Genomic DNA, 112,034 nt, shown 5'->3' on the forward strand with positions numbered 1-112,034 from the left:
TCGCTCCAACCGCAAACCCGAGGGCTTTTCGTCGAAGCGAGCCGCCTATTATGGCAGCCTTTTCGTTGCCGTCAACACCTGCGTGAGGGTGACTTCAACTTCCTGCCTTCGCTGCCAACCACTGGCCGGCGGCGAAGGAGCGGAAGTATGCAACCTGTTTCAGGTTTTGGGAAGAGGCAAATACACATCACCTGCACATCCCGCACCCCGCGGACGGGTACGCCGCCACGGGGCCATGAACTGCGGGGTCAGGCAGCAACCAACAACACCCGCGCGAACGTGCGCTTGCCCACCTGCAGCAGGCCTTCGAAGCCCGGCTGCAGGACCGTCTGCGCATCCTCGACCACCTGGCCGTCCACCTTGACCGCGCGCTCCTTGAGCTTGCGCGAGGCTTCCGAGTTGCTGGGCGTCAGGCCGGCGGCGGTCAGCAGCGCGCCGATGCGCAGGCCGTCGGCCGGCACCTTCACTTCCTGCAACGGCAGCTGGGTGATGTCGCCCTGCCCGGTCACCGCCGCATTCCAGCCGGCAATCGCCTGCTCGGCGGCGGCCGCATCGTGGAAGCGCGTGGCCAGTTCGCGCGCCAGGCGCAGCTTGATCTCGCGCGGGTTGATCGCGCCGGCGTCAACATCGGCGCGCAGCTGACTGGCCTCGGCAATGGAGATGTCGAAGCTGAGCAGGTCGATCCAGCGCCACATGAGGGTGTCGTCGATCTTCATGGTCTTGGTGACGATGTCGATCGCCGGTTCGCTGATACCAATGTAGTTGCCCAGCGACTTGGACATCTTGTTGACCCCATCCAGGCCCTCCAGCAGCGGCATGGTCAACACGATCTGCGGCTTCTGGCCGTAGTGCTCCTGCAGGCCGCGGCCCATCAGCAGGTTGAACTTCTGGTCGGTGCCGCCGAGCTCGACGTCCGCTTCCAGCGCCACCGAGTCGTAGCCCTGCACCAGCGGGTAGAGGAATTCGTGGATGGCGATCGACTGCTGGGCGGCGTAGCGCTTGGCGAAGTCGTCGCGCTCGAGCATGCGCGCCACCGTGTGCTGGCCGGCCAGGCGGATCATGTCGGCCGCGCCCATCTTGCCGAACCATTCGGAATTGAAGCGGACCTCGGTACGCGCGCGGTCGAGCACCTTGAACACCTGCTCCTCGTAGGTGCGGGCATTGGCCAGTACGTCTTCGCGGGACAGCGGCTTGCGGGTGACGTTCTTGCCCGAGGGGTCGCCGATCATGCCGGTGAAGTCGCCGATCAGGAAGATCACCTGGTGCCCGAGATCCTGGAACTGGCGCAGCTTGTTGAGCAGCACGGTGTGGCCCAGATGCAGGTCCGGGGCGGTGGGGTCGAAGCCGGCCTTGACCCGCAGCGGACGGCCGCTTTCCAGACGCTGGCGCAGTTCATCCACCTTGAGGATTTCATCGGCACCGCGGCCGATCAGGGCAAGGGCTTCATCAATCGAGGACACGCTAGAACTCCCGGCTTCGCCGTCAGACATGAATGTGTTAAGTGCAGGTTAACCGCCCAATTCATCAAAAAGCCATGCGGCTCAATGGTTTGACGCGGTATTGAAGGGTGACTATGTTACCCGCGTTTGGGCCCGCGATCCGGGCCGTCCAGAGAACCCAGCGATGTCCCAACCCGATCACGGCCAGGCGCGCAAACAGCGCTTTCAGGAACGACTCCACGTCCTCCACGACACCGCCCTGCATCGGAAGTTGAAGCAACACCTCCCGGCCGCGTTCAACGAACGCTGGACCCGGCGCCACTGGATCCACGCCAGCCTGTTCGCGACCATCGGCGCGCTGGCGGCGACCATCGTGCCGGGCTTCTCCAATGCCATCGACGCGCCCCTGCCGTCGGCGCACGCGACCCTGGCCCTGCCACTGCCGCCGCTGTCGCTGGCCCGGCGCAGCGAAACCCCGGGCGACAGCTGGCAGATCCTGCGGGTGGAACGCGGCCAGACCCTGAGCGACCTGTTCGAGATCGCCGGGGTGCCGGCGACGGTGATGCACCGGCTGCTGAACCACCCGGGTACCCGCGAGGCGCTGACCCGGCTGCGGCCGGGGGCCGAGATCGCCTTCGACCTGCCGGTCAACGGCCAGCTGCGCACGATCCGCTTCGACCGCGACCCCAGCCACCGCGTGGAGTTGACCCTGCAGGGCGACCAGATCCGCGAGAAGGTGCTGGAGCGCGCGACCACCACCCGCACCGTGGTCGCCAGCGGCGAGATCCGCAGCTCGCTCTATGCCTCGGCCCTGAAGGCCGGGCTGTCGCCCTCGGCCATCAACACGATGACCGACGAGATCTTCAAGTACGACATCGACTTCTCCAAGGACGTGCAGCCGGGCGACCGCTTCAGCGTGGTCATGGACGAGACCTGGCGCGAGGGCGAGCGCATCGACACCAGCAAGATCCTGGCCGCCACCTTCAGCACCGGCGGCAAGACCTATACCGGGTTCCGATTCGAGCGCGGCGGCAAGTCCGAGTACTTCGACCTCAACGGCCGGCCGCTGAAGAAGAGCTTCATCCGCATGCCGATTCCGTTCGCGCGGCTGAGCTCCACCTTCGGCTCGCGCCGCCATCCGATCCTCGGCACCATGCGCATGCACAAGGGCGTGGACTATGCCGCCGGCACCGGCACCCCGATCATGGCCGCCGGCGACGCCCGCGTGCAGTTCGCCGGTACCCAACGCGGCTATGGCAACGTGGTGATCCTCGACCACGGCCGCGGCTACACCACGCTGTACGGGCACATGTCGCGCTTCGGCAAGATCCGCACCGGCCAGCGCGTGAACCAGGGCACGGTGATCGGTTATGTCGGCTCCACCGGCATGGCGACCGGCCCGCACCTGCACTACGAATTCCGGGTCAACGGCCAGCACCGCAACCCGCTGTCGGTGACCATGCCGCCGCCGGAGCCGCTGAAGGGCGCCGAGCTGGCCGCGTTCCGCGCCCAGACCGCGCCGGCGATGGCGCGCATCCAGGGCATGGAAGAGCTGATGTACGCCGATGCCGGCAAGGACAAGCCCACGGTCACGGCCAGTGCCGCGACCCCCGTGGCGGCCGGCAACAAACGCGGCTGAGCCGCGCCGCCGCGTTGACGACAGGGGCAGGGAGCCTTGAAGCTTCCCTGCCCTTTTCGTTTCCGGCCCCGGCATGACCTCCATCGATCCACAGCTGCCGTTGTTCCTCGGCCTGATGTCCGGCACCAGTGCCGACGGCATCGACGCCGCGCTGGTGCAGTTCCCGGCTGAAGGCGGCTGCCGGTTCGTGCACGGGCATACCTGCGACTGGCCGGCGCGGACCCGCGAGGCACTGGTGGCGTTGGGACAGGGCGCCGAGCCGGCATCGCTGGATGCGCTCGGGCAACTGGACGCCGAAGTCGGCATCGCCTTCGCCGCCGCCGCCAATGGCCTGCTGGAGCGGGCCGGGATCAGCCGCGCGCAGGTGCGGGCGATCGGGTCGCACGGGCAGACCATCCGCCATCGCCCCACGGCGCTGCCTGCCTTCACCTGGCAGATCGGCGACGCCCACCGCATCGCCGAGCTGACCGGGATCACCACGGTGGCCGATTTCCGCCGCCGCGACGTGGCCGCCGGCGGCCACGGCGCGCCGCTGATGCCGGCCTTCCACCTGGCAATGCTCGGCAACAGCGGCGAGGACCGGGCGGTCCTCAACCTGGGCGGCATCGCCAACCTGAGCCTGCTCGCGCGCGACGGCAGCCTGCGCGGGTTCGACACCGGCCCGGCCAATGCGCTGCTGGATGGCTGGTGCCAGCGCCACCTCGGCGCCGCGTTCGATGCCGATGGCGCCTTCGCCGCCACTGGTCGGGTGGACGAGGCGCTGCTGGCGCGGTTGCTGGACGATGCCTGGTTCGCGCTGCCACCGCCCAAGAGCACCGGCCGTGAACAGTTCCACCTGGACTGGGTGGACGCGCGGATCGGCGACGCGCCGCTGGCGCCGGCCGATGTGCAGGCCACCCTGGCCGAACTCACCGCCGCCACCGTCACCGATGCACTGCGGGCGCACCTGCCCGGCGCACGCCGGCTGCTGGTATGCGGCGGCGGCGTCCATAATCCCCACCTGCTGCGGCGCATCGCCGCGCGGCTGCCGGGAGTGGAGGTGGTCTCCAGCGCCGCGCATGGGCTCGACCCGGACTACATGGAAGCGATGGGCTTCGCCTGGCTGGCACGCGAAGCCCTGGCCGGACGCCCGGGCAACCTGCCCAGCGTCAGCGGCGCGCGCGGGCCGCGGATCCTGGGCGCGATCCACCCGGCGTGAAACCTTGGGGCGCGGCCCCGAAAATCGCCCGCACGGATGCTGGGGTGCCGGGCGTCCCCCTGCCCTGCCCGTTGTCGTAGCTGCCGGGCTCGCCCGGCACGGTTTGCCCGGCATGTCGCATGCGGGGCAAGCCCGCATCTACGGCGAGCCGCGTTTGCCTGAAGCCGGGGCATCGGGGCGCGCCCTGGCCCGTGCCGGGCATGCACTCAACCGAATTCGGCGCCGGCGGGCAACGCCTGCAGGGCATGGATGGCCTCGGACAGCACGTCCACCTCCGGGTTCTCGAAGCCGTGGCTCATCTCGTGCTCGCCGGCGAACAGGCCCTGTTCGAGCAGCACCAGGCAGGTATGTTCGCGGGTCCAGCCACGCGCCACCGCAAGGCGGCGGATGCGTTCAAGCAGCAGCGGGTCGACATCCCGCAAGATCACGTCGGCCATGTCATTCCGCCAGCAGTCCGGCGGATCCCCCCGCGGGCATCATCGACGACGCGGCGCCCGGTTTCAACGGCGGGCGGAACGCGGCTCGCGCGATCCACCCGCGCGCGGCGCATTCAGCCGGACGTGGTGGCCTTGCGCGCCTGCATCGCCGCGAGCGCCACGCACAGCAGCAGCACCGGTATCGCCAGCAGCGCGGTGCCGACGAAGAACAGCGCGTAGCCCTCCAGCAGGGTGCGGCCCTGCGCCAGGTATTGCACGGTCATGCCCGACAGGCCCTTGAGCGCCTTGCCCGGCATCGCGTAGAACGAGCTGAGCAACGCATATTGGGTCGCGGTGTAGCCGATGCTGGTCAGGCTGGACATGTAGGCGATCAGGGCGGTGCCGGCGAAGCCGCTGGACAGGTTGTCCACCGCCATGGCGATGGCGAACTCCAGCTTGCCCGGGCCGACGTAGGCCATCCATGCGAACGCCAGGTTCGAGCAGGGGCCAAGCACCGCGCCGACCAGCAGCGCCGCCATCACCCCCCAGCGCACCGAGATCACCCCGGCCAGGGCGATGCCGAAGAATGTGGCCACCAGGCCGACCGAGCCGCGCACCGCGCCCACCGTGTCCTCGTCCAGGCCGAGGTCGACGTAGAACGGGTTGGCCATGGGGCCCATCACGAAGTCGGCCATGCGGTAGATGCTGATCGCCGCCAGGATCAGCAGCGCGCCGCTGCGGTACTCGCGGAAGAACATCACGAACGGGCCGATCACCGCGTCGAACAGGCCGCGCGGGGTCCACAGCCGGGCGGCCTGGTCGTGCACGGCGAGCACCGCCCGCGCCGGTTCGCGCGCCAGCAGCACCGCGGCCACGCCCAGGCCCATCAGCGCCGCCATGATCTCGTAGGACACCTGCCAGCCCACGCGCGCGGCGATGATCAGGATCAGCGCGTCGGTGACCAGCAGCGCGGTGCGGTAGCCCAGCGCCGAGGAGGCGGTCAGCAGGCCGAGCTGCTCGCTGCTGCTGGCGCTCTCGATGCGCCAGGCGTCGATGACGATGTCCTGGGTGGCCGAGGCGAACGCCACCACGGTGGCCAGCACCCCGAACACGAGCAGGTGCTCCACCGACAGGCCCAGCACCAGTATGTTGCCGCCCTTGGGCTGCACCAGCGCCATGCCGACCAGGGCCAGGCCGGCGAACAGCTGCGACAGCAGCATCCAGCCGCGGCGGCGCCCGAACACCCGCCCCAGCACCGGCACGTCGGTCTTGTCGACGATCGGCGCCCACAGGAACTTCATCGAGTACGCCAGGCCCACCCAGGACAGGAAGCCGATGGTGTCCAGCTCGATGCCTTCCTTGCGCATCCAGAAGCCGAGCGTATTGCCGACCAGGTAGATCGGCAGGCCGGAACTGAAGCCCAGCAGCAGCATCGCCAGCACCTTGCGCTGGCGCAGGTTGCCCATCACCTCCCGCCAGCCCTGGCGGCGCTTCGGCGCGGCCTCGCTCACAGGTCGTAGTCCACGCTGAACGGGGCGTGGTCGGAGAAGCGCTCGTCGCGGTAGATCGAGCAGCCGCGCAGGCGCCCGCGCAGGCCGGGGGTGACCAGCTGGTAGTCGATGCGCCAACCGACGTTGTTGGCGCGCGCCGCGCCCCGGTTGCTCCACCACGTGTAGTCCTGCCCCTGCGGGTGCAGCACGCGATAGGCGTCCACCCAGCCGCGGCCGGCGCCCGGGTCATGCTCCCCGGGCAGGTCGGCGCACAGGCCGTTGAGCCAGTCGCGCTCCTCGGGCAGGCAGCCCGAATTCTTCTGGTTGGACTTCCAGTTCCTGATGTCCAGGGCGGTGCGCACGATGTTCCAGTCCCCGCACAGCACGTAGTCGCGGCCGCTGGCCAGCCACTGGTCGAGGATCGGCCGCAGCCATTCCATCACCTCGAACTTGAAGCCCTGGCGCAGCTCGCCCGACGAGCCGGACGGGATATAGAAGGAGACCACGCTCAGGTTGCCGAAGCGGGCCTCGATGTAGCGGCCCTCGTCGTCGAACGGGGCCCAGCCCAGCTCGGTGCGGACCTCGTCCGGCTCGCGCCGGCTCCAGATCGCCACCCCGCTGTAGCCTTTCTTGGTGATGGCGTCACGGTAGAAACAGTGGTGGCCATCGGGGCGGAACAGCGGGTCGGACAGCTGCGACTCCTGCGCCTTGGTCTCCTGGATGCACAGCACGTCGGCCTGCTGGCCGGCGAACCAGGCGCCGAAGCCCTTGGTGGTGGCCGAACGGATGCCGTTGGCGTTGAAACTGATGATGCGCATGGGAAACCGCTGACAGGCCCGGGACGGCACAGCATACCGCCCGCGCCAGCATTCCCCGAAGCCATGCTTTACCCTAGGCGCCTTCAATAGACGACAGAAAAGCGCATTACATGAGTGACCATCGTTCCCGCTTCCTGCAGCTGGCGCTGAACGCCGATGCCCTGCGCTTCGGCCAGTTCACCCTCAAGTCCGGCCGGGTAAGCCCCTATTTCTTCAATGCCGGCCGTTTCGACACCGGCCTGGCGCTGGCCCAGCTGGGCAACTGCTACGCCGACGCGGTCGAATCCTCCGGCGTCGCCTTCGACCAGCTGTTCGGGCCGGCCTACAAGGGCATCCCGCTGGCCACCGCCATCGCCTGCGAGTTCTCGCACCGCGGCCGCAACCTGCCGCTGACCTTCAACCGCAAGGAAGCCAAGGACCACGGCGAGGGCGGCACCCTGATCGGCGCCGACATGGCCGGCAAGCGCATCCTGATCGTCGACGACGTGATCACCGCCGGTACCGCCATCCGCGAGGCGCTGGCCATCATCCGCGCCGCCAACGGCATCCCCGCCGGCATCGTGGTCGCGCTGGACCGCCAGGAGATCGCCTCGGAGGAGGACCGCCGCTCGGCCGCCCAGGCTGTGGCCGCCGAGACCGGCATCCCGGTGATCGCCGTGGCCAACCTGGCCGACCTGCTTGCATTCGCGTCCGGGAACCCGGAACTTGTCGGCTACCGCGAACCGTTGCTGGCCTACCGGGCCCGTTACGGAAGCAATCCAACGGGCTGACCGCAGGGGGCTGTCATGAGGCCGAATCCGTCCATCACCGGCGCCGGCATGCTGCTGGTGCTGGCTGCGCTGACACTGCCGGTACCGGTGCCGGCACAGGACAAGCCGGCCGACCCCGGCAAGAAGCTCTACTGCTGGGACACCGCCCGGGGTGAGCGGATCTGCTCGGACACCCTGCCGCCGGAGGCGGTCAACAACGCACGCCAGGAATTCAGCGCGCGCAGCGGCCTGCGCAGCGCCGACGTGCAGCGCGCGCTCACCGCCGAGGAACGCGCCGACGCCGAGCTCGCCGCGGCGCAGGCGCAGGTGGATGCGGCGGCGGCCGAGACCCGCAGGCGCACCGAGCAGGCCATGCTGTCCACCTATGGCAGCGAGGACGCACTGCGCCGCGTGTTCAACGAGCGCGCGGCCATCGTCGACAACAACATCAAGACCGCCATCTACAACGTCGGCAGCCTGCGCGAGGCGCTTGCCACCCAGTTGTCGATCGCCGGCGACCGCGAACTGGCCGGGCAGAAGGTGACCGACAAGCAGGCCCAGGACATCCGCCAGCGGCATACCGAACTGCTGGCCCAGCTGCGGCTGCAGGCCGCCTTCGAGCAGCAGCGCAAGGCGCTGGACGTGGAGATCGCCGAAACCCTGGCCCGCTACCGCGAGCTCAAGGGCACCGCCGCGGCGGCCGACGCGGCCGATACCCCGGCATCGCCGCCGGGCTGAGCGCGCCCACCGGCGGAACCCCGCAAGCGGCCCCCGGGCCGCTTTTTCGTTGCCTTCAGCCCCCGCCAGCCCGGCACCGCACCGGCGGCCAAACCATGGCCACCCACTTTTTTATGGCGTTTTTACGCCGCGACCGGGCACGCGGCATCGAACGTTTACGGCCCCCGGAAGCACCATGGCGCTCCTGGCACGGGCGGCCATGCTGGCAATGCGCCGCCACTTTCCCATCCACACGGTACGTCCGCCGCGCAGGCGGTCGCGCCACCGAACCGAGGTTCCCAATGCCCGGCTGGCTTTTCTTCCTGTGCGGACTGGTGGCGCTGGTCGCTGCCGCCTACCTGCTGTACGCGGTCCTGCGTCCCGAGTCGTTCTGAGGAGCACGCCATGACCGAAGCCCTTGTCATCCTGCTGGCCGGCATCGCCCTGGCGTGGCCGCTGGGCCTGTACCTGGCGCGGCTGATGCGCGGCACGCCCATGCGCATCGACCCGCTGTTCCGGTGGATCGAGACCCCGCTTTACCGGCTGCTGGGCGTCGACCCGGGGCGTGCCATGTCCTGGCGCGGCTATGCCCTCGCCTTCCTCGCCAGCAACCTGGTGCTGGCCGTGCCGACACTGGCGGTGTTCATGACCCAGGCCTGGCTGCCACTCAACCCGGACCATGTTCCCAACCTGCGCTGGGACACCGCGCTGCACACGATGGTGTCGTTCCTGACCAACACCAACCAGCAGCACTACAGCGGCCAGGCGCAGCTGTCCTACCTGTCGCAGATGACCGCCATCACCGGCCTGCAGGTGATCACCCCGATGATGGGCCTGGCGCTGGCGGTGGCCACGCTGCGGGCGCTGTTCGCCCGGGCGCCGGGCCAGCAGTCCGGTGCCGGGGCGGCGGCCGCGCCGGTCACGGTCGGCAACTACTACGTCGACGTGGTGCGCCTGTGCCTGCGCTTCCTGCTGCCACTGTGCCTGGTATGGACCCTGCTGCTGACCTGGCAGGGCGTGCCCTCGACGCTGGCCGCGGGCCCGCAGGCCACGCCGATCGATGCCGGCGCCGGCATGGCGACGCAGAAGGTTCCGCTGGGCCCGGTGGCGGCGATGGTCGCGGCCAAGCAGCTCGGCGCCAATGGCGGCGGCTGGTACGGGCCGAACAGCAGCTTTCCGCTGGAGAACCCCACTCCGCTGTCCAACGCGCTGGAGCTGGTGGGCATCGTGCTGGTACCGATGGCGGTGGTGTTCATGATCGGCGCCTTCACCGGCCGCCGCCGCTTCGGCGCGCTGGTGTTCGGCTGCATGCTCGGCATGTCGCTGCTGTCCACCTTCGGCACGGTGTGGCTGGAAGGGCACGGCGCCAGCGCTGCCAGCCCGTTGCTGATGGAGGGCAAGGAAGTCCGCTTCGGCGCCGACGGCACCGCGCTGTGGGCCACGCTCACCACGCAGGTGCAGAACGGGTCGGTCAACGGCATGCAGGATTCGATGAGTCCGCTGGCCGGCATGGCGTCGCTGGTCAACATGCTGGTCGGCGCCATCTGGGGCGGCATCGGCTGCGGCCTGCAGCAGTTCCTGGTGTACCTGATGCTGGCGGTGTTCCTGGCCGGGCTGATGACCGGGCGCACGCCCGAGCTGTTCGGCCGCAAGCTGGAAACGCCCCAGGTACGGCTGCTCGCCCTGCTGGTGCTGCTGCAGCCGATCACCCTGCTTGGCATGACCGCGCTGACCCTGGCCATTCCCGGCCTGGCCGGTATCTCCAACCCCGGCTTCCATGGCATCACCCAGGTGTTCTACGAGTTCACCTCGGCCTATGCCAACAACGGCTCGGGCCTTGAAGGACTGGCCGACAACACCGTCTGGTGGAACCTCAGCTGCGCGCTGGTGCTGGCGCTGGGCCGGTTCCCGGTGCTGATCGTGCCGCTGGCCATCGCCGCGCAGCTGGCCGGCAAGCGGCAGGCGCCGCAGGGCGCCGGCAGCCTGCAGATAGAAACCCCGACCTTCGCCCTGACCCTGGTCTGCGTGATCGTCGTCCTCACCGTGCTGCAGTTCATGCCGGCACTGGTGCTCGGCCCGGTGGCCGACCACCTGGGCCTGGCGCTGCAGGGAGCCTGACATCCATGAGCGCTTCGATGAACTCCCCTGTTTCCCGCCCGGCCACGCGCCGCCCACCGCTGCTGGACGCCGCCGGCTGGCGCCAGGCGCTGCGCGAATCCGTGCGCAAGCTCGCGCCCGCGCACCTGCTGCACAACCCGGTGATGGCCGTGGTCATGGCCGGCACCGTGCTGGCGCTGCTGCTCACCCTCGGCGGCCAGGCGCCGCTGGGCTTCGGCCTGGCGGTCACCGCGATCCTGCTGCTGACGGTGCTGTTCGGCAACTTCGCCGAAGCCGTGGCCGAGGCGCGTGGGCGCGGCCAGGCATCGGCGCTCCGGCGCGCGCGCCAGGACCTGGTGGCACGCCGCCTGGCGGCACCGCGGTTCGGTGCGGCCGAAAGCGCGGTTGCCGCCGCGGCGCTGCGCCCGGGCGACCACGTGATCGTCGGCGCCGGCGAGTTCGTGCCGGCCGACGGCGAGATCGTGCAGGGCCTGGCCACCATCAACGAGGCCGCCGTCACCGGCGAGTCGGCACCGGTGCTGCGCGAGGCCGGTACCGACCGCTCCGGCGTGATCGGCGGCACCAAGGTGCTGTCCGACCAGATCGTGGTGCGCGTCACCGCCGAGCCCGGACACAGCTTCCTGGACCGCATGATCGCGCTGGTGGAAGGCGCCAACCGGCAGAAGACGCCGAACGAGATCGCGCTGACCCTGCTGCTGGCGGCGATGTCGCTGACCTTCCTGGTGGTGGTGGCGACGCTGCCGGCGATCGCCGCCGCCGTCGGCGTGCGGCTCGATCCGCTGCTGCTGATCGCGCTGCTGGTGTGCCTGATCCCGACCACCATCGGCGGGCTGCTGCCGGCCATCGGCATCGCCGGCATGAACCGCGCGCTGCAGGCCAACGTGCTGGCCAAGTCGGGCAAGGCGGTGGAAGTGGCCGGCGACGTGGACGTGCTGCTGCTCGACAAGACCGGCACCATCACCTACGGCGACCGCCAGGCCAGCGCCTTCCACCCGCTGGCGGGCATCGAGGCCGGGCACCTGCGCGAGGCCGCGCTGCTGTCCTCGCTGGCCGACCCGACCCCGGAGGGCAGGTCGATCGTGCGCCTGGCGCGCGAGCAGGGCTGCACCACCGGCGAGCCGGACCGGGCCGACTACCTGGCGTTCAGCGCGCAGACGCGCATGTCGGGCGTGGACCTGGCCGACGGACGGCGCATCCGCAAGGGCGCGGCCGACGCCATCACCGCGCACGTGTCGGCACTGGGCGGCAACGTCCCCAACGAACTGCAGGCGCGCGTGGACCAGGTCGCGCGCGGCGGCGCCACGCCGCTGGTGGTATGCGAAGGCCGGCACGTGCTGGGCGTGGTCGAGCTGGCCGACGTGGTCAAGCACGGCATGCGCGAGAAGTTCGCACAGCTGCGGGCGATGGGCATCCGCACGGTGATGATCACCGGCGACAACCCGCTGACCGCCGCGGCCATCGCCGCCGAAGCCGGCGTGGACGACTACATCGCCCAGGCCCGGCCCGAGGACAAGCTGGCGCGGATCCGCAGCGAACAGGCGGGCGGGCGGCTGGTGGCGATGGTCGGCGACGGCACCAACGACGCCCCGGCGCTGGCCCAGGCCGACATCGGCCTGGCGATGAACTCCGGCACCCAGGCCGCCAAGGAGGCCGGCAACATGGTCGACCTAGACTCGGATCCGGCCAAGCTGCTGGCGGTGGTCGAGGTGGGCAAGCAGCAGCTGATCACCCGCGGCGCGCTGACCACCTTTTCGCTGGCCAACGACGTATCCAAGTACTTCGCGATCCTGCCGGCGCTGTTCGCCGCGGCGATCCCGTCGATGGCGGCGTTGAACGTGATGCAGCTGTCCAGCCCGCGCAACGCGGTGCTGGCGGCGCTGGTGTTCAACGCGCTGGTGATTCCGGCGCTGATCCCGCTGGCATTGCGCGGCGTGCGCTTCCGCCCGGCCACCGCCACCGCGCTGCTGCGCCGGAACATGCTGGTCTACGGCCTGGGCGGGGTGCTGCTGCCGTTCGCGGCGATCAAGGCCATCGATCTTCTCCTCGTCCTGGTACTCGGCGCATGACCCCCAAGACCTCCATTGCCCTGTGGCGCCCGGCCATCGGCCTGACCCTGTTCGCCCTGCTCGGCACCGGCCTGGCCTATGCCACGCTCGCCACCGGCATCGCCGGCACCCTGTTCCCGGCCCAGGCCGACGGCAGCCTGGTCCGCGATGCGGACGGCCGCGTGCGCGGTTCGCTGCTGCTGGCGCAGCCGTTCGCCGGCGACGGCTACTTCCAGGCACGGCCATCGGCCAGCGGCTACGACCCGATGGCCGCCGCCGGCAGCAACCTGGCGCGCGGCAACCCGCAACTGGCGCAGCGCGTGGCCGCTGAAACCGCCGCGGTGGCGGCGCGCGAAGGGGTCGCGGCAGCGCAGGTGCCCGGCGACCTGGTCACCGCCTCCGCCAGCGGACTCGACCCGGAGCTGTCGCCGGCCGCCGCAAGGCTGCAGGTGGCCCGCGTGGCGCGGGCGCGTGGCTGGCCGCAACAGCGCGTGCAGGCCCTGCTGGAGCGCCACGTGCAGGCGCCCGGGTGGGGCGTGCTGGGACAGCCGCGGGTGAATGTGATCGCGCTGAACCTGGCCCTGGATGCGGCCGCGCATGCGCCCTGATTCCGCCGCTGCCGGCGGCGGCGCACAATCGCGGCCATGAACGATACCCGCAGCCGCCAGGCCGATGCGCTGGCCGGAAGCCTGCAACGCGAAGCCGGCGGCAAGCTGACGGTCTTCCTCGGCGCCGCGCCCGGCGTCGGCAAGACCTTCGCCATGCTCACCCGCGCGCAGGAACAACTGCGCCGCGGCGTGGACTTGGTCGCGGCGGTGGTGGAAACCCACGGCCGCGACGACACCGCCGCGCTGCTGCACGGCCTGCCGGTGATCGCGCTGCGCGAGGTCGAGTACCGCGACCATCGCCTGCAGGAGATGGACCTGGACGCGGTGCTGGCGCGGCACCCGGCCCTGGTGCTGGTGGACGAACTGGCCCACCGCAACGCCCCCGGCAGCCGCCACGAACGGCGCTGGCAGGACGTGATGGAACTGCTCGACGCCGGCATCGACGTGTGGACGACCATCAATATCCAGCACCTGGAAAGCCTCAACGACGTGGTGATGCGCATCACCGGCGTGCGCGTGGCCGAAACCGTGCCCGATGCGGTGTTAGACCGTCTGCACGACATCGTGCTGGTCGACCTGCCGCCGCGCGAACTGGTCGAGCGCCTGCGCCAGGGCAAGGTGTACGTGCCCGAACAGGCGGCGCAGGCGCTGCAGGCGTTCTTCTCGCCCGCCAACCTCACCGCGCTGCGCGAGCTGGCCATGCAGGAAGCGGCCGACCGCGTCGACAGCAGCCTGCGCGAGACCCGCGCGGCGCGCGGCGAGGGCAACCTGCCGCTGCGGCGCCGGGTGCTGGTGGCGATCGACGGCGGCGGCCAGAGCGAATACCTGGTGCGCGTGGCCCGGCGCATCGCCGAGCGCCGCGACGCCCCGTGGACCGTGGTCACGGTGCAGCATGGCCGCCAGGACGAGGCGACCCGCCGCGAGATCGACGCCGCCTTCGCGCTGGCGCGCCGGCTCGGCGGCGACGCTGAACTGCTGCACGGGCCGGGCATCGCCGACGTGCTGCTGGACCATGCCGCGCACAACGCCGTCTCCACCCTGGTGCTGGGCCGCACCCGCGAACGGCCGCTGGCGCGGCTGTTCAACCAGACCCTGACCCAGCAGCTGATCCAGCGCGGCGCGCACTACGAGATCACCATCATCAGCACGCCGCAGGCGCGCGCCAGCGCGCGCCGGGCGCGGTTGTCGCTGGATCCGGAGAACTGGCGCCGGGATGCCGGGCTGGCGCTGCTGGCCACCGCCGTGGCCTGCGGGGCGGCATGGCTGGGCGAACGCTGGATCGGGCTGAGCGACCTGGCGATGGTGTTCATCGTCGCGGTGGTGCTGGTGGCCGCGCGCACGCGCATGGGCGCGGCGGTGCTGGCGGCCACGCTGTGTTTCCTGGCCTACAACTTCTTCTTCATCGCGCCGCGCTTCACCTTCGCCATCAATGCGCGCCAGGGCGTGATCACCGTGTTCCTGTTCCTGGCCGCGGCGCTGGTGGCCGGGCGGCTGGCGTCGCGGCTGCGCATGCAGGTGGTGGCGCTGCGCGCGGCCAACCGCCATGCCAACGTGCGCCAGGCGCTGGGCCGGCAGCTGGCCAGCGCGGTGGACAACGCGCAGGTGGCGCATGCCGGCCGGGTCGCGCTGGAGCAGGCGCTGGACGCGCCGGCCTGGGTGCGGGTGGCGCACGACACCAGCACCGGCGGCAGCGCCGCGCCCGGCGACACAGACCTGGCCGCGGCCGACTGGGCGCTGCGCCACGGTCAGCCGTCGGGCCGCTTCACCGACACCCTGGCCGGCGCCGACTGGTGGTTCCTGCCCCTGCTCGACGGCGAAGGGCATGGCATCGGCGTGGCCGGCCTGCGCTTCGACCGCCAGCATCCGCGGCTGGCCCCGGAGCAGCGCCAGCTGGCCGAGGCGATGGTCGACGACATCGCCCAGGCGGCACTGCGCACGCGGCTGGTCGCCGACCTGGAAACCGCCCACCTGCACAACGAGACCGAACGCCTGCGTTCGGCGCTGCTGTCGTCGGTATCGCACGACCTGCGCTCGCCGCTGGCGGCGATGATCGGCTCGGCCGACAGCCTGTCCAGCTATGCCGAGGCGATGGATGCCGGCGACCGCCGCGCCCTGCTCGACACCATCGTGGTCGAGGGCGAGCGCCTGGACCGCTACATCCAGAACCTGCTTGACATGACCCGGCTGGGGCACGACGGGCTCAAGCTCAGCCGCGACTGGATCGGCGTCGACGAACTGATCGGCTCGGCGGCGCGGCGGCTGCAGCGCTACCAGCCCGAAGCGCTGCTGAAGCTGGACATCCCGCACGACCTGCCGCCGATCTGGGTGCACCCGGCGCTGGTCGAACAGGCGCTGTTCAACGTGATGGAGAACGCGGCCAAGTTCTCGCCGCCGGGGGTGGCGGTGGAAGTACGCGCGCGCGTGCGCGACGGCGAACTGTGCATCGAGGTGATCGACGAGGGACCGGGCATTCCCGACGCCGAGCGCCTGCGCATCTTCGACATGTTCTACAGCGTCGAGCGCGGCGACCGCGGCCGCCAGGGCACCGGCCTGGGCCTGACCATCTGCCAGGGCATGATCGGCGCGCATGGCGGCCATGTCGAAGCGCTGCCCGGCCGCGATGGACGCGGTACGCTGGTGCGCATGACCCTGCCCCTGCTCCAGCCCCACCCGGAAGGCCCGCGCGACGATGCCTGACACCCCGGCCATACCGCCAGCGCGGGTGCTGGTGATCGACGACGAGGTGCAGATCCGCCGCTTCCTCGATATCTCGCTGCGCGCCCAGGGCTATGCCACCGCGCAGGCCGCCAGCGGCGGCGAGGGGCTGCGTGCGCTGGCCGGCGAAGGCGCCGACCTGGTGATCCTGGACATCGGCCTGCCCGACATGGAAGGCCACGAGGTGCTGGCCGAACTGCGCCAGTGGAGCCAGGTGCCGGTGATCATGCTCAGCGTGCGCGGTGGCGAGGCGGAGAAAGTGCGGGCACTGGACAACGGCGCCAACGACTACGTGACCAAGCCGTTCGGCACGCAGGAACTGATGGCGCGGGTGCGGGCGCTGCTGCGCGGCCGCAGTACCGACGGCGACGGCCAGGTGCCGCTGTTCGACGATGGCCACCTGCGCATCGACCTGGCCCGCCGCGAGGTCCGCGTGGATGGTGCGGCGGTGGCGCTGACCCGCAAGGAATATGCATTGCTGGCGCTGCTGCTGCGCAACGCCGGGCGGGTGGTCACCCAGCCGCAGATCCTGCAGGAAGTCTGGGGCCCGAGCCATCGCCACGACACCCACTACCTGCGCATCCTGGTGGGCCGGCTGCGGCACAAGCTCGGCGACTCGGCGCTGCAGTCGCGCTACCTGTTCACCGAACCGGGCGTCGGCCTGCGCTTCCAGGCGCCCTAGGGCCACGCGCCACTGGGCGCGGGCGCGGGCCCTGTCCCTGCCTGCAACGGCGGAGCACCCCTGCGCGGCGCGGATGCGCCGGCTCAGAAATTCAGTTCGGTTCCCGCCGGCAGCACCCGCTGCAGCTGCTCGCGGAACAGGCCCTTGATCCGCTCCAGCGCCTCCGCGTCGTCCGCCTCGAACCGCAGCACCAGCACCGGGGTGGTGTTGGATGCGCGCACCAGTCCCCAGCCATCGCTGAAATCGGCGCGCAGGCCGTCGATGGTGGAGATGCGCGCGGCAGCGAACGGCGAATCCTCGGCCTGCGCGGCGGCCACCACCAGTGCCACCTGCGCATGCTGGGTGCCTTCGGCCACCGCCACTTTCAGCTCCGGCGTGGAGACCGCATCGGGCAGTTCGTCGAACACCGCCGACGGATCCTCCTCGCGCTGGGCCAGGATCTCCAGCAGGCGCGCGGCGGCATACAGGCCGTCGTCGAAGCCGTACCAGCGCTCCTTGAAGAAGAAATGCCCGCTCATCTCGCCGGCCAGCTCGGCGTCGGTCTCGCGCATGCGCGCCTTGATCAGCGAATGCCCGGTCTTCCACATCATCGGGCTGCCGCCGTTGCGCAGGATGTAGTCGGCCAGGCGCCCGGTGCACTTGACGTCGTAGATCACCATCGCGCCGGGGTTGCGCGCCAGCACATCGGCGGCGAACAGCATCAGCAGGCGGTCGGCGAACACGATGCGGCCCTCGCGGGTGACCACGCCCAGGCGGTCGCCGTCGCCGTCGAAGGCGATGCCGAGGTCGGCGTCGAAACGCTGGACCATCTGCACCAGGTCCTCGAGGTTGTGCGGTTCGCTCGGGTCCGGGTGGTGGTTGGGGAACTGCCCGTCGACCTCGCAGTACAGCGGGATCACGTCGGCGCCGATGGCTTCCAGCAGCTGCGGCGCGACCGCGCCGGCGACGCCGTTGCCGGCGTCGGCCACCACCTTGAGCGGGCGGTCCAGCTGCACGTCGTCGGCGATGCGCTGCACGTAGTCGGCGATGACCTCGCGCTGCTGCAGGCCGCCCGGGGTGTCGGCCCGCTGCAGGCGGCCTTCGACGATGCGCCGGTACAGCTCGGTGATCGCCTCGCCGGACAGGGTTTCGCCGCCGATCACGATCTTGAAGCCGTTGTAGTCCGGCGGGTTGTGGCTGCCGGTCACCGCCACGCAGCTGCCGGCGCGCAGGTGGTACGCGGCGAAGTACACCACCGGGGTCGGTGCCATGCCGATGTCGATGACGTCGCAGCCGGCGCGGCGCAGGCCCTCGACCAGCCCGGCCACCAGCTCGGGGCCGGACAGGCGGCCGTCGCGCCCCACCACCACCTCGCGCAGGCCCTGGGCCTGCATCTGGCTGCCGATGGCCTGGCCGATCAGCGTGGCCACCGCCGGCGTCAGCTCGCTGCCGACCACCCCGCGGATGTCATAGGCGCGGAAAATGCCGGCGGCCACGGTACCGATATCCGTCCCCGGCGACGGCGCATCGCCGGCCTCATCGGCCTCGCGCGCGCGCGCCGCCGCCACCGGCAGCGGTTCCTGCGCCAGCGCCTCGCTGAGGGTGACGCCATCGTCGGCATCCAGCGGCTCGCCACCGCGCCGCAGCACCGGCAGGCGCAGGCGCTTGCGGCCAACCAGCAACAGCACCGCCGTCGCCAGCATCAGCAGCGCCACCGTCGCACAGGCCAGGGCACCCAGGCCCAGCGGGCCTTCGCCCAGGTCGGGCATCTCCGCCACCACGCGCAGGCCGGCGTCGGCCACTGGCCGCGCCAGCGCATCGGCACCGCCGCCCAGCGCGGTATCGCCGCGCCGCACGATGGTGAATCCCCCCTGGCGCAGGCCGAGGAAGGCCGAATCCGGCGCGTCCAGCGCGTCGAACACGGTGGTCAGGCGGTTCAGTGGCTGGCGGACGTAGATCACCGCCGGCCGCTCCTGCAGGCGGACCGGCGCGGCCAGGCCCAGCCGCGGCGCATTGCCGTCGCGCACCACGCGCGCGACCGGCTTGCCTTCGCTCATCGCCAGCTCCAGCAGCGCCAGCCGCGAGTAGCCGAACGCGGCCGGGTCGGCGTAGGCATCGGCCAGCGCGCCATCGAATACCTGCGCGTCGTCCACCCCGCTCCACTTTTCGCGCACCGCCGCGGCGGCGGCGGCGGCGTCGCCATTGGCCAGGGCGGCCTTGACCGGCGCCAGTTCCAGCTGGCGCGCGAACTGGGTGGTCTGCGCGGCCAGGGTCGCGTGCAGTTGCTCCACCGCCTGGTCGCGCGCCTGTTCCAGCCGTGCGCCGGTACCGGCCTGCCGCCATTGCTCGAAGGCCCCCCAGCCGAACCAGCCGGCCAGCAGCACCAGCAGCGCCGCCAGCAGCGGCGTCGAACGGCCGAGCGCCGGGCGCGGGCGCCGGCTTTGGTTCCCTTGGCTCATCGTGCGTTCCCCTGTCAGCGCACTCCGGTGTGGCCGAATCCACCCGTTCCACGCGCACTGTCGATGAAAGTATCCACCACCTGCAAGCTCACGCGGGCGATGGGCATGACCACCAACTGGGCGATGCGGTCGCCCGGCTCGATGGTGAACGGCTCGCGGCCCCGGTTCCACACGCTGATCAGCAGCGGCCCCTGGTAATCGGCATCGATCAGCCCGGTGCCGTTGCCCAGCACGATACCGTGGCGGTGGCCCAGTCCCGAGCGCGGCAGCACCACCGCGCACAGGCCCGGGTCGGCGATGTGGATGGCGATGCCGCTGGGCAGCAGCGCCGCGTCGCCGGGTTCCAGCGCCATCGGCGCCTCGATCGCGGCGCGCAGGTCCATGCCGGCGCTGGCCTCGGTGGCATAGGCCGGCAGCGGCCACGCGTCGCCGAAGCGGGGGTCCAGCAGCTTCACCTGCAGGGGGTGCGGGGTGGCGTTCGTGTTCATGCGTCCAGTCGCTCCGCGATCAGGTCCAGCAGTTGTTCGGCCAGCTGGGTCTTGGCGGTGCCCGGGAATGCGCGCTGGCCATCGCTCCAGTAGGCGGTCGCCGCGTTCTGGTCGCTCTCGAAGCCGCCGCCGGCGATGCCCACCTGGTTGGCGATGATCAGGTCCAGGTGCTTGTCGGCGAGCTTGCCGCGCGCGTACTTCTCCACGTCGTGGGTCTCGGCGGCAAAGCCGACCACCAGCTTCAGCGCCTGCTCCTGGGTGGCCACCTCGGCCAGGATGTCGGGGGTGCGCACCAGTTCCAGGGTCAGCGTCTGGCTGCCCGCGGTCTTCTTCAGCTTCTGCTGCGCCACCTGGCGCGGGGTGTAGTCGGCCACGGCCGCGGCGCCGATGTAGATATCGGCGGGCAGGGCGGCCAGCACCGCCTCGCGCATCTGCGCGGCCGAACGCACATCCACCCGCTGCACGCCGGGCGGCGTCGGCAGTTGCACCGGGCCGCTGACCAGCACCACCCGCGCGCCACGGCGCGCGGCCGCGGCCGCCAGCGCGTAGCCCATCTTGCCGCTGGAGCGGTTGCCGACATAGCGCACCGGGTCCAGGTCTTCATACGTCGGCCCGGCGCTGATCAGCACCTGCATGCCCTGCAGCCGGTCCGGCGTGGCCGCCGCGGCGGGCGCGGCGTGGCCGGCGCCGGCAAGCGCGGCGACGATGGCCTCCGGTTCGCTCAGCCGCCCGGGGCCGGATTCGCCCTCGGCCAGCGGGCCGTCCTCGGGCCCGACCACCTGCGCGCCGCGCTCGCGCAGCAGCGCGATGTTGGCCTGGGTGGCCGGGTGCAGCCACATCCGGTGGTTCATCGCCGGGCACACCGTCAGTGGCGCGGTCGTGGCCAGGCACAGCGTGGTGACCAGGTCGTCGGCATGGCCATGCGCCAGCCGCGCCAGCAGGTCGGCGGTGGCCGGCGCGATGACGATGCGGTCGGCCCAGCGCGCCAGTTCGATATGGCCCATCGCCTGTTCGGCGGCACTGTCCCACAGGGTGGTACGCACCGGCTGCCCGGACAGGGCCTGGAAACTGAGCGGGGTGACGAACTGCTGGGCACCGTCGGTCATGGCCACCTGCACGCGGGCGCCGGCGTCGCGCAGCCGGCGCACCAGTTCCAGCGCTTTGTAGGCGGCGATGCCGCCGCCGACGCACAGCAGCAGCTTGTGTCCGTCCAGCGGCCGGGCGGGCGCATGGACACTGTGGGGAAAGCCGGTCACTTGAGGAAATCCTACCTACGCAAGAATCTTTAGCTTACCCGAAGGGTCCGTGACGACTTATTACCGTGCACGCCCCTGACACCCACCCTGTGGGCATGCACATCCGCCATTGGCCCGACACCGAACGCCCCCGCGAAAAGCTGCTGGCACACGGAGCCAGCATCCTGTCCGATGCGGAGCTGCTGGCCATCTTCCTGGGCTCGGGCCTGCCGGGCCAGGACGCGATACGCACCGCGCGCGAGATGCTGCAGGCGCATGGCACGCTGCGGGAGTTGATGGACCGCGGCGCGCGCGAGCTGATGCGGGTACCGGGCCTGGGCCCGGCCCGCGCCTGCCGGCTGGTGGCGGCACTGGAACTGGGCCAGCGCCACCTGGCCACGGACCTGGAGCGCGGCACCAGCCTGACCGACCCCGACTCCGCCGGCCGCTACTTCGTGCAGCGGCTGCGGCCGCGGCCGCACGAGGTCTTCGCCGCCCTGTTCCTGGACAACCGGCACCGGGCACTGGCCTTCGAGGAGCTGTTCCGCGGCAGCATCGACGGCGCCGAGGTGCACCCGCGCGAACTGGTGCGCCGGGCGCTGGCGCACAACGCCGCGGCGGTGATCGTGGGCCACAACCATCCTTCGGGCAACGCCGAACCCTCCACGGCCGACCGTGCGGTCACCCTGCGCCTGCGCGACGCGCTGGCCCTGGTACAGATACGGCTGCTGGACCACTTCGTCATCGGCGATGGCCCGCCGGTGTCGCTGGCCGCCCGCGGCTGGATGTAACCGATGGCGCGCGCCCCACCCTGGCGGCCCTGTCCGTCCCGCCGGCGCCGGCACCCCGGCGCCGGCCGCCGGACATGGCCAGGCCCGCCGCCACCCTCCGGGCCACGGCCTGCACCTGGCGTTGACGTCGCTGACCGTCCGCGCCGCCGCGGCAGCAGCGGTCCCGCCGCTCGGGTAAAATGCGCAGTTCCGCGCTCCAAGCAGACAGTCACGTGAAATCCCTACTCCGCGCCCTGATCGGCCAAGGCATCGAAGCCTTGCGCGCCAACGGTACCCTGCCTGCCGACACCCTGCCGCCGGATTTCGTGGTCGAACGACCCAAGACCCGCGAGCATGGCGATTTCGCCACCAACGCCGCCATGCTGCTGGCCAAGGCCGCGCGCAGCAACCCGCGGGCCGTGGCGCAGGCGCTGGTCGCCGCGCTGCCGCCCAGCGACGACGTCGCCAGCGTCGAGATCGCCGGCCCGGGCTTCATCAACTTCAAGCTGGCGCCGGTGGCGTTCCAGCGCGAGGTGGCGAGCGTGCTGCGCGAAGGCGCCGATTACGGGCGCAACCTGGGCGGCAACGGCCGCAACGTCGGCGTCGAGTACGTCTCGGCCAACCCGACCGGCCCGCTGCACGTCGGCCATGGCCGCGCCGGCGCCATCGGCGACTGCATCGCCCGCGTGCTGGAAGCCAACGGCTGGAACGCCAAGCGCGAGTTCTACTACAACGACGCCGGCGTGCAGATCGAGAACCTGGCCCGCTCGGTGCAGGCGCGCGCGCGCGGCTTCAAGCCGGGCGACGAACAGTGGCCGGCCGACGCGTACAACGGCGAATACATCGCCGACGTCGCCAAGGCCTACCTGCTCGGCCAGACCGTCGAACTGGAAGGCAGCCAGGTGGTCGGTGCCGGCGATGCCGAGGACATCGAAGCCATCCGCCGCTTCGCCGTGGCCTACCTGCGCAACGAGCAGAACCAGGACCTGGCCGCGTTCGGGGTGGATTTCGACATCTACTTCCTGGAGAGCTCGCTGTACAAGGACGGCAAGGTCGCCGAGACGGTGGACCAGCTGGTTGCCTCCGGCCACACCTACGAGGAAGGCGGCGCGCTGTGGCTGCGCTCGACCGATTTCGGTGACGACAAGGACCGCGTGATGCGCAAGTCCGACGGCACCTACACCTACTTCCTGCCGGACGTGGCCTACCACCTGAGCAAGTGGCAGCGCGGCTACGAACGCGCCATCACCGAACTGGGCGCCGACCACCACGGCTCGCTGGCGCGCGTGCGCGCCGGCCTGCAGGCACTGGGCGTGGGCATTCCGCAGGGCTGGCCGGAGTACGTGCTGCACCAGATGGTGACGGTGATGCGCGGCGGCGAGGAAGTGAAACTGTCCAAGCGCGCCGGCAGCTACCTGACCCTGCGCGACCTGATCGACGAGGTCGGCAGCGATGCGGTGCGCTGGTTCCTGATCGCGCGCAAGCCCGACTCCCAGCTCACCTTCGACATCGACCTGGCACGCCAGCAGAGCAACGACAACCCGGTGTTCTACGTGCAGTACGCGCATGCCCGGGTCTGCTCGCTGCTGCGCCAGGCGCAGGAGAAGGGCCTGGACTACGACCAGGCGCAGGGCCTGGCCGCGCTGGCGCAGCTGGACGACGCCGCGTCGCTGGAGCTGATGAACGAAATCTCACGTTACCCGGAAGTGGTCGAGGCCGCCGGCCTGGCGCTGGAGCCGCACCTGGTCGCGCAGTACCTGCGTGAATTGGCGCACGCCTTCCACACGTGGTATCACGGGACGCCGGTGCTGGTGGACGATGCCGCCCTCCGCAATGCCCGCCTCGCGCTCGCCGGCGCGGCGCGGCAGACGCTCGCCAACGGCCTGGGCCTGTTGGGCGTGAGCGCACCGGAAAAGATGTAAGCAAGGAGACGTTGCAGAAATGGCAGCACGACGCGGCAAGAGCCAGGCCCGGCGCAACAGCGGCAACGGGACGCCCGGCTGGGTATGGCTGGTCGCCGGCGCGGCGATCGCGGCCGTGGTGTTCCTGGCCGCCCCGAACCTGTTCAAGAAGGAAGGCGACGGCTTCCTGCGGGTGGGCCCGCAACCCAACCCGGACGCGCAGCCGGCGCCGGTCGCCGACGCCGACATCGACGCCGGCGCGGACCTGCCGCGTCCGGCCGCGCACGATGGCGCGCAGCCGGCGGAAAAGCCGGCCGCCACCCAGTACGACTTCTACACCCTGCTGCCTGGCAAGGAAGTGCAGATGTCCGACGCCGAACTGGCGGCCAGCGCGCGCGCCGAGGAGCAGCGCCGGGCGCAGGCCGCACGCACGGCGGAGGCCAGCGAGGCCCAGCGCGCGCAGGCGGCCCTGGAAGGGCGCCCGGTACCGGCGGCCGCCGCACCGTTGCCGGCGCCGATCAGCGAGGCGCCGCGCCCGGCCGTGGCCACGGCCAGCACCGCGCCCGGCACCGCGGCCCCCACCGTGGCCGTGGCGGACAGCGCGGCGAAGCGCGCGGAACCGGCGACGCCGGCCGCGGCGGCAGGCAGCGACAACGTCCGCTACATCCTCCAGGCCGGCGCGTTCGGCGCGTCGGGCGACGCCGAGGCGACCAAGGCCAAGCTGGCGATGATGGGCCTGGCCGCCCGCGTCGAATCGGCGCAGATCAACGGCAACACGGTCTACCGCGTGCGCATGGGCCCCTATGGCAGCGCCAGTGAACTGGCCGAAGCCAAGGCCAAGCTCAACGGCAGCGGCCTGCAGGCGATGGCCATCAAGGCGCAGTAACACCGCCTTGGCGGTGTTACCCCAAGGTTTGCGCGGCAAACCTTGGGCCCCGTGCCCTTTTTCTCCATAACCCCGCGCCTGTCGGCGCGCCCCGGTAGCACCGCCACGGCGGTGTTACCCCAATGTCTGCTACGCAGACATCGGGCCCCACGCCCGCTTTTCCCACAACCCCGCGCCTGTCGGCGCGCCCCCTTGACTCAAGGGGGCTGCGGCTCCGGTGGGAACGTTGTAGGTGCGGGCTTGCCCCGCACCGGATCCGGCGGGGCGCGCCATTCGCGGCAGGCTCCGCGTCTACGGGCCCGTATTCTGCGAGGTGCGGAAATCGCGGGCGCAGCGGCGTCGCTACGTAGACTTCCCACCAACGTTCTTGACACAGGGCCCAATGCGGGGCAAGCCCCGCATCTACGGGCGTCCGCTTCCCAAGGTGCGGGGATCGAAGGTGCAGCTGAATCGCCTGTGGTGGCTTCACCCCAATGTTTGTGAAACAAACTTTGGGCCCCGTACCCGCTTTTTCCACAACCCCGCGCCTGTCGGCGCGCCCCCTTGACTCAAGGGGGCTGTGGCATCCGGTGGGAACGTCGTAGGTGCGGGGCTTGCCCCGCACCGGATCTGGCGGCGTGCGCCATTCGCGGCAGGCTCCGCGTCTACGGGCCCGTGTTACTTCATGTCTGCGCAGCGGAACATCGAGCCCCACAACGCTTTCTTCCACAGGCCCGCGCCTGGCGGCGCCCCCCGTTACTCAAATGGACTGGATCTCCGCCGGGTGGGCGCTGTCGGCATGCGGGTTGGCGCGATCGACTGCCCGGGAGGCCGCGCCGCGCCAGCGCCGGTACGCCGCGAAGGTGCGAAAATCGAGGACCCTTCCCCCTGGAAAGCCCGCCATGTCCAAGACCGTCCTGATCACCGGCGCCACGTCCGGTTTCGGTGCCGCCGCCGCCCGTCGCTTCGCCGCCGCTGGCTGGAAGGTGATCGCCACCGGCCGCCGTGCCGAGCGCCTGCAGCCGCTGGTGGACGCGTTCGGGGCGGACACGGTGCACGCGGCGGCGTTCGACATCCGCGACGCGGCGGCCATGGAGGCGGCGCTGGCGGCGTTGCCCGCGCCGTTCCGTGGCATCGACCTGCTGGTCAACAACGCCGGCCTGGCGCAGGGCACCGCCGCCGCCCAGCACGCCAGCCTGGAAGACTGGCGCACGATGATCGACACCAACGTCACCGCGCTGGTCACCCTCACCCACCACCTGCTGCCGCGGCTGATCGAACGCCGCGGGGCGATCATCAACATCAGCTCCACCGCCGCGATCTATCCGTATCCGGGCGGCAATGCCTATGGCGGCACCAAGGCGTTCGTCAGCCAGTTCTCGCTGGGCCTGCGCGCCGACCTGCACGGCACCGGCGTGCGCGTGACCGCGATCGAGCCGGGCATGGCCGAGACCGAGTTCACCCTGGTGCGCACCCATGGCAACCAGGCCGCCTCGGACCAGCTCTACAAGGGCGCCAACCCGATGACCGCGCAGGACATCGCCGAGCAGATCTTCTGGGTCGCCAGCCTGCCGCCGCACCTGAACGTCAACCGCCTGGAGCTGATGCCGGTGAGCCAGTCGTTCGCCGGTTTCCAGGTGGCGCGCGAAGGCTGACGCCGGCGCGGGCGGCGGTGACCCGCGGCGGTCGCGGTGCCACGCACGGGCCCCGCGCCCACCGCCGGTGAAGCCCCGCTGCCGGGCAGGGCCGGGAAACGAAACGGGGGCGGACCTGGCCCGCCCCCGGTGTCACCCCGGCAATGCCGCGGGCGGGTGCCCCGCTCAGCCCAGCGGCTCGTCCGACAGGTAGGTGTAACCGGTCAGGCCCGCTTCCAGCGCGGCGTCCAGCTCGGCCGCGCGCGCGGCCGGCAGGTTGGCCGCCGCCACGCGCTGCCGGTAGGCCGCGCGCAGGTCGTCCAGGCGGTAGCCGACGTAGTCGAGCATCACGTCGGTGGTGTCGCCGCGGCGCTGCTGGGCGATGCGGTAGCCGCTGCCATCGACCGTGACCTCCACCGCGTCGGTGTCGCCGAACAGGTTGTGGATGTCGCCGAGGATTTCCTGGTAGGCGCCGACCAGGAAGAAGCCGATGCGGTAGCGCTCGCCATGGCCCACCGAATGCAGCGGCAGCGAGCTGTCCAGGCTCTCGTTCTCGACGTAGGTCTTGACCATGCCGTCCGAATCGCAGGTCATGTCGGCGATCACGCCGCGGCGGTCCGGGCGCTCGTTCAGGCGCTCGATCGGCACGATCGGGAACACCTGGTCGATGGCCCAGGCATCGGGGATCGACTCGAACACGCTGAAATTGACGAAGTACTTGTCGACCAGGCGGTCGTTCAGCTCGTCCAGTGCGGGGCGATGGCTCTTCTCGTCGTAGCTCAGGCGCGCGCGCACGCCGTTGGCGATGGCGTAGAACAGGTCGTCGATGCGCGCACGCTGCGGCAGGTCGATCTGGCCCAGCGCGTAGGCGCTCAGGCCTTCGGCGTGGAAGTGCTGCGCTTCCTGGAACAGTTCCACCGCCGGGCGCTGGTCCAGTTCGTCGTGGATCTCGCGCAGGTGGCGGATCGCGGCCGGCTCGTCGTCATGCGCCTCGGGAATGCGGCCATCGGCGGCCTGCTCCACTTCGGACACGTTGGCGATCAGCACCGCATGGTGCGCGGTCATCGCGCGGCCGCACTCGGTGACGATGCGCGGCGGCGGCAGCGCGTGCGCTTCGCAGGCCTCGGCCAGCGGCTGCACGATGTTGCTGGCGTAGGCATTCAGGCCGTAGTTGATCGAGCAGTAGCTGCGCGAGCGGGTGCCTTCGTAGTCGATGCCCAGGCCGCCGCCGACGTCGACGTGGCTGATCTTCGCGCCCAGGCGCGAGAGCTCGACGAAGTAGCGGGTGGCCTCGCGCATGCCGTTGGCGATGTCGCGCACGTTGCTGATCTGGCTGCCCATGTGGAAGTGCAGCAGGTTCAGGCAGTCGGCGTACTCGGTGTCGCGCAGCGACTTCCACAGGTCCAGCAGCTGCCGTGGCGACAGCCCGAACTTGGCCTTGTCGCCGCCGCTGTTCTGCCACTTGCCGGCACCCAGCGACGCCAGGCGCATGCGCACGCCCAGGCCCGGCTTCACCTCCAGCGCCCTGGATTCCTCCAGCACCAGCTTCAGCTCGGACGGCTTCTCGATGACGATGTAGGTCTGCAGGCCGAGCTTGCGGCCGATCAGCGCCAGGCGGATGTACTCGCGGTCCTTGTAGCCGTTGCAGACGATCAGCCCGCCCGGCCGGCTCAGCGCCAGCACCGCCATCAGCTCCGGCTTGGAGCCGGCCTCCAGGCCGAAGCCCTCGCCGTGGTGGCTGGCCAGGGTGCCGGCCACGCCACGGTGCTGGTTGACCTTGATCGGATACACGGCGGTGTAGCCGCCGTGGTAGTCCCAGTCGCGCTGGGCCTGGGCGAACGCCGCCTGCAGCTTGCCCAGGCGCTCGCCGAGGATGTCCGGGAAGCGCACCAGCAGCGGCAGCTTGGCGCCGGCGGCCCGTGCCGAATCGACGATTTCAGGCAGCGATACGGCCGGGCCCTGCGCGCCGGTGGGGCGCACCACGACATGCCCGGCGGCATCGACGTCGAAGTAACCGTCGGACCAGTGCGGGATCGAATAGGTCTTGCGGGCCTGGTCGAGGGACCAATCGCTCATCGGCGTAGCAACTCTCGGCTGTGGATAAAAAGGACGCGCATTCTAACGCCAGCGGGGCAGCGGTCCGTTACAATCCGCGCCCGCGCCTCCCCCCCTGCCCCCGCGGAGCCGGGTCCAGGGGCGGAAATACGGCGGAATCCCCGCCGTGCCGGGGCTCGCCGCCCCCTCATCCGCCCCTCCGGGGCCCCTTCTCCCGGCGGCGGGGGAAGGGAAATGTCCATCGCACCCAGGAATCCCCATGACCACCCACGACAACTGGTTCATCGAACACTTCCAGCCGACCGGCTCGGCCATCGGTTTCCGCGTCACCGGCAAGCTGGACGAAGTGCAGTCGCCGTTCCAGAAGATCGAGATCTACGACAGCACCGACTGGGGCAAGCTGATGGTCATCGACGGCGCCATGATGCTGACCAGCAAGGACAACTTCTTCTACCACGAGATGATCAGCCACCCGGTGCTGTTCACCCACCCGGCGCCCAAGCGCGTGGTGATCATCGGCGGTGGCGACTGCGGCACCCTGCGCGAGGTGCTCAAGCACCCGGGCGTTGAAAGCGCCACCCAGTGCGACATCGACGAGCAGGTCACGCGCATGGCCGAGAAGTACTTCCCGGAACTGTGCGAATCCAACGGCGACGCCCGTGCCGAGCTGCTGTTCGACGACGGCGTGGCCTACATGGCCAACTGCGCGCCGGGCAGCGTCGACGTGGTGATCGTGGACTCCACCGACCCGGTCGGCCCGGCCGAGGGCCTGTTCAACAAGGCGTTCTTCGAAAGCTGCTTCCGCGCGTTGAAGGACGACGGCCTGCTGGTGCAGCAGAGCGAATCGCCGCTGGCGCTGCTGGACCTGATCAAGGACATGCGCGCGGAAATGGGCAAGGCCGGCTTCCAGTCGTTCAAGACCCTGCCGTTCCCACAGCCGTGCTACCCGACCGGCTGGTGGTCGGTGACCGTGGCCAGCAAGCAGGCCGGCTTCGGCTTCGGCTTCCGCGAAGAAGACGCCGCCGCCAAGCCGTTCGACACGCTGTACTACACCGCCCCGCTGCACACCGGGGTGCTGGTCAGCCCGCCGTTCGTGGCCAAGGCGCTGGGCGAGTAAGCCCGCGCCACACCGCAGCGACGTACCCCAACCCCGCGCCGGCCACCGGCGCGGGGTTTTCGTTGGTTCTCCAGGCGCCGCGCAGCACCCGGTCCACCCGGCTGCCGGATGCAGCCATCGCGTTGCCTGGCGCCCGAAGGGCGCTGGAACCATGCCGGACGACCCATTGACTACAACTGTAGTCAAACGCTAGCTTCGGGTGGATTCTCCAACGCAGGCCAGTCGATGCGTCCCTTTGCCCGGGTATGTGGTTTCGTCCTGCTGATGTACAGCGCAGTCGCGTTGGCACAGCAGCCTCCCACGGCCGATGAACTGCGCCGCCTGGTCGACAGCTACGCCGATCACCGTGGCTTCAACGGCACCGTGCTGGTGGCGCGGGGAGACCGGGTGCTGCTGCGCGCCGCTTACGGCCAGGCCAATGTTGAATGGGCAACGCCCAACCGGGTGGAAGGGCGCTATCGGGTCGGCTCGCTGAGCAAGCCGCTGGTCGCCACGCTCACCATGCAGCTGGTCCAGCAGGGCACGCTGCGGTTGGACGGGACACTGGGCGAATACCTGCCGGCGCTCTACGCCGGGACGCCTGCGGCGAAGGTGACGGTGGCCCAGCTGCTCAGCCACACCTCGGGGCTTGCCGACGTCCCCGGGCGCTACACCGACCCGTGGTGGCAGACCGCCGCGCGCCGCAGCTATGCGCCGATGGACTTCGCGCGCGAGTGGATCAAGCCGGCGCTGCTGGAGAGCCCGGGCCAGCAGTGGCGGTGCAACAACAATGGCTTCTTCCTGCTCGGTCTGCTGATCGAACAGGCCACCGGGCGGCCTCTTGCGGACAACCTGCAGGAGCGGATCTTCGCCCCGGCAGGCATGGCCGCCAGTGGCGTTTTCAACGGCAGGTCGGTGCTGGAACGGCTCGCCGCAGGCTACACCCGCACCGCGGACGGCAGCCTGGTGCAGCCGCAGTGGATCGACCCGAGCGTGTCGTTCGCGGCCGCGGGCATCTACACCACGGTCGATGACCTCTACCGCTTCGACCGGGCGCTGTATGGCGAGCGCCTGCTGAGCCACGACACGCGGCGCCAGATGCTGACAGCGCAGGCGTCGCATTATGGGTTCGGGTGGAATGTCGATGACTGGACACTGCCCGATGGCGCCCGCCTGCGGGTCGTTTCCCACACCGGCAGCGTACCGGGCTACCAGAGCTATTACCTGCGCTCCGAGTCGCACGAGGACTGCGTCATCATCCTCGACAATTTCTGGCAGGGCGCGCTTGTGCTGACAATGGGCCAGGACCTCATGGAGGTGCTCAACGGCAAGCCGATGCAACCGGCAAAGCGGAGCCTGGACGACCTGCTGACCCCGATCGCCTATCACCAGGGACTCAAGGCCATGACGGCGGCCTATGAAGGGCTGGGGGTGCGCCGCGACGACTACGACCACAGCGAGAGGGCGCTGAACGCGCTGGGCTACAAGTTCCTCCGCGCGGGCCGCAAGGACGAGGCGGTCAGCGTATTTGAATGGGGCGTGGCGGCGTATCCCGGTTCGGCCAACACCCACGACAGTCTCGGGGAGGCGTATCGCGCGGCCGGGCGGCTGGATGCAGCGCGCGAAAGCTACCGCACCGCCTTGAAGCTCGATCCGGCCAGCCGCAGCGCCCGCGCGGCGCTGGAGGCAATGGGGGCGGGCAAGCAACCCGGGGACAGCGGCGATTGAGGCATCGGTGCCGCCCTGTCCTCGCCTGGGCCGGGCGCTCTCCTTTCCCGCGCGGGCCCTGTCCCGCTGGATCGCCTTCGTGGCCCGGGCATCGGCGGAGCGCCCGGGGCTTCCGTCCGGAACGACCCCGCGTTGCGTCTTTCGCTTATCGCGCCCCGCGGCGCCCGCAGGCCCACCGGACCCAGCGGCTTCAGCGCCGGAGACGAGCGCGCGGATGCGCAGCGCTTGGTTCAGGACGGGGATCGGTCACCCGGTTGTCGCCTGGGAGCCCGCTGCACAGCGGTACCGACCAGTGCCCGGCCTGCCCGGGCACGCACGCCATGGTTCGCGGCTCGCGCGCCGCGATGGGCAACACCGGTTGCGGCCCGCCAGCCGCGCTCAGCCCTGGAAATCGCGCCAGAGCGGAATGCCGCGCCGGCGTGCATTCCAGCGCCCGTACAACCCCATCGACAGGCCGAACAGCACGCCGGCCAGCACCGCGGCCAGCAGCACCATGCCCACCGGCATCTGCGAACGGCGCCACAGCATCAACCACATCATCAGGCCCCACACCGGCCCGAAGAAGGCGCCGGTCACAAGGGCGGTGGAAGCGAACCCCGCCATCGGCGGTGGTGCCATGCGCCAGCCCAGCTTCCACAACCAGCGGTACAGCAACGGCGCGGACGTGCCGCGCGGCAGGCCCTTGCAGTCCAGCATCGCCAGCGCCCGCTGCAGGCGCTGGCCGAACTCCCCGTCCAGGCTCGCCATGGCTCAGAGCGCGTCGGCGTCGAGCTCGCCGGTGCGGATGCGCACCACGCTGCCCAGGTCGTACACGAACACCTTGCCGTCGCCGATCTTGCCGGTGCCGGCGGCCTTGACGATGGCCTCCACCACCTCGTCGGCCTGGGCGTCGGTCACAGCGACCTCGATCTTCACCTTGGGTAGGAAATCGACCACGTACTCGGCGCCGCGGTACAGCTCGGTGTGGCCCTTCTGCCGGCCGAAGCCCTTGACCTCGGTGACGGTGATGCCGGCCACGCCGCGCTCGGCGAGCGCCTCGCGCACGTCGTCCAGCTTGAACGGCTTGACGATGGCCATGATCATTTTCATCGGTCGTTTCCCTGTCTGTGTGCCGGGGAAAGCATAGCCTGCCCGGCGCTGACCCGGCAGGCGCGGGACGTGCCGCGCGGACGGCAAGGGATTATCCTGATGCCCCCACGCAACAGAGCCCGATGGCCGTGGTTGCCGGCGGCGCCTAACCTGCCAGCCTGCCCCGCGGAGACGCCCCCATGATCGACCTCAACCACATCGATGCGCTGGCCCGTCGCCTGAGCGAGCTGGTGCCGCCGGGCCTGCGCGAATCGCGCGAGGAACTGCAGGCCACCTTCAAGAGTGCGCTGCAGGCCGGCCTGGCCAAACTGGACCTGGTCACCCGCGAGGAGTTCGAAGTGCAGCGCGCCGTGCTGCTGCGCACCCGCGAGAAGCTGGACGCCCTGGAACAGGCCGTCGCCGCACTGGAAAAGCGCCCCGCCGGCGACGCCTGAGCCACGCCCATGAGCCTGGCGCTGGTGCACAGCCGTGCCCGCGCCGGGGTGGATGCGCCGCCGGTACGGGTCGAAGTGCACCTGTCCGGCGGGCTGCCCTGCACCCAGATCGTGGGCCTGCCCGAAGCGGCGGTACGCGAATCGCGCGACCGGGTGCGCGCGGCCATTCTCTGCGCACAGTTCGAGTTCCCGGCCCGGCGCATCACCATCAACCTGGCCCCGGCCGACCTGCCCAAGGACGGCGGCCGTTTCGACCTGCCCATCGCACTGGGCATTCTCGCCGCCAGCGGCCAGATCGACCGCCAGGCGCTGGCCGCGCATGAGTTCATCGGCGAGCTGGCGCTGACCGGCGAGCTGCGTGGTGTGGACGGCGCGCTGCCGGCAGCCATCGCCGCGGCGCGTGAACGGCGCACGCTGGTGGTGGCGCCGGACAACGCCGACGAGGCCGCGCTGGCGCGGCAGGCGACGGTCAAGGTCGCGCGTACCCTGCTGGAGGTCTGCGCCGGCCTGGCTGGCGAGAAGACCCTGCCCGACGCGCAGGTCAGCACCTGCGACCCCGCGCCGCTGCCGGACCTGGCCGACGTGCGCGGCCATGCGCAGGCCCGCCGCGCACTGGAGATCGCCGCCGCCGGCGGCCACCATTTGCTGCTGGTCGGTTCGCCCGGCTGCGGCAAGACCCTGCTGGCCTCGCGGCTGCCCGGCATCCTGCCCGAGGCCAGCGAGGCCGAAGCGCTGGAAACGGCGGCCATCGCCTCGGCCGGGCGCCACGGCGTGGACCCGACACGCTGGCGGCAACGGCCCTACCGCGCCCCGCACCACACCGCCAGCGCGGTCGCCCTGGTCGGCGGCGGCGCACTGCCGCGGCCCGGCGAGATCTCGCGGGCGCACAACGGCGTGTTGTTCCTGGATGAATTGCCCGAATGGAAGCGGCAGACGCTCGAAGTGCTGCGCGAGCCGCTGGAATCGGGCGTGGTCACCATCGCGCGGGCCGCGCGCAGCACCGAGTTCCCGGCCCGCTTCCAGCTGGTGGCGGCGATGAACCCGTGCCCGTGCGGCTGGGCCGGCGACCGCAGCGGCCGTTGCCGCTGCTCGGCCGACGCGATCGCCCGCTACCGCGCGCGCATTTCCGGCCCGCTGCTGGACCGCATCGACCTGCAGCTGCAGGTGCCACGGCTGCCACCGACCGAACTGCGCGGCGATGCTCCGCCCACCGAAACCAGCGCCGCCGTGCAGGCCCGCGTAGCGCAGGCACGTACCCGCCAGCTGCAACGTGCCGGTACCCCCAACGCCCGCCTCGACCCGGGACAGACCTCGCACCACTGCATGCTGACCGCCGCCGACCAGGCCATGCTCGAACAGGCGATGGAACGCCTGCAACTGTCCGCGCGCTCGATGCACCGCATCCTGCGCGTGGCCCGCACCATCGCCGACCTGGCCGGTGGCGGCCCCATCGAACGCACGCACCTGGCCGAAGCCATCGGCTACCGCCAGCTGGATCGCGCCGCCGGCGATTGAGCGCGGCGCATTCGCGCCCGGCCCGGTACGTCGGCGCGGCCGCAGCTGGCGGCGCGCACGCCATTCAGCGACGCGATGCCCACGGGCGCCACGAAGCGTCGGATGCGCACCCGGCCCACGGCTGCACGCGGCAGGCCGTGCGCGCGTTCGCGTTCCAGTCGCCACGTATGCGACGACAATGGCCGACTATGGACCTTCCCTCGCGTGGAGCCGGACATGGACAGGATTCAGCGCCCTTTCTTCCCGATCATCTACGTGCGCGGCTATGCCATGACCCGCGCGGAGATCGTCGAGACCACCTCCACGCCGTTCATGGGGCTGGAGGCCGGTTCCACCAAGATCCGCCAGGCCCAGGACGGCTCGGTGGTGAAGTTCGTGTTCGAGTCGCCGCTGGTGCGGCTGATGAAGGACTACGGCTACCGCGACGTCTATGACGGCGGTGCCGAGCTGCGCAGTGGCATTTCGCCACGCAGCATCGTGATCCACCGGTATTACGATGTGGCCGACCCGGCGTTCGGCGACGGCAAGGCGCCGTCGATCACCGAGGCCGCGGCCAGTCTGGGCCGGCGCATCCTGGAGCTGCGCGACAGCGTGTGCGGCAACAACGCCAGCCAGCGTCGCGACTTCCGCGTGTACCTGGTGGCGCACTCGATGGGCGGGCTGATCTGCCGCTGCCTGCTGCAGAACCCGGAGGTGGCCAGCGCCGAGGCACGCACGCTGGTGGACAAGGTGTTCACCTACGCCACCCCGCACAACGGCATCGACATCGCCGGCATCAACGTGCCCGACCTGCTGTCGATCAACGACATGAACAACTTCAACCGCGGCAACATGGCGCGCTACCTGAAGGTGCCCCGGGACAAGGTCAACACGCTGGGCGATTCCGGCTTCCCGCCCGAGCGCATGTTCTGCCTGATCGGCACCAACAGCCGCGACTACGCGGTGGCGCGCGGGCTGTCCTCGTTCGCGGTCGGCGCGCTTAGCGATGGCCTGGTGCGCATCGCCAATGCGTACGTCGAGGGCGCGCCGCGCGCCTTCGTCAACCGCAGCCACAGCGGCTACTTCGGCATCGTCAATTCCGAGGAGGGCTACCAGAATCTGTCGCGCTTCCTGTTCGGCGATATCTGCGCCACCGCGCAGCTGGACATCACCGCGCTGGCCCTGCCACCGGAGGTCGAGGCCGCGCGCAGGCGTGGCAGGCGGGTGCGTTCGTCGTATTACATCGAGGCCACGGTGGCGCCGCGCGGCGCCTATACCTACCAGCTCACCGCGCGCACCCAGGCCAACGAATCGGCGGTGCGCCGCGAGTACGACGACATCTTCGACGCCGACGGCAACGTGCGCCGCGACGCGCGCGCGCCGGTGCTGTTTTCTGTGTTCCTGGACAGCCGCCGCATCACCGCCGGCAGCGAGGTCGCCTTCTCCATCGAGCTGGCGGTGTGCAACGCCGGCTACGAGGTCGATGGCGCGCTGTTCCTGAAGAACCACATTCCCGGCGAGTACCTGTTCCGCAACACGCTGGTGCTGTTCGCCCGGCCCGAAGGCGACCGCTGGCGGCTGCGCTATGTCTGGGCTGACGACCACTGGGCCGGTGGCCCGAAGACCCAGGCCGAACTGGACGAAGCCAGCACGCGGGCCATCGGCATCGCCCAGCAGGCGCCGGACGTGTTCACGGTGCCGGTGGCCTCGGCCAAGGGCTTCGCCGCGGAACTGAAGATCGCGCTGTCGCAGTGGGTGTGAGGCGGTAACGGGTCGCTTGCGGCGGTGTTCTCCGGTTGCCGCTGCAACGCAGGCGGGCCCACGCCAGCGTCACGGCGGCCTGCGCGGCACCGGCACGCATGACCACGCCGCGCCCGACCTGCAACGGTTTGAAGTGATTGCGGCGCCCTGTCGCCGATCTTCGCGCGCCAGGGCTTGGGCTTGCGCAAGCACACCCAGGCCAGCGCGGTGCGGCGCGCACGGGATCCGGGCGGCACCCGGCGCCGGCTCTGCCGGGCCCAGCGCGAAGGCACACCCCCGCGCCTGCCTCGTCGGGGCGCGCCGTCGCGCTAGTGGAAATCCCGCGATTGGGTGCGCAGGTCGCCGAGCAGGTGGCTGAGGTCGTGCAGGTCGCGCGCGACCAGATGCTGCACGCCATCGACCTGCTCCCAGCGGCCGCGCACCGCCATCAGCCGCGCACCCAGCAGCACCTTGCGCCGGCGCGCGGCCAGGGCCTGCCAGACCACCACATTGAGCGGGCCATGCTCGTCCTCGAGGGTGACGAACACCGTGCCCTTGGCCGTGCCCGGGCGCTGCCGCTGCACCACGATGCCGGCCACATGGGCGCCGCGCCCGTGCGGCAGTTGCCGGACCTGGGCGATGTCGAGCACGCGCTCGCGCTGCAGCCGCGCGCGCAGCAGCGACAGCGGGTGTTCGCCGAGGGTGAGGCCAAGCACCCGGTAATCGGCCAGCGCCTCCTCGCCGGCCGAAGGCGCCGGCAGCGACACCGCGTCCTCGTCGGGGCTGCCGGGCAACAGCGGGCGCTGCCGCTCGATGCCGGCCACTTCCCAGCGTGCGGCGTGGCGGTGCCCGGCCAGCGCCTGCAGCGCGCCGGACTCGGCCAGCGCGCGCCGCGCCCGCTCGTCCAGGCCGGCGCGCAGGCACAGGTCGCGCACGTCGGTGAACGGGCGCCTGGCCCGCGCGGCGACGATCGCCAGCGCCGCGCCTTGCGGCAACCCGGCCACCTGGCGCAGGCCCAGGCGGATGCCGGGCTGGCCGTCGTCATCGCCCGGGCCACGGCGTACGCGCCCGCCTTCCAGGGTGTTGTCCCAGTCGCTGCGGGTCACGTCCACCGGCAGCACCTCCACCGCGCGGCGTCCGCCGCGGCCGGCGCGGCGCGCGTCCTGGACGATCTCGCTGGGCGAATAGAAGCCCATCGGCTGCGCGTTGAGCAGCGCGCAGGCGAAGGCCGCCGGTTCATGCCGCTTGAGCCAGCTGCTGATGTAGACCAGCTTGGCGAACGAGGCGGCGTGGCTCTGCGGGAAGCCGTAGGAGCCGAACCCTTTTATCTGCTCGAAGATCTGCTCGATGAATGCGTCCGAGTAGTGCTTCTGCTTCATCAACGCGCGGATCTTCTCGCGGTGCGGCTCCATATCGCCACCGCGGCCCCAGGCCGCCATCGAGCGCCGCAGGTGGTCCGCTTCGTGCTCCTGGTAGCCGGCATGGATCACCAGCTCCATCACCTGTTCCTGGAACAGGGGAATGCCCAGCGTGGGCTTCAAAATGTCCCGGATGCCATCGGAGGGGTAGGTCACCTCCTCGCGGCCCTGCCGCCGCCGCAGGTACGGATGCACCATGTCGCCCTGGATCGGCCCCGGACGCACGATCGCCACCTCGATCACCAGGTCGTAGAAGCACGCCGGCTTCAGCCGCGGCAGCATGCTCATCTGCGCGCGCGATTCGATCTGGAACACGCCCACGGTGTCGGCGGCCTGGATCATGGCGTAGGTCGGTTCGTCGCCGGCCGGCAACCGCGCCAGGTCGATGCGCTGGCCGCGGTGGCGCTCCACCAGCTCCAGTGCCTTGCGGATGCAGGTGAGCATGCCCAGCGCCAGGCAGTCGACCTTGAGCAGCTTCATCGTCTCCAGGTCGTCCTTGTCCCACTGGATGATGGTGCGCCCGTCCATGGCCGCGTTCTCCACCGGCACCACGGTGGACAGCGGCGCATCGCTGATCACGAAACCGCCCACGTGCTGCGACAGGTGGCGCGGGTGGCCGTTCAACTGCGCGGTGATCGCCATCAGCCGCCGGATCAGCGGGTTGTCCGGGTCGAAGCCGGTCTCGCGCAGGCGCTGCGCCATCGGCACCTCGCCATTGCCCCAGCCGTGGCACCCGGCCAGCAGCGCGATCTGGTCCGGCGGCAGGCCGAAGGCGCGGGCCACGTCGCGCACCGCGCTCCTGCCGCGGTAGCGGATCACCGTGGCCGCCAGCGCGGCGCGGTGGCGGCCGTACTTGGCGTAGACGTACTGCAGCACTTCCTCGCGCCGCTCGTGCTCGAAGTCCACGTCGATGTCCGGCGGCTCGTCGCGCTCGCGCGACAGGAAACGCGCCATCAGCAACCGGCTCTCGGCCGGGTCCACCACGGTGATGCCCAGCGCGAAGCACACCGCGGAATTGGCCGAGGAACCGCGCCCCTGGCACAGGATGCCGTTCTCCTTCGCGAAACGGACGATGTCCTGCACGGTCAGGAAGAACGCCTCGTACTGCTTGTAGGCGATCAGTTCCAGTTCGCTTTCGATCTGCCGGACCACATCGGGCGGCACGCCTTCCGGCCAGCGCTCGCGCATGCCGCGTTCGGTCAGTTCGCGCAGCCAGCTGCCGGGCGTGTGCCCGTCGGGCACCAGCTCGGTCGGGTAGCGGTACTGCAGCTGGCCCAGGTCGAAGCGGCAACGGCGCGCCAGCCGCACCGCGTTCTGCAGCAGCGCAGGCGGATGGATGTTGCCCAGCGCGCGGCGGGTGCGCAGGTGGCGCTCGCCATTGCGGAACAGGTGCGCGCCGCATTCGGCCAGCGGCAGGTTGTGGCGGATGGCGGTCATCGTGTCCTGCAGCATGCGCCGGCGGCGCACGTCCATGTGCACGTCGCCGCTGGCCAGTGGCGTCATCGCCAGCGCATCGGCCAGCGCCAGCAGCTGCTGCAGGCGCGCGGCGTCGTCCTGCTCGCGGTGCAGTTCCACCGCCAGGTGCGCGCGTGCGCCGAACAGCGCCCGCAGCCAGCGCCCCTGTTCCGCCTGCGGCTCGGCGCCCGGCAACCACAACGCGAACAGGCCCGAGGCCTCCGCATCGGCGCCGCCCAGCACCGCTTCCACGTCCGCCCGTGCCAGCCGGTACGTACCCTTGCCGGCCGCCAGGCGGCCGCGGCTGATCAGCTCGCACAGGCGCGTGTAGCCGTCGGCGGTTTCCACCAGCAGCACGCAGCGCAGGCCGCAGGCCAGGGCGAACTCGCTGCCGACCACCAGCTTGACGCCGCTGGCGCGCGCCGCCTCCCAGGCGCGCACGATGCCGGCCAGCGAGCATTCGTCGGTGATCGCCAGCGCTTCGTAACCACAGTCGCGCGCACGCGTGAACAGTTCCTCGGCGCTGGCCGCGCCGCGCAGGAACGAGAAATCCGACAGGCAATGCAGTTCGGCATAGGCCGGCAGGGCGTCCTCGCCGGGCGCGCCGTCGTTGGCGGCCACGCGCCCCAGGCGCTGCGCCACTTCCCAGGCGCGCGGCACGCGGGTGCCGGCATGCGAATCGCGGGCTTCGCGGCGGCTCATGCGAACCACCCGTGCAGCATCCAGCCGCCCTGCTCGCCCGGCGGCGCGAACGCCCAGGCGCGCTGGCCCTGCGAGGTTTCCAGCACGTAGTAGTCGCGGCGCGCGTCGTCGCCGTCCCACCAGCCGCTTTCCAGCCGTTCCGGGCCGGACACGATGCGCAGGCGCGGATCGCGCAGCGGCACCGGCTGCGGCAGCAGCCAGCCCGGGCGCGGCGGCAGCCCCGGCGCGGCATCGCCGATGCGCGCCTCGTCGCCCTGCAGCGGCCGCCAGGCACGCTCCGGGCGCGGATCGCAGGTTGGCGTGATGCGATGCACCGCGCTGTCGCCCAGGCGCGCGCGCAGCCGCTCGCGCAGCTGCGGCCACGGTTGCTGCTGGCGCGTGCGCGGATCGAACAGGTCGCGCGCGGCCGGCACGAACGGCGGCAGTTCGCGGGCCAGCAGGCGCAGCGCCACCACCGGCCGCTCGAGCCGCACCTGCTCCAGGCGGCTGCGCACCAGTTCGAACAGCAGCGCCGGCTCGCGCTCGGCGGCCAGCAGCCCCACCGTCACGTCGCTGTGGCCTTGCTCGTGTTCCAGCCGCAGCACGAAACGCTGCACGCCGCCGTCGCGCACCGACAGGTAAGTGCACAGGTCGCCGACCAGGCGGCGCAGCGGGAACAGCAGCGCGGTGTGGCTCTCGACCTCGTAGCCCAGCTCCAGCCGCGCGTCGAAATGGTCCGGCGGCGCGTAGTACGCCAGCGGGTCGTCGGCCTGGCCATACAGGCGCTCCAGGTGTTCGAGCAGCGGCAGGCCGAAGCGGCGGCGCAGCGCATCGCGCGGCAGCGCGCGCAGCGTGCGCAGGTCGCCGATGCCCATGTGCCGCAGGCGCTCGCCGGTGTCCCCGGGCAACCGCGCGTGCGCCACCGGCACCCGGTCCAGCAGCGCCGTCATCGCCGCCGGCTGGGTGACCGCCAGGCCATCGCCCAGGCCGGCCAGCACCTGCGCCGCGCGCGGCGTCGGCGCCAGCCCGATGCGGTGGCTGAAACCCAGCAGCGCCAGTTCCTCGCGCAGCCGCGCCTCGATGCGCGGCCACGGACCGAGCAGGGCGAAGCTGGCACGCACTTCCAGCACGATGCAGCCGGGCCACTGCGCGCTGACCAGCGAACTGTGGCGGTAGGCCCAGGCAGCCAGGAAGCGCTGCCAGCGCGCCTCGGCCTGCGGATCGTGTTCGACCAGGGCCAGCCCGGGCAGCAGCGCATGCGCCGCGGTCAGGCGCATGCCGGCCTGGACCCCGGCGGCGGCCGCGGCGGCGTTGACCGCCTGCAGGGTGCGCAGCTGCGCCGGGCCGCCGACCAGCGCCAGCGGCGCCTGCGGGTCAGGACAACGGCGCAGGACGGCGTCCAGCGCCAGCTGCGGCAGCAGTACACAGGCCCAGAGCATGGCCGCGCCTCACCGCGTGGCCAGGGCGAAGGCGCGCGCCGGCGCCGGGCCGCCACGGCACTTGCGCACCTGCCAGGCGCTGCCGCCGTGCGCGTCGCGCACCGCTTCCAGGCGCAACGCGGCCGGCGAGGGATTGGCCGCATGGCGGCGGTCGCGCAGGGCGAACCCCAGGCACTGGCCGCTGTCGGCCGCCACCTGCAGCCGCCGCAGCGCCGGGGTGTCGGCCTGCCGCGGCCAGCCCAGCACCGCGGCGCAGGCGCCGCTGCGCAGGCATTGCTCGAACGCCCACAGCGCATCGCGCGGCGTGGCCTGCACGATCTCCAGCCGCTCCAGCGCCACGCCCGCGGCCTGCCAGGCCGGGGCGTAGGGCACATACGGTGGCGCCACCACCGCCACCGTGGCACCGGCCTGGCTCAGCCGCGCCAGCGTGGGCAGCAGCAGCGCCAGCTCGCCCACGCCATCGGCCGGCAACAGCAGTTCGGTCAGTGCGTGCCGCGGCCAGCCGCCCTGCGGCAACAGCGCATCGAGCGCGGCATGGCCGGTGGGCTCGCCCAGCGCCGCGGCCGAGGCACGCCCGGCGTGCCACAGCGTCTGCGCCGCCAGCAGGCTGTCGAGGGCGACCACGGTGCCCATTCAACCCGGGCGTACCAGCCCGCAGTAGACGCCTTCGATGGCGAAATCCTGGCCCGGCCGCACCTCGATCGGCGCATGCGCGCGGTTGCGCGGCAGCAGGTGGATGCGCCGCGGCCCGCGCTGCAGGCGCTTGATGGTCAGCTCGCCATCCACGCGCGCCACCACGGTCTGGCCGTCGCGCGCCTCGGGCGTGCGCTGCACCCCGACCAGGTCGCCGTCGAGGATGCCGTCGTCGATCATCGAATCACCCTGCACCCGCAGCAGGTAATCCGGGCGCAGCGCGAACAGCCGCCGGTCCAGCCAGAACTGCTGGTCCAGGCCGATGTCGGCGCCGATCGGCTGGCCCGCCGCCACCCGCCCCAGTACCGGCAAGGGCAGCAGGTCGGCGTCGCCACCGGGCAGGCGCAGGCCGCGCTTGCGCCCCGGCAGCTGCTCCAGCAGGCCATCGGCCAGCAGCGCCTGCACGTGCTTCTGCGCGGCGTTGCGCGAGGCAAAGCCGAAGGCATCGGCGATCTCGGCCAGGCTGGGCGCGCGCCCGGCCGCCAGCTCCCCGCGCAGGAAGGCGAGGACGGCGGCGCGCTGCGGTGGCAGGTCGGCGGGGATCATGGGTGTACATTTGTACACCCAAGCGAGCGCCGTAGCCAGTGCTGCCCCGCTGCCGCCGCAAAGTGCCGGGGCTGCCCGCCGCCCGCGGGTGGTGCGGGTACTTCCCGGCGCCGCGGCCGATCCCCGGCGCGCCCGCGCCGGAGGCACGGCCCGCGCCGCTAACGCAGGTTTTCGCCGAAGAAACGCAGGGCTTCGTCCACCGCCGCCGCGTGCGTGGCGGCCTTGGGGACCCGGGTGTGGCATAGCGCCTGCAACCGGCTCGCCCCCAGCGGCGTGCATTCGGACAGGAAATCGTAGTGGGCCACGCCGGGGAGGTGGCGGAGCACGGCATTGCCGGCCAGCACCGCGGCCACGTCGCTGTTGCTGGCGGGGGCGGCCACCGCGTCGTCCGTGCCCACCATGATCGACAGCGGGAGCGGCAGCGCCTGCAGTTCCGCCGGGTCGAACGCCTGCACGATCGCCGGCGCCAGCAGGAAAGCCGCGCGCACCCCGGGCAGCGCGCGGGACTGGCCCGCCTGGCGCACATGCGGCGCCAGTTCCGGGGAGGCCGCCGCGGCCAGACGGGCGGCCTGGGTGTGGGTGGGCGACTCGTCCTGCGGCCGGCATACGCCATCGTCGGGGTGCGCGGCGCAGAAACGCGCCAGGCGCGGCATGTCCGGGCGCGCCCCGGCCGCGACCAGCGCGGTGAAGCCACCGGCCGAATACCCGACCAGGCCGAGCCGCGTGGCATCCACATGCGCGCCAAGCACCGGATCCGCCTGCACCGCCGCCAGCGCCGTCGCCAGGTCATCGGCGCGCAGCCAGGGGAGCACGCTGCCGGCCAGGGTCATCGGGTCGATGCCGTTGTTGCCCGGGTGGTCGACCGCAATCACCAGGTAGCCCGCGCGGGCCAGCGCCGTTCCCAGCCACCCCATCATCCGCGCCGTTCCGCCGTTGCCGTGGGACAGCAGCAGGGTGGGAAGCCGCCCGCCGCTGACCGGTGCGCCCTCGACCCGCCCCGCTTCCTGGAACAGCGGGGCGCCGGGCGGGCCGATCGCCAGCGGCGTTTCCGCGGTTGCCGTGTGCGTCGGATACCACACCGTGAAGCGCAGGGCATCGCGCTGCCCGGCATCGCGGATGGCAGCGGTCGCCGAGGTGGCCACGCCGGTCCGTTCGCCCGCCTTGGGCGGCGGCGGGGTGGAAACGAGTTGCAGGGCGCCAAGGGCCAGCGCCAGGGCCGGGTACAGGAAGGGCATCGGTCAATCCGGTTGCGGGGTTTCGGCCAGGGGCAGCCATAGCTCCACGCCGCCATCGCCACTGCGGTCGTCGAAGCGCGGGTCATAGCGCTCGAACGCCGGTGCGTCGGCCAGCGCGATCCGCGCCGCGGGCAGGTAGTGCTCGCGCAGCCAGCGCCAGGTCGAACGGATGGACGACACGTGCCCGGCATGCCAGGCCACCAGGTAGCGCATCGCCGGCAGGTCCACACGCTGCCAGTGGCGGGGCGGTGGCAGCGCCGGGTCCAGCGGCACCGCGGCGATGTAGTCGAATCCGCCGTCGTCGTCGCGGTTCATGCAGACGCCGTAGCTGACTGGCGCCGGGCGCGTCCACTGGCGGCCGAGCTGTTGCCATTGGCCGGGGATTTCGCCGTTGCTGAAGCGGCTATGGCGGCGGCCGATGCCGGCGACCGAGAACGCCGGCAGCGCGGCCCGTCGCAGCGCGATCCCGTCGCCCGCGGCCGCCTCGTCCATCTTCAGCGCATCCACCAGGGCGAGGGACGCCAGCCCGCGGTCGCGCACCTGCATGGGTGTGCTGCCGAACTGGCCGCAGAACGCGCGGGTAAAGGCGGCATGCGTGGAATAGCCGCTGTCCAGGGCGAGCTGCAGCATGTCATCGCCGCCCTGGGCCAGGCGCCGCGCGGCCAGCGTCAACCGCCGGCCACGCAGGTAACGCATCAACGGGGTACCGGTGCGGCCATGGAACACACGGGAAAGATGGAACGGCGACAGCCCCACCGCGGCGGCGATATCCGCCAGCGCCAGCGCGCCATCGTCATGGCATTCGATGTGCCACAACACTTTTGCCGTTGCGTTCATGCTGCGTCCTGCGGGTGAACACGGGCAAGGATAGCGGAGCCGGAAACGCGGCGTTTAGCAGTTCTTGCGGCACGCGGGGGCACTTCCAGCAGGGACGCCAGCATGGGATGACGCGAGCCGCACGCCACCGGCGTGCACGGCATCGAACGCCTTGGCGCGCCGCGCGAAGGCCGGCAATCGCGACGAAGCGACATCGAAGATGGCGCGCCCGGAGGGGTGAGAGGCCGTGCCTGCACGCCACCGGCGTGCGCGGCATCGAACGCCTTGGCGCGCTGCGCGAAGGCCGGCAATCACGACGAAGCGATATCGAAAGATGGCGCGCCCGGAGGGGTGAGAGGCCGCGCCTGCACGCCACCGGCGTGCGCGGCATCGAACGCCTTCGCGCGCCGCGCGAAGGCCGGCAATCGCGACGAAGCGCCATCGAAAGATGGCGCGCCCGGAGGGGTGAGAGGCCGCGCCTGCACGCCACCGGCGTGCGCGGCATCGAACGCCTTGGCGCCCTGCGCGAAGGCCGGCAATCACGACGAAGCGCCATCGAAGATGGCGCGCCCGGAGGGGTGAGAGGCCGCGCCTGCACGCCACTGGCGTGCGCGGCATCGAACGCCTTCGCGCTCTGCGCGAAGGGCGGCAATCACGACGAAGCGCCATCGAAGATGGCGCGCCCGGAGGGATTCGAACCCCCGACCAATGGCTTCGGAAGCCACTACTCTATCCGGCTGAGCTACGGGCGCGTTGTGTGTCGCTGCGGGAGCCAAGTGGCTCCCCACCGTCCGGCGCTGCCGGGCGGACGCGCATTCTAACGGTAAATGCATGCGCAGGTCTGCCCCCATCGCACCCACCCGGGGCAACGGACCGCCGGGCCCGGCTGGTAACCTGTGCGCATGGGTTACGAACGCTACCAACAACAGCCGGCGCCGGTGCCGTCGCGGCTGGCCAGCTACTGGAAACTGATGCGCGCCGACCGCCCGATCGGCACCCTGCTGCTGCTGTGGCCGACGTGGTGGGCGCTGTGGCTGGCGTCCGGTGGCATGCCGGCACCGTGGACGCTGTTCGTGTTCACCGCCGGCGTGTGGCTGACCCGCTCGGCCGGCTGCGTGATCAACGATTACGCCGACCGCTGGCTGGACCCGCACGTCAAGCGCACCAAGGACCGCCCGCTGGCCACCGGCGCGGTGTCCGGGCGCCAGGCGCTGGCGCTGTTCGCCGGGCTGATGCTGGTCGCATTCGCGCTGGTGCTGACCCTCAACGCGTTGACCATCGGGCTGAGTTTCGTCGGCGTGTTCCTGGCCGCCACCTACCCCTACCTCAAGCGTTACACCCACCTGCCGCAGGTCTACCTGGGCATGGCCTTCGGCTGGGGCATCCCCATGGCCTTCGCCGCGGTGCAGGGCGAAGTGCCGCCGCTGGGCTGGGTGCTGTACGCGGCCAACATCCTGTGGTCCACCGCCTACGACACCTGGTATGCGATGGTCGACCGCGACGACGACCTCAAGGTCGGCTCGCACTCCACCGCCATCCTGTTCGGCGACCTGGACCTGGTGATCCAGGGCATCCTCTACGCGCTGTTCTTCGCAGCCATGGCACTGGCCGGCCAGCGTGCCGGGCTGGGCATGGCGTACTGGGCCGGCCTCGGCGTGGCGGTGGCGCTGGTGGCCTGGGAGTTCTGGATCTGCCGCACGCGCGAGCGCCAGGCCTGCTTCCGCGCGTTCCTGCACAACAACTGGGTCGGGGCCGTGCTGTTCGCCGGCATCGTCGCCAGCCAGTACCTGGACTGACCGGGCAGCGGCCCGCCACCGGACGGGCTGCTGCCGTCGCGGCGGTGCCTCAGGCCGCCATCCTGCCAAGCCGGCGCAGGCGGAACGCCGCCACCACCTGCAGCACGCCGTAGACCAGCGCCATCGCGCCGATCCACAGCGACGTGACCATCAGCCCGCTCAGCGGGTTGAGCGCGAACAGCACGCCCAGCACCACCGCCAGCAGGCCGCTGAGGACCAGCAGCCATTCGCCACGGATGTGCTTGCGCACGCGGATGGCGAAGACGATGCGGTAGATGCCGCCGACCACCAGCCACGCCGCCAGGAACAGCAGCAACACGCTCGCCGTGGCCAGCGGGTTGAGGATCGCCAGCACGCCGAAGGCAATGGACACCAGCGCGTAGAACACCGCCCAGCCCCGCGATACCGGCGCCGAACCGGCGATCGCCGCGGCCAGCGCCACCACGCCCTCGACGATCGCCACCACCCCCAGCCACAGCGCCAGCACCGCGGCGGTGCGTACCGGTGCCATCACCGCCAGCACGCCGAAAGCCACCGCGAACAGGCCGAACAGCAGGACCACCCACCAGTGGCGCGACATCGCGCCAAGCAGCGTGTCGGAAGGGAAATTCGGGTTGCCATTCATGTCATCGCTCCTTGCAGTCAGGGAATGCGTTGCAGGACAAGCATAGGCCGGGCGTGTCGCCCTGCCGTGTTCAGGGTACCCGCGCGCACACCCAGGCATCGACCCGCACCACCCCGGCCCGGCGCAGCGCGCGCGCGGCGGCCTGCACGGTGGCACCGGTGGTCATCACGTCGTCGACCAGCGCCACGTGCGCCGGCAGGCGCCCGCGGGCGGCGAAGGCCTGGCGCAGATTGCGCCGGCGCGCGGCCGCATCCAGCGCGGACTGCGGCGGGGTGGCGCGGGTGCGGTGCAGGCCGGCCAGCACGGGCAGCTGCAGCGCGCGGCCCAGCGGCCGCGCCAGCTCCAGCGCCTGGTCGTAGCCGCGCCGGCGCAGGCGCGACAGGTGCAGCGGCACCGGCACCAGCGCCTGCGGCCGCGCCACCGGCGCCAGCCGGGCGTGCATCAGCTGCGCCAGCAGGCGCCCGGCGGCCAGGTCACCATGGAACTTGAAACGCCGCAGCAGCCCGTCCGCCGGCGCCGCGTACAGCAGCGCGGCATGCACCGCCGCCAGCGGCGAACGCGCGCCCTGGCAGGCGCCGCACAGCGCCCCGTCCGGCTCGGTGACCGGCAGTGGCAGGGCGCAGCCACGGCAGGCGCATTCCAGCCAGGGCAGCGCGGCCGCACAGGCGGCGCACAGGTCGCGGCCGGGCGTGCCCGGCTCGCCACAGACCAGGCACAGCGGCGGGAACACCAGCCCGGACAGCGCCGCGCCCACCCTGTAAACCAAAGCGCCGAGTGATTTGTTGACAGCGGACTGCATGCTCACCAGACTGCCCCGCTTCCGTTGCCCGATCTGTCAGGAAACACCGATGCCCGCCGTCATCCGCCACGACTGGAGCCGCGAGGAACTGCTGGCGCTGTTCGACCTGCCGTTCCCCGAACTGCTGTTCCGCGCCGCCAGCGTGCACCGCGAACATTTCGACCCGGCGCAGGTGCAGGTCTCCACCCTGCTGTCGGTCAAAACCGGCGGCTGCCCGGAAGACTGCGCCTACTGCCCGCAGGCGCAGCGCTATGACACCGGGGTGGACGCGCAGAAGCTGATGGACACCGACAGCGTGGTCGCCCGCGCCCGCGCCGCCAGGCAGGCCGGCGCCTCGCGCTTCTGCATGGGCGCGGCCTGGCGTTCGCCCAAGGACCGCGACATCCCCAAGGTGGCGGCGATGATCCGCGAAGTGAAGGCGCTGGGGCTGGAAACCTGCGCCACCCTGGGCATGCTCGAAGGCCACCAGGCGCAGGCGCTCAAGGACGCCGGGCTGGACTACTACAACCACAACCTCGACACCGCGCCGGACTATTACGACTCGATCATCCACACCCGCCAGTACCAGGACCGGCTGGACACGCTCGAACACGTGCGCAACGCCGGGCTGAAGACCTGCTGCGGCGGCATCGTCGGCATGGGCGAGACCCGCGAACACCGCGCCGGCCTGCTGCTGGCGCTGGCCAACCTGCCGGCGCACCCGGACTCGGTGCCGATCAACCGCCTGGTGCAGGTCGCCGGCACGCCGCTGCATGGCAGCGCCGAGCTGGATCCGTTCGAGTTCGTGCGCATGATCGCGGTGGCGCGCATCACCATGCCGCGCTCGATGGTGCGGCTGTCGGCCGGGCGCGAGAGCATGAGCGACGAACTGCAGGCGCTGTGCTTCGCCGCCGGCGCCAACTCCATCTTCTACGGCGAAAAGCTGCTGACCACCGGCAACCCGGACACCGCGCGCGACCAGGCGCTGTTCGCGCGGCTGGGCATTTCGCCGATGCAGGTCAACGTGGATGCCGACGACCACGACCACCCCGGCACCGTGCACCTGGACATCGCCCCGGCCTGCGCGGCGACCGCCTGAACCGGCCGCGGCAGGCAGCGGCGGCGGTGCCCGGCATCGCCGCTTCCCCCACGCCGCGCAGCCTGCCGCCGGGCCGCGCCGCAAGCGGCTGCAGCGGCGACCGGTTACGCTAGCCGCCCACCCGTCCATGAACTGACGCCATGGCCCGCCCCGACCTCCTCGCCCGCCTGCAGGACCAGCGCAAGCTCCGCCAAGCGCAGGGGCGCGTCCGCGTGCGCCGCAGCGTCGGCCGCCGCGACGGCGTGCGCCTGGAAGTCGGCGGCAGGTGGCTCACCGGCTTCTGCAGCAACGATTACCTGGGCCTGTCGCAGCAGTTCGAAGTGGTCGCCGCGCTGCAGGACGCCGCCGGCCGCGAAGGCGCCGGCAGCACCGCCTCGCACCTGGTCTGCGGCCACCACGCGCTGCACGAGCAGCTGGAACGCGAAATGGCCGACTGGCTCGGCTATCCGCGCGCGCTGCTGTTCGACAGCGGCTTCATGGCCAACCTCGCCGTGCAACAGGCACTGCTGTCCGAAGAGAGCGACGTCTGCGTGCAGGACCGCCTCAACCACGCCAGCCTGCTCGACGCCACCCGCCTGGCCGGCTGCCGCCTGCGCCGCTACCCGCACCTGGACAGCGAAGGCGCCATGCGCCAGCTGAAGAACGCTGCCGACGGCGCCGCCATGCTCGCCACCGACGGCGTGTTCAGCATGGACGGCGACATCGCCCCGCTGCGCTCGCTGTCGCTGGTGGCGCGCATGCAGGAGGCGCTGTTCTACGTGGACGACGCGCACGGTATCGGCGTGGTCGGCGAACACGGCCGCGGCTGCGTGGCCGACGCCGGGCTCGGGGTCAACGAAGTACCGCTGCAGCTGGCCACCCTGGGCAAGGCGCTGGGCGGCCACGGCGCGGTGGTGCTGGGCGAGGAAAGCCTGATCCAGCACCTGGCCGAAACCGCGCGCCCGTACATCTACACCACCGCGCTGCCGCCGGCGCAGGCCGCCGCCTCGCTGGCCGCGGTGAAGCTGGCGCGGCGCGACCACTGGCGCCGCGAGAAGCTGGTCGAACTGATCGCCGCGTTCCGCGACGGCGCGCGCCGCAACGGCCTGGAACTGATGCCCTCGGAAACGCCGATCCAGCCGCTGCTGTGCGGCGACGAGGCCACGGTGATGGCGCTGGGCGCGGCATTGGAGCAGTCCGGGTTCATGGTCGGGGCGATCCGCCCGCCCACCGTGCCCGAAGGCAAGGCGCGGCTGCGCATCACCCTGTCGGCGCTGCACACCCTGGAACAGGTCAAGGCGCTGGTCGAAGCCACCGCCCGCGCCCGCGACCTGCTCGCCTACGAGCAGTCGCTGAACACCGCCAGCGCCTGAAGCACACCGTATACGCATGCATATCGACGTCACCGGCAGCGGCCCGGCACTGGTCCTGATCCACGGCTGGGCACTGCACGGCGGCATCTTCGCGCCGCTGGTGCAGCGCCTGTCGCCACACTTCCAGCTGCACGTGGTGGACCTGCCCGGCCACGGCTTCAGCCGCGACGACGACACCCCGCTGCGCCTGCCCTACCTGGTCAACGCCATTGCCGCGGCCACCCCGCCGGCGGTCTGGTGCGGCTGGTCGCTGGGCGGGCTGGTGGCGCTGCACGGCGCGGCCACCCTGCCGCAGGTGCGCGGGCTGGCGATGCTGGCCGCCACACCGCGCTTCGTGCGCGACGCCGACTGGCCCGACGCGGTGGAGCGCAGCGTGTTCGAACAGTTCGGCCAGGACCTGGAACAGGACTACCGCGGCACCCTGGAACGCTTCCTGGCGCTGGACGTGATGGGCTCGCAGCACGCGCGCAGCGAACTGCGCACCCTGCGCGAGGCGCTGGTCGCGCGCGGCGAACCGGCACCGCGCGCACTGCACGAAGGCCTGGCCCTGCTGGACCGCAGCGACCTGCGCGGCGCCCTGCCCGGGCTGCGCGTGCCCGGCCTGTGGATCGGCGGCCAGCGCGACCGGCTGGTGCCCGCCAACGCCATGCACGGCGCCGCGGCGCTGGCCCCGGCCGGGCTGCACACCGCGCACACCATCGACGGCGGCGGCCACGCGCCGTTCCTGGGCCACGCCGACGACGTCGCCGGGCGGCTGCAACGCTTCGTTGCGGCCTGCGCGTGAGCCGCCAGCTGCGCGCATCGCCGATCATGTGCGGCCACGGGACACACCGGGAGTAACACGATGGATCTGGGCATCGCCGGGCGCTGGGCACTGGTCTGCGGCGCCAGCAGGGGGCTGGGGCTGGGCTGCGCGCGTGCGCTGGCCGGCGAAGGCGCCAACGTGGTCATCGTCGCCCGCGGCGCCGACGCGCTGGAAGCGGCCGCGGCGCAACTGCGCGCGCTGCCCGGCGCCGGGCAGATCATCGCCGTCGCCACCGACATCACCACCGCCGCCGGCCGCGCGGCCGCGCTGTCCGCCTGCCCGCAGGTGGACATCCTGGTCACCAACGCCGGCGGCCCGCCGCCGGGCGACTTCCGCGACTGGGAGCGCGAACAGTGGCTGGCCGCGCTGGACGCCAACATGCTGACCCCGATCGAGCTGATCCGCGCCACCGTCGACGGCATGGCCGCGCGCGGCTTCGGCCGCGTGGTCAACATCACCTCCAGCGCGGTAAAGGCGCCGATCGACATCCTCGGCCTGTCCAACGGCGCGCGCTCGGGGCTCACCGGCTTCGTCGCCGGCGTCGCCCGCACCCACCTGGCGCGCAACGTCACCCTCAACAACCTGCTGCCCGGCGCGTTCGACACCGACCGCCTGCGCGGCACCCTGGACGCCAGCGCGCGCCGCCAGCAGCTGCCGCTGGACGAGGTGGCCGCGCGCCGCCGCGCCGGCATTCCCGCCGGCCGCTTCGGCACGCCGGACGAATTCGGCGCCGCCTGCGCCTTCCTGTGCAGCGTGCACGCCGGTTACATCACCGGGCAGAACCTGCTGATCGACGGCGGCGCCTACCCCGGTACCTTCTGACCCCGTAGCAACCACGTATTCCCATGCCTGCCCTGTTCGACTCCAAGCACGTCCGCCGCGCCTTCTCGCGCGCCGCCACCAGCTACCACGCCGCCGCCGTGCTGCAGCAGGAGGTCGGCAAACGCCTGCTGGAATCGCTGGATTACCTGGAAGCGCGGCAGCCGCAGGTGGTGCTGGACGTGGGCAGCGGCCCGGCGCATGCCACCGCGGCGATGAAAAAACGCTGGCCCAAGGCGCAGGTGATCGCGCTGGACCTGGCCCTGCCGATGCTGGCCGAGGCCAGGAAGCAGGCCGGCTGGTGGCGCCCGTTTTCGCGCGTGTGCGCCGACGCGCGGGCGCTGCCGCTGGCCGACAACAGCGTGGACGTGATCTTCAGCAACCTGTGCCTGCAGTGGGTGGAAGACCTGCCGTCGGTGTTCGCCGGCTTCCGCCGCGTGCTCAAGCCCGGCGGCCTGCTGGTGTGCTCCACCTTCGGCCCGGAGACGCTGGTGGAACTGCGCGAGGCGTTCGCCCAGGCCGACGACACCCCGCACGTGAGCCGCTTCGTGCAGATCGCGCAGTTCGGCGACGCGCTGATGATGGCCGGCTTCCGCGACCCGGTGCTGGACCGCGACCTGTTCACCCTCACCTACGACGACCTGCCGGCGCTGATGCGCGAGCTCAAGGCCATCGGCGCCACCAACGCGCTGAGCGGGCGCCGCCACACCCTCACCGGGCGCAGCCGCTTCAACGCCGCGCAGGCGGCCTACGAACCGCTGCGCCGCGCCGACGGCAAGCTGCCCAGCAGTTGGGAAGTCATCTACGCCCACGCCTGGGCGCCGGAACCGGGCGCGCCGATCCGCGAACACGGCCACGACGTCGCCGCGGTGCCGCTGTCGGCCATTCCGATCCGGCGCCGGCCGCAGAACCCGTAGCCGCGGGGCCTGCCGCGCACGCCGCCACGGCCGGGAAGCGTGCGCGGCGCAGGCGCCGCGCTGCGTTCAACCGCCGACCTGGGCGATCCAGTCCTGCAGGTTGTAGTAATTGCTGACCCGCGCGATGCGCCCGCCGCGGATATCAAAGAACGCGCCGCCCGGCAGCACGTAGCGCTGGCCGTTGGCCGGCGGCAGGCCTTCGTCGGTGTGGTGGTACTCGCCATGCACCACGTACTCGGCCGCGGCGCGGGTGCCGTCGGCGCTGGCCATCACCACCACCTCGCGCAGCTGCTCGCGGTAGCTGGCCTCCATGCGCCGCAGGAACGCGGCGAACGCCTCGCGGCCGCTTTCGCGCGCGCCCTGGTTGAGGTCATGCGCCACATCGTCGCCCAGCCGCTCCAGCATGCCGGCCCAGTCGCCGCGGTTGAAGGCATCGTAGTAACCGCGCACTAGGTCGATGGCCTGTTGCTGCGCGGGGGAAAGGTCGTGGCTCATGGGGTTCTCGCGGAAGGAACGGCGGCGCTCAGGCGCCGCGGGCGAACAGGTCGCGGTGGAAGAAATAGATTTCCTGCGCCAGGAAGCGCCAGCTGGTGTGGAAGCTGCGGAAGCGCGTGCTCGGCGTGGACGAGGCCAGCGCGTCGATGCCCAGCTCCTGGGACAGGCGCAGCGCGCGCGCCATGTGCAGCGGGTCGCTGACCAGGATGGCGCGGCGCATGCCGTGCGCGTCCATCAGCCGCTTGGCCTCGACCAGGTTCTGGCGGGTGGTGCGCGACTGGCTTTCGATCAGGATGTCCTTGGCCGGAATCTGCTGTTTCAGCGCGTAGCGGCGCGCCACCTGCGATTCGGAAAAACGCGCGCCGGCGCCACCGAAACCGCCGGTGAAGATCAGCTTCGGCGCGAACCCCTGGCGGTACAGGTCCAGGCCGTGGCGGATGCGCTCCTCGAACACCGGCGACGGCTTGGCGTCGTAGGCCGCCGCGCCCAGCACGATGATCGCGTCGGCCGGCGCGGCCTGGTCGCGGTCGCCCACCCAGATGATCCAGGCCGCCACGCCCAGCAGCCACAGCAGCAGCAGCACGCACAGGCGCCACAGCCAGTCGAACAGACGCGCGCGCCGGCGGCTCATGCGCCCCTCCACGGCAGCGCGTCCAGGTCGACGTTGCCGCCGGACAACACCAGGCCCACGTTGCGCCCGGCAAAGCGCTGCGGCTGCGCCAGCACCGCCGCCAGCACCGTCGCCGAGGACGGCTCCAGCACCTGCTTGAGCACCTGCCACAGCAGCCGCATCGCCGCCACGGTGGCGTCGTCGTCCACGGTCACGACCGTGGCGTTGCCGTGCAGCAGCGCGAAATTGGGTTCGCCCAGCGCGCCGCGCAGGCCGTCGCAGACGGTATCGGGCACAAAATCCACCTGCCGCCGGCCGGCCTCCAGCGACCGCGCGGTGTCCGCCGCCCCGGCCGGCTCGGCCAGCACCAGCTCGCAGCCCGGCGCCGCCTGCTGCAGCGCCAGCAGGGTGCCGCAGGCCAGCCCGCCACCGCCGACCGGCACCACCACCACGTCCAGCGCGGTGCCGGCCTGGCGCAGCAGTTCCAGCGCCGCCGTGCCCTGGCCGGCAATCACCTGCGCGTCGGCATACGGGTGCACCAGCACCGCGCCGGTGTCGCGCTGCACCCGCGCGCACTCGGCCTCGCGCGCGGCCTGGGTGGGCGCGCAGCGCCACAGGGTGGCGCCATGGCGGGCGATGTTGGCCAGCTTGGCCGCCACCGCGCCCTCGGGCACCACCACGTGGCAGGGAATGCCGCGCGAACGCGCCGCCAGCGCCAGCGCCGCGCCGTGGTTGCCGGACGAATGCGTCACCACGCCCTGCTGCGCGGTGTCCGCATCCAGCGCCCACACCGCGTTGCAGGCACCGCGGAACTTGAAAGCGCCGCCGCGCTGCAGGTGCTCGGCCTTGAAATGCAGGCGGGCGCCGGCCAGCGCATCCAGTTCGCGCGACCGCAGCACCGGGGTGACCGTGGCGTGGGCCGCGATGCGGGCCGCGGCGGCCAGCACGTCGGCCGGCCCTGGCAGGGTGAGTTCAACCATGGGGAAAGGTTAACGTAGGCCCCCGGTGCCGGACCATCTCATGCCATCACTGCACCTGCGTTCAGCCCTGCCGGCAGGGTTAAGGACCGATTCAATGCGCGGGCCCGAAGCTGGCCGCGCACCCAACGGGGGACTGTCATGAAAAAGCGCCTGATCCTTTCGGCCGGCCTGCTGCTCGGCCTGTCCGGCTGCGCCACCTACGACTACGTCGACGGCGGCGCGGGCGGCTATTACCGCGGCGCGACGTCGGTGCAGCGCACCTACCCGTACGGCTATCCCTACGGCGCCTATGGCTACGGCCCTTACGGCTATGGCAGCTACGGCTATTACGACTACCGCTACCCGTACCCGGTGTACCGCCCGCCGTACCGGCCGCGACCGCCGCACGGCCATGACGGTGGCCACCGCCCGCCGCCGGGGCATGGCAACGGCGATGGCGGCCACCGCCCGCCGCGGCCCGGTGATGGCGACGGACGCCCGCCGCGCCCCCGCCCGCCGGTGGACGGCGGCGGCAAATCGCCCTGGCGCGACATGGACCGCCTGCAGCGCCCGCAACCGCGCCCGCAGGCGCAGGTGCCGCGGGCCATGCCCTCGCCCCAGGCCAACGGCGCACCCCGGCCGATGATGCACCGCCCCGCGCCACCCCGACCGCCGTCACAGTCCCGGCGCATGGAATCGGCACAGCAGCAGGAACCCTGAAACCGCTTGCATTTGTTGAAAAACCAGGCAATCTTGTCGGGCCGAGTGACCGAAAGCGTCCATAACTGACGCGAACCGGCTTTCACACTCGACCGCTTCCATGTCGATGTCCGCACAGGAAATCTGGATCCCCCCTGTTCCGGCCCTGTCGGGCATCGGCGCCTACACATGACAAGCCCCGGCCATGCCGGGGCTTTGTCTTTTGTGGCTTCAGCGCATCGCGGCATGCGCCCGCCGTCACCGCGCGGCGGCAACCAGCGGCACCAGCGCCGGGCACCACCGCAACCTGCGGGCGGCAACGCAGGGCGCCGCCTCGCGGCCGGGCCGCCGGCCGCGCACGCCGTGCAGGCCCTGGAAAGAACAAGGGCCGGCAGTCCCCCGACTGCCGGCCCCATGCTTCCCCGGTATGCGCTTCGGCTGGCCCCTGTTCCAATTCCAGCCACTGCGCCCATGTCGCATGCCACACCGGGTGCAATGACGTTAACTGCAGTTTGCGTGCCAACTTTAGGCCGCCGCCGGTACCCGCCGGGCATTGGCGGTAAAATCACCAGCCCGCCGCCGCGGCCGCAACCCGGCCCCCGGCGATGGATTTCACATTTCAGGCACACCGCTTCCCATGACCGACTCCTTCCATCGTTACGACGTCATCGTCATCGGCGGCGGCCACGCCGGCACCGAGGCCGCCCTGGCCGCGGCGCGCGGCGGCGCCCGCACCCTGCTGCTGACCCACAACGTGGAAACCGTGGGCGCGATGAGCTGCAACCCGGCCATCGGCGGCATCGGCAAGGGCCACCTGGTCAAGGAGATCGACGCGCTGGGCGGGGCCATGGCCCATGCCGCCGACCTGGCCGGCATCCAATGGCGCACGCTCAACGCGTCCAAGGGCCCGGCGGTGCGCGCCACCCGCTGCCAGGCCGACCGCAACCTGTACCGCATGGCGATCCGCCGCATCGTCGAATCGCAGCCCAACCTGAGCGTGTTCCAGGCCGCGGTGGACGACCTCATCATCGAAGGCGACGCCGTGCGCGGCGCCATCACCCAGACCGGGCTGGCCTTCCATGCGCCGGCCGTGGTGCTCACCGCCGGCACCTTCCTGGCCGGCAAGATCCACATCGGCGAAACCCAGTACACCGCCGGGCGCATGGGCGACCCGCCGGCCACCACCCTGGCCGCGCGCCTGCGCGAGCGCCCGTTCGTGATCGACCGGCTCAAGACCGGCACCCCGCCGCGCATCGACGGCCGTTCGCTCGACTACAGCGTCATGGAAGAACAGCCCGGCGACGACCCGCTGCCGGTGATGTCCTACCTGGGCCACGTGGCCGAACACCCGCGCCAGGTGAGCTGCTGGATCACCCACACCAGCGAACGCACCCACGAGGTGATCCGCAACGCGCTGCACCGCTCGCCGCTGTACAGCGGCCAGATCGAAGGCATCGGCCCGCGCTACTGCCCGTCCATCGAGGACAAGGTGGTGCGCTTCGCCGAAAAGGACAGCCACCAGATCTTCGTCGAACCCGAAGGCCTGGACGTGGTGGAGATCTACCCCAACGGCATTTCCACCTCGCTGCCGTTCGACGTGCAGCTGGAACTGGTGCGCAGCATCCGCGGCTTCGAGCACGCGCACATCACCCGCCCCGGCTACGCCATCGAATACGACTTCTTCGACCCGCGCGGGCTCAAGAACACGCTGGAAACCCGCCAGGTGGCCGGCCTGTTCTTCGCCGGCCAGATCAACGGCACCACCGGCTACGAGGAAGCCGGCGCGCAGGGCCTGCTGGCCGGCATCAACGCCGCGCGGTTCGTGCAGGGCCGCGAAGGCTGGTGCCCGCGCCGCGACGAGGCCTACATCGGCGTGCTGGTGGACGACCTGATCACCCACGGCACCAGCGAGCCCTACCGCATGTTCACCAGCCGCGCCGAATACCGGCTGCAGCTGCGCGAGGACAACGCCGACGCGCGCCTGACCCCCACCGGCCGCGAGCTGGGCCTGGTCGACGACCGCCGCTGGCGTGCCTTCGAAACCAAACAGGCCGCCGTGGCCAGCGAAAGCGCGCGCCTGCGCGGCCTGTGGGCCACCCCCGCCAACGCGCTGGGCCGCGAAGTGCAGGAAACCACCGGCGTGGCGGTGAGCCGCGAAACCAACGTGCTCGACCTGATCAAACGCCCGGAACTGGACTACGCCAAGCTCATGCAGGTGCCCTCGCTCGGCCCCGGCGTGGACGATGCGCGCGTGGCCGAACAGGTGGAAATCAGCGTCAAGTACGCCGGCTACCTGGACCGCCAGCGCGAAGAGATCGAACGCCAGCAGCGCCACGAGAACACCGCCATTGCCGAAGGCTTCGACTTCGCCGCCGTGCGCGGCCTCTCCGCCGAAGTGCTGCAGAAACTCGAACGCGTGCGCCCGCAGACCATCGGCCAGGCCCAGCGCATTCCCGGCATGACCCCGGCCGCGATCTCGCTGCTGCTGGTGCACCTGGAGCGGGCGCGGCGCGGGAAGGTGGCGTGAGTGCACTCACGATGCAGGACGTTGTTCGAGCAGAAGACTTTTAATCTCCTGCGCAACGCCTTCGCGTCATGCACCTGACTGCGTTACCCAAGAAGAAGCCCGCGCAAGCGGGCTTCTTCTTTTCATGACTGCGGAAAGCGCGCCGCGGCGGCCATCAACCGTTGAACAACCGCAGCGCGGCGCCGCTCAGTCGTCGTTCGTGCTGCGGCTGATCAACAACAACCCGTTCCCCACCGTCACCTGCAACGCATCGCCCACGGCAAAGCCGCAACGTTCCAGCCAACGGCCGGACAGGCGCAGCTTGGGCACGGCCCGGCCCACGACCTGCTGGCCCCGGCGCTCGTCGTAATACAGGTAACCCATCGTGCAGCGCCTGGGCATGCGCGCCCAGCCGCTGGAAGCGGACGGCATGGGCAACGGGGGCGAGAACGACTCCGGGACCGGCGCGGAATCGATCATCCGCGGCGTGGGTGCCTCGTGCCCGGATGGGCTGCGGTTGGACGCAAGGGTGGAAACGCGCGTGATTTTCTTGGAACGGCTCATCTCGGACTCCTTGTGCGATAGGGAATCCTTGTGTTTTCGAGCTGCCAAACTCGGCTGCGGATTTTCTCTCCGCAACGTATTGATGATGCTATCTGGTCTTCGAGACCGTCAATCAGACTTGTCCGCTATCGGCCAAAAGCGAACATACTCGCCCGCGCTACAACTCGAACAGTAGTTAGCGCACTATTGCTTGCGGATCGACCCGAAGTCCTGTCCCGCCGTGTATGGGTTCAGAGGCCCGGATCGGACAGATGCGCCAGGCCCGAGTGGACAGCGCATCGCAGGTCACATGGCAGCAAGAGTACCGGTTCCAGCAAATTTCTAATCTCTACTTTACGCAGCGTCTTGAGAGGACGGGAATAGTTCACCCACCGCGCCCAAGGCTAGTCGCGGGCTTTGAGACCACACGGCAACACCATCTTCCCGCAGGTCTCATCTGCTACCCTGCGACCCATGGAACGAGGGGAGGATACCGATGGAAATCGTCCGAGCGGCCGTGCACTACGTCACGAAGACGATGCACAGCGATGAGGTCGAAGTGGCGCCGGCCGACACACTACTTGAACAGTCTCCCCAACTAGTCGCCCTAGTGAGGGAAATTCTCGAGACCTACAACGCCCGATGTGCTCAGCAGGCGGGCGTATTCCAAGGAGACGAGGTCAACTATCCGTTTGCGGCGCTATTCCGGGCCTACCAAGAAGTCGGCTCGGACTTCTTGACCGCTACCGTTACTGCGACGAACCGGCTGGCGATTCTCATGCGCCGCCAACTCCTTTCCACCGGCGGTCACATTCTCTTTGTCCACTACACGCGTGCCGGTGAAAACTTCCTCCTAGTGGTAAAACTGAACAGCACCAAGGGGAGCATGTTTGAGGGGTTGGCGCGTGTCGCAGACGCGATCCACTTGAACGTTCACACGTTGCAGGTGGCGGCTCGAATCAACCTGACGTCGTGGTTAGCCGACCTGCCCGATGTTCGGTACTTGACGTTCGTGTGTAAGCGCGAACTGGGCCATCCATCAACTTATTTTCGTGACTTCATCGGCTGCGACATGATGGCGGACTCCAAGGTCGAGTCTGGAAAATTGGCTGCTGTGGTCGACGAGTTCTGCAAGCAGAGCATCGCGACCCAATTGATTTCGGCCGACGATGCGGTCGCTGTCATGCGCCGCGTGTTCGACTACGCGATCGGGCAAACCAAGGCTCGCGAACCAATAAGTCTTCAGGCGGTGGCTGCGGTCGTGACCCCAGATAACGCCGAAGTGTTCATGGAGTACTTGAATAATCATCCTAATCGGCCAACCGACGAATTTATTGCAGATCGCGGCTCGCTTCGGAAACTTGCGGACTACGTGTTCAGCAGCAAGGAACTCAAGATCTCCATGTCACATCAGTTTAAGACTGATCATCGCGTTCGGGTCGAGAACAACAATCTGATCATTGAAAACCCTCCCGTCGAACTGGTAGAGACTTTGGCCAACTAGCCATGAGCGCCGACTTCGAAGCCATCGTTAAGCTGTGTCGCCTTGCACTCCGTCGAGAGCTGCAGGGGGCGACGCTGCGCGTTTGGCTTCTGAATAGCGTGGAGGTTGATGGCCTTGTGACCGCGGCGCAGGCCTTTCGTCAGCCTGAAATCTTCTTGGCTGGGCAGCAGCAACATCGGTCGTTGTCAGCGATAGAAGAAGGGGCCGAGATCGAACTCAAGTTCGATGGGCTTTCGTCGAATTCGAAAGTGTTCAGTGAAAGCCTTCAGACTCTTGTCGCCAGTCAACAGGGACTTTTCCTGTACAACGCTCCTCCTGAGTACTTCCTTCTCGAAGAAGACTATGCTACGGGCGATGAGGTCATCCCCCCCCTAGTTGGCGCTTACCAGCGGGTGCCACGCCTTTTCGAGCTGGTCAGGAGCGTTGCAGACGTAGTGCTGGCAGACGGGACGAGCAGCCCGACTTTTGTGATCTTAGCAGGCAAGCGGATGGACATTTCCGCTGCGTATAGCTTCGATGCTCTGGATGACATGCCAAGTGGCGACGCTATAGACGCGGTCTCGGTGGAGCTTCAGAGCCAGCCGTACTCCGATGCGAAGAAAGCTATCTACAAGAAAGTTCTTCTTAGGCAGCTCGAAGCTACACCGCAGAGCAAGCGATTCTCTGAGCTCGCAACCCGATTCGACGCGATACGTGAAGCATTCGCTTCCGATTTTGATCTCTACACAACGGAGTTCAACTTCGCCAAGGTTCGTGACGAGCTAGAACAGAAGCGCCTTTCTTTCATGCTCCAGCTGAATGCTTCGACGACTGACCTTATGGGAAAGATGCTGGCGATTCCGGTGGGACAAGGACTGATAGTCAGTCAGCTAAAGAACGACCCCTCTGCCGTGATCAGCAACATAGCTCTACTCATTGGCTCGCTCGTTTTCGCAGCATTTGCGGGGTTGTTAATTGCCAATCAGCAGCACTCGTTAAGGCAAATTAAGCACGAAATTGATATTGAGTCGAATACGCTAAAGGAACGGTTTCCTCTGTTGCATGACCGCGTGTCTGGCATGTTGTCCGCGCTTCGTTCCCGCGCCAAGCTGCACACGTATGCTTTTCCCATTGTCGTCAGCCTTCTGGCTGCGTTGACCACAGCGTACAGCGTCTTTGCTTTTATGAAGGTGCCGCCAATGACAGCGCCAGTTACGACCGCTCCGGCACCCAGGTCGATTCCGGCAGCGCCGCCTGCACACCCCCCGTTACCGCCGGCCTCTGCGGCGCCGCAAAAGGCCATTCCCCCGGCTTATACGGGTGCCAAGCCATAACCGCACTCCCAATGTCCGCAGTCGCCCTAGAGAAAATCAAAGCCGCATCGGAATTGGCGTGGATAGCAAACGCGTTCGCGGAGGGCGCCATTCGGTTGGTGGAGACCCGGGAAAATGAGCCTCTAAAGGACTATTACGCGTCTAGGGTGCCGATGTTCCTTTCTCACCACGCGATTGAACTCACGCTTAAGGCAGCTATCTTGGCGACGGGCGTCGAACCACCCAAGACCCATAGTCTCAAAGTCTTGACGGAGCTGTGCTCAACGGTCTGCCCGATCGTCTCGATTCAGATCCCCGAATTCCTATCATTTGGCCTGACGTTCGAAGATGACCTTTTCGGGTCGCAGTTCGCTAGGAAATTCTTCAGCGAGCTCAACCTGCACTTCAGGTATCCCACTAGCGAGGCAATGGAGAGCCACATCGAGATGGCTATGACGCGGGAAGACTTCTTAGGCCAACTCCAGACATCCAGGCGTCAGCTGTTTCAGGTGTTAGTTCCTTTGTTCCGGAACTCGAACGACTTTCGCGCCAACAGATTTTGATTAGTGGCGTCAGGTGCAAATTCGTTAAGACGCCCAATCGCTAGGCATCCATGACCGTCCGCTTCGGATCGAGAGCAGACAGACCAACAGCATTACTTGGCACCGTATCATTCGGCTCCGTCTGAATCCTCGAATCGCTCCCATGCCCTCCCTCCGCCCCTTCCTCGACAAATCCCCCACCCTAGGCCAACGCGTCTACATCGACCCCGCCTGCACCATCATCGGCGACGTGGTGCTGGGCGATGACGTGTCGGTGTGGCCGGGCACGGTGATCCGGGGCGATGTGAACCATGTACGCATCGGGGCGCGCACCAATGTGCAGGACGGCACCATCATCCATGTCAGCCACGAAAGCCCGTACAACAAGGGCGGCTACCCCACGCTGATCGGCGAGGGCGTGACCGTTGGGCATGGCTGCATCATCCATGCGTGCAGCATTGGCGATTACTGCCTGATCGGCATGGGCGCGTGCGTGCTGGATGGCGCGGTGATCGAGGACGAGGCGTTCATCGGCGCCGGGGCGGTGGTGGGGCCGGGCAAGCGGGTGGCGCGCGGCGAGTTGTGGGTGGGCAACCCGGCGCGGCCGGTGCGCACGTTGAGTGCGAAGGACATCGAAGGGCTGCGCTATTCGGCGGACCACTACGTGCGGTTGAAGGACCAGTACCTGGGGATGGCGGGCTGAAGGAGCCTGCGGGGCAAGCCCCGCAGCTACAGGGCATCGGCGGCGCTGGCCGTTGCCCGCAGAGCGGGCTTGGCCCACACTGCCGGCCTCGGGCGTGGGGACGCCCTTTTTCCAGGGAAAGGAATATTTCATGTCGATCAGAACCATGGCGCTGGCCCTGCTGGCCGGTGCAACGCTGCTCTGCGCCGCTGCGCCGGCCGCCCACGCACAGGATGAGCAGGACGCTCCGGACCCGGCGGCGTTCGTGCAGTCGCTGCATTTCCGCTCCGGCACCATCGAAGTGCCCGCGGCCAAGGCGCGCTTCAACCTGGGCCCGGAGTTCCAGTACCTGGACCAGGCCGATGCGCGGCGCGTGCTGGAAGACCTGTGGGGCAACCCGCCCGACGCCGACGTACTGGGGCTGGTGGTGCCGCGTTCGCCCAGCCTGGCCGATGACGACAGCTGGGCGGTGGTGGTGACCTACTCGGACGACGGCTACGTGTCCGACGAGGACGCGTCGAAGATGAATTACGCCAAGCTGCTGCGCGAAATGCAGGAGCAGACCGAAGCGGCCAACCCGGAGCGCGAGAAGGCCGGCTACGGCACGCTGCAGCTGGTGGGCTGGGCGGTGCCGCCGCGCTACGACGCCGGCAACAACAAGCTGTACTGGGCCAAGGAGCTGGCGTTCAACGGCCAGCCCAACCACGTGCTCAATTACGACATCCGCGTGCTGGGCCGCCACGGCTACCTGAGCCTCAATGCGGTGTCGGGCATGGGCGAGCTGGGGCTGGTGCGCGCCGGCATGGAGAAGCTGCTGCCGATGGCCGAGTTCGAGCCGGGCGCGCGCTATGCCGACCACAACCCCAAGACCGACAAGATCGCCGCCTACGGCGTGGCCACGCTGATCGGCGGCGGGCTGGCGGCCAAGGCCGGGCTGTTCGCCAAGCTGGGCCTGGTTTTCGCCAAGTTCTGGAAGCTGCTGCTGATCGGCGCCATCGCGCTGGGCGGGGTGGCGCGCAAGTTCTTCGGCGAGCGCAACAAGGGCACGGTGCGCTGACCTGCGCACGCCGCCACGGTGCCCGGCGCAGGCTGGGCATCGGCGGCGGCGGCGGGTAAAGTCAGCCGCTGACAGGACGCCACCGAGACACGCATGCCCGCGGCAGCCGCCCGGTTTGGATACCGGGTTTGCGACAACCCACGCCCCTGCGCGCGACCGGCGGCGCCCGGCCGTTGAGCACCGCGCCGCCCATGCTCGATACCTACCGCGAGGTGATCACGCCCGAAGGCGTGCCGCTGCAGTTGCCGGCGGCCGGCCCGGTGCCGCGCGCGCTGGCGTGGCTGATCGACCTGATGGTGCGGTTTGGCGTGCTGGGGTTGATGAGCCCGCTGCTGATGGCGCTGGGCGGGCTGGGACAGGGCCTGTACCTGGGGCTGATGTTCCTGCTGTTCTGGGGCTACCCCATCGTGCTGGAGGTGTGGTTCGGGCAGACCCTGGGCAAGCGCGCGCTGGGCCTGCGGGTGGTGGCGCGCGACGGCGCGCCGCTGGGCTGGGTGCCGGCGATCGTGCGCAACCTGCTGCGCACCGTGGACATGCTGCCGTTCGGCTACGCGCTGGGCCTGCTGGCCTGCCTGTGGGATCCGCACGGGCGGCGGCTGGGTGACCTGGTGGCCGGCAGCCTGGTGGTGCACGTGCCGGCGCCGGCACCGGTGCCACCGGCGCGCATCGACAGCGTGCTGGCGCCGCCGCTGCCGCTGCAACCGGCCGAGCAGCAGGCGGTGATCGCCTTTGCCGACCGCGCACCGGCACTGTCCGGCCCGCGCCAGAACGAGCTCGCCGACATCGCCAGCGGCCTGAGCGGGGCACGCGGGCAGACCGGCGTGCTGCGCCTGTATGCGATGGCCAACTGGCTGCTGGGGCGGCGATGAGGCAGGAACAGTTCGTCACCCGCCACGAACACGAATGGCGCCAGTTCGAGGACTGGCTGCAGCAGCGCGGCGGCAGTGCGCGCAAGGCGCGCAACACGCCGGCGCCGGACCTGCCCGGCGACGAGACCATTCCCGAACGCTACCGGCGCCTGTGCCAGCAGCTGGCGCTGGCGCGCCGCCGCGGCTACAGCCCGCAGCTGGTCGAACGCCTGCAGCAGCTGATGCAGCGTGGCCACAACCTGCTGTACCGCGCGCCGCCGCCGCGCTGGCAGCGCGCGCTCGAATTCCTGTTCGCCGGGTTCCCACAGCTGGTGCGCAGCCAGGCCGCGGCCATGTGGGTGGCGTGCGCGCTGTTCGTGCTGCCGCTGGTGGGCGTGTTCGTGCTGCTGCAGTACAAGCCGGAACTGGTGCACCTGCTGCTGGACCCGCAGCAGATCGCGCACATGGAGAAGTCGTACGACCCGTCCGCCGAGCACCTGGGCCGCACCCGCGACAGCGGCACCGACTGGGCGATGTTCGGCCACTACATCATGAACAACATCAGCATCGGCCTGCGCACCTTCGCCAGCGGGCTGCTGGCCGGCGTCGGCACGGTGCTGGTGCTGCTGTACAACGGGCTGGCCATCGGCGCGGTCGCCGGCCACCTGCAGCACATGGGCTACGGCGACCCGTTCTGGCGTTTCGTCGCCGGGCACGCGCCGCTGGAGCTGACCGCCATTGTCATTGCCGGTGGCGCCGGCCTGCAGCTGGGGCTGCGGCTGGTCGCGCCGGGCCGCAAGCGGCGCATCGACGCGCTGGTGGAAGGCGGGGTGATCGGCGCGCGGCTGTGCCTGGGGGTGGCGTTCATGCTGCTGCTGGCGGCGTTCGTCGAGGCGTTCTGGTCGTCCATCGCCACGGTGCCGGCGTGGGGCAAGTTCACCGTCTCCGGCGTGCTGTGGGCGCTGGTGTTCGGCTGGCTGTGGCGCGGCGGCCACGGGGGGCGCGATGCGCATTGACCAGCTCGACGTGGTGCTGCGCGCCCGCTCGCAGTGGGAGGCGATGGAGCTGGGCACCGCGCTGGTGCGGCGCCATGCCGCGGCCATCTGGACGCCGTGGCTGCTGCTCACCGTGCCGGTGTTCGCGCTGCTCAACCTGGGCGGGTGGTGGCTGGATGCCTTCTGGCTGCCGGCGTTGCTGCTGTGGTGGCTGAAGCCGGTGTTTGAGCGCATCCCGCTGTACGTCATCTCGCGCGGCGCGTTCGGCGCGGTGCCCGGCACCGCCGACACGCTGCGCGCGCAGTGGCACTGGGGGGTGCGCGCGCTGCCCGGTTACCTGCTGTGGCGGCGGCTGGGCCCGGCACGCGCGCTGCTGATGCCGGTGGACCTGCTCGAAGGCGGCGACGCCGCGCAGCGGCGGCTGCGCCGGCGCGTGCTGGGCGGCGCGGCCTATGGCCATGCCGCGCTGCTGACGCTGGTGTGCTGGCATTTCGAAGTGATGCTGCAGGTGGCCGGCATCGCGCTGGTGTTCCTGTTCGTACCGCTGGATTCCCTGCCCGAGTCGCTGCGCGTGGCGGTGTCGCTGATCGGCAGCGACACCCCGGCGTGGGTGTGGCTGGGCTTCAACCTGCTGGCATGGGCGGCGATGACGCTGATCGGCCCGTTCTACAGCGGCGCCGGCTTCGGCCTGTACCTCAACCGCCGCACCCAGCTGGAAGCCTGGGACGTGGAAATCGCCTTCCGCCGCCTGCGCGCACGGCTGGCGCAGGCGGCGCCGCTGGTGCTGGTAATGGTGATGGGGCTGGCCATGCTGCCGCTGGCGGCGCCGGTGCATGCCCAGGATGCCGCCGCTCAGGCCCCGGCGGCACACGACAACCACAAGGCGGGTGGGTCGCAGGCCACGGCCGCCGCCACGCCCGCGGGCGTGTTCGGCGCCGCACCGGCCGATACCGCCGGTTTCCGCCAGGCGGCCGCACGCGCCTATGACGACCCGCAGCTGGGCGCCCGGCATACCGTCTGCCGCTGGGAGCGCCGCGACGCGGAGGTGGAGAAGCCGGACCGCGACTGGAATTTCCCGGGGGGCTCGCTGTTCGCCGCGGCGGCCAGGCTGCTGGCGCTGCTCAGCGAAGCCGCCTTGTGGATCCTGGTCGGTGCGCTGTTACTGGCGCTGGCGCTGACCGCGCGCTGGTGGCTGCCGTGGCTGCGGGGCAGCGGGCGCCGCCGCCGGCGCGGGGCCGAATCGGAGGTCACCGCGCACGCGCTGCAGCTGCCCGACACCTTGCCGCCGGACATCCTCGCCAGCGCGCGCCGCCTGTGGCAGGACGGCAGGCCGCGGCATGCGCTGGCGCTGCTGTACCGCGCCAGCCTGGACGAACTGGCGCAGCGCGCCGACATCGTGCTGCCGCCGGGCAGCACCGAGGCACAGTGCCTGCGCGCATCCAGGCGCATGCCGCAGGACGCGGACCGGCGCCTGTTCGCGCGCATGGTGCGCACCTGGCAGTACGCCGCCTATGCCGGCCGGCTGCCGTCGGATGCCGAATTCCAGGCCCTGCTTGACGACCTGCGCCAGCAGTACGGGTGGGCCGCATGAGCGCACGCGTGCGCAATGCGCTGATCGCCCTGGCGGTGCTGCTGCTGGCCGCGCTGGCGGTGACGTGGTTCCTGCGCACCCACCAGCGTACATGCGAACCGGCCACGCTGCCGGCCTACGGCGAGCCCACCTTCAACCCGCTGTTCGCGCTGCGCGAAGCGCTGCGCCGCGACGGCGTGGACGCCGACACCCGGCGCACGCTCGACCTGGCCGGCATGCAGCTGCAGCCGCGCGACACCGTGCTGCTGCTGGACGACCCGCGCCAGCTCACGCCCGCGCAGGTGGCGCAGCTGGTGGACTGGGTGGAGTACGGCGGCCACCTGCTGCTGCGCATGCCCGCGGCCGACGAGGCGCTGGATGGCGAGCAGACGCTGCTTGGCCGTTTCGGCATCGCACCGGGCAAGGTGGCGCCGCGCTGCCAGCCCTGGCATGTGCCGGGGCAGGAACAACACCAGGAATTCTGCGCCGGCCCGCGCTTCACCGTGGGCGAGCACGCCCGCGTCGAACGCCGCTGGGGCGATGCCACCGACACCACCCTGGCCTACGCACGGCTGCGCTACGGCAGCGGCCGGGTGGACGTGCTGGCCGACATGGATTTCCTGCGCAACGGCCAGGGCGAACAGGACACCGGCCTGCGCGACCTGCCGCACCGCGACCTGGCGCGGCTGGTGCTGGCGCCCAACTACGGCAAGGGCCGCATGCACCTGGTCTACGCCGCCGAAGCGCCGTCGCTGTGGCGTACCGCGCTGCAACGCGGCTGGCCGATCTGGCTGCCGCTGCTGCTGGCGCTGCTGGCGTGGCTGTGGATGCGCGCCCAGCGCTTCGGCCCGCTGCAGCCATCGCCGCGGCAGGAGCGCCGCTCGCTGTTGGAACACGTGCGCGCCAGCGGCGAACACCTGCACCGCTACGGCAAGGCGCCGCTGCTGTACGACGCGGTGCGCCAGTCGTTCCTGGCGCGCCTGCGGCGGCGCGCGCCGCTGGCCGCCGCGCTTGCCGGCGACGCCCAGCTGCAGGCCATCGCCGACCACCTGCGCTGGCCCACCGAACGGGTGCGGCTGGCGCTGCAACTGCCCCCGTCACGCGACGACGCCGCGCTGCGCGAACGCATCGCCCTGCTCATCCAGATGAGAAACCAGCTATGACCGACCTGCCCGCTCCGCCCGCCCTGCCCGGCGATGCCCCGACCCCGGCGCCCGCCCCTGGCAACGTCGAACTGATCGAACGCGTCGAACGCCTGCGCGACGCCGTCGGCCAGGCTTTCATTGGCCAGGCCGAGGTGCTGGACCAGATTCTGGTGGCGCTGCTGGCCGGCGGCCACGTGCTGATCGAAGGCGTGCCCGGCCTCGGCAAGACCCTGCTGGTGCGCGCGCTGGCGCAGGCGCTGGAGCTGGACTACGCGCGCGTGCAGTTCACCCCCGACCTGATGCCCAGCGACGTCAGTGGCCACGCGGTGTACGACCCCAAGACCGAGAGCTTCAAGATCCGCCGCGGCCCGGTGTTCACCCACCTGCTGCTGGCCGACGAGATCAACCGCGCCCCGGCCAAGACCCAGTCGGCGCTGCTGGAGGTGATGCAGGAAGGCCAGGTCACCATCGAGGGCCGCGCGTTCCCGCTCAACCCGCCGTTCCTGACCCTGGCCACGCAGAACCCGGTGGAGCAGGAAGGCACCTACCCGCTGCCGGAAGCGCAGCTGGACCGGTTCCTGCTCAAGGTGCTGATCGACTACCCGCAGCTGGAAGACGAGAAGCGCATGGTCGCGGCGATCACCGCCGGCCGCAGCGCCAGCGACTTCGACCTGTCGCAGGTGCCGCGGGTGATGAACGGCGCCGACGTGGTGGCCCTGCAGCAGGCGGTGGCGGCGATCACCGTGGACCCGCAGGTGATCGACTACGCGGTGCGGATCGTCGCCGCTACCCGCAAATGGCCGGGCATCGCGCTGGGTGCCGGCCCGCGTGGCAGCCTGGCGCTGGTACGCGCGGCGCGCGCGCAGGCGGTGCTGGCCGGGCGCGATTTCGTCACCCCCGACGACGTGCGCGAGATCGCCAGGCCGGCGCTGCGGCACCGTATCGCGCTGGCGCCGGAGCTGCAGATCGAAGGCCAGTCGGCGGACGATGCGCTGACCGCGTTGCTGGCCAAGGTGGAGGCACCGCGCAAATGAGCCCGCGTGGCGGCCAGGCGGCTTCGGTTCGCGCTTCTTCGCACGTGGTGCGAGGGGTGGGGTTGGGGTGGGCCGCTGTTGCCGTCATTGCGCTGCATGCGCCCGTTGCGGCGGCTGCACCGGCAGGAATTGCTGTTGCTGTTGCTGTTGCTGTTGCTGTTGCGGTTGCGGTTGCGGTTGCGGTTGCGGTTGCCCGTGATTTTGCTTTCCGGCTTTTGACCCACACCGCCGTAGAGCAGGCCGAGCACCGCAGCGGGCCGAGGGGCGAAGAGGCGCACGTGTCTGAGCGAAGCGAGTTGTGCGCCGTCCCCTCGGCACGCGAGGAGCGCAGGGGACCGATGCGGCGTAGCCGCGTCGGATCGCGTCCGGCGCGTGTTTCTTTTGGCTATCTTTTCTTTGCACGAGCAAAGAAAAGTAGCTCGCGCCCCAAAGGGGAGCGAAAGCCTTTGCTCTTGCCTGTGCCGTTGCCTGGGCTTTCCAGAAAGCAACAGCCAAAGCAGCCGCTTGAAAGCAGAGCTTTCACTCCTGCTTCGCAGGAGCGAGCCACCTTTCTTTGCTCGTGCAAAGAAACGTGGCCCAAAGAAAGCACGCCCTGCGTGCTACGCACTCCGGGTCCACTCCGCCGGCGGGATTTTTCTACGCGACATCCCTGTCGCGTAGAAAAACGACGCACATCCATGTGCGTCGCCCTTCGGGTTTTTCCCGCCGGCTCCGTCGCTGCGGAAGGGGACCCGAAAATCAAAAACAGGCGGCAACAGCAAAGTCACAGGCAACCGCAACCGCAACCGCAACCGCAACCGCAACCGCAACCGCAAAGGATTCTGTGCTTTCGCACTCGTCCGCAGGCATCGCATCCGGCATGAGGGCCACCGCATGAGGCCCGCACCGCTGTTGATCGCACTGCTCACCCTGTGGGGCCTGCTCGGCATCCCCGTTGCCCTGCGCCTGCTGCCCGTCGAAATCTGGACGGCAACCGCCTGCGCGATCGCCCTGCCCGCCCTGGCCGACGCGCTGTGGCTGTGGCGCCGCCCCACGCCCACGGTGCGGCGCGAGCTGCCCGAAACCCTGGCGCTGGGCGTGGAGCGCGAGACCTGGCTGCAGCTGGACGCTGCCGTCCGGCAGCGGGTGGACGTGTTCGACCTGGTGCCCGGCGGCTGGGCGCTGCGTGGCCTGCCACGCACGCTGCGCCTCGCGCGCGCCAGCGAGTCGCGCTTCAGTTACCACTTCACGCCCGGCGCGCGCGGCTCCTTCGTCTTTGACGGCGTGCAGTTGCGCCTGCACTCGCCGCTGCGGCTGTGGCGGCAATCGCGCGTCGCCGGGCCGGTGCAGAACGTGCGGGTCTACCCGAACTTCGTGCCGCTCACCCGGCTGGCGCTGCTCAGCGCGGAGATGGCCTCGCGCCTGGTCGGCGCGCACCTGAAGCGGCGCCGTGGCGAAGGCACGGATTTCCACCAGATGCGCGAGTACCGGGTCGGCGACAGCCTGCGCCAGATCGACTGGAAGGCCACGTCGCGCGCGCGCAAGCTGATCTCGCGCGAGTACCAGGACGAGAAGAACCAGCAGCTGGTGATGATGATCGATACCGGCCGGCGGATGCTGGCCGACGAGGGCGGGCTGTCGCATTTCGACCACGTGCTCAACGCGTCGCTGGTGGTGTCCTACCTGGCCCTGCGCCAGGGCGACGGCGTGGGCCTGTTCGCCAGTGGCGGCGAAAGCCGCTGGGTGGCGCCGCAGCGCGGGCTGGGCGCGATCGACACGCTGCTGCGCGCCAGTTTCGACCTGCAGCCGCAGCCGGTGGCCACCGACTACCTGGCCGCCGCCACCGGGCTGTCGCTGCGGCAGTCGCGGCGCTGCCTGGTGATGCTGGTGACCAACGTGCGCGACGAGGACATCGAGGACCTGCTGGCCGCCGTGCGCCTGCTGCAGAAGCGCCACCTGGTGTGCGTGGCCAGCCTGCGCGAGCGTGAGCTGGACGATGCCCTGGCGCGCGGCGCCGATACCCTGCCCGACGCGGTGCAGGCCGGCGCCATCGCGCGCTACCTGCAGCAGCGCGCCGCCGCGCACGAGGCGCTGCGCAGCCACCGGGTGATGGTGCTGGACGTCACCGCCGAGGAGCTGCCCGGCGCGCTGGTGGAACGCTACCTGGCGGTCAAGCGCGACGGCCTGCTGTAAGCGCGCGCGGGCAGCGCTGGCAGGTCCTGGTGGACCCGCCAGCCGCGGCAATCACTCGTGGATCGTGTAGGAGCCGAGCTTGCACAGGTCCTGGGTGTCTTCGGTGATGTCCAGCCCCGAATCCTCGTCGAACTCGAAACGCATGTCGTACACGCACTGGCTGCGGCCATCGGCGATGGTGACCCGGACCGACTCGCCGGGGCCCAGGACATCGGAGCCGAGCACGTCTTCTTCCCAGTCGTCCACGCCGGCCGGCGAGGTATGGAAGTAGGTCATCACCGCCGAGGTGCCGTTCTTCAGGGTGAAGACCAGGTCCTGGGCGTGGGCCGCCGGCGCAAACGCGAGGGCCGCCAGCAGCGCGCCGGCGAAAAGCTTCTTGTCGAACATCAGGGTTCCTTCATGCAGAGAGGGATGGGTGCCCTGGCACGCGGCGCCGTTCTCCCCAACGGCACCGGTGTATTCATGAATTGGCAGCTGGATTTGAGCTTCGCGGGGACGCGAAGTCAATCAATATATTTTTCGTGGATCCGCGTTTTTCATGAGGTTTTCCGCAGCTGGAATACGGTTGTACGCCGCCCTGCCCGCGGCACCTGGCAGGGCACCGCGGCGCGTACGCGCGACACCCGGCCCCGCGCGGGCGGGACCGGGCCAGGCACTGGCTTTGGGCTCAGACGTAGATGCGGGTGCTGCCGGCCGGGGCGTCGTCGATGATGGCGTGCGGCAGGAAACGCGCGCTGTCGCGGGTGATGCGGCTGTCGTCCTCGCGCACGCCGATGCCGCAGGCACGGTCGCCCACCACCCAGCTGCCGACCAGCGGGTAGTTGCCGTCGAATGCCGGCAGCGGATGGAACGCCTGCACGATGCACGGCCCCGTATACGGGCCTTCGCTCTCCTGCCAGCGGCCATCGCTCATGTGCATGGCGATGTTGGCGCCTTCGCGCGAGTGCAGCGGCTTGCGCACCCAGCCCGCCGGCAGCGCGCTGCCGTCGTCGAAGTGCGCTTCCAGCAGGTTGGGGTGGCCGCGGTGGCGCTGCCACAGCAGCGGCAGGATGCCCTTGTTGCTCAGTACCGCCTTCCACGCCGGTTCCAGCAGGCGCACGCCGGAGCCGGGCAGCGCCGCGCCGAATTCCTCGCGCATCAGGTCTTCCAGCGGATACAGCTTGAACAGGCTGCCGATCACCACGTCGTCCAGGTCGGTGAAGCGGCCGTCGGCCGACAGGCCGATGTCCTCGATGGCGATGGCCGCGCCGTGCAGGCCGGCCTGCGCCGCGCAGTCGCGCAGGTAGGCCACCGTGCCCTGGTCCTCCTCCGAGGCGCCCACCGCGCTGAAATACAGCGGCGGCGGCAGCTGCGCCGACAGCTCGGCGAAGCGCTCGACCAGGGCCTCGTGCAGCGAGTTGAACTGGTCGGCCTGCTGCGGCAGCGCGCCGCGGTTGCGCTGGTCTTCCAGCCATTGCCACTGGAAGAACGACGCCTCGTACAGCGAGGTCGGGGTGTCGTAGTTCAGTTCGTAAAGCCTGGCCGGGCCATTGCCGTCGTAGGCGAAGTCCAGGCGGCCGTACAGGTGCGGGTCGCGGCGCCGCCAGCTCTCGGCGATCCAGTCGCGGAACGGCGCCGGGATCGCCAGCCGCTCCATCAGTTCCTCGCTGGCGACCACGTCGCCGACCAGGTCCAGCGCCATCGCGTGCAGCTCGGCGCTGGGGTCTTCCAGGTCGTTCTCGATCTGGCGCAGGGTGAAGGCGTAGTACGCGGTTTCGTCCCAGTACGGCGCGCCGTCGATGGTGTGGAAACGGAACCCCGCCTCGGCCGCGCGCGCGCGCCAGTTGGAGCGTTCGGCAATGGCAACCCGCTTCACTGCATCAACCGCCGACGGTGGTGCGGCTGCCGCTGCGCGCGCCGAAGCCACCGCGGCTGGCGGTGACGGCACGGTTGGGCTCGCTGCTGACCGGCGCCAGCCCGGCCTTGCCGGCGCCGATGCCGCTGGCGGTGTTCATGCCGCCGGTGCCGGCCGGCTTGGCCCAGCCATTGGCGTTGTCCTTGAACGCCGGCTGCGCGGCCGGCGGTGCGGCCACCGCCCCGGCGCGGCCGCCGTTGAGCATCTGCGACATGAAGAAGCCCATCATCATCGGCCCGATGAACGAGGTGCCGGCGCTGGTGTGCTGCTGCACGCACTGCTCGGCCGGGTACTCCTTGGCGCACTCTTCCTTGCTGGCGTACTTGGGCGCGGCGTCGGCGGCCTGCTGCTGCGCGGCGGCGAACGCGGTGCGGCAGGCGGACGGATCACCGGTGGCTTCGCTGCAGGCTTCCACCGAGGTGTACAGCCCTTCCTGCACCTGCACGGATTGCTCCTTCTGGCAGGCGGTGAACAGCAGCGGCGCGGTGCTCATCAGCAGCAGCGCGGTGGTCCTGGATCGCTTCATCGTCGTAGCCCCATGAAAGTCGTCCCCGAATGATGCCCGATCCGCGCGCGCGGGCGGAAATCGGCCGCGCCACCAACCTGAACGTCGTTTCAGGTAACCCCCCGGTTCCGCGGCCCCTGCGCCGGGCATCGGCCAGGCAGCCACGGCCCCGGCGGACGGCTTTTCCGCCGCGGCGTGGCGAGCGCGATGGTTGCAACAGCAACCGGGTTCTTCATGCAGAATCGATGGCACTGCGTTCCGTTGCCTTCCCCATGCCCGACTACCGCTCGAAAACCTCCACCGCCGGCCGCAACATGGCCGGCGCCCGCGCCCTGTGGCGCGCCACCGGCATGACCGATGGCGACTTCCACAAGCCGATCATCGCCGTGGCCAACTCCTTCACCCAGTTCGTGCCCGGGCACGTGCACCTGAAGGACCTTGGCCAGCTGGTGGCGCGCGAGATCGAGGCGGCTGGCGGCGTGGCCAAGGAATTCGACACCATCGCCGTGGACGACGGCATCGCGATGGGCCACGACGGCATGCTGTACTCGCTGCCCAGCCGCGAGATCATCGCCGACTCGGTCGAGTACATGGTCAACGCGCACTGCGCCGACGCGCTGGTGTGCATCTCCAACTGCGACAAGATCACCCCCGGCATGCTGATGGCCGCGCTGCGGCTGAACATCCCGGTGGTGTTCGTCTCCGGCGGGCCGATGGAAGCCGGCAAGACCCGGCTGGCCGAGCACAAGCTGGACCTGATCGACGCGATGGTCGCCGCCGGCAACGACGCGGTGAGCGATGAACAGGTGGCTGCCATCGAGCGCAGCGCCTGCCCGACCTGCGGCTCGTGCAGCGGCATGTTCACCGCCAATTCGATGAACTGCCTGACCGAAGCGCTGGGCCTGTCGCTGCCGGGCAACGGCACCGTGGTGGCCACCCACAGCGACCGCGAGGCGCTGTTCAAGCGCGCCGGGCGGCTGGTGGTGGAGCTGTGCCACCGCTGGTACGGCGGCGAGGACGCCAGCGCGCTGCCGCGCGGCATCGCCACGTTCGAGGCGTTCGAGAACGCGATGACCTTGGACATCGCCATGGGCGGCTCGACCAACACCATCCTGCACCTGCTCGCCGCCGCGCAGGAAGCGGAAGTGGCGTTCGACCTGCGCGACATCGACCGCCTGTCGCGGCGCGTGCCGCAGCTGTGCAAGGTGGCGCCGAACACGCAGAAGTACCACATCGAGGACGTGCACCGCGCCGGCGGCATCATGGCCATCCTCGGCGAACTCGCGCGCGGCGGGCTGCTGCACACCGACGTGCCGACCGTGCACAGCCGCACCCTGGGCGACGCCATCGCGCGCTGGGACGTGACCCAGGTGCAGGACGCGGCGGTCCACCAGTTCTACAAGGCCGGCCCGGCGGGCATTCCCTCCCAGGTGGCCTTCAGCCAGAGCACGCGCTGGCCGTCGCTGGACACCGACCGTGCCGACGGCTGCATCCGCGACGTCGCCCATGCCTTCTCCAGCGAAGGCGGGCTGGCGGTGCTGTACGGCAACCTCGCCGCCGATGGCTGCGTGGTCAAGACCGCCGGCGTGGACGAATCCATCCACGTGTTCGAAGGAAGCGCCCGCGTCTACGAAAGCCAGGACGCCGCGGTGAAGGGCATCCTCGGCAACGAGGTGCAGGCTGGCGACGTGGTGGTGATCCGTTACGAAGGCCCCAAGGGCGGCCCCGGCATGCAGGAAATGCTCTACCCCACCAGCTACCTGAAGTCCAAAGGGCTGGGCAAGGCCTGCGCGCTGCTCACCGACGGCCGCTTCTCCGGCGGCACCTCCGGCCTGAGCATCGGCCACTGCTCGCCGGAAGCCGCCGCCGGCGGCACCATCGGCCTGGTCCGCGACGGCGACCGCATCCGCATCGACATTCCGCAGCGTGGCATCCACCTGCGGGTGGACGACGCCGAACTCGCCCGCCGCCGCGACGAGCAGGCCGCGCGCGGCTGGAAGCCGGCACAGCCACGCCCGCGCAAGGTCAGCACCGCGTTGAAGGCGTACGCGCTGCTGGCGACCAGCGCGGACAAGGGCGCCGTGCGCGACAAGGCATTGCTGGACGGCTGAACACGCCCCGGGGCCGCCCCTCCGCGGCCCGCACACTTCCTGCAGGTGCCGGGCCCGCCCGCACTTGATCACCGACATGATGGCGCCCGGCCCGGCCAGTGTGCGGATCGACGGACACGCGCCTGAAGGGAAACAGGTGCGGCCGACCCGGCTCGTCATCGGCACCGGGATACTTGCGTGTCCATTGCCGCCAGCCAGATCCTAACCATGCAACGCCAGCACCCACCCGCGCTGCCGCAGCAGGATCTGCTGGCACATGATGATGTTCGGCCCATCCGGTGATAAGCAATGGGAAGGCGGCATGGCCATTTTCCATCTGGTCGCCACCACTTATCCTCTATCCATATTGCTCCTGGCGGCATCGTCATGCACATCCGCTGGCGGCGAGCCCGTCCCTATCGGTTATCGGCCCGCATGCATTGTTGCGGGCCAGCAAATCATTCAAGCCGAATCTGCTTCGCGGGTACGCTTGACTCAGGTATTAGGCCTCATGGGAAAGTGTCACTTCCCTATTGAGATCTTCGCCCTTCGCGGCCCTACCGATATCGAGCCCTACCTTGCTTCGTGCAAGATGTCGCCCGAGCCGTGGGCATCTGGCTTCAAAAGGTCTCTCTCGCGAATCGCGCATGGGACCTGACGGTTCATTCAAACCGAAGGCGCTTCGTTGCTCGAATTGATTGAGGTGCTAGCTTCCATATGACAGATCGCATGAGCCATCAGGATTACGTGCTCTCTTGCCGCGCGAGAGCAGCGGAGATCGCCAGGCGCGTGATTGCAGGCTCTATGCCAGTGCTTGAAGGCTGCCATCTCCTCGATGGCTTAAGCGCAGCAGTTGACATTCCAGACAACGATCCAGATTTCCTGGCCTTCAATGTGATCCGGGTCTGAAACGGAAGGTCTGCCGATCGGTCGTGTTCGTGAACATTGGGCACCAAACGCCCTTGCAGCACTTGAGCAGGAACTGCGCTCTGCCACAGACTGGGCTCGCCCCGTGGCATTGCCGGCATGTAAGTCCATAGTGGATCGCTTTGGGGCCTGATAATTCACTCAAGTCGACGCTACTGCGCGGCGCGGCTTAGTTCAGGCAGCAGGCGACAGCATGTAACTCCTCGTAGGCCAACCGCAGCGCGGCCCAGGTGCCAGGGATATCGACAGGAGCGTGCCGCATGCCCGCCAGAACCCCGCCGACCATGTTTTCCAGCCCGGTTTTCGTTGCCGCGGGCCGGGCGTTCTCGTTCGCCCGGGTTCCGCCCGAAGTGAGCAGGTCCCATCTCCGGCGCGGCAGGATGACGGCCCGCGTGTCCGTCGGCAAAAGTCATTTCGATGCGCTGATGGAGCCCGATGGCAAGCTCGGGCATTGGTTCGTTGTTCCGCCCGGCGTCATCGGCACGGACGCGCTGGCGGCCGAGGGGAATGTGCTGTTCACCCTGGCCAGCCTGGATGAGCAGCCCGATCCGGCGCTTCCCGATTACTTCCAGACGCTCCTGGCCGGAAGTCCATCGGCACGGGCGACCTGGGCGGATACGACCACGCTGGCCAGGATCGACTGGGTTCATTGGATGGAGTCCGCCAAGCAGGAAGCGACCCGGCGCGAGCGGGCCGCCAATGCGATCGACATGCTGGAGAAGGGAAAAAAGCGCGTGTGCTGCTTTGATCCATCGGGCTTCTACAGCAAGGCGCTGGCCTGCCCTGCGGAAGAGAAGCGGTAGGCGGCCGCGCCGAGGCCGGCAGGTCGGCCCACGCGCGCGCCGCGTGCCATGGGCCGCCGCGGGCACTACGCGGTGCAGGAAAGCCATGCGGGGTGCCGGCCATCGCCCGGGCAGGCGTTTCTCGTGCTGTCTGTGCCCGGCAGCCCGATCGCATACGCGGTCCGTGCCCGTGAGCAGCCGTCCACGGCGCCCGGTATCAGCGCAGCGCTGCTGCTCGTCGGCCTGCATCGCGTTGCCAGGCCCGGCTGTCCTTCCTCCGCCGCTGCGCGTGGCCGCCACCGTGGCGGGGTTACCATGCGCGGCCGTGGCATGGCATGCGCACCTGGGTTGCCCAGCATCCATGACGCGGCCTCACGCTGGCCGGGCAAGGCGTGCATTACAGGCAGTCCTTCATGACCAACTACTTCGACAGCCCGTTCAAGGGCAAGCTGCTCTCCGAGCAGGTGACGAACCCGAACATCAAGGTCGGGCGATACAGCTATTACTCTGGCTACTACCACGGCCATTCGTTCGACGATTGCGCGCGCTATCTCCTGCCGGACCGGGATGATGTCGACCAGCTGGTCATCGGCAGTTTCTGCTCCATTGGCTCGGGTGCCAGCTTCATCATGGCCGGCAACCAGGGCCACCGGCACGACTGGGTGTCTTCCTTTCCGTTTTTCTACATGCAGGAAGAGCCCGCTTTCGCCAGCGCGCAGGATGCGTTCCAGCGCGCCGGCGACACGGTGCTGGGCAGCGACGTATGGGTCTGGTCCGAGGCGATGATCATGCCTGGCGTGCGGATCGGGCATGGCGCGGTGATCGGCAGCCGCGCCCTGGTCACGCGGGATGTGGAGCCGTATGCGATCGTGGGCGGCAACCCCGGCAGGCCGATCAGGAAGCGCTTCTACGATGCGCAGATCGCGTTGCTGCTGGAGATGGCGTGGTGGGATTGGCCGATCGACTGGATCGAGGCCGCCATGCCGCTGTTGTGCACGTCCGACATTGCCGGACTGCACGCGTACTGGCGCGGGCGTGCCGCCTGAGTCCCAGGCCGGTGCGGGTTGGTTGAGCCCGGGTATCCGCGGACGACTGCGGACGTGCTGCGGCCTGTACATCCGGTGCGGGGTGATCCAGGCGCACCACCCGGTGGATGAGCGGGTGCGGCAACGCCATGCAGCACAGGCGCGGGCGCGGGATTTTCCCGATTCACAAGGCGTTTGCCAGCGGCCATACTCGCCTGATTGCCGCGGGCCCGCGGCGCGACACCCGTTGCACACCCGAGGATCGACATGGCCAGACCCGAGAACCGCTCGCAGCTGATGGACCGGCTGGGTGCCGTGCAGTTGAACACCGTGTGGAGCTGGTGCGCGGTCAACGATTCCGAGCGCAGGGTGTATTTCAGCATCTGGACCGACAACAGCTGCACGCACGATGGCGCGAAGGCGTACATCGTCCAGGGACCGGAGTGGGGCATCAACGAGAACGGCAGCAAGTCGCCGGCCAGGAACGACCAGGATGCGAAGCTGGCGCTGGTGTTCGAGCAGGGCTACGAGCCGTGGTGCTACTTCATCGAGGCCAAGGACCGCACGGCGCATCCGCGTGAGATCGGCAGCACGCTGACCTCGTTCGTGCTGCTGCTCAAGCTGGACCGGCGTGCGGACGGAAGCATCGTCGGCACCCCGCTCAAGCGGGTCGAAATCCGCTAGCGCACAGCACGCCTGCATGCGGCGCGCCTTTCCGCGCCTGCTACCCAAGGAGAAACACGCAATGGCAGAAACCGCCGCAATCCTGGCATGGACCCTGGTGTCCGAATGCCCGGTCCCGAATGACGTGCATGAGCTGTTGGTCGCCGGCGAAACCGCAATCGCCGCATACAAGACCTTCCGCGACGCGGCCATCTTCACCAACAAGCGCCTGATCGTCAGGGATGCCCAGGGCTTCACCGGCAAGAAGGTGGAGATCTATTCGCTGCCGTATTCGTCCATCTACATGTGGTCGTCCGAGAACGGGCACGGCATCTTCAACTTCAACTCGGAGATCGAGCTGTGGACCAAGGCCGGCCACATCAAGGTCAACCTCAACAAGGGCATCGACGTGCGCCGGCTCGACCGGCTGATCGCCGAGGCCGTGCTCCTGGCCTGACAGCGCTGATGCGCCACGCTGGCCGGTGCCGTTGTCCACGCCACCGGCGCCGCCATCCGACCCTACGGACTGCCCGCCATGTCGATCCTCGTCCGCCCCGATGACCTGTCCTCGCCGCAGGTCCAGGCGCTGGTCGGCGAGCACCTTGCCGGCATGCACGGCAATACCCCCGCAGGCCATGTCCATGCGCTGGCGCTTGATGGCCTGCGCGCACCGGGGGTCAGCTTCTGGTCGGCGTGGCTGGACGGCCAGCTGTGTGGCTGCGGTGCGCTGAAGGCGCTGGGCGACGGTGCCGGCGAGATCAAATCCATGCGCACGCGGCCGCCGTTCCTGCGCCGCGGCGTCGGCCAGGCGGTGCTGGACGAGATCGTGCGCGCAGCGCGCGACAGCGGCTACACCCGGCTGTATCTGGAGACCGGAACCGGGGCGCCGTTCGCCGCCGCGCACGCGCTGTACCTGCGCAATGGCTTTGCCTGGTGTGGGCCGTTCGGCGGGTACACGGCCACGGCGTTCAATGTCTTCATGACCAAGCGCCTGCCGGCGCGGGACAACGCCGGCTGACGCTCCGCCGGCCACGCCACGGCGGCCCGGCGCGGGCGGCCTTCGTTGCACCCACCGGCAATGTCGATGCGCACGGCCCGCACTCGATCGACTGGCAACCAACGCCATCCTGCGCGGGCAGGACGCCGGCGGCACGGCCGTGCGCGAGGCCGCAGATCGTCCGCACGCACGGCTCACCTGCGGGCCACCGGACCGGCGGCGCGCCGCTGCGCACCGGCAACGGCATCCACTGGCTCCAAGGCGCCCCCCGTGCCGGAACGGCGTCACGCCGCCGTGCGATGCCGATATCATGCAGGTGCACCCGGCCACCACGGCGCCCCACAGGAGACACGCATGAGCGTATCGAAAGCGTTTGCCCTGTTCATGCGCGAGGCGCCCGCCGTCGCCGGCGCCTGGGGCCAGGTGGCGGATGCACTGGGGCGTGGCGCGCTGGACGGGAAGACCGCCGAGCTGGCCTATATCGCGGTGCTGGCCGCCACCGGCAACAATGCCGGCGTCCCGTTCCACGTGCTGTCGGCAAAGGCGCACGGTGCGTCGCGCGAGGAAGTGCTCGGCGCCGTGCTTGTCGGCCTGCCCGCCGCCGGCGCGGTCGTGATCGGCGCGCTTCCGGCCGCCCTGGAGGCATACGATGGGAACGACCAACAAAGCCTGGCATGAGCACAACCGCATGCCGCGCAATCCCACGTTCCAGCAACGCGTGGCCTGGCACGTGGCGCACGCCGCGGCCTGCGGCTGCCGCCCGATGCCACCGGCAATCGTCGAGTTGCTGAAGCAGCACGGGCCACGCGACGGCGCCTGACCCACCCCCCCGGCCCTGCGGCAGCGGCGGCGGCCACCGGCGCGGGTGCCCGTGGATTGGAACATCGCCGCCGGGTCGGTGAAAATGGGCCTTCAGCCCGCCGCCACGCCGTCGCCGGCCCCAGCCAAGAGTCCCCGCATGAATATTGAAGCCTCCTCCGCCCTCCCGCCGCGCGAAGCGATGGAATTCGACGTGGTGATCGTCGGCGCCGGCCCCGCCGGGCTGGCCACGGCCATCCGCCTGCGCCAGCTGGCGGTGGAAAAGGGCCAGGAGCTGTCGGTGTGCGTGCTGGAGAAGGGCTCCGAGCCGGGCGCGCACATCCTGTCCGGCGCGGTGATGGACCCGCGTGCGCTGAGCGAGCTGTTCCCGGACTGGAAGGACATGGGCGCGCCGCTGAAGCAGGCGGTGACCCGCGACGAGTTCCTGTTCCTGGATGCCACCGGCGCCAAGGCCACGCCCAACTGGCTGCTGCCGGAGTGCTTCCAGAACCACGGCAACTACATCGTCAGCCTGGGCGAGGTGACCCGCTGGCTGGCGCAGCAGGCCGAGGCGCTGGAAGTGGCGATCTTCCCGGGCTTCGCCGCCGCCGAGGTGCTGTACGACGACAACGGCGCGGTGATGGGCGTGGCCACCGGCGACATGGGCATCCACAAGGACGGCACCCCGGGCCCGAACTTCGAGCGCGGCATGGAGCTGCATGCGCGCTACACGATCTTCGCCGAAGGCGCGCGCGGCCACCTCGGCCGCCAGCTGATCAGCCGCTTCAAGCTCGATGCGGGCAAGGACCCGCAGAGCTATGGCATCGGCATCAAGGAACTGTGGCAGATCGACCCGGCCAGGCACGAGCCGGGCCTGGTGGTGCATGCGGCCGGCTGGCCGCTGGACGACGACACCTACGGCGGCGCGTTCCTGTACCACGCCGACGGCGGCAAGGTCTCGATCGGCTACGTGGTCGGGCTGGACTACCGCAACCCGTGGCTGAGCCCGTTCGAGGAATTCCAGCGCTTCAAGACCCACCCGGCGATCCGCAAGCACCTGGAAGGCGGCAAGCGCATCGCCTACGGCGCGCGCGCGATCACCGCCGGCGGCATCCTGTCGCTGCCGAAGACGGTGTTCCCGGGCGGTGCGCTGGTCGGCTGCGAGGCCGGCTATCTCAACGTCAGCCGCATCAAGGGCAGCCACGCCGCGATCAAGACCGGCATGCTGGCCGCCGAGGCGGCGTTCGAGGCGCTGGCGGCCGGGCGTTCGCGCGACGAGCTGGCCGCCTACCCGGAGGCGTTCGAGAACAGCTGGCTCAAGACCGAGCTGCTGCAGTCCAAGAACTTCAAGCAGTGGTTCAAGAAGGGCCGCACCCTGGCCACGCTGATGACCGGCATCGAGCAGTGGCTGCTGCCCAGGCTGGGCGTGCGCAACGCGCCGTGGACGATCCACCGCACCAAGGCCGACCACGAATGCCTGGAGCCGGCGGCCAGGCACACGAAGATCGAGTACCCGAAGCCGGACAACGTGCTGACCTTCGACCGCCTGAGCTCGGTGTTCCTGTCCTCGACCAACCACGAGGAAGACCAGCCCAGCCACCTGACCCTGAAGGACCCGACGGTGCCGGTGCGCATCAACCTGGCCGAGTACGCCGGGCCGGAAGCGCGCTACTGCCCGGCGGGCGTGTACGAGTTCGTCGGCGAAGGCGCCGACACGCGCCTGCAGATCAACGCGCAGAACTGCGTGCACTGCAAGACCTGCGACATCAAGGACCCGACCCAGAACATCGTGTGGGTGACCCCGCAGGGCGGCGGCGGGCCCAACTACCCGGCGATGTGATGGCCCGACCGCGCGTGTTTGCCGGCAGGGGAATGGAAACCGCGCCGCTTTCTGCCGGGCAGGCCCGGCCGCTACGGGAGCAGTGCCGGGGGAACGCCGTGCGGCGCTGCCTGTTGCTGCTCGGGGTAGCGGCAGCACTATGCGCCTGCGGCCAGCGCGACGTGTTCAACCATGCCAGCGACGCCACCCCGCACCAGCGCGAGCTGGAGCGGGCGTTCGCCATCTGCGCCGGCTGCCACGACACCCGCGCCGACCTGGGCCACCGCGTCGGCCCCAACCTGCACGGCGTGATCGGCCGCCGGGCCGGCACCGCGCCGGGCTATGCCTATTCCGAGGCGATGCGCGACAGCGGCATCGTGTGGGACGCGCGGACCCTGGATGCGTTCCTGGCCTCGCCGCAGAAACAGGTGCCGGGCACCCGCATGCCCAACGCGACGTCCGACCCGCAACGCCGCAGGGCGGTGATCGAGTACCTGGCGGCACCCCCGCGCTAGCCGGGCCGGCGCGGCCACGCCGGAGGCGGACGGCCGCGGTCGCGACCGCGCTCAGCTCCCGATGTGCTCGCGCAGGAACGCTTCCAGCGCGCGGTAGAACGCGATGCTGTTGTCGTCGTTGTAGAAGCCGTGGCCCTCGCCCGCGACCGCCATCCAGCGTGGCGCGTTGCCCGCCGCGACCAGCGCGGCACGCATGGCGTTGGCCTGCGCGATCGGCGTGCGCTCATCGCGTTCGCCATGCACCAGCAGCACCGGCGCCTTGATGCGGGCCGCCAGGTTCGCCGGCGAGTTCGCCAGCAGCTCGTCGTCGCTGCGGCCGATCACCCGCTCAAGGTAGTTGCGCCCGTAGGCGCTGTCCTTGATGTCGCCCTTCCTGTACATCATCTTCAGGTCGTAGACGCCGGCCAGGCCCACCGCGCAACGGATCCGCTCCGGCGCGCGCGCGGCCAGCATCATCGCCGAGTAGGCGCCGAAGCTCGCGCCGTACGCGCAGACCCGCTGCGGATCGGCCAGCCCGGCGGCCACCGCGTGGTCCAGCCCGTCCAGCAGATCCTGCTGGATGCGCGTGCCCCACTGCAGGTAGCCCAGGCGCTCGAACGCGCGCCCGCGCCCACCGCTGCCGCGGTAGTTGACCTGGACCACCAGGTAGCCGCGGTTGGCCAGGAACTGCGCGTCGGTGTCGTAGAACCAGTCGTCGCTGACCCCGTGCGGGCCGCCGTGCGGCAGCACCACGACCGGATGACGGCGCCCGTCGCCGCCGCGCGGGATCGTGAGCACCGCTTCCAGCTCGACCCCGTCGCTGGCCTTGAAGCGCAGCGGGCGCCGCTCGGCCATCAGCGCCGGGTCGATCCCCTCGCGCGCGACGAGTACTTTCTCCAGCTTGTTGGTCGAGCGCTTCAACACATACCAGCTGCCGGGGTCGCGATCGCTGGCGATGTGCACCAACACCACCTGGCCGTTGCGGCTGACATCGACGAAGCTGACGTGCTGCTGCGGCAGCAGGCCCGCCAGCGTCCGGTGCAGCTCGGCCTCCGGGCGGCCCGGGTCGAAGTAGACCAGCTGCGGGCGGCCGCCCTGCGGTGCCGCCGCGAACGGCACCGAGGGGTAGCCGGTCCACTGCGTCAGGCCGACGCTCGAAAAGCCGTCGCCGACCAGCACTTCGGCATTGCCGCCATCCAGGTCGCTCAACACCAGCTGCGATGGGCCTTCGGCCCGGCTGAGCGCGCCGTATACGTGGGTGTTGTCGGCCGAGAACGACAGCGGCGTCCACACGTTCCCGGCCTGCGGCGGCGGCAACGGCTGCCAGCGCCTGCCATCATCGGACCGGTACAGCAGATGGGCGTCGGCCTCGTCGCGCCCCCATGCGTAGCGCGCGACACCGTTGCGGTCGATCACGAACTCCAGCTGCGGCACGTTGATATCGGCGATGAGCTTGAACGTCGGTCGCTGCGTGTCGACCACGTAGAGCATGGACGAGGTCGGATCGCGCTTGAGCTGGCGCATGTAGAAGCGGCCATCGTTGCTCTCGGCCACGCCTTCGATGTAGCCGAAGCCACGATCCAGGCCGGCCGCGGCGTTCTGCTGCTCGTAGCCGTAGATGTAGCGCTGGTTCTGGCCATCGAAATCGCTGGCGATGATCTCGCCGGTGGGCAGCGGCTTCTCCAGCGAGCCGTACTTGCGACCCTTGGCCACGACCAGGCGCCCGTCGCCCACCCACACGATCTGGAACGGGCTCTCGTAACGCGGCAGGCGCAGTACCGCCATCCGCTTCATGTCCGACAGGCGCAGCACCTGCACGGCGTGGTTGCCCTGGCCGAAGTCGGTGGAAAGCGCCAGGTAGTCGCCGCCCGGCGACAGCCGCGGCATCGAGAACGGGCTGGCCTTGGCGAACGCCTCCACCGGCAATGCCTGGGCCTGTGTCGACGGCACCGCCGCCATGCCTGCCAACGTCCCTGCCAACAGCAACACGAGCCCGCGCCATCCCCTTCCCATGACAACACTCCAGAAGCCACGTAGTGCGCGCAGCGTAGGGTATCGACCGGTTCCCGGGAAGGGCACGCCGCCGCTCAGGGCGGCGGCATGTCGCCGGTGCCGTAGGTGGCCTGGCAACGAGCGCAGAAGAACGTGCGGCGCCGCGTCCTGCCCAGGTAGAGCTTGCTGACCGGTCCACCACAGGCCGGGCAGGTGCGGCGCGTATGTACCTGCCAGTGCTTCTTGAGCACGAACGCGCGCTTCCAGGCCAGGAACTCGAAGCTGTACCCGCGTGCCTGCGCGATCAGCTGGCCCAGCTTGCGGGGCGGCAGGTCGCCGACGCGGGTGGCCGGATGCACGCGGATGCGGAACAGCACCTCGTTCTTGATGATGTTGCCCACGCCCGCGAAGATCTGCTGGTCCAGCAAGGCATCGCAGGCCAGCATGCCGGGCGAGGCCTTGAGCTTGCGGCGCGCCAGGGCCGGATCCCAGCAATCGCTCATCACGTCCGCGCGCCAGTCGTACACCTGGTCCAGCGGCTGCTCGATGAACATTACCGAGCAGGCGTAGAAGTTGAGCTCGCCGTTGTCGAAGCGCAACGCCACCCGCGGGGTGGCCGGCTTGCGCTGGTCGATCAGCCAGCTGCCGAACATCATCAGGTGGATGCGCAGGCTGAAGTCGTCGAATTCCAGCAGGAAGTGCTTGCCCCAGCTGCGCACCGCCCGCACCTGGCGACCGTGCATGCGCGCCAGCGGCTGGCGGGAGTTGCCGCCGACCTCGCGCACGCTGCGGCCGGCGAAGCGCCCGGCCGCCTCGCGCAGCAGCACGATCGACGGCCCCTCAGGCATGGCGCCCAGCGCGTGCGCCGGCCGCGGCGCCGGGCGCGGACGCGAAGCACCCGCGACGGTGGGACAGCAACAGACGGCGACAAGTGCGTGGCGACATGGGCGCTCCCGATGCGGAGCGGCCACCGTCCCATCGCGTTCGTCATGCGCCGGTGAACCGGCGTAGGCGCGGGCGTGAAGCCGGTCCCTCCGACCACGGCCAGCAGCGCCGGGTGCGTGGGCAGCGGATGCCGGCCGCGGGCCGGCGCGCGCCGCGGCGTGGGACTCAGCTGTGCTTGACCAGCCGGCGCCGGCCGGTGGCCGCCTGCGCCTTGGGGGTCAGCCGGGCCACGCCCGGGATCAGGAAGTCGGCCACGCTGCGGCCATGCTTCGTCTTCGCCGCAAGCCAGCGCGGCATGCGGCCACGGCCGGTCCAGGTGTTGCGGCGGTTCTCCGGGTCGCGGTACTTCGGCTCGACCTTGCCGCGCTTGCGCCTGGCGCGCCCCTTGGGTTCCGGCGGCACCATGGCGGCGTCGGTCCCGAAGATTTCCTCGATCGTATAACCGGCAGTGCGTGCCTGGGCCGCCAGCAGGCGCCTGACCTGGGCCGCGGGCGGGCGCTCGGTGAGGGTCGTGTGCCGCGCGCGGGCAGCACGGATCAGCGCGTCCAGCTCGCGGACGCTCAGCGGGGTCAGGTCGATAGGCATGGCGTTAGCGTCAGTTCGCACCATCGCGCTGTCAAGGAATGATTCCGGCGGCATGCAGGACTCCGCCGGGTTCGCGCACGCGGTGCCCCCGGCCGGGCCAGCATCGGCCCGGGCGTCGCCTCCCCATGAGGCGGCGCGCGCCGCGGATGCCTTGCCGCAATCCCTTCCGCCAGGCAGCGGACGCCCCCCGGATGGCCAGCGCCCGGCGGCGCGCGGCGGCAGGGGCGCGATCCACTCCCCGTGACCGCTGCCGGGGGCGATCCGCGCCGGCAGCCGCGCGGCTTCAATCCAGGGTCTGCACGCCGCCGCCGTTGACGAACAGGATCTGCCCGCTGACCCAGCTGGAGATCGGCGCGGCGAAGTACAGCACCGCCCCGGCGATGTCGTCCGGCTCGCCCAGGCGCCTGATCGGCGTGTGCGAGAGCATCCGCTGCTCGATCTCCGGGGTCAGCACCGTGGCCAGCGCGGCGGTGCGCACCGCGCCGGGGCCCACGGCGTTGATGCGGATGTTGTCCGGGCCGTAGTCATGGGCCAGGTTGGCGGTCATGTGGTTGATCGCGGCCTTGGACGCCGCATACGCGCTGATGGCCGGGCTCTTGTTGATCGAACTCATCGAGGACATGTTGATGATCGAGCCGTAGCCGCCCTTCTTCATGTGCGGGGCGCACAGCTGGGCCAGCCGCCACGCACTGAACACATTGATCTGGAACGGCCGCTCGAACTGCTGCACGGTGATCTCGAACGGGCTCTCGCGCCCGGCGCCACCGCCGCCGGCGTTGTTGACCAGGATGTGGATGCCGCCCAGCTCGGCGGCGGTGCGCTCCACGGTGCGCACCAGGTGCTCGTCCTTGAGTACGTTGCATTCCAGCGCCAGCGCCCGGCCACCGTTGGCGGTGATCTCCGCGGCCACGGCGTCGGCATCGGCCAGCTTCAGGTCGGCGATCGCCACCGCCGCGCCGTGGGCGGCCAGCATCAACGCACTCGCGCGGCCGATGCCGTTGCCGCCGCCGGTGACGATGGCGACCTTTCCACTGAGATCGAAAAGCGGGTTCGGGTTCATGGGCGTCTCCTTCCGGGTGAGGGCACGCGCCCGGTCATGCCGGGCACGCCCCGGTCGGCCGACGCGGTGCCCGGCCCGGGACGATTGCCGGGCGTGAAGCCGCACTGTGCCGGTGGCGGGGGAAATCAGGGGTGAAAGCACCCCGGAAAGCGTGGGCGGGGCCATTGCCACCCGCCCCCGCCGCGCGCGGACGACCGCGCTGGCCCAGGGGAATCGGCAGTGTGACGCTGCGCCAGTCCGTTGCGGCGGCAACCGCGGCAGTGCCCGTCGGCAGCCCACGCGGAAGTTCCCGTGGACGCCACCTAATTTATGTACTGGTCAGTTTTATATTCAGGGGCGATTCCGCTGGCTAACGGATAATTCACACCTGTCGACCGGCAAGCCGCATCCGCCGGGTCGATCAAACCAAAATAAAAAAGGTAATCCGTAATGAAGACTTCCCTGATCGCTCTGGGCCTGCTGGCCGCCCTGCCGTTCGCTGCATCGGCGACCGATGGCCTGTCCTACAACTACGTGGAAGGTGGTTACGTGAACACCGATGCCAAGGGCGGCGACGCCGATGGCTGGAAGGTGAAGGGTTCGGTGGCGGTGCACCCGAACTTCCATGTCTTCGGCGACTACAGCGCCCAGGAGACCGACAAGTTCAAGAATGACGTCGACCAGTGGCGCGTCGGCGTGGGCTACAACTACGGCGTGGCCCCGAACACCGACCTGCTGGCCCGCGTGGCCTACCAGCGCTTCGACCGCCAGCACCTGCCGACCTACAACGGCTACAGCGCCGAAGTCGGCGTGCGTACCGCCTTCACCCCGATGATCGAGGGCTATGCCCTGGCCGGTTACGAGGACTACAGCAAGAAGGCCGGCTACAACCCGGACGGCGAGTTCTACGGCCGCGTCGGCGCCGCCGCCAAGTTCAACGCCAACTGGGGCGTGAGCGGCGAAGTGAAGCTGGGCAAGGGCGGCGACAAGGAGTGGTTCGTCGGCCCGCGCTTCACCTGGTAAGCGCCCGCTACCTCGTTTCAAAGGCGCGCGCTCTCTCTCCCCCGCGCCTCCGGAGCCCGGTCTTCCCCGACCGGGCTCTTTCTTTTGCGCCCCCGCCAGCCAGCGCGCCGCCAACCCGGCGAGGCCCACGGCAACACGGCCCGCGGCCGCGCCGGGGCAGCGGAGCGCACGGTGCAGGGCAACAAAAAAAAGCCCGGCATCGCCGGGCTTTTTCATTCATCTTCGCCGATTACTACTTGAACAGCGTTTCCGGATACTCCGGCTTCTGTTCGCGTGCCAGCAGCTGCTTGAGGCCCTCGGAAGGACTCAGTTCACCGTGCAGCACCGACTGCACCGCCTTGGAAATCGGCAGGTCGATGCCGTGGCGGCCTGCCTGGCGCATGACCTCGTCGGCGGTCTGCACCGACTCGACCACCTGGCCGATCTCCTTCACCGCCTCGGCCAGGCTCTGCCCGCGGCCCAGCGCCAGCCCCAGCCGCCGGTTGCGCGACAGGTCGCCGGTGCTGGTCAGCACCAGGTCGCCCAGCCCGGCCAGGCCCATCAGGGTCTCGGGCTTGCCGCCGATGGCCGCGGCCAGCCGCAGCATCTCGTTCAGGCCACGGGTGATCAGGCCGGCGCGGGCATTCAGGCCCAGCTGCATGCCGTCGGCCACGCCGGTGGCCACCGCCAGCACGTTCTTCATGGCCCCGCCCAGTTCGGCGCCGACCATGTCCTCGCCGGTGTAGGCACGGAACGCCGGGCCGTGCATGGCATCGGCCACCTGCTGGGTGAACCCGGCATCGTCGCCATGGACGGTGATCGCCGTGGGCAGGCCCAGGGTCACTTCCTTGGCGAAGGACGGGCCGGTGACCACCGCCAGCGGCACGTCCGGGCCCAGCACCTCGCGCGCGACCTCGTGCAGGAAACGGCCGGAACCGGGTTCGAAGCCCTTGGTCGCCCAGGCCACGCCGGCACCGGCGGGCAGCAGCGGCGCCAGCGCGCGCACGGTTTCGCCGAAGGCGTGCGACGGCACCACCACCAGGATCCAGCGGGCACCGGCGACGGTACCGGCCAGGTCGGTGCTGGCACGCAGGGAATCAGGCAGCGGAATCCCCGGCAGGTACCGGGGATTCTCGTGACGACGGTCGATCGCCTCGACCACGTTCGCGTCGCGTCCCCACAGCACGGTCGGGTGACCATGCCGTGCCAGCAGGCTGGCCAGCGCGGTGCCCCAGGAGCCCGCGCCGAGGACGGCGATCTTTTCCGCGTCGTTGGTACTCATCCGCAGGGATGGGCGCCGGTCAGGCGTTGCCGGCCGGCTCGGAGTCGGCCAGCGACGCGCCGTCGGCCTGCTGCTGGCGCTGGCGCAGGGTTTCGGCGTACAGGCCTTCGAAGTTGATCGGCTGCAGGTAGAACGGCGGGAAGCCGCCGGCCTGGATCAGGTCCGACACCATCGAGCGCACGTACGGGAACAGGATGTTCGGGCACTGGGTGCCGAGCAGCACGTCGATCGCCTGCGGCTCCAGGCCGATCAGGCCGAACACGCCGGCCTGCTCCACTTCGGCCACGTAGGCGGTCTTGTCGCCGGCCTTGCAGGTCAGGGTCACGCCCAGCACCACCTCGAAGGCGTTCTCGGACAGGCGCTGCACCTTCTGGTTCAGGTTCAGCTGCAGGTCCGGCTGCACGTTCTCGTTGAAGATGGTCGGCGAATTCGGGGATTCGAAGGAAACGTCCTTGACGTAGATCTTCTCGACGGTGAACGCCGGGCCGTTGTTGGCTTCGGCGGCGACGGCGTTGTTGTGCTCTTCGGACATTTCTCTAGGACTCCAGAACGGTTCGTTCGTTGAATGGGATTGTTACCAGACCTGCGATGGGGGCACTGCGGCCCCCATACAAGGGCTTAACCTCAAATGAAGGCTCAGCCGCGGCCCTTGACCAGCGGCAGGTCCGCCGCCTGCCAGGCCGGCAGGCCGCCGTCGAGCACGAACACCTGCTCGAAACCGGCCTTCTTCAGCACCTTGGCGGCATTGGACGAGGCGTTGCCGGTGCGGCACACCAGCACCACCGGCGACTGCCTGGCCGCGGCGAGCAGCTTGTGCGCGGGGGTCAGCTGGGCCGGCTGCACGTTGCGGCTGCCGGTGATGTGGCCCTTTTCGAAGTCGCTGCCCGCCGACAGATCAATGACCACCGCGTTGCCGGCGTTGATCAGGCGGGTCAGTTCGGCCGGCTTGATCGATTTGAAGCCGCGGAACAGCCGTGCGATCTCGGTGACGATGATGGCGATGGTCAGGCCGGCGAAGGCCAGCGACAGCATCGGGTTTCGGCCAGCGAAGGCCAGCAGCTCTTCGTAATTCACTCGGGTCACGGGTAGACAAGCGGGCGGCGATTGTCGCACAAGCCGGCCGCCCGACGGCCAGCCCCTATTGGCCCTGCCACAGGTCCGGCAGCCCCTGGACCTGCCACCAGCGCTTGGCTTCCGGGTCCCAGCGCCAGCGCTCGGTGACCATCAGCGTGCGTTCGGCCAGGGTGTTGCGGTTGATCACGCCCATCTCCACCCGGCGCTCGATGGCGCCGTCCGCTGCCACGCTGGTGGAGCGCTCCCGGTAATTGGAGACCTGCACCTGGCGGTAACGCTCGCGCTGCAGGTCGGTCAGCGGGTGCGCCTGCCAGTAGGCCGGGTCGATGAACCGCTCGGCGCCTTCGAAATCGCTCCAGCGCACCGCCGCGACATAGGCTTCCTGGGTCTGGGTGAGCTTGTTGCGCTGGCTGCGGCCGGGGCCGGCGGCCTGGGCGGTCACGGCCATGCCCAGCAGCGCGGCGATGGCGGTCAGGATCAGTCGTCGTTGCATGGCACCTCCCCGGGACCGGCCCATCCTACCCTTTGGCCAGGGCCACGAAGCGCCCCTCCAGCGCGGCCGCGCCGTCCTCGACCTGCGCGCAGACCGTGATGCGCGCCCGGCCGCGCTTGCCGAACAGGGCCAGGAAGCCGTCCCAGTCCTGGTCCGGGGCCGCGCATGCACTGGCGTCCAGGTCGGCGTACACCGGCGCGCGGTAGCGGATGCTGCTGTCGGCCACGTACACCTCGGCGTCGTGGCCGGCCTGCGACAGGCGCAGGCTCACCAGCGCCCAGCCGGCCAGGGTCATCACCGAGGCCAGGCTGCCGCCGAAGGCGTTGCCCTTGTCGTTGACGTTGGCGGCCAGTGGCGCGCGCAGGCGCAGGGTGCCATCGGCATAGCCGGCGATGCGGATGCCCATGGCCGCGACCGGCGGCATTGCATCGAGGGTGGCCTGCAGGCGGAGCAGCAGGGCGTCGCGGTCGGGGGTATCGGGCATGGGGCGTGCGGGAACGGGAAACGGAAAGCGCCCGCATAATGCATGGAATGAACAGCCGCGCCTATGTGCCGGCCGACACGGCCTGGTACCTGATCTCCCTGCGTCCTTCCGGGCAGCACGATGGGCTGCGCCGCGCCGCCGCGCGCCACGGCGCACGCACCGTGGCGGTATCGCCGTGGCGGCTGCAGCCGCGCCACGACGCCAGCACCCGCGACCAGCTGCGGCAGGCGCAGGCCTGCGACCTACTGGTGTTCACCAGCCCGGCCGCGGCCGCAGCCGCGGCGCGGTTGCTGCCGCTGGGGCAATTGAAGGCCGGCAGCCTGGTCGCGGTCGGCCAGGGCACCGCCCGCGCGCTGCGCCGCCATGGCGCCGGCGTCGTGGCGGCGCCCACGCGCATGGACAGCGAAGGCCTGCTGGCGCTGCCGGCCATGGCCGACCTGCATGGCAAGCGGGTGGCGCTGGTCACCGCCCCCGGCGGCCGCGGCATGATCGCCGCGCAGGTGCAGGCACGCGGCGCACAGCTGCTGCGCGTGGATGTGTACGAACGCGTACCGCTGCAGGTCCCGGCCGCGCAGTGGGCGCGCCTGCAGGCGCTCGATGCCCCCGCGGTGCTGGTGGTCAGCAGCGGTGAGGCGCTGGAACGGGTGCTGCCGCAGGTGCCGCCGGGCTTGCGCCGCCGCTGGCAGCAACAGCCGCTGGTCGCCGCCAGCGAGCGGCTGGCGGCGCTGGCGACGACGCTCGGTTTCGCCCATGCAGGCGTGGCCGCGGGCCCGCTGCCGGGCCAGCTCGCCGCCGCCGCGCGCGACGCCCTGTTCCCGCCCGGCGCGCCCTGAACGCCTGCGCGGCTTGCAGCCGCGCTGCATCGCGGGTGATGCTTGAAGCGCACCGCCGCTGCCCACTGGGCGGCCTGCCAAGGATGCCGTACCCCAATGAACGACGATTCCTCACCTTCTTCGCGGCGCCGGCTGGCGCGCTGGATCATCGCCCTCCTGCTGTTGCTCGCGCTGGCCGCGGCCGCCGGGTTCGGCTGGCGCAGCTGGCAGGCCGGCCAGCGCGCGGCCGCGCACGCACGGGCCGCCGCCAGCCAGCAGGTGGAGGCGCTGCAGCAGATGGTGGACGCACTGCGCCGCGACCAGCGCGCCAATGCGCGCGGCCTGCAGGACGTGGCCGCCACCAACCGCGTCCTGCGCGACGAAGTGCTCGGCCTGGGCCAGCGCAACGCGCTGCTGGAGGAGAACGTGGCACGCCTGGCCGACCATTCGCACCAGGGCGCGCAGGCCGCGCGCCGCGAGGACGCCGAACTGCTGCTCAGCCAGGCGCAGCAGCGGCTGGTGTACGCCGGCGACCTGGACGGCGCCCGCCGCCTGTATGCGCTGGCCGCCGGCGTGCTGGAAAGCATGGACAGCCCGGGCTACCTGAACCTGCGCCAGGCACTGGTGCAGGAACGCGCTGCGGTCGATGCGCTCGGCCCCGGCGTGCGGGTGCGCGCCGCCGGCCAGCTCGCGCAGTGGACCACGGCCCTGGACGCGCTGCCGGAGCAGAGCGCGGAGGTGGCCGACGCCGAACCCGCATGGTGGCAGCAGATGCTCTCGCCGCTGGTGCAGATCCGCCCGGCCGACCCGCAGGTACTGATGGCACGCTCCGAGCGTGTGGTCGCCACCGACGCACTGCAGATCGAACTGAGCCTGGCGCGCGCGGCGCTGGAACGCGGCGACACCCAGGGCTGGCAGCTGGCGCTGCAGCGGGTTGACGGCTGGCTGCTGCGGCTGTGGCCGGATTCACCGCAACGGCGCAGCCAGCGCCACGCACTGGCCGAACTGCGCGGCATCGACCTGCGCATCGCGCTGCCCGAACTGGGCAGCACCCTGCAACAACTGCGCGCCATGCGCGAGGGGAAGGTGGCGCCATGAATGCATTCCGTTCGTTGTTGGTCCTGCTGCTGGTGGCCGCCATCGGCATCCTCGGTGCGCAATGGCTGGGGCAGGAATCGGTACGCGGGATCGGCGAGGTGATCGTGCGCGCCGGCGGCAACGATTACATCGCCACGCTGCCGCAGGCGCTGCTGGCGCTGCTGATCGCCGGCCTGCTGCTGTGGCTGCTGTGGACGCTGCTCAGTGCGCCGTTCCGCAGCTGGGCGCGCTACCGCCGCCGGCAGGGACGCGCACGCCTGATCGACGGCCTGCAGGCGCTGGACGGCGGCCAGTGGCAGCGTGCCGAGAAGCTGCTGGCCAGCGCCGCCAGCGAGAAGGAAGTGCGCGCGGTCGCGCTGGCGGCGGCGATGCGAGCGGCCGAGGCGCGCGGCGACAGCGCCAGCGCCGGCCAGTACCTGCAGCAGTTGGGCGTGCAGGACGCCACCCTGCACGCGTTGCACAGCGCCGAGCGCTGGCTGCAGCGCGACAACCCGCAGCAGGCCATCGAAGCGCTGGACCTGGCGGCGATCCAGCCGCTGCCGCCGCGCGGGCTTTGGCTGCGCACCGATGCGCTGGCGCGCGCCGGCCGTGCCGAGGAGGCCTACGGCCAGCTTGGCGCGCTGCGCCAACAGCAGGCGCTGCCCGCCGACGCGCTGGCCGCGCTGGAAACCCGCCTGGCCCTGCAGATGCTCGACGAAGCCGACAACGTCAACGCACTGGCCGCCCGCTGGGAAGTGCTGCCCAAGGCGCTGCGCGCCACCCCCGAGGCGGTGGCGCGCTACGCCCGGCGTGCGGTGGCGCTGAACTGGAACGACACCGCCCTGCACAGCATCGAGCAGGCCCTGGACAACCACTGGGACGACGGCCTGATCCTGCTCTACGGCGAACTGCCGGTGGACAAGCTCGACTCGCGCCGCGCCAGTGCGCAGCGCTGGCTGCAGTCGCATGCGGCGAGCCCGGCGCTGCTGCTGACCCTGGGGCGGCTGGCACGCGGCCAGGGGCAATGGACCCAGGCCGAGGAGTTCCTGCACCGCGCCATCGCCCAGGGCGCCGGCGCCGACGCCTGGGAGGAACTGGGCGAAGGCTTCGCCGCCGCCGGCGATGACGTGCTGGCGCGGCAGTGCCTGCTCAATGCGGTGCAGCACCGCCACGGCCGCGCGGCGCAGCCGCTGCAGCGGCGCGACCTGCGCCAGCGGATCCAGGACCAGGCCGTGGCCGAGGCCCGCGACGCGCATGGCTTCCCGCGGCTGCCGGACTGACACGGGTAGAATCCGCCGCCCGCCCCGCGCCGCCCGGTTGCAATGAACATTCCTGCCGATATCCACGCCCGCGTCGTGGAACTGACCGACCGCATCATCGACGCCGGCCAGTCCGGCGCGACCGACGCCGCCGAACTCGCCTACGCCGAACTGCGCGGTTACTGCGAATCGCTGGCCGCCGCCGGCCGCGACCATCCGTTCCTGTGGGAAACCCTGGGCGATTTCACCGGCGATGACCGCCTGGCCATCGCCCTGTACCTGCGCGCGCTGCCACTGGCCACCGCCGCCGGGGCCGCCGGCTACGCCGCCTCGATCTGCCTGGCGCTGGCCGAACGCCATTCCAACCTGGACCAAGCGGATGCGGCGCGCGACCACGCGCTCCAGGCCGATGGCTTCGCCCGCACCACCGACGACCTGCCGCTGCGGCGGCAGATCAGCCAGTTCCTGCTCGACCACTCGCCGGCGGCGGACACGCCCTGAGCGGCCGCGACGGGCGCGTTCAGTCGCGCCGGTACGGGTAGCGCGGCAGCCGTGCCAGCAGCCGCGGCGAGACGCCGCCATAGACCGCCAGCTCGCGGGTGATCCGCCGCGGCTTGAGGATGCGCATTCCGATCAGGCCCCAGAACAGCATCACGAAGAACGCCAGGCTGCCCAGCAGCACCGTGGTGCCGGTTTCCAGCACGAAACCGGCGATCAGCGGCAGCGGCGACAGCCAGGCCATCAGCATGAAATGCCGGCGCTGGCGCTGGTGCGCGGCGCACAGCCCGACCTGGTGCTGGCCCTGCCTGCGTACGATCAACGCGACGATCAGGTAGATGATCATCTGCAGCAGGATCAGCAGGTACAGCCAGGGCGAATGCCAGTAGAAGCTGCGTTTGCGGTAATCCACGGCCGGCTCGCCGCATTTGACGCAGTAGCGTGGCAGGTCGGCCTGCGGCCGCGCCAGCAGGTCGGGTCCGTCACGCCAGCAGTTTTCCGTGCCGCCGCTGCGCTCCAGTGCTGGCGGCAGCACCGCGCTTTGCGGTGCCGCGTACGGGTTGAACGCGTTCGTTTCAGGCATATTCCCTCTCTCCATGATGGATCAGGGCGCAGGCACGCCCCGCCCGAACGCTCAGCGATCGCCTTCCCCGGCGCGCGCATCGGCATCGGCCTCGCGGGCCGCTTCGGCAGCCGCGGCGGCCGCCATCGCCGCCACATCCGCAGTGGTTGCGGCCGCCATTCCCACCGGCGCTGCGGAAGCATCGGCCGCCGAGGCCGCGTCTTCCACGGAACCGGGCGCCGGGCCGGCCGCGGCAGCCGCCGGCGCATTGGCATCCACCGCCATCGTCGACCGGCTGTCGCCGGCGTCGATGAGCTGCAGCTGTTGCGCGATCTCGGCGGCGAACTGCCTGGCCACCCGCTCGCGGTCCGGCCCGGTCACCAGGGCTTGCACCTGCGGCAGCAGGCCGTTGAAGCGCGCCCGCGCCGGTTCGAACCGTGACAAGCGCCGCTCCCATTCGCCCAGCAGCATCTGGCAGTACAGCCACTGGCCATCGCGCGCGGCCTGGCCATCCGGGCATTGCCGGGCGAACGCGGCCGACGCGGCGGCCACGTAGCGCGGGTACTGCGCCGGTGAGGCCTGCCAGCTGGCCCGCTGCAGCGCACCGGCCTGCTCGGCGGCCGGCGCACCGATCACCCGCAGCAGCTGCGCCAGCCGCCAGTAACTGGTTTCCGTGCCGCGCAGGCGCTGGTAGTCGGCGCTCTGCACGTAGGTGCCCAGCGCCTCAAGCTCGGTCTTGTCGAAGGCCTCGCGGAACAGCAGGAAGCCGTTGCCCGGGCACTCCACCAGCGGCCACGGCGACTGGATGGCGCCATGCGCGCGCCCGTCCAGGAAATGGCCGAACGAGGTGCCCGAGCCCATGGTGCTGGCGCTGAAGCGCTCGCCACCAATCGGGCACACATAGTCCACCGTCATGAACGTCATCGCCGCCGCCGGCGCGGCCAGCGCCGCCAACAGCACGCCCAGCCCCATCGTGATGCGTTTCATGTCCCGTCCCTGGTCTCCGCCGAAGCGCCGACGATAGCAGTCGGTCAGGGAACCCGGCAGGGGGGCAGTGGGCGCGGATCAGCGGCGCGCGGCGGCGCGGCCGGACACGCCGGTGCGTCCCCGGTGAGGCGCGCCTGGCCACCAGTTCCGGTCACGCGCTGGACTGGCGGCGCCCCGCCGCCCGGGGGGGGATTGCCCGGCTCCCGGCGCACCCGGGCGACGACAACGCCACCGGCCGGTCGCGGCGGCCGGCGTGGAACGGATCGGTACAGGCCATGGCCGCGGCACGCAGCGCGCGGAAACCGGAGCGGTCGCCGGCGCGGCATGGGGGCTTCCCGGGCGAGCAGCGCTTCGACCGCGTCGCCGTGGAGCGCCGGCGGCGGATCAGCGCTCGATGATCGCCACCACGCCCATGCCGCCGGCGGTGCAGATCGACACCAGCGCGCGGCCGCCGCCACGTTCGGCCAGCTCCTTGGACACGGTGGCGACGATGCGCGCGCCGGTGGCGGCGAACGGGTGGCCGGTGGCCAGCGACGAGCCCAGCGGATTGATCTTCTCCGGGTCGATGCGGCCCAGCGGCGCGTCCAGGCCCAGGCGGTTGCGGCAGTAGTCCTCGCTCTCCCACGCACGCAGCGTGCACAGCACCTGCGCGGCGAAGGCCTCGTGGATTTCGTAGATGTCGAAGTCCTGCAGGGTCAGGCCGTTGCGGCGGAGCATCTCCGGCACGGCGATGGTCGGCGCCATCAGCAGGCCCTCGCCATGCACGAAATCCACCGCCGCCACCTGCGCGTCGCGCAGGTACGCCAGCGGTTCGTGGCCGTGGGCGCGCGCCCATTCCTCGCTGGCCAGCAGCACCGCGGCGGCGCCGTCGGTCAGCGGCGTGGAGTTGGCCGCGGTCAGGGTGCCGCGGCCGGAAGTCTTGTCGAACGCCGGCTTCAGCGTGGCCAGTTTCTCCAGCGAGGTGTCCTGGCGCAGGATGTTGTCGCGCTCGACCCCACGGAACGGGGCGATCAGGTCGCCGAAGAAGCCGCGCTCGTAGGCGGCGGCGAGCTTGCGGTGCGAAGCCACCGCCCACTCGTCCTGCGAATCGCGCGAGATGTTCCACTCCTTGGCCATGTCCTCGCAGTGGTCGCCCATGCTCTTGCCGGTGCGCGGCTCGGCCACGCCGGGGAACTCGGGCTTGAGCTCGGACAGGCGGAACCCTGACAGCAGCGCCTTGACCTTGTCGCCGGTCGATTTGGCGCGGTTGGCGGCCAGCAGGCGCCCGCGCAGCTTCTTGCCGTAGACGATCGGCACGTCGGAGGTGGTGTCCGAACCGCCGCCGATGCCGGAGTCGATCTGGCCCAGGGCGATCTTGTTGGCCACGGTGATGATGCTGTCCAGCGAGGTGCCGCAGGCGCGCTGCAGGGTGATGCCCGGGGTCAGCGGCGACAGTCCGGAGGACAGCGCGGCCTCGCGGCCGAGGTTCCAGTCGCTGGGATGCTTGATCACCGCACCCATCGCCACTTCGCCCAGCTGCTGCCCGTGCAGGCCGAAGCGCTCGACCAGCGCGCCGAGGGTGCGCACCGACATGCCGAGATTGCCGACGTCCGCATAGGCGGTGTTCTGGCGGCAGAACGGGATGCGGACACCACCGAGAATGGCGACGGGACGGGCGCTGGACATGCGGTTACCTGGGCTGGTGGGGGAAGGCGGCGCGGACCTGCCTGCGGCAGCAGGCATAATGGACATTGAGTGTAGCTTCGAGCCTGTGACGGGCCAACCGCGAACCATGAGCAATCCCAACCCCGACATGAACGCACTGGGCGTGATGGCGCTGGAGCTGGCCGGTGGCCAGCAACCGCGGCTCGCCGCGCTGCCCTCCAGCCAGGCCGGCGAACTGGCCGCGCTGGTCGGCCGCGACCTGCAGAAGCTGGTGCCGCAGGCCAGCGGGCTGGACCTGGTGCTGGCCGCGGCGCATTTCGATCCGGCCGAGGTGCTGCGCCCGGGCTGGCCGGTGCACCGGCGCCTGGAGGAACTGCAGATGCGCGCGCCCGGGCGCAACCAGGGCCCGCGCCTGCTGGCGTTCGGCGCCGATGCGTCCGGCGACGTGCCGCTGCCGCTGCAGGCCGACCCGGCGCTGACCGGTGGCGGCCTGCGGGTACTGCCGTTCGTGCTGACCGGCAGCGACGCCACCCTGCTGGCCGAGACCCGCGACGCACTGGAAGACGTGCTGCTGGCCAACGGCATGGCCCAGGCCGATACCGCCCTGCTGGCGCAGGACGCCTTCGGCGCGCAGATCGAGCACGCGCGCTATTTCACCGTCAACGACCTGGCCGCGATGATGGCCATGCAGTACGACAACCAGGGCCTGGCCGGATTGTGGCCGCTGCTGGAGACGGCGATGTTCTCGCCGCAACGGGAGCAGTGGCTGGACGCCGCGCCCGAGCCGCTGCTGCGTTATACCGGCAGCGAGGTACGCATGGCGCTGTTCGACCCGGCCGGCTGGTGCGCGCACTATGCGCAGGACAAGAACGACTGCGACCGCCTGCAGCGCATCTACGAGCAGTACCTGATGCGCCAGCGGCAGATGGCCGCGGTGCTCGAGGCGCACGGGCTGGACGTGCTGTACGTGCACGTCGAAGCCGGCCAGGACGCACGCGCGGTGATGGCGCACTGACGCCGGCAACCCATGGCCTGCAACGCAGAACGCCGGCATCCGCCGGCGTTCTGCATTCGTGCGGCCGGGGCGTTACTGGGCCTTGGCGATCACCGCGCAGGCCAGGCGCGCGCCGGCGTTGCCGGTGGGCTGGCTGTGGTAGTCGTCCGGGTCGGCATGGACGATCAGGCCGCGGCCGATGATGTCGAAGCCGTCGCCCTTGCCGGCGTTGACGTTGCTCGACACCGGGCCATCGACATGCGCATTGCCCTGCGCGTCGGCGACGATGTTGGGCATGTCGCCGCCATGGTGCGCCGGCGCGTCGATGCTGCCGTGTTCGGCATTGCCCGGGTTGAAGTGGCCGCCGGCACTGCTGCCGTCCGGCGCACTGCAGTCGCCCTTCTCGTGGATGTGGAAGCCGTGCTCGCTGCCCGGCTTGAGCCCGCTGATGTCGCCACTGGCGTGCAGCCTGCCGTCGACCACGGTGAAGCGGATGCTGCCCTTGACCGTGCTGTCCTTGGTCGGCTGCAGCTCGGCGGTGGCGACGGCCGCGGCGGCGGGCGCCATCGGCGGCGGCGCGGCCGGATCGGCGGCGGGCGCCGGCGCCGGGGTTGCGGTATCGGCCGGGGTGGCGGCCGGCTCGGCGTCCTGCTTGCAGGCGCTCAGCACCAGGGCGCTGGCAAGGAACAGGCTGGTGTGGATCAAACGCATCGTCGTACTCCCTTGAGTGAACTGGATCGGCCGGACCACCGCATTCAGCGGGTGACGCGGACCACGCCGCAGGCGACCCGGGCGCCGGCGTTGCCCGCCGGCTGGCTGTGGTAGTCGTCGGCGTTGGCATGGACCACCAGGGCACGGCCGGCGATGTCGTTGGCCGCGCCGCCACCAAGGGTAACCCCGCGCAGGCGTACGTCCACGTGTACGACGCCTTCGGCATTGGCCTGCAGGTTGTCCATGTCGCCGGCATGGTGCGCGCCGCCACCGGCACGCCCGTGCGGCTGTGCGGCGGGATTGAAGTGGCCGCCGGCGCTGCTGGCATCGACCGCGCTGCAGTCGCCCTTTTCGTGCACGTGGAACCCGGCCTGGCCGCCACGCGGCAGGCCGCCGATCACGCCGCTGATGTGCACGCCACCGGGCTCGGGGACCAGCGCGACGCGGCCGCTGACCAGGCTGGCCGATGCCGGTGCGAGGTTGGCCTCGGCCAGCTGCGCGGTGCCCATGGCCGGCGGGGCCGGTGGCGCTTCCGGGCGCGCCGGCGGGCGCGTGCCGCAGGCGGCGAGCAGGGCGGTGGCGGTGATGGCGGGAAGACGAAGACGCATGTGTCACTCCTTGCAGGGTGCGGGCCGGGCGGCCTGCGCATGCCCGCGCAGGCATGCCGGCGTGGCCCGGGGTATGCAACGGGGCAAAGATGCCCGTTCGCCGCGCCCGGGTCGAGCGGGGCCGGCGCGGGCGGCGGTCACCGCGCGGCCGCTTCCGCCAGCGCGGCCGCCTCGACCTTGGCCAGGGTGTCGCGCACGTCGCGCAGCACCGCCTGGTTCTGGTCGCCGTAGACCTTGCGCATGGCCCGCAGCGACTCGTTGGCATGGACGCGGGCGGCCTGGGTCCGGCCCTGCGCCAGCTCCGCTTCGGCCAGCCCGCGCAGGATTTCCGCGGTGACGTGGTTGTCGCGCCCCAGGGTGCGCCCGGCGATCTCCAGCAGCGCGCGCTGTTCCCGTTCCGACGCCTCCGCCTGGCCGTCGGCCAGCAGCCAGTTGGCGTGGTTGTGGCGGGTGATCACCGCGGAAAAGGAATCGGTGCCGTAGCGCGCGGCATTCCACTCCATGGTCGCGCGGTAGTAGGGGCCGGCCTCCCTCACCTTGCCCTGCTCGCGCAGGGCGCTGCCGAGCATGCCCAGGGTGCTGACGGTAAAGCCGTTGTCGGCGCCGTACAGGCGCTCGTAGATGGCGGCCAGCTGCCGCAGTTCCGGCTCGGCGCCGGCGAAATCGCGCTGCTGCAGGCGCGCGACCGCCAGGTCACGGCGTGCCGCCAGGGTCTGGGGGTGTTCGCGGCCATGGACCCGGGTCCGCTGCCGGATCACCTCATCCAGCAGCGCCATCGCGCGCGCGTAGTCACCGCTGGTGGACAGGATCTCGGCATAGCGCTTGGCAGCATCGAGCCGCTGCGGGTCATCGGCCGGCCGCTGCCGCGAGAGCCCGTCGAACGCCTCGCGCGCCAGCCGCGTCGCCGCGTCCGCCTGGCCCTGCACGAACAGCACCCAGGCCCGGCGCGACTGCATGTCCAGCGCCAGCCATCGATGCGCGGCGGGGCCACGCTGGGCCCGGGCGATGCCCTCGACGAATGTCGCGTCCGCCTGCTTGAGCCGGTCCGACAACAGGTAGGCCTGGCCCAGCACCTGCATCGCGCGCAGCTCCTGGAACTGCAGCCGGCCGGGGTGGGCCGCGGCCAGCGAGCGGATCGACTGCAGGTGCGCGATGGCGCGGTCGTACTCTTCCAGGCCGACCTGGTTGACCGCGATGATCAGTTCCACGTCGGCCAGGATGTCCGGATAGGCCGCCAGCTCCCGCACCGCACGCTGCGAGGCGTCGTCGAGCACCCGCAGCATCAGCGTCTTGTCCATGTCCTGCGAGACCGCCGGATCGACGCTGTCCAGCACCGAGGCCAGGAACTCGGACGTCACCCTGGCCCGCGCCGCCTCCTGGCGCGCCTCGCGCAGCGACCAGGTGGTCGCGGCCAGGCCGGCGACCAGCGCCACCGCCACCGCGGCCGCGGCCGCCACCGCCAGCCGGTTGCGGCGCACGAAGGTACGCACGCCCAGCCATCGCGCCGGTCCGGCCGCATGCGGCGGATAGTGCGCCAGCCAGCGCCGCAGGTCGTCCAGCAGCGACGATACCGAGGCGTAGCGCGCGGCGCGCTCGGGCTGCAGCGCCTTGAGCGCGATCGCGTCGATGCCGTCGCGCAAGGCGCGCCGCAGCCGGGCCGGGGTGCTGCCGCGCTCGGCCGCCAGCTCGGCGCGCCGGGCCGGCGGCTGCTCGCGCAGGTACCGCGACGGCGGCACGGGGGACGCTTCCGGCGGCGCGCCGCAGGCCAGCTCGTACAGCAGCGCCCCCAGCGAGTACACGTCGCTGCGGGCATCGGTGTCGTTGCCGGGGCGGGCCTGCTCCGGGCTCATGTAGCCGGGGGTGCCGCCCCCCGGGGCGTCGTCGGCGGCGGCGGCATCCATGGCGATGCCGAAGTCGATGATCTTGGGCAGCGGCTGGCCGTCGACCGCGGCGACCAGGATGTTGCCCGGCTTCAGGTCGCGATGGATGACGCCCTTCTGGTGCGCGTGCTGCACGCCTTCGGCGGCCTTGGCCAGCAGCTCGACGCGCTGGCGCAGGTCGACCCGGTGCTGGTCGCACCAGGCGGAGATCGGCTGCCCGTGGATGTACTCCATCACCAGCCAGGCGCGGCCGTCGGCATCGATGCCGGCGTCGTGGATCTGCGCGATGGCCGGGTGCTGCATCTGCGCCAGCAGGCGGCACTCGTATTCGAAATGCCGGTGGCGGCGTTCGTCCAGCGCGGTGGCGCGCACCAGCTTGAGCGCAACCTGGCGCTCGTAGGCGCCATCGGCGCGCCGCGCCAGGTACACCCGGCCCATGCCGCCGGCGCCGATCATCCGTTCCACCGCCCATGGCCCGAACCGCGTGCCCGGCATCACCTCGGCCTCGCTGGCCTGGGCCGCCACCTTGACCGCCTCGCGCAGCGGCGCGTGCAGGCGCGTGGGATCGGTATCGGCGGCCAGCAGCGCCAGCAGTTCGCGCTGCAGCTCCGGATCGTCACCGGTCTGCGCGTGGATGAAAGTGATCCGTTCGGCCTCGGGCAGTTCGGTGGCGCGGTGGAACAGATCGGTCAGGCGCTGCCAGGCGTCGGTGTTCAACAGCGCCTCGCATGCCGGCGGCGGGCTGCCGTCGCTATCGCGGACGGCGCGCGGCCCGGGCGTGGTGCCTGGGTGGCCGTGTCCTGACGTGGCGCCCGCATCTCCATGGGGGGCCGATGATACACGCCCACCCGGCGCCGATCCGCCGGGTCGCGGCGGGCGCGCCGCACGGGTTCTTCAGCGCTTGCGCCCCGGCCCCAGCTTGCGCGTCAGCGTGTTGCGGCCGACGCCGAGCCGCGCCGCGGCATCGCCGCGGTGGCCGTCGGTGGCGGCCAGCGCCGCGTCGAGCAGCACCGCCTCCATGCGCTCGCGCACTTCGGCGTGCAGGCCGCTGGCGCCCTCGGCCAGGCGTTGCCGCGCCCACTGCGCCAGCGCCTGGTCCCATTGCCCGGGCGCCACCGCGGCCGCGCCGGGGCGGGCACGGCCGCCACGGGCCAGCGCCGCCTGCACGTCGGCCGCGGAAATGGTGTCGGCCACCGCCAGTGCCGCCAGCCGCCAGCACACGTTTTCCAGTTCGCGCACGTTGCCGGGCCAGTCGTGCTGGCGCAGGGCCTGCAGGGCGGCGGTGGACAGGCGCTTGGGCGGCATGTCCAGCCGCCGCGCGGCGTTGCCCAGGAACGTCGCGGTGAGCGTGGCCACGTCGTCCAGGCGTTCGCGCAGCGGCGGCAGCCACAGCCGCACCATGTCCAGCCGGTGCAGCAGGTCGGCGCGGAAGCGGCCCTGCTCGACCAGTGCCTCCAGGTCCTGGTGGGTGGCGGCGACCACGCGCACGTCGACATGGATCAGTTCGCGCCCGCCGACGCGGAAGAACTCGCCTTCGGCCAGTACCCGCAGCAGCCGCGTCTGCAGCGGCAGCGGCATGTCGCCGATCTCGTCCAGGAACAGGGTGCCGCCATGGGCCTGCTCGAAGCGGCCGATATGGCGCCTGGCCGCGCCGGTGAAGGCACCGGCCTCGTGGCCGAACAGTTCGCTCTCCAGCAGCTCGGCGGGAATGGCGGCGGTGTTGAGCGCGACGAACGGGCCGCGCGCGCGCGGCGATTCACGGTGCAGCGCGTTGGCCACCAGCTCCTTGCCGGTGCCGGTCTCGCCGTTGATCAGCACCGACAGTGGCGCCTGCGCCAGCCGCCCGATGGCGCGGAACAGCGCGCGCATGGCCGGGGTGTCGCCGATCAGCTGCGGCGCGTCGTCGCCCGCCGCCGGCGCCGGCACCGGTGCCGCGTCCACGCGCGGCTCCGGTTCGGGCAGCGCGCGCCGCGCCAGCTCCACCGCGTCATCCAGGTCGAACGGCTTGGACAGGAACTCATGCGCGCCGCCACGGAACGCACCGGCGGTGCTGGCCACGTCGGTGTAGGCCGACATCACGATCACCGGCAGCTGCGGGTGCGCGGCCTTGAGCTTTTCCAGCAGCACCAGCCCGTCGTCGCCGGGCATGCGCACGTCGGTGAACAGCAGGTCGGGCGCCGGCTGCCGCGCCAGCGCGGCCAGTGCCGCGGCGGCGCTGTCGAAGCCCTCCACCGCGTAGCCGGCGTCGCGCAATGCGGTACTCAGGACGAAGCGCACCGCGCGGTCGTCGTCGACCACCCAGATCGTCGCCGCCGGGGGGGACACGTCAGCCATCGGCCAGCTCCTTTTCCTCGCTGGCGACCGGTAACGGCAGCAGCAGGGTGAACACGGTGTGCCCGGGGCGCGAGCGGAAGCTCAGGGTGCCGCGGTGCTCGCGCGCCACCTGCTGGGCCAGTGCCAGGCCGAGCCCGGTGCCTTCGGCGCGGCCGCTCACCAGCGGCAGGAACAGGTGTTCGGCCAGGTCTTCGGGCACGCCGCGCCCGTCGTCGGCCACTTCCAGCCGCAGCGCCAGCGGCGAGGCGTGTTCGGCGGTGCGCACGCCGTGTTCGACCCGGGTGCGCAGCACGATGCGGGTGGCGCCGGCCTGGATCGCATTGCGCACCAGGTTGAGCAGGGCCTGGGTCAGGCGGTCGGCGTCGCCGGCGAACTCGGGAATGCTGGGGTCGTAATCGCGCTGCAGCTGCAGGGTCCAGCCGGCCTCGTTCTCGGCCAGGCGCAGCACCCGCTCGAGCGCGGCATGGATGTTGAGCGGCGCGTGCGGCCGCTGCGGTGCCGGTGAAAGCAGTTGTTCGAGCAGGGTGTTGAGGCGTTCGATCTCCGCGCCGATCAGTTCGATCAGCTCGCCCTCCGCCGCATCGCGGTTGCCGGCGCGGCGCGCCAGCAGCTGCGCCGCGCCCTTGAGCCCGGCCAGTGGGTTGCGCAGCTCGTGGGCCAGGCCCTTGAGCGCCGCGCTGAAGGCGCCGGGCAGCACCTGCGCCGGATCGGGCGCGGCGAACTCGTCCACCGGGTGCGCTTCCAGCAGCCAGCCGCCGGCATCCAGCGCGGTCAGCCAGCCCTCGGCGAACCGCGAGCGCTCGCCCGGCAGGGCCAGCGCCAGCCGCGGCAGGCGCACGGCGTCGACGCCGTCCCAGCCCTGTGCCAGGCGCTCGGCGAGGTCGTCGCCCTGGCTCTCCAGCGATGCCAGCGGCTGCCCCAGCAGGCGCCGCACGCTGACCCCCAGCCAGCGGCAGAACGCCGGGTTCGCGCCGGCGATGCGGCCGTCCGCCGCGGTCCACACCAGCGGCGTGGCCAACAGCTCGGCGGGGGGCGGGAGGGCGGTGTCGTGCATTGCACCAATGTAGTGCAAAGGCGCCTGCCGTGCCGACTGCGACGGGGCCGGCGGCGTGCAGCCGTCCGGCCCGTCGCGCTCAGGCCTCGTAGGCCGATTCGCCATGGGTACTGATGTCCAGGCCGGTCCGCTCGGCTTCCTCGCTCACGCGCAGGCCGACCAGCGCGCGCACCACCAGCAGGACCGCCGCGGTGACCGTCGCGCTCCACAGCACGGTGAAGCCGACACTGACCGCCTGCACCCACAGCTGGTGGGCAATATCCAGGCCGGCCTTGGTGCCGCCCAGCGACTGCGCACTGAACACGCCGGTCAGCAGCGCGCCGACGATGCCGCCGACACCGTGCACGCCGAATACGTCGGCGGTGTCGTCCGCCCGCAGCAGGCGTTTCAGGCCGGTGACGCCCCATACGCAGAGCATGCCGGTGACCAGGCCGATCACGATCGCGCCCAGCGGCCCCACCGTGCCGCAGGCCGGCGTCACCCCGACCAGGCCGGCGACCGCGCCCGAGGCCGCGCCCAGTGCCGAGGGGTGGCCCTTGGTCACCGCCTCCACCAGCGTCCAGCCCAGTACCGCGGCGGCGGTGGCCAGCAGGGTGTTGATGAACGCCAGCGACGCCACGCTGTCGGCCGCCGCCGCCGAACCGGCGTTGAAGCCGAACCAGCCCACCCACAGCAGCATCGCGCCGAGCCAGGTCAGCGGCAGGTTGTGCGGCTTCAACGCCACGTGCCCATAACCCAGGCGCTTGCCGACGAACCACGCCGCCACCAGCCCGGCGACGCCGGCATTGATGTGGACCACGGTGCCGCCGGCGAAGTCGATGGCGCCCATCGCCCCCAGCCAGCCGCCCCCCCAGACGCTGTGCGCCATCGGCAGGTAGCCCAGGGTGAACCACAGCGCCGAGAACAGCAGCACCGCACGGAAGCGGATGCGTTCGGCGAAGGCGCCGACGATCAGCGCGGTGGTGATGCCGGCGAAGGTGGACTGGAATGCCACGAACAGGTAATCCGGCAGGCCGGCGATGGGGGTGCGCCCCACCGAGTCCGGGGTGAAGCCGTGCAGGAAGGCGAACCGGGTGAACGAACCGAACAGCGCGTTGCCCTCGCTGAACACCGCGCTGTAGCCGTAGCCGACCCACAGCAGCAGTACCAGCGAGAACACCACCAGTACCTGGCTCAGCACCGACAGCACGTTCTTGGCGCGCACCAGGCCACCGTAGAACAGCGCCAGCCCGGGCACCACCATCATCAGCACCAGCAGCGTGGAGGTGAGCATCCAGGCCACGTCGCCGCGGTCGAACGCCGGCGCGGCCGGCTGCGCGCTGGCTGCGAGCGGAAGCAGCGCCAGCGCCAGGCCGGCGAGCGTGGGCGACGGGCACAGACCACCGAGCCGGGCCCTGGGCCCGGTGAAAAATTGCGTTCGCATTGTCGACTCCGGTTGTGGGGGAAGCAGCCGGCGACCGGGCCCGTGCTGGCGGCTGGCCGCCACGGAGCCGGGCGTCAGCGGGTCTTCAGAGCGCGTCGGCGCCTGTCTCGCCGGTGCGGATGCGCACCACCTGCTCGAGCGGGGTGACGAAGATCTTGCCGTCGCCGATCTTGCCGGTGCCGGCGGCCGCCTGCAGGGTTTCGATCACCGCCTCGACGTTGTCGTCGGTGACCGCGGTTTCGATGCGGATCTTGGGCAGGAAATCGACCACGTACTCGGCACCGCGGTACAGCTCGGTGTGGCCCTTCTGGCGGCCGAAGCCCTTGACCTCGGTGACGGTGATGCCGGACACGCCGGCCGCGCCGAGGGCCTCGCGGACCTCGTCGAGCTTGAACGGGCGGATGATGGCGGAGATCAGTTTCATGCGCAGGTCCCGATGTGGAGGAGACCGGCCGCCGCGGGCCGGCATCGTGTCATCCAGCGGCCATGCAACGGCCGCTGGCGGTGCGCCGGATGCGCCGCGCGGCAGTGAGGCCTGGCCCACGCGACGCGTTTCCGGGTTCTCTTGCCACTGCCTGGTAGTGCCGGGTTTGCCGCCGGGGGCGGCGATGGCGAAAGCGGGAGGGGAGGGACTTTGCCATCGCCGCCGTTGCCGGCGGCAAGGGGGTGCGGCGGCCGCGCGCAGGCGGCCGCCCGGCATCAGCTGGCGTAGTACAGCTGGTATTCCAGCGGATGGGTGGCGGCGCGGAACGCGGTCACTTCCTTCATCTTCAGCGCGATGTAGGCGTCGATGAAGTCGTCGCTCATCACCCCGCCGGCCTTGAGGAACTCGCGGTCCTTGTCCAGCGCTTCCAGCGCCTGGTCCAGCGAGGAGCAGACCTGCGGGATCAGCTTCTCTTCCTCCGGCGGCAGGTCGTACAGGTCCTTGTCCGAAGGAGCACCGGGGTCGATCTGGTTACGGATGCCGTCCAGGCCGGCCATCATCAGCGCGGTGAAGGTCAGGTAGCCGGACTGGATCGGGTCGGGGAAACGCATCTCGATGCGCCGCGCCTTCGGGTTGGACACCCACGGGATGCGGCACGACGCCGAGCGGTTGCGCGCCGAGTAGGCCAGCATCACCGGTGCCTCGAAACCGGGCACCAGGCGCTTGTAGCTGTTGGTGCCCGAGTTGCTGAAGGCGTTGATGGCGCGGGCGTGCTTGAAGATGCCGCCGATGTACCACAGCGCCATCTGCGACAGGCCGCCGTAGCCGTCGCCGGAGAACAGGTTCTTGCCCTCCTTGGCCAGCGACTGGTGCACGTGCATGCCGCTGCCGTTGTCGCCGACCAGCGGCTTGGGCATGAAGGTCACCGTCTTGCCGTTGCGGTGCGCCACGTTCTTGATGACGTGCTTCATGCGCTGCAGTTCGTCGGCCTTGGTCACCAGCGTGTTGAACTTGGCGCCGATCTCGCACTGGCCGGCGTTGGCCACCTCGTGGTGGTGCACCTCGACCTCGATGCCGACCTGGGTCAGCACCTTGCACATCTCGGCGCGGATGTCGTGCAGCGAATCGGTCGGCGGCACCGGGAAGTAGCCGCCCTTGACGGTCGGACGGTAGCCGCTGTTGGCGCCGTCATAGTGCTTGCCGGTGTTCCAGGCGCCTTCCTCGGAGTTGATCTTGAAGAAGGTGTGGCCCATGTCGTTGGCGAACTGGACCGAGTCGAAGATGAAGAATTCCGGTTCCGGGCCGAAGAACGCCAGGTCGGCGATGCCCGAGGACTTCAGGTAGGCCTCGGCGCGCTTGGCGATGCCGCGCGGGCAACGGCCATAGCCCTGCATGGTGGCCGGGTCGAGCACGTCGCAGGTCAGCACCAGGGTCGGGTCGGCGTAGAACGGGTCGACGTAGGCGCTGGCCGGGTCCGGCATCAGCACCATGTCCGATTCGGCGATGCCCTTCCAGCCGGCGATCGAGCTGCCGTCGAACATCTTGCCTTCCTCGAACAGCGACGGCTCGACGATGGAGACCGGGAAGGTCACGTGCTGCTCGATGCCGCGCATGTCGACGAAACGCAGATCGATGAACTCGATCTGGTTGTCCTTGATGAGCTTCTCGATATTTTCCAGGGACATCGGGCAAAACCTCGGTGGAAGTGGCGTGCGCTGTCTACAGCAACTCGCGTGCCAACTTCCGCAGGCAGGCAACTCCTTGTTTTCAAAGCGTTGCGTTGGCCTGCGCCTGGTCGTGATGCACCAACATGGTGCATTTCATCCAGTCACGCACCAGACAAGTGCATGGCCGGCGATGCTCTATCCTTTGCCGGTCATTCGCCCGTCCACGCTCATGTCCGACCCGATTTCCGCTCTGCTGCTTGGCATCCTCGAGGGCCTCACCGAATTCCTCCCCGTTTCCAGTACCGGCCACCTGCTGATCGCCGAACGCTGGCTGGGCGCCCGCTCGGACTTCTTCAACATCGTCATCCAGGCCGGCGCCATCCTCTCCGTCGCCCTGGTGTTCCGGCAGCGGCTGTGGTCGCTGGCCACCGGCCTGGGTGACCCCGGCAACCGCGATTACGTGCTGAAGCTGGCCACCGCGTTCCTGGTGACCGCGCTGGTCGGCCTGCCGGTGCGGCTGGCCGGCTGGCAGCTGCCGGAGACCGTCACCCCGGTGGCCTGGGCGCTGGTGTTCGGCGGCGTGTGGATGCTGCTGGCCGAAGGCTTCGCCGCGCGCCTGCCCGACCGCGACAGCGTCACCTGGAAGGTCGCCGTCGGCGTCGGCCTGGCGCAGGTGGTGGCCGGTGTATTCCCCGGCACCTCGCGCTCGGCCGCGGCGATCTTCCTGGCCATGCTGCTGGGCCTGAGTCGGCGCGCGGCCGCCGCCGAGTTCGTGTTCCTGGTCGGGATCCCGACCATGTTCGCCGCCAGCGGCTACGCGTTCTTCGAGCTGGCCCGCCATGGCCAGCTCGCGCACGAGGCGTGGAGCGACGTCGGCATCGCCTTCGCCGCCGCGGTGGTGACCGGTTTCGTCGTGGTGAAGTGGCTGCTGGGCTACATCAAGCACCATCGCTTCACGGGCTTCGCGGTATACAGGTTGGCCTTGGGCGCCGCATTGCTGCTGTTCCTGCCTGCTGGACACTGAATGCGGATAGCCGCCGATAACCCCGGCGGCCAGCGTCATGCGTTCTGCCCTCCGTCCTTTCCACCTGCTTCCCGAAGGAGTTCCCGATGAAGCGCATCCTGCTGCTGGCCCTGCCCGTCGCCCTGATGGCCGCCTGCAACAAACCCGCCTCCAGCGACGCCCCGGCCGCTGCCAACCCGCCCGCGGCCAGCACCGCAGCGGCCGCTGCCCCGGTGGACGGCAAGCAGCTGGGCGCCAACCACTGGGTGCTCGACACCGCTACTGACAGCGCCGGCAAGCGCATCGATGCCTTGTTCGCGCGCGCCGACAAGCCGGTCACCCTGGACTTCGCCGATGGCCGCCTGGCGGTGGACAACACCTGCAACCGCATGGGCGGGGGCTACACCCTGGCCGGCGACCAGCTCAGCGTCGCGCGCCTGGCATCGACGATGATGGCCTGCGCCGACCCGGCACTGATGGCGCTGGACCAGGCCGTGGGCAGCCGCCTGGAAGGCACGCTGAAGATCGGCCAGCCCGACGCCGCCACGCTGGTGCTGACCAACGCCGCCGGCGACGTGCTGCGCTTCCGCGGCGAACCGACCGCCGAGACCCGTTACGGCGGCCCCGGTGAAACCGTGTTCCTCGAAGTGGACGCGCATACCCAGCCGTGCCCGCATCCGTTGATCCGCGACAAGCAGTGCCTGCAGGTGCGCGAGGTGCAGTACGACGACAAGGGCCTGGAGCAGGGCAAGCGCGGCGCGTTCGCCAACTTCTACGACGGCATCGAGGGCTACAGCCACCAGGAGGGCGTGCGCAACGTGCTGCGGGTCAAGCGCTATGCGGTGAAGAACCCGCCGGCCGACGCGTCTTCGCAGGCCTACGTGCTGGACATGGTGGTCAGCTCGGAAACGGTGACGAAGTAACCGCGCTGCGCCACACCCCGGAAACGACGAAGGGCGCCGCGCGGCGCCCTTCTTCCTGGTCCCGTGGGGTCACGCCAGGGCCGGGTTGAGCGTGTAGGTGCCATGCAGCGCCGCTTCGGCCAGCACGTGGCCGTGCATGGCGCGGTACACGTCGGCGGCGCTGAAATCGCCTTGCACCGGCAGCCGTTCCACGTCCAGCGCGAACAGGCGGAAGAAATAACGGTGCACGCGCTCGTCGTTGAACGGCGGGTACGGGCCGTCGTAACCACGGTAGACCCCGGCCAGCTCCGGATTGCCGGCGAACCAGGCGGTGTAGTCGTTCACGCCCTGGCGCGCGCCTTCCGGCCCCGGTGGTGGCTGCTTGCCGCGCGCGCTGAAACCATCGCTGCAGCTGCCCGCGGCGATCTCGCGCAGCGACGCGGGAATGTCCACCATCACCCAGTGGATGAAGTCGCCGCGCGGCTGCGCCAGCGGAATGCTCACGTCGTCGCGGCCGACCAGTTCCGGCACGGTCGGGACATCCGGGTCCACGCATACCAGCGCGAACGAGCGCGTG

Annotated in this window: 103 protein-coding genes and 1 tRNA gene (1 of these 104 running past the window's edge); 57 read left to right on the forward strand and 47 right to left on the reverse strand. The window is 70.5% G+C overall.

What is annotated here, in order from left to right:
* Positions 1-248 precede the first annotated feature (248 nt).
* On the reverse strand, positions 249-1,460 hold the full coding sequence (gene tyrS, locus AC06E6_RS11590) for a tyrosine--tRNA ligase (RefSeq protein WP_104937763.1): 1,212 nt from the start codon (positions 1,458-1,460) through the stop codon (positions 249-251).
* 163 nt (positions 1,461-1,623) lie between these two features.
* On the opposite strand from tyrS, the gene AC06E6_RS11595 reads away from it, so the two are divergent.
* Together AC06E6_RS11595 and AC06E6_RS11600 are read left to right on the forward strand one after the other, a co-directional pair.
* Positions 1,624-3,078 carry a M23 family metallopeptidase gene (locus AC06E6_RS11595; RefSeq protein ID WP_240213113.1) on the forward strand — a complete coding sequence of 485 codons (1,455 nt, stop codon included), beginning with the start codon at positions 1,624-1,626 and terminating at the stop codon, positions 3,076-3,078.
* A gap of 73 nt (positions 3,079-3,151) precedes the next feature.
* Complete coding sequence (locus AC06E6_RS11600) at positions 3,152-4,276, forward strand: anhydro-N-acetylmuramic acid kinase (RefSeq protein WP_240213114.1); 1,125 nt, start codon at positions 3,152-3,154, stop codon at positions 4,274-4,276.
* 206 nt (positions 4,277-4,482) lie between these two features.
* Here AC06E6_RS11600 and AC06E6_RS11605 read toward each other — a convergent pair whose 3' ends face one another.
* The 3 genes from AC06E6_RS11605 to AC06E6_RS11615 form a co-directional block, all read right to left on the reverse strand.
* Positions 4,483-4,713 carry a hypothetical protein gene (locus AC06E6_RS11605; RefSeq protein ID WP_054662598.1) on the reverse strand — a complete coding sequence of 77 codons (231 nt, stop codon included), beginning with the start codon at positions 4,711-4,713 and terminating at the stop codon, positions 4,483-4,485.
* A 113-nt stretch (positions 4,714-4,826) separates the two neighbouring features.
* Entirely contained in the window at positions 4,827-6,203 is a 1,377-nt protein-coding gene (locus AC06E6_RS11610) for an AmpG family muropeptide MFS transporter (protein ID WP_240213115.1), read from the reverse strand.
* On the reverse strand, positions 6,200-7,000 hold the full coding sequence (locus tag AC06E6_RS11615) for an exodeoxyribonuclease III (protein WP_240213116.1): 801 nt from the start codon (positions 6,998-7,000) through the stop codon (positions 6,200-6,202). Before AC06E6_RS11615 ends, AC06E6_RS11610 begins: the two co-directional genes overlap by 4 nt.
* A 110-nt stretch (positions 7,001-7,110) precedes the next feature.
* On the opposite strand from AC06E6_RS11615, the gene pyrE reads away from it, so the two are divergent.
* The 8 genes from pyrE to AC06E6_RS11655 all read left to right on the forward strand — a co-directional run bounded on the left by pyrE (position 7,111) and on the right by AC06E6_RS11655 (position 16,634).
* Positions 7,111-7,770: an orotate phosphoribosyltransferase gene (pyrE, locus tag AC06E6_RS11620; RefSeq protein ID WP_104937758.1), complete on the forward strand. Its 660-nt coding sequence runs from the start codon at positions 7,111-7,113 to the stop codon at positions 7,768-7,770.
* A 15-nt stretch (positions 7,771-7,785) separates the two neighbouring features.
* Positions 7,786-8,487, forward strand: a complete 702-nt coding sequence (locus tag AC06E6_RS11625; RefSeq protein ID WP_104937757.1) for a hypothetical protein — start codon at positions 7,786-7,788, stop codon at positions 8,485-8,487.
* 281 nt (positions 8,488-8,768) lie between these two features.
* Entirely contained in the window at positions 8,769-8,861 is a 93-nt protein-coding gene (locus AC06E6_RS11630) for a potassium-transporting ATPase subunit F (RefSeq protein ID WP_104937756.1), read from the forward strand.
* A 10-nt stretch (positions 8,862-8,871) separates the two neighbouring features.
* Positions 8,872-10,584, forward strand: coding sequence for a potassium-transporting ATPase subunit KdpA (gene kdpA, locus AC06E6_RS11635; RefSeq protein ID WP_240213117.1), 1,713 nt, complete (start codon positions 8,872-8,874; stop codon positions 10,582-10,584).
* A gap of 17 nt (positions 10,585-10,601) precedes the next feature.
* The gene (gene kdpB, locus AC06E6_RS11640; protein WP_287145510.1) at positions 10,602-12,650 is read left to right on the forward strand and encodes a potassium-transporting ATPase subunit KdpB; all 2,049 of its coding nucleotides are present in this window, start codon (positions 10,602-10,604) and stop codon (positions 12,648-12,650) included.
* Positions 12,647-13,237, forward strand: coding sequence for a potassium-transporting ATPase subunit KdpC (kdpC, locus tag AC06E6_RS11645; protein WP_240213119.1), 591 nt, complete (start codon positions 12,647-12,649; stop codon positions 13,235-13,237). Before kdpB ends, kdpC begins: the two co-directional genes overlap by 4 nt.
* Positions 13,238-13,273: 36 nt before the next feature.
* Positions 13,274-15,934: a sensor histidine kinase gene (locus tag AC06E6_RS11650; protein WP_240213120.1), complete on the forward strand. Its 2,661-nt coding sequence runs from the start codon at positions 13,274-13,276 to the stop codon at positions 15,932-15,934.
* Entirely contained in the window at positions 15,927-16,634 is a 708-nt protein-coding gene (locus tag AC06E6_RS11655; RefSeq protein WP_104937751.1) for a response regulator transcription factor, read from the forward strand. The genes AC06E6_RS11650 and AC06E6_RS11655 overlap by 8 nt, the downstream gene beginning before the upstream one ends.
* 83 nt (positions 16,635-16,717) lie before the next feature.
* Here the strand turns inward: AC06E6_RS11655 and AC06E6_RS11660 are convergent, their stop codons facing one another.
* Genes AC06E6_RS11660 through coaBC form a run of 3 tightly spaced genes read right to left on the reverse strand, consistent with a single transcriptional unit; the run spans position 16,718 to position 20,816 of the window.
* Positions 16,718-19,072, reverse strand: coding sequence for a phosphomannomutase/phosphoglucomutase (locus tag AC06E6_RS11660; RefSeq protein ID WP_240213121.1), 2,355 nt, complete (start codon positions 19,070-19,072; stop codon positions 16,718-16,720).
* Positions 19,073-19,086: 14 nt separating this feature from the next.
* Complete coding sequence (gene dut, locus AC06E6_RS11665) at positions 19,087-19,560, reverse strand: dUTP diphosphatase (protein WP_161615423.1); 474 nt, start codon at positions 19,558-19,560, stop codon at positions 19,087-19,089.
* Entirely contained in the window at positions 19,557-20,816 is a 1,260-nt protein-coding gene (gene coaBC / locus AC06E6_RS11670) for a bifunctional phosphopantothenoylcysteine decarboxylase/phosphopantothenate--cysteine ligase CoaBC (protein WP_240213122.1), read from the reverse strand. The genes dut and coaBC overlap by 4 nt, the downstream gene beginning before the upstream one ends.
* Before the next feature lie 95 nt (positions 20,817-20,911).
* On the opposite strand from coaBC, the gene radC reads away from it, so the two are divergent.
* The 4 genes from radC to AC06E6_RS11690 all read left to right on the forward strand — a co-directional run bounded on the left by radC (position 20,912) and on the right by AC06E6_RS11690 (position 25,986).
* Entirely contained in the window at positions 20,912-21,586 is a 675-nt protein-coding gene (gene radC, locus AC06E6_RS11675) for a RadC family protein (protein ID WP_104937748.1), read from the forward strand.
* 212 nt (positions 21,587-21,798) lie between these two features.
* Entirely contained in the window at positions 21,799-23,487 is a 1,689-nt protein-coding gene (gene argS, locus AC06E6_RS11680; RefSeq protein ID WP_240213123.1) for an arginine--tRNA ligase, read from the forward strand.
* Between the two features lie 19 nt (positions 23,488-23,506).
* Positions 23,507-24,352: an SPOR domain-containing protein gene (locus tag AC06E6_RS11685; protein ID WP_240213124.1), complete on the forward strand. Its 846-nt coding sequence runs from the start codon at positions 23,507-23,509 to the stop codon at positions 24,350-24,352.
* Between the two features lie 881 nt (positions 24,353-25,233).
* Positions 25,234-25,986: an SDR family NAD(P)-dependent oxidoreductase gene (locus AC06E6_RS11690; protein ID WP_104937745.1), complete on the forward strand. Its 753-nt coding sequence runs from the start codon at positions 25,234-25,236 to the stop codon at positions 25,984-25,986.
* 165 nt (positions 25,987-26,151) lie between these two features.
* On the opposite strand, the gene speA is transcribed toward AC06E6_RS11690, so the two are convergent.
* The gene (gene speA, locus AC06E6_RS11695; RefSeq protein WP_104937744.1) at positions 26,152-28,041 is read right to left on the reverse strand and encodes an arginine decarboxylase; all 1,890 of its coding nucleotides are present in this window, start codon (positions 28,039-28,041) and stop codon (positions 26,152-26,154) included.
* 238 nt (positions 28,042-28,279) lie between these two features.
* On the opposite strand from speA, the gene speE reads away from it, so the two are divergent.
* On the forward strand, positions 28,280-29,137 hold the full coding sequence (gene speE, locus AC06E6_RS11700) for a polyamine aminopropyltransferase (protein WP_161615326.1): 858 nt from the start codon (positions 28,280-28,282) through the stop codon (positions 29,135-29,137).
* 264 nt (positions 29,138-29,401) lie between these two features.
* Positions 29,402-30,844 (forward strand): serine hydrolase, encoded by a 1,443-nt coding sequence (locus tag AC06E6_RS11705; RefSeq protein WP_478061441.1) that lies wholly within the window; start codon positions 29,402-29,404, stop codon positions 30,842-30,844.
* 378 nt (positions 30,845-31,222) lie between these two features.
* Here the strand turns inward: AC06E6_RS11705 and AC06E6_RS11710 are convergent, their stop codons facing one another.
* Positions 31,223-31,591: a DUF6404 family protein gene (locus tag AC06E6_RS11710; protein ID WP_240213126.1), complete on the reverse strand. Its 369-nt coding sequence runs from the start codon at positions 31,589-31,591 to the stop codon at positions 31,223-31,225.
* Positions 31,592-31,594: 3 nt separating this feature from the next.
* Positions 31,595-31,933 carry a P-II family nitrogen regulator gene (locus tag AC06E6_RS11715; RefSeq protein ID WP_054662546.1) on the reverse strand — a complete coding sequence of 113 codons (339 nt, stop codon included), beginning with the start codon at positions 31,931-31,933 and terminating at the stop codon, positions 31,595-31,597.
* A 179-nt stretch (positions 31,934-32,112) separates the two neighbouring features.
* Here AC06E6_RS11715 and ubiK point away from each other — a divergent pair, with 179 nt between their 5' ends.
* From ubiK to AC06E6_RS11730, 3 genes are all read left to right on the forward strand, one after another.
* Entirely contained in the window at positions 32,113-32,367 is a 255-nt protein-coding gene (gene ubiK / locus AC06E6_RS11720) for a ubiquinone biosynthesis accessory factor UbiK (protein WP_161615329.1), read from the forward strand.
* Between the two features lie 9 nt (positions 32,368-32,376).
* Positions 32,377-33,882 carry a YifB family Mg chelatase-like AAA ATPase gene (locus tag AC06E6_RS11725; protein WP_240213127.1) on the forward strand — a complete coding sequence of 502 codons (1,506 nt, stop codon included), beginning with the start codon at positions 32,377-32,379 and terminating at the stop codon, positions 33,880-33,882.
* Between the two features lie 216 nt (positions 33,883-34,098).
* Entirely contained in the window at positions 34,099-35,622 is a 1,524-nt protein-coding gene (locus AC06E6_RS11730) for a lipase family alpha/beta hydrolase (RefSeq protein WP_240213128.1), read from the forward strand.
* 308 nt (positions 35,623-35,930) lie between these two features.
* Here the strand turns inward: AC06E6_RS11730 and AC06E6_RS11735 are convergent, their stop codons facing one another.
* The 7 genes from AC06E6_RS11735 to AC06E6_RS11765 all read right to left on the reverse strand — a co-directional run bounded on the left by AC06E6_RS11735 (position 35,931) and on the right by AC06E6_RS11765 (position 44,636).
* The gene (locus AC06E6_RS11735) at positions 35,931-39,176 is read right to left on the reverse strand and encodes an error-prone DNA polymerase (protein ID WP_240213129.1); all 3,246 of its coding nucleotides are present in this window, start codon (positions 39,174-39,176) and stop codon (positions 35,931-35,933) included.
* On the reverse strand, positions 39,173-40,594 hold the full coding sequence (locus AC06E6_RS11740) for a Y-family DNA polymerase (protein WP_240213130.1): 1,422 nt from the start codon (positions 40,592-40,594) through the stop codon (positions 39,173-39,175). The genes AC06E6_RS11735 and AC06E6_RS11740 overlap by 4 nt, the downstream gene beginning before the upstream one ends.
* Before the next feature lie 9 nt (positions 40,595-40,603).
* Complete coding sequence (imuA, locus tag AC06E6_RS11745; RefSeq protein ID WP_313233327.1) at positions 40,604-41,227, reverse strand: translesion DNA synthesis-associated protein ImuA; 624 nt, start codon at positions 41,225-41,227, stop codon at positions 40,604-40,606.
* Positions 41,228-41,833 (reverse strand): transcriptional repressor LexA, encoded by a 606-nt coding sequence (gene lexA / locus AC06E6_RS11750; RefSeq protein WP_104937734.1) that lies wholly within the window; start codon positions 41,831-41,833, stop codon positions 41,228-41,230.
* A 158-nt stretch (positions 41,834-41,991) separates the two neighbouring features.
* Positions 41,992-43,068, reverse strand: coding sequence for an alpha/beta hydrolase family protein (locus AC06E6_RS11755; RefSeq protein WP_240213131.1), 1,077 nt, complete (start codon positions 43,066-43,068; stop codon positions 41,992-41,994).
* Between the two features lie 3 nt (positions 43,069-43,071).
* Positions 43,072-43,905 (reverse strand): AraC family transcriptional regulator, encoded by an 834-nt coding sequence (locus AC06E6_RS11760; RefSeq protein WP_240213132.1) that lies wholly within the window; start codon positions 43,903-43,905, stop codon positions 43,072-43,074.
* 654 nt (positions 43,906-44,559) lie between these two features.
* Positions 44,560-44,636 (reverse strand) — tRNA-Arg (locus AC06E6_RS11765).
* 150 nt (positions 44,637-44,786) lie between these two features.
* On the opposite strand from AC06E6_RS11765, the gene ubiA reads away from it, so the two are divergent.
* Positions 44,787-45,680 (forward strand): 4-hydroxybenzoate octaprenyltransferase, encoded by an 894-nt coding sequence (gene ubiA, locus AC06E6_RS11770; protein ID WP_240213133.1) that lies wholly within the window; start codon positions 44,787-44,789, stop codon positions 45,678-45,680.
* A gap of 49 nt (positions 45,681-45,729) precedes the next feature.
* On the opposite strand, the gene AC06E6_RS11775 is transcribed toward ubiA, so the two are convergent.
* A complete protein-coding gene (locus AC06E6_RS11775) occupies positions 45,730-46,305 on the reverse strand; it encodes an HdeD family acid-resistance protein (protein WP_240213134.1) in 576 nt (191 codons plus the stop codon).
* 70 nt (positions 46,306-46,375) lie between these two features.
* Positions 46,376-47,104, reverse strand: a complete 729-nt coding sequence (locus tag AC06E6_RS11780) for a ComF family protein (protein ID WP_478061444.1) — start codon at positions 47,102-47,104, stop codon at positions 46,376-46,378.
* Positions 47,105-47,153: 49 nt separating this feature from the next.
* Between AC06E6_RS11780 and bioB the strand changes: the two genes are divergently transcribed.
* The 5 genes from bioB (at position 47,154) to bioC (ending at position 52,075) form a co-directional block, all read left to right on the forward strand.
* Positions 47,154-48,182 carry a biotin synthase BioB gene (bioB, locus tag AC06E6_RS11785; RefSeq protein WP_104937730.1) on the forward strand — a complete coding sequence of 343 codons (1,029 nt, stop codon included), beginning with the start codon at positions 47,154-47,156 and terminating at the stop codon, positions 48,180-48,182.
* Positions 48,183-48,322: 140 nt separating this feature from the next.
* Positions 48,323-49,534: an 8-amino-7-oxononanoate synthase gene (gene bioF, locus AC06E6_RS11790; protein WP_409476161.1), complete on the forward strand. Its 1,212-nt coding sequence runs from the start codon at positions 48,323-48,325 to the stop codon at positions 49,532-49,534.
* A 16-nt stretch (positions 49,535-49,550) separates the two neighbouring features.
* Entirely contained in the window at positions 49,551-50,318 is a 768-nt protein-coding gene (bioH, locus tag AC06E6_RS11795; RefSeq protein ID WP_161615630.1) for a pimeloyl-ACP methyl ester esterase BioH, read from the forward strand.
* Positions 50,319-50,378: 60 nt separating this feature from the next.
* Positions 50,379-51,161: an SDR family oxidoreductase gene (locus AC06E6_RS11800; protein ID WP_478061446.1), complete on the forward strand. Its 783-nt coding sequence runs from the start codon at positions 50,379-50,381 to the stop codon at positions 51,159-51,161.
* A 23-nt stretch (positions 51,162-51,184) separates the two neighbouring features.
* On the forward strand, positions 51,185-52,075 hold the full coding sequence (bioC, locus tag AC06E6_RS11805; protein WP_312348508.1) for a malonyl-ACP O-methyltransferase BioC: 891 nt from the start codon (positions 51,185-51,187) through the stop codon (positions 52,073-52,075).
* Positions 52,076-52,141: 66 nt separating this feature from the next.
* Here the strand turns inward: bioC and AC06E6_RS11810 are convergent, their stop codons facing one another.
* The 3 genes from AC06E6_RS11810 to AC06E6_RS11820 are packed head-to-tail and all read right to left on the reverse strand — an operon-like array spanning position 52,142 to position 54,160.
* A complete protein-coding gene (locus AC06E6_RS11810; protein ID WP_312348511.1) occupies positions 52,142-52,570 on the reverse strand; it encodes a ketosteroid isomerase-related protein in 429 nt (142 codons plus the stop codon).
* A 28-nt stretch (positions 52,571-52,598) separates the two neighbouring features.
* Positions 52,599-53,201 (reverse strand): YdcF family protein, encoded by a 603-nt coding sequence (locus AC06E6_RS11815; RefSeq protein WP_104937725.1) that lies wholly within the window; start codon positions 53,199-53,201, stop codon positions 52,599-52,601.
* The gene (locus tag AC06E6_RS11820; protein ID WP_478061448.1) at positions 53,198-54,160 is read right to left on the reverse strand and encodes a pyridoxal-phosphate dependent enzyme; all 963 of its coding nucleotides are present in this window, start codon (positions 54,158-54,160) and stop codon (positions 53,198-53,200) included. The genes AC06E6_RS11815 and AC06E6_RS11820 overlap by 4 nt, the downstream gene beginning before the upstream one ends.
* A 138-nt stretch (positions 54,161-54,298) precedes the next feature.
* Here AC06E6_RS11820 and AC06E6_RS11825 point away from each other — a divergent pair, with 138 nt between their 5' ends.
* On the forward strand, positions 54,299-54,859 hold the full coding sequence (locus tag AC06E6_RS11825; RefSeq protein ID WP_240213140.1) for a hypothetical protein: 561 nt from the start codon (positions 54,299-54,301) through the stop codon (positions 54,857-54,859).
* A 616-nt stretch (positions 54,860-55,475) separates the two neighbouring features.
* Entirely contained in the window at positions 55,476-57,365 is a 1,890-nt protein-coding gene (mnmG, locus tag AC06E6_RS11830) for a tRNA uridine-5-carboxymethylaminomethyl(34) synthesis enzyme MnmG (RefSeq protein ID WP_478061450.1), read from the forward strand.
* Positions 57,366-57,551: 186 nt separating this feature from the next.
* On the opposite strand, the gene AC06E6_RS11835 is transcribed toward mnmG, so the two are convergent.
* Positions 57,552-57,908: a SymE family type I addiction module toxin gene (locus AC06E6_RS11835; RefSeq protein ID WP_478061451.1), complete on the reverse strand. Its 357-nt coding sequence runs from the start codon at positions 57,906-57,908 to the stop codon at positions 57,552-57,554.
* A gap of 475 nt (positions 57,909-58,383) precedes the next feature.
* On the opposite strand from AC06E6_RS11835, the gene AC06E6_RS11840 reads away from it, so the two are divergent.
* From AC06E6_RS11840 to AC06E6_RS11890, 11 genes are all read left to right on the forward strand, one after another.
* On the forward strand, positions 58,384-59,391 hold the full coding sequence (locus AC06E6_RS11840; protein WP_478061453.1) for a nucleoid-associated protein: 1,008 nt from the start codon (positions 58,384-58,386) through the stop codon (positions 59,389-59,391).
* Between the two features lie 2 nt (positions 59,392-59,393).
* Entirely contained in the window at positions 59,394-60,704 is a 1,311-nt protein-coding gene (locus tag AC06E6_RS11845; protein ID WP_478061454.1) for a hypothetical protein, read from the forward strand.
* An 11-nt stretch (positions 60,705-60,715) separates the two neighbouring features.
* Positions 60,716-61,246, forward strand: a complete 531-nt coding sequence (locus AC06E6_RS11850; protein ID WP_478061456.1) for a HEPN domain-containing protein — start codon at positions 60,716-60,718, stop codon at positions 61,244-61,246.
* A gap of 142 nt (positions 61,247-61,388) precedes the next feature.
* Positions 61,389-61,928 carry a gamma carbonic anhydrase family protein gene (locus AC06E6_RS11855; RefSeq protein ID WP_313249642.1) on the forward strand — a complete coding sequence of 180 codons (540 nt, stop codon included), beginning with the start codon at positions 61,389-61,391 and terminating at the stop codon, positions 61,926-61,928.
* 130 nt (positions 61,929-62,058) lie between these two features.
* Positions 62,059-62,964 carry a DUF2167 domain-containing protein gene (locus AC06E6_RS11860; protein ID WP_478061458.1) on the forward strand — a complete coding sequence of 302 codons (906 nt, stop codon included), beginning with the start codon at positions 62,059-62,061 and terminating at the stop codon, positions 62,962-62,964.
* 191 nt (positions 62,965-63,155) lie between these two features.
* On the forward strand, positions 63,156-63,833 hold the full coding sequence (locus AC06E6_RS11865; protein ID WP_104940069.1) for an RDD family protein: 678 nt from the start codon (positions 63,156-63,158) through the stop codon (positions 63,831-63,833).
* Complete coding sequence (locus AC06E6_RS11870) at positions 63,830-64,828, forward strand: stage II sporulation protein M (RefSeq protein WP_478061459.1); 999 nt, start codon at positions 63,830-63,832, stop codon at positions 64,826-64,828. The genes AC06E6_RS11865 and AC06E6_RS11870 overlap by 4 nt, the downstream gene beginning before the upstream one ends.
* Positions 64,818-66,398, forward strand: coding sequence for a DUF4129 domain-containing protein (locus tag AC06E6_RS11875; protein ID WP_478061461.1), 1,581 nt, complete (start codon positions 64,818-64,820; stop codon positions 66,396-66,398). Before AC06E6_RS11870 ends, AC06E6_RS11875 begins: the two co-directional genes overlap by 11 nt.
* The gene (locus AC06E6_RS11880) at positions 66,395-67,540 is read left to right on the forward strand and encodes a DUF4350 domain-containing protein (RefSeq protein ID WP_478061462.1); all 1,146 of its coding nucleotides are present in this window, start codon (positions 66,395-66,397) and stop codon (positions 67,538-67,540) included. The genes AC06E6_RS11875 and AC06E6_RS11880 overlap by 4 nt, the downstream gene beginning before the upstream one ends.
* A complete protein-coding gene (locus AC06E6_RS11885; protein WP_478061464.1) occupies positions 67,537-68,556 on the forward strand; it encodes an AAA family ATPase in 1,020 nt (339 codons plus the stop codon). The genes AC06E6_RS11880 and AC06E6_RS11885 overlap by 4 nt, the downstream gene beginning before the upstream one ends.
* Before the next feature lie 873 nt (positions 68,557-69,429).
* Complete coding sequence (locus AC06E6_RS11890; protein WP_478061465.1) at positions 69,430-70,728, forward strand: DUF58 domain-containing protein; 1,299 nt, start codon at positions 69,430-69,432, stop codon at positions 70,726-70,728.
* 51 nt (positions 70,729-70,779) lie between these two features.
* Here the strand turns inward: AC06E6_RS11890 and AC06E6_RS11895 are convergent, their stop codons facing one another.
* The 3 genes from AC06E6_RS11895 to AC06E6_RS11905 form a co-directional block, all read right to left on the reverse strand.
* Positions 70,780-71,115, reverse strand: coding sequence for a hypothetical protein (locus tag AC06E6_RS11895; protein ID WP_293761193.1), 336 nt, complete (start codon positions 71,113-71,115; stop codon positions 70,780-70,782).
* Between the two features lie 280 nt (positions 71,116-71,395).
* Positions 71,396-72,583 (reverse strand): glutathionylspermidine synthase family protein, encoded by a 1,188-nt coding sequence (locus AC06E6_RS11900; RefSeq protein ID WP_104937713.1) that lies wholly within the window; start codon positions 72,581-72,583, stop codon positions 71,396-71,398.
* A gap of 4 nt (positions 72,584-72,587) precedes the next feature.
* Complete coding sequence (locus AC06E6_RS11905; protein ID WP_161614890.1) at positions 72,588-73,148, reverse strand: DUF1190 domain-containing protein; 561 nt, start codon at positions 73,146-73,148, stop codon at positions 72,588-72,590.
* Positions 73,149-73,399: 251 nt separating this feature from the next.
* Here AC06E6_RS11905 and ilvD point away from each other — a divergent pair, with 251 nt between their 5' ends.
* From ilvD to AC06E6_RS11960, 11 genes are all read left to right on the forward strand, one after another.
* Positions 73,400-75,238 (forward strand): dihydroxy-acid dehydratase, encoded by a 1,839-nt coding sequence (gene ilvD / locus AC06E6_RS11910; protein ID WP_478061529.1) that lies wholly within the window; start codon positions 73,400-73,402, stop codon positions 75,236-75,238.
* A 708-nt stretch (positions 75,239-75,946) separates the two neighbouring features.
* Entirely contained in the window at positions 75,947-76,126 is a 180-nt protein-coding gene (locus AC06E6_RS11915) for a hypothetical protein (protein ID WP_240213154.1), read from the forward strand.
* Between the two features lie 278 nt (positions 76,127-76,404).
* Positions 76,405-76,947 carry a YdeI/OmpD-associated family protein gene (locus AC06E6_RS11920; protein WP_478061467.1) on the forward strand — a complete coding sequence of 181 codons (543 nt, stop codon included), beginning with the start codon at positions 76,405-76,407 and terminating at the stop codon, positions 76,945-76,947.
* 392 nt (positions 76,948-77,339) lie between these two features.
* Positions 77,340-77,972 (forward strand): type B chloramphenicol O-acetyltransferase, encoded by a 633-nt coding sequence (gene catB / locus AC06E6_RS11925; protein ID WP_478061469.1) that lies wholly within the window; start codon positions 77,340-77,342, stop codon positions 77,970-77,972.
* Between the two features lie 246 nt (positions 77,973-78,218).
* Entirely contained in the window at positions 78,219-78,635 is a 417-nt protein-coding gene (locus AC06E6_RS11930) for a hypothetical protein (protein ID WP_104937708.1), read from the forward strand.
* A gap of 61 nt (positions 78,636-78,696) precedes the next feature.
* Positions 78,697-79,071 carry a PH domain-containing protein gene (locus tag AC06E6_RS11935; protein WP_054662284.1) on the forward strand — a complete coding sequence of 125 codons (375 nt, stop codon included), beginning with the start codon at positions 78,697-78,699 and terminating at the stop codon, positions 79,069-79,071.
* A 78-nt stretch (positions 79,072-79,149) separates the two neighbouring features.
* Positions 79,150-79,632, forward strand: a complete 483-nt coding sequence (locus AC06E6_RS11940; protein ID WP_240213156.1) for a GNAT family N-acetyltransferase — start codon at positions 79,150-79,152, stop codon at positions 79,630-79,632.
* Positions 79,633-79,965: 333 nt separating this feature from the next.
* Positions 79,966-80,289, forward strand: coding sequence for a carboxymuconolactone decarboxylase family protein (locus AC06E6_RS11945; protein ID WP_427852452.1), 324 nt, complete (start codon positions 79,966-79,968; stop codon positions 80,287-80,289).
* A 10-nt stretch (positions 80,290-80,299) separates the two neighbouring features.
* Positions 80,300-80,431, forward strand: coding sequence for a hypothetical protein (locus tag AC06E6_RS11950; RefSeq protein ID WP_478061472.1), 132 nt, complete (start codon positions 80,300-80,302; stop codon positions 80,429-80,431).
* A 138-nt stretch (positions 80,432-80,569) separates the two neighbouring features.
* Positions 80,570-82,249 (forward strand): electron transfer flavoprotein-ubiquinone oxidoreductase, encoded by a 1,680-nt coding sequence (locus AC06E6_RS11955; RefSeq protein ID WP_478061474.1) that lies wholly within the window; start codon positions 80,570-80,572, stop codon positions 82,247-82,249.
* Between the two features lie 98 nt (positions 82,250-82,347).
* The gene (locus AC06E6_RS11960) at positions 82,348-82,743 is read left to right on the forward strand and encodes a c-type cytochrome (RefSeq protein ID WP_478061476.1); all 396 of its coding nucleotides are present in this window, start codon (positions 82,348-82,350) and stop codon (positions 82,741-82,743) included.
* A 51-nt stretch (positions 82,744-82,794) separates the two neighbouring features.
* Here the strand turns inward: AC06E6_RS11960 and AC06E6_RS11965 are convergent, their stop codons facing one another.
* The 4 genes from AC06E6_RS11965 to AC06E6_RS11980 form a co-directional block, all read right to left on the reverse strand.
* Entirely contained in the window at positions 82,795-84,681 is a 1,887-nt protein-coding gene (locus AC06E6_RS11965; RefSeq protein WP_478061530.1) for an alpha/beta hydrolase family protein, read from the reverse strand.
* 128 nt (positions 84,682-84,809) lie between these two features.
* Entirely contained in the window at positions 84,810-85,562 is a 753-nt protein-coding gene (locus AC06E6_RS11970) for a DNA-formamidopyrimidine glycosylase family protein (RefSeq protein WP_409476143.1), read from the reverse strand.
* Positions 85,563-85,824: 262 nt separating this feature from the next.
* Complete coding sequence (locus AC06E6_RS11975) at positions 85,825-86,244, reverse strand: H-NS histone family protein (protein ID WP_427852447.1); 420 nt, start codon at positions 86,242-86,244, stop codon at positions 85,825-85,827.
* A 283-nt stretch (positions 86,245-86,527) separates the two neighbouring features.
* Complete coding sequence (locus tag AC06E6_RS11980; RefSeq protein WP_104937703.1) at positions 86,528-87,304, reverse strand: glucose 1-dehydrogenase; 777 nt, start codon at positions 87,302-87,304, stop codon at positions 86,528-86,530.
* A gap of 429 nt (positions 87,305-87,733) precedes the next feature.
* Here AC06E6_RS11980 and AC06E6_RS11985 point away from each other — a divergent pair, with 429 nt between their 5' ends.
* Complete coding sequence (locus tag AC06E6_RS11985; RefSeq protein ID WP_478061478.1) at positions 87,734-88,306, forward strand: OmpO family porin; 573 nt, start codon at positions 87,734-87,736, stop codon at positions 88,304-88,306.
* Positions 88,307-88,538: 232 nt separating this feature from the next.
* On the opposite strand, the gene AC06E6_RS11990 is transcribed toward AC06E6_RS11985, so the two are convergent.
* The 5 genes from AC06E6_RS11990 to AC06E6_RS12010 all read right to left on the reverse strand — a co-directional run bounded on the left by AC06E6_RS11990 (position 88,539) and on the right by AC06E6_RS12010 (position 91,618).
* Positions 88,539-89,567, reverse strand: coding sequence for an NAD(P)H-dependent glycerol-3-phosphate dehydrogenase (locus AC06E6_RS11990; RefSeq protein ID WP_104937702.1), 1,029 nt, complete (start codon positions 89,565-89,567; stop codon positions 88,539-88,541).
* Between the two features lie 19 nt (positions 89,568-89,586).
* The gene (gene secB, locus AC06E6_RS11995; protein WP_104937701.1) at positions 89,587-90,099 is read right to left on the reverse strand and encodes a protein-export chaperone SecB; all 513 of its coding nucleotides are present in this window, start codon (positions 90,097-90,099) and stop codon (positions 89,587-89,589) included.
* Between the two features lie 104 nt (positions 90,100-90,203).
* A complete protein-coding gene (locus AC06E6_RS12000; protein WP_104937700.1) occupies positions 90,204-90,641 on the reverse strand; it encodes a rhodanese-like domain-containing protein in 438 nt (145 codons plus the stop codon).
* A 64-nt stretch (positions 90,642-90,705) separates the two neighbouring features.
* On the reverse strand, positions 90,706-91,134 hold the full coding sequence (locus AC06E6_RS12005) for a hypothetical protein (protein WP_104937699.1): 429 nt from the start codon (positions 91,132-91,134) through the stop codon (positions 90,706-90,708).
* Positions 91,135-91,159: 25 nt separating this feature from the next.
* Positions 91,160-91,618, reverse strand: coding sequence for a YiiD C-terminal domain-containing protein (locus tag AC06E6_RS12010; RefSeq protein WP_240213163.1), 459 nt, complete (start codon positions 91,616-91,618; stop codon positions 91,160-91,162).
* A 47-nt stretch (positions 91,619-91,665) separates the two neighbouring features.
* Here AC06E6_RS12010 and AC06E6_RS12015 point away from each other — a divergent pair, with 47 nt between their 5' ends.
* From AC06E6_RS12015 to AC06E6_RS12030, 4 genes are all read left to right on the forward strand, one after another.
* The gene (locus AC06E6_RS12015; RefSeq protein ID WP_321989732.1) at positions 91,666-92,451 is read left to right on the forward strand and encodes a uroporphyrinogen-III synthase; all 786 of its coding nucleotides are present in this window, start codon (positions 91,666-91,668) and stop codon (positions 92,449-92,451) included.
* Positions 92,452-92,547: 96 nt separating this feature from the next.
* Positions 92,548-93,528: a uroporphyrinogen-III C-methyltransferase gene (locus AC06E6_RS12020; RefSeq protein WP_478061482.1), complete on the forward strand. Its 981-nt coding sequence runs from the start codon at positions 92,548-92,550 to the stop codon at positions 93,526-93,528.
* Positions 93,525-94,787: a heme biosynthesis HemY N-terminal domain-containing protein gene (locus AC06E6_RS12025; RefSeq protein WP_478061484.1), complete on the forward strand. Its 1,263-nt coding sequence runs from the start codon at positions 93,525-93,527 to the stop codon at positions 94,785-94,787. The genes AC06E6_RS12020 and AC06E6_RS12025 overlap by 4 nt, the downstream gene beginning before the upstream one ends.
* A gap of 42 nt (positions 94,788-94,829) precedes the next feature.
* On the forward strand, positions 94,830-95,267 hold the full coding sequence (locus AC06E6_RS12030) for a hypothetical protein (protein ID WP_240213166.1): 438 nt from the start codon (positions 94,830-94,832) through the stop codon (positions 95,265-95,267).
* A gap of 19 nt (positions 95,268-95,286) precedes the next feature.
* Here the strand turns inward: AC06E6_RS12030 and AC06E6_RS12035 are convergent, their stop codons facing one another.
* From AC06E6_RS12035 to AC06E6_RS12045, 3 genes are all read right to left on the reverse strand, one after another.
* Positions 95,287-95,847: a hypothetical protein gene (locus tag AC06E6_RS12035; RefSeq protein ID WP_478061488.1), complete on the reverse strand. Its 561-nt coding sequence runs from the start codon at positions 95,845-95,847 to the stop codon at positions 95,287-95,289.
* 51 nt (positions 95,848-95,898) lie between these two features.
* Positions 95,899-96,813, reverse strand: a complete 915-nt coding sequence (locus AC06E6_RS12040) for a hypothetical protein (RefSeq protein WP_478061490.1) — start codon at positions 96,811-96,813, stop codon at positions 95,899-95,901.
* A 384-nt stretch (positions 96,814-97,197) separates the two neighbouring features.
* Complete coding sequence (locus AC06E6_RS12045; RefSeq protein WP_478061492.1) at positions 97,198-98,478, reverse strand: acetyl-CoA C-acetyltransferase; 1,281 nt, start codon at positions 98,476-98,478, stop codon at positions 97,198-97,200.
* Positions 98,479-98,584: 106 nt separating this feature from the next.
* Here AC06E6_RS12045 and AC06E6_RS12050 point away from each other — a divergent pair, with 106 nt between their 5' ends.
* Positions 98,585-99,472: a hypothetical protein gene (locus tag AC06E6_RS12050; RefSeq protein WP_161614874.1), complete on the forward strand. Its 888-nt coding sequence runs from the start codon at positions 98,585-98,587 to the stop codon at positions 99,470-99,472.
* 72 nt (positions 99,473-99,544) lie between these two features.
* Here the strand turns inward: AC06E6_RS12050 and AC06E6_RS12055 are convergent, their stop codons facing one another.
* The 8 genes from AC06E6_RS12055 to glnA form a co-directional block, all read right to left on the reverse strand.
* Positions 99,545-100,162, reverse strand: coding sequence for a superoxide dismutase family protein (locus tag AC06E6_RS12055; RefSeq protein ID WP_161614873.1), 618 nt, complete (start codon positions 100,160-100,162; stop codon positions 99,545-99,547).
* Between the two features lie 44 nt (positions 100,163-100,206).
* Positions 100,207-100,770, reverse strand: a complete 564-nt coding sequence (locus AC06E6_RS12060; protein WP_478061495.1) for a superoxide dismutase family protein — start codon at positions 100,768-100,770, stop codon at positions 100,207-100,209.
* Between the two features lie 137 nt (positions 100,771-100,907).
* Positions 100,908-103,367, reverse strand: a complete 2,460-nt coding sequence (locus tag AC06E6_RS12065; protein ID WP_478061497.1) for a serine/threonine-protein kinase — start codon at positions 103,365-103,367, stop codon at positions 100,908-100,910.
* 177 nt (positions 103,368-103,544) lie between these two features.
* Entirely contained in the window at positions 103,545-104,984 is a 1,440-nt protein-coding gene (gene ntrC, locus AC06E6_RS12070; protein ID WP_478061500.1) for a nitrogen regulation protein NR(I), read from the reverse strand.
* Complete coding sequence (locus AC06E6_RS12075) at positions 104,977-106,038, reverse strand: two-component system sensor histidine kinase NtrB (RefSeq protein WP_161615012.1); 1,062 nt, start codon at positions 106,036-106,038, stop codon at positions 104,977-104,979. Before AC06E6_RS12075 ends, ntrC begins: the two co-directional genes overlap by 8 nt.
* 79 nt (positions 106,039-106,117) lie before the next feature.
* Positions 106,118-107,461, reverse strand: coding sequence for an ammonium transporter (locus AC06E6_RS12080; protein WP_478061502.1), 1,344 nt, complete (start codon positions 107,459-107,461; stop codon positions 106,118-106,120).
* Positions 107,462-107,546: 85 nt separating this feature from the next.
* Positions 107,547-107,885 carry a P-II family nitrogen regulator gene (locus AC06E6_RS12085; protein ID WP_056932548.1) on the reverse strand — a complete coding sequence of 113 codons (339 nt, stop codon included), beginning with the start codon at positions 107,883-107,885 and terminating at the stop codon, positions 107,547-107,549.
* A gap of 275 nt (positions 107,886-108,160) precedes the next feature.
* Positions 108,161-109,570, reverse strand: a complete 1,410-nt coding sequence (glnA, locus tag AC06E6_RS12090; RefSeq protein WP_478061505.1) for a type I glutamate--ammonia ligase — start codon at positions 109,568-109,570, stop codon at positions 108,161-108,163.
* Between the two features lie 211 nt (positions 109,571-109,781).
* Here glnA and AC06E6_RS12095 point away from each other — a divergent pair, with 211 nt between their 5' ends.
* Both AC06E6_RS12095 and AC06E6_RS12100 read left to right on the forward strand, forming a co-directional pair.
* Positions 109,782-110,576, forward strand: a complete 795-nt coding sequence (locus AC06E6_RS12095) for an undecaprenyl-diphosphate phosphatase (RefSeq protein WP_104937686.1) — start codon at positions 109,782-109,784, stop codon at positions 110,574-110,576.
* A gap of 86 nt (positions 110,577-110,662) precedes the next feature.
* Complete coding sequence (locus tag AC06E6_RS12100) at positions 110,663-111,478, forward strand: DUF4377 domain-containing protein (protein WP_478061507.1); 816 nt, start codon at positions 110,663-110,665, stop codon at positions 111,476-111,478.
* Between the two features lie 69 nt (positions 111,479-111,547).
* Here AC06E6_RS12100 and AC06E6_RS12105 read toward each other — a convergent pair whose 3' ends face one another.
* Positions 111,548-112,034 carry the 3' portion of a YbhB/YbcL family Raf kinase inhibitor-like protein gene (locus AC06E6_RS12105; protein ID WP_104937684.1) on the reverse strand. Its footprint extends 125 nt past the window's final position, so the window shows 487 of its 612 coding nt (coding positions 126-612); its start codon lies off the right edge, out of view; it ends in the stop codon at positions 111,548-111,550.

This window comes from Stenotrophomonas sp. Steno-Z10-HUANG (genome assembly GCF_056393075.1).

Coding starts and splice junctions, on each gene's coding strand:
- AC06E6_RS11845 (WP_478061454.1), top strand. CDS start 59,394: ATGAGCGCCGACTTCGAAGCCATCGTTAAGCTGTGTCGCCTTGCACTC.
- bioF (WP_409476161.1), top strand. CDS start 48,323: ATGGCCCGCCCCGACCTCCTCGCCCGCCTGCAGGACCAGCGCAAGCTC.
- AC06E6_RS11825 (WP_240213140.1), top strand. CDS start 54,299: ATGAAAAAGCGCCTGATCCTTTCGGCCGGCCTGCTGCTCGGCCTGTCC.
- AC06E6_RS11850 (WP_478061456.1), top strand. CDS start 60,716: ATGTCCGCAGTCGCCCTAGAGAAAATCAAAGCCGCATCGGAATTGGCG.
- AC06E6_RS11965 (WP_478061530.1), bottom strand. CDS start 84,681: ATGGCGGCGGTGCCGTCGACACAGGCCCAGGCATTGCCGGTGGAGGCG.
- AC06E6_RS11685 (WP_240213124.1), top strand. CDS start 23,507: ATGGCAGCACGACGCGGCAAGAGCCAGGCCCGGCGCAACAGCGGCAAC.
- AC06E6_RS11905 (WP_161614890.1), bottom strand. CDS start 73,148: ATGAAGCGATCCAGGACCACCGCGCTGCTGCTGATGAGCACCGCGCCG.
- kdpB (WP_287145510.1), top strand. CDS start 10,602: ATGAACTCCCCTGTTTCCCGCCCGGCCACGCGCCGCCCACCGCTGCTG.
- AC06E6_RS11815 (WP_104937725.1), bottom strand. CDS start 53,201: ATGAGCCGCCGGCGCGCGCGTCTGTTCGACTGGCTGTGGCGCCTGTGC.
- AC06E6_RS11740 (WP_240213130.1), bottom strand. CDS start 40,594: ATGCTCTGGGCCTGTGTACTGCTGCCGCAGCTGGCGCTGGACGCCGTC.
- AC06E6_RS11730 (WP_240213128.1), top strand. CDS start 34,099: ATGGACAGGATTCAGCGCCCTTTCTTCCCGATCATCTACGTGCGCGGC.
- glnA (WP_478061505.1), bottom strand. CDS start 109,570: ATGTCCCTGGAAAATATCGAGAAGCTCATCAAGGACAACCAGATCGAG.
- kdpC (WP_240213119.1), top strand. CDS start 12,647: ATGACCCCCAAGACCTCCATTGCCCTGTGGCGCCCGGCCATCGGCCTG.
- AC06E6_RS11690 (WP_104937745.1), top strand. CDS start 25,234: ATGTCCAAGACCGTCCTGATCACCGGCGCCACGTCCGGTTTCGGTGCC.
- bioH (WP_161615630.1), top strand. CDS start 49,551: ATGCATATCGACGTCACCGGCAGCGGCCCGGCACTGGTCCTGATCCAC.
- AC06E6_RS11605 (WP_054662598.1), bottom strand. CDS start 4,713: ATGGCCGACGTGATCTTGCGGGATGTCGACCCGCTGCTGCTTGAACGC.
- AC06E6_RS11715 (WP_054662546.1), bottom strand. CDS start 31,933: ATGAAAATGATCATGGCCATCGTCAAGCCGTTCAAGCTGGACGACGTG.
- AC06E6_RS12095 (WP_104937686.1), top strand. CDS start 109,782: ATGTCCGACCCGATTTCCGCTCTGCTGCTTGGCATCCTCGAGGGCCTC.
- AC06E6_RS11940 (WP_240213156.1), top strand. CDS start 79,150: ATGTCGATCCTCGTCCGCCCCGATGACCTGTCCTCGCCGCAGGTCCAG.
- AC06E6_RS12050 (WP_161614874.1), top strand. CDS start 98,585: ATGAGCAATCCCAACCCCGACATGAACGCACTGGGCGTGATGGCGCTG.
- dut (WP_161615423.1), bottom strand. CDS start 19,560: ATGAACACGAACGCCACCCCGCACCCCCTGCAGGTGAAGCTGCTGGAC.
- AC06E6_RS11735 (WP_240213129.1), bottom strand. CDS start 39,176: ATGAGCCGCCGCGAAGCCCGCGATTCGCATGCCGGCACCCGCGTGCCG.
- AC06E6_RS11950 (WP_478061472.1), top strand. CDS start 80,300: ATGCCGCGCAATCCCACGTTCCAGCAACGCGTGGCCTGGCACGTGGCG.
- secB (WP_104937701.1), bottom strand. CDS start 90,099: ATGTCCGAAGAGCACAACAACGCCGTCGCCGCCGAAGCCAACAACGGC.
- mnmG (WP_478061450.1), top strand. CDS start 55,476: ATGACCGACTCCTTCCATCGTTACGACGTCATCGTCATCGGCGGCGGC.
- speE (WP_161615326.1), top strand. CDS start 28,280: ATGACCACCCACGACAACTGGTTCATCGAACACTTCCAGCCGACCGGC.
- bioC (WP_312348508.1), top strand. CDS start 51,185: ATGCCTGCCCTGTTCGACTCCAAGCACGTCCGCCGCGCCTTCTCGCGC.
- AC06E6_RS11630 (WP_104937756.1), top strand. CDS start 8,769: ATGCCCGGCTGGCTTTTCTTCCTGTGCGGACTGGTGGCGCTGGTCGCT.
- AC06E6_RS11755 (WP_240213131.1), bottom strand. CDS start 43,068: ATGCCCTTCCTGTACCCGGCCCTGGCGCTGGCCCTTGGCGCCCTGCAA.
- AC06E6_RS12025 (WP_478061484.1), top strand. CDS start 93,525: ATGAATGCATTCCGTTCGTTGTTGGTCCTGCTGCTGGTGGCCGCCATC.
- AC06E6_RS11800 (WP_478061446.1), top strand. CDS start 50,379: ATGGATCTGGGCATCGCCGGGCGCTGGGCACTGGTCTGCGGCGCCAGC.
- ntrC (WP_478061500.1), bottom strand. CDS start 104,984: ATGGCTGACGTGTCCCCCCCGGCGGCGACGATCTGGGTGGTCGACGAC.
- AC06E6_RS12020 (WP_478061482.1), top strand. CDS start 92,548: ATGAACGACGATTCCTCACCTTCTTCGCGGCGCCGGCTGGCGCGCTGG.
- AC06E6_RS11775 (WP_240213134.1), bottom strand. CDS start 46,305: ATGAATGGCAACCCGAATTTCCCTTCCGACACGCTGCTTGGCGCGATG.
- AC06E6_RS11625 (WP_104937757.1), top strand. CDS start 7,786: ATGAGGCCGAATCCGTCCATCACCGGCGCCGGCATGCTGCTGGTGCTG.
- bioB (WP_104937730.1), top strand. CDS start 47,154: ATGCCCGCCGTCATCCGCCACGACTGGAGCCGCGAGGAACTGCTGGCG.
- AC06E6_RS12055 (WP_161614873.1), bottom strand. CDS start 100,162: ATGCGTTTGATCCACACCAGCCTGTTCCTTGCCAGCGCCCTGGTGCTG.
- AC06E6_RS11820 (WP_478061448.1), bottom strand. CDS start 54,160: ATGGTTGAACTCACCCTGCCAGGGCCGGCCGACGTGCTGGCCGCCGCG.
- AC06E6_RS11870 (WP_478061459.1), top strand. CDS start 63,830: ATGAGGCAGGAACAGTTCGTCACCCGCCACGAACACGAATGGCGCCAG.
- AC06E6_RS11780 (WP_478061444.1), bottom strand. CDS start 47,104: ATGCAGTCCGCTGTCAACAAATCACTCGGCGCTTTGGTTTACAGGGTG.
- imuA (WP_313233327.1), bottom strand. CDS start 41,227: ATGGGCACCGTGGTCGCCCTCGACAGCCTGCTGGCGGCGCAGACGCTG.
- AC06E6_RS11810 (WP_312348511.1), bottom strand. CDS start 52,570: ATGAGCCACGACCTTTCCCCCGCGCAGCAACAGGCCATCGACCTAGTG.
- AC06E6_RS12100 (WP_478061507.1), top strand. CDS start 110,663: ATGAAGCGCATCCTGCTGCTGGCCCTGCCCGTCGCCCTGATGGCCGCC.
- AC06E6_RS11840 (WP_478061453.1), top strand. CDS start 58,384: ATGGAAATCGTCCGAGCGGCCGTGCACTACGTCACGAAGACGATGCAC.
- ubiA (WP_240213133.1), top strand. CDS start 44,787: ATGGGTTACGAACGCTACCAACAACAGCCGGCGCCGGTGCCGTCGCGG.
- AC06E6_RS12010 (WP_240213163.1), bottom strand. CDS start 91,618: ATGCCCGATACCCCCGACCGCGACGCCCTGCTGCTCCGCCTGCAGGCC.
- AC06E6_RS11945 (WP_427852452.1), top strand. CDS start 79,966: ATGAGCGTATCGAAAGCGTTTGCCCTGTTCATGCGCGAGGCGCCCGCC.
- AC06E6_RS12040 (WP_478061490.1), bottom strand. CDS start 96,813: ATGAAACGCATCACGATGGGGCTGGGCGTGCTGTTGGCGGCGCTGGCC.
- AC06E6_RS11935 (WP_054662284.1), top strand. CDS start 78,697: ATGGCAGAAACCGCCGCAATCCTGGCATGGACCCTGGTGTCCGAATGC.
- AC06E6_RS11895 (WP_293761193.1), bottom strand. CDS start 71,115: ATGTTCGACAAGAAGCTTTTCGCCGGCGCGCTGCTGGCGGCCCTCGCG.
- AC06E6_RS12080 (WP_478061502.1), bottom strand. CDS start 107,461: ATGCGAACGCAATTTTTCACCGGGCCCAGGGCCCGGCTCGGTGGTCTG.
- AC06E6_RS11930 (WP_104937708.1), top strand. CDS start 78,219: ATGGCCAGACCCGAGAACCGCTCGCAGCTGATGGACCGGCTGGGTGCC.
- AC06E6_RS12060 (WP_478061495.1), bottom strand. CDS start 100,770: ATGCGTCTTCGTCTTCCCGCCATCACCGCCACCGCCCTGCTCGCCGCC.
- AC06E6_RS11890 (WP_478061465.1), top strand. CDS start 69,430: ATGAGGCCCGCACCGCTGTTGATCGCACTGCTCACCCTGTGGGGCCTG.
- AC06E6_RS11710 (WP_240213126.1), bottom strand. CDS start 31,591: ATGGCGAGCCTGGACGGGGAGTTCGGCCAGCGCCTGCAGCGGGCGCTG.
- speA (WP_104937744.1), bottom strand. CDS start 28,041: ATGAGCGATTGGTCCCTCGACCAGGCCCGCAAGACCTATTCGATCCCG.
- AC06E6_RS12015 (WP_321989732.1), top strand. CDS start 91,666: ATGAACAGCCGCGCCTATGTGCCGGCCGACACGGCCTGGTACCTGATC.
- AC06E6_RS11595 (WP_240213113.1), top strand. CDS start 1,624: ATGTCCCAACCCGATCACGGCCAGGCGCGCAAACAGCGCTTTCAGGAA.
- AC06E6_RS12030 (WP_240213166.1), top strand. CDS start 94,830: ATGAACATTCCTGCCGATATCCACGCCCGCGTCGTGGAACTGACCGAC.
- pyrE (WP_104937758.1), top strand. CDS start 7,111: ATGAGTGACCATCGTTCCCGCTTCCTGCAGCTGGCGCTGAACGCCGAT.
- AC06E6_RS12045 (WP_478061492.1), bottom strand. CDS start 98,478: ATGTCCAGCGCCCGTCCCGTCGCCATTCTCGGTGGTGTCCGCATCCCG.
- AC06E6_RS11660 (WP_240213121.1), bottom strand. CDS start 19,072: ATGAGCCAAGGGAACCAAAGCCGGCGCCCGCGCCCGGCGCTCGGCCGT.
- ilvD (WP_478061529.1), top strand. CDS start 73,400: ATGCCCGACTACCGCTCGAAAACCTCCACCGCCGGCCGCAACATGGCC.
- AC06E6_RS12005 (WP_104937699.1), bottom strand. CDS start 91,134: ATGCAACGACGACTGATCCTGACCGCCATCGCCGCGCTGCTGGGCATG.
- AC06E6_RS11970 (WP_409476143.1), bottom strand. CDS start 85,562: ATGCCTGAGGGGCCGTCGATCGTGCTGCTGCGCGAGGCGGCCGGGCGC.
- AC06E6_RS11865 (WP_104940069.1), top strand. CDS start 63,156: ATGCTCGATACCTACCGCGAGGTGATCACGCCCGAAGGCGTGCCGCTG.
- AC06E6_RS12085 (WP_056932548.1), bottom strand. CDS start 107,885: ATGAAACTGATCTCCGCCATCATCCGCCCGTTCAAGCTCGACGAGGTC.
- AC06E6_RS11855 (WP_313249642.1), top strand. CDS start 61,389: ATGCCCTCCCTCCGCCCCTTCCTCGACAAATCCCCCACCCTAGGCCAA.
- AC06E6_RS11985 (WP_478061478.1), top strand. CDS start 87,734: ATGAAGACTTCCCTGATCGCTCTGGGCCTGCTGGCCGCCCTGCCGTTC.
- AC06E6_RS11990 (WP_104937702.1), bottom strand. CDS start 89,567: ATGAGTACCAACGACGCGGAAAAGATCGCCGTCCTCGGCGCGGGCTCC.
- kdpA (WP_240213117.1), top strand. CDS start 8,872: ATGACCGAAGCCCTTGTCATCCTGCTGGCCGGCATCGCCCTGGCGTGG.
- AC06E6_RS11880 (WP_478061462.1), top strand. CDS start 66,395: ATGAGCGCACGCGTGCGCAATGCGCTGATCGCCCTGGCGGTGCTGCTG.
- lexA (WP_104937734.1), bottom strand. CDS start 41,833: ATGATCCCCGCCGACCTGCCACCGCAGCGCGCCGCCGTCCTCGCCTTC.
- AC06E6_RS11920 (WP_478061467.1), top strand. CDS start 76,405: ATGCCCGCCAGAACCCCGCCGACCATGTTTTCCAGCCCGGTTTTCGTT.
- AC06E6_RS11975 (WP_427852447.1), bottom strand. CDS start 86,244: ATGCCTATCGACCTGACCCCGCTGAGCGTCCGCGAGCTGGACGCGCTG.
- AC06E6_RS11650 (WP_240213120.1), top strand. CDS start 13,274: ATGAACGATACCCGCAGCCGCCAGGCCGATGCGCTGGCCGGAAGCCTG.
- AC06E6_RS11615 (WP_240213116.1), bottom strand. CDS start 7,000: ATGCGCATCATCAGTTTCAACGCCAACGGCATCCGTTCGGCCACCACC.
- AC06E6_RS11875 (WP_478061461.1), top strand. CDS start 64,818: ATGCGCATTGACCAGCTCGACGTGGTGCTGCGCGCCCGCTCGCAGTGG.
- AC06E6_RS11860 (WP_478061458.1), top strand. CDS start 62,059: ATGTCGATCAGAACCATGGCGCTGGCCCTGCTGGCCGGTGCAACGCTG.
- AC06E6_RS11725 (WP_240213127.1), top strand. CDS start 32,377: ATGAGCCTGGCGCTGGTGCACAGCCGTGCCCGCGCCGGGGTGGATGCG.
- radC (WP_104937748.1), top strand. CDS start 20,912: ATGCACATCCGCCATTGGCCCGACACCGAACGCCCCCGCGAAAAGCTG.
- AC06E6_RS11835 (WP_478061451.1), bottom strand. CDS start 57,908: ATGAGCCGTTCCAAGAAAATCACGCGCGTTTCCACCCTTGCGTCCAAC.
- AC06E6_RS12035 (WP_478061488.1), bottom strand. CDS start 95,847: ATGCCTGAAACGAACGCGTTCAACCCGTACGCGGCACCGCAAAGCGCG.
- ubiK (WP_161615329.1), top strand. CDS start 32,113: ATGATCGACCTCAACCACATCGATGCGCTGGCCCGTCGCCTGAGCGAG.
- AC06E6_RS11955 (WP_478061474.1), top strand. CDS start 80,570: ATGAATATTGAAGCCTCCTCCGCCCTCCCGCCGCGCGAAGCGATGGAA.
- catB (WP_478061469.1), top strand. CDS start 77,340: ATGACCAACTACTTCGACAGCCCGTTCAAGGGCAAGCTGCTCTCCGAG.
- AC06E6_RS11655 (WP_104937751.1), top strand. CDS start 15,927: ATGCCTGACACCCCGGCCATACCGCCAGCGCGGGTGCTGGTGATCGAC.
- AC06E6_RS11915 (WP_240213154.1), top strand. CDS start 75,947: ATGAGCCATCAGGATTACGTGCTCTCTTGCCGCGCGAGAGCAGCGGAG.
- AC06E6_RS11705 (WP_478061441.1), top strand. CDS start 29,402: ATGTACAGCGCAGTCGCGTTGGCACAGCAGCCTCCCACGGCCGATGAA.
- AC06E6_RS11600 (WP_240213114.1), top strand. CDS start 3,152: ATGACCTCCATCGATCCACAGCTGCCGTTGTTCCTCGGCCTGATGTCC.
- AC06E6_RS11885 (WP_478061464.1), top strand. CDS start 67,537: ATGACCGACCTGCCCGCTCCGCCCGCCCTGCCCGGCGATGCCCCGACC.
- AC06E6_RS12075 (WP_161615012.1), bottom strand. CDS start 106,038: ATGCACGACACCGCCCTCCCGCCCCCCGCCGAGCTGTTGGCCACGCCG.
- AC06E6_RS11980 (WP_104937703.1), bottom strand. CDS start 87,304: ATGAACCCGAACCCGCTTTTCGATCTCAGTGGAAAGGTCGCCATCGTC.
- AC06E6_RS11760 (WP_240213132.1), bottom strand. CDS start 43,905: ATGAACGCAACGGCAAAAGTGTTGTGGCACATCGAATGCCATGACGAT.